This window comes from Saccharothrix sp. AJ9571 (assembly GCF_021725495.1).
In the GTDB taxonomy this organism is placed as follows: domain Bacteria; phylum Actinomycetota; class Actinomycetes; order Mycobacteriales; family Pseudonocardiaceae; genus Amycolatopsis; species Amycolatopsis magusensis.
In genome coordinates, this window is sequence record NZ_CP091382.1 from 1,721,216 (window position 1) to 1,832,964 (window position 111,749).

Here is a 111,749-nt window from a genome sequence, read left to right on the forward strand (position 1 = left end):
CGAAGAAGAAGCCGCTGATCATCGGCGGCGTCGCGGTGCTGGTGCTCGCCGCGGGCGGCGCGGCCGCCTGGTTCGGCGGGCTGTTCAGCGGCGACGTGCTCGATCCCACGTCGGTCCAGAGCGGCATCACCACGGTGCTCAAGGACAGCTACGGCGAGCAGGACGTGCAGAACGCGCAGTGCCCGGACGGGCAGGAGATCAAGACAGGCCACACCTTCGACTGCGACGTGAAGGTGGCGGGGCAGCCGAAGAAGGTGACCATCCGGGTGCTCAACGACAAGCCCGAGTTCGAGGTCGGCGCCCCCAAGTAGCCACTGTGGACAAAACGTAAAGGGCCCCGACCGGAGTCGGGGCCCTTGCTGCGAGACGAGCTCAGCCGAACATGTTGCCGACGCCCTTGTCGGTCTGCTGGTAGCCGTCAGCGATCTGCGGCAGCGCGGTGGCGATACGGGCCAGCAGCGACTTCATCTCATCGAGCGAGCGGTTCCACTCGTCCTGGCGCTGGTTCCACGCCTCCATGGCGTCACCGGTCCAGCTGTCGACCAGCGGGGCCAGCTGCGACTTGAGCTCCTCGAAGCGCGCCTCGAGCTCGCCGCCGGTCGCCGTGCAGTCCTCGGCCGCCTTGTTGATCGTCTCGTAATTAACGACAATCGACATTTCTTACCCTCCGTTGTAAAAGTCTGTGGATTTCCGAGAACTGAATCAGCCGTTGAGGATGGCGCCGAGCGTGGAGACCTGCTCCTTGACCTCGGTGTCCTGGGTGTCGTACTTGACACCGGACTGCTGCAGCATGTCGGCGATGTTCTGGAGCGCCTCGTTGATCTTGCGGGACTTCTCGTCGAAGGCTTCCATGACCTGGTTGAAGACCGTGGCGGCCTCGCCCTGCCAGCCCGCGCGGGTCTCCTCGATGTTCGCCTTCAGCGTGGACAGGTTGGAGTCCATGTCCGCCTTGGTCTGCGAGACGTTCTTGTGCGCCTCAGCGAACAGAATCGGATCTCCGGTGTAACCACTGCCAGCCATGTTGGTGGCCCCCTTCGTTGCTGGATGTCCGTACCAAGCTTGTTTGTTTGTACGGACCTACGACGCAGACCTTGCCATGGTTGGTTCCCCCTGTCGCCATCTGTTCCGAAGTAGTTGCTTGCGTTAACGCAGGATCTGGGAACCGGTGGGAACCGGGAACTTCCGATGACCGGCAGGATTGCGTCAATCCCTTGGCACACAAGGGTTTTGACTCACTTTCGCGACTCTCCCGGACGGGTTCCGTCCACCCTTCGCATGATTCGCTCTTGCGAAAAGTCTTCGTCCTCGTCAGATAGCCGAGCCGGCTTCGGCCGTTCCCTCTTGCGAATTGGAACCAATTCCGCGGCCGAAGGCAGATTTTCGACCGGAAGAGCGTTGCGAACGCGAAAGCCGTTGGCCGCCGCGCGCAGGGCCGGACTCGTCGGCGTGGGGTCGGCACCGGCCAGCCGCCGGGCCCGGAACTGCTGGGCGAGCGCGGCGCTCTCGGCCCGGTGGCGGTCGCTGCGCGCCTTCGCCTCCCCGGCGACCCGCTCCGAGTGGGTGACGGCGTTCTGCACAGTGGCCCGGAAGCGCGCCGCGGCGTTGTCCTCCACGGCTCAGCGCCCCGGGAGCGGGTTGGTCAGCACGAGGGTGCGCACGATCTGCTCGCAGGCGGGCCGGACGCGGTCCTGGAAGCTGTCCGCGTACTGGCAGCCGACGTGGATGCGCACCTGCCCCTTCGCCTCCACGTACCAGTCGACGAACCAGGTACGCACCCCATCCGTCTTGAGCTGCCGATAGTGGATGATGCTTTTGCCCGCAAAAGCATGTCGGGGTTCGAAGGTGGGGTATTCGGCCGAGCGGGCCCGCACCGCGGACTCGAGTTCGCCGATCAGGCGGTCCGGGTCGGCGGAGGCGTCGTAGTTGTTCGAGTACTCCTGCACGACCACCAGGTCCAGGCCGGACTGCGCCTCGCTCGGGTGCAGTTCGACCTTGCGCTCCTCGACCACGCCCCCGGTCTGCGTCCAGTCGGACGGCGCCACGAACTGGTAGTTGTACTGCGCGATCGTGCGGCCGTCCTCGCCCCGGTCGATCAGGAGCAGCGTGGCCACCAACGCGACGACGAGCAGCAGCACGCCGCCGATCAGCCACGGGAACCTGCGCTTCCACTTCGCGCGCGGTGCCGGTTCGCCCGGCGGCGGCACCACCGGCTGCCCGTACGGCGGCGACGGGTGCACCGGCTGCGGCACCCGCCCCGGCGGCAAATGCCCAGGCCCAGGCCCCCCTCCCCGGCTTTTGCCCGCAGAAGTGTGCGGGCGGGGGCGGTCGCCTGGGCGGACGATTTCGGTGCGTTGTTCGCCGAGTGGGCGAGGGGCGGCTGGCGAGCGCATCGGGGTCGCGCCGGGCAGGGCGCCGGTTCGGTCCGGGTCGATCAGGACCGCCCGCAGTGCGCCCCGTGCGACCACCGTCTCCGGCTGGTCCAGGGTCGTCGGCACCACGCCGGTCCGCTCGTGCACCAGCCGCGAAACCATCGGGATCCGGCTCGAGCCGCCCACCAGGAAGATCGCGGTCAGCTGCGTCGGCCGCAGCCCGGCCTCGTCGATCGCCGCCGCGGTGAGTTCGACCGCGCGCCCCAGCGGCGCGGCGATCAGCTTCTCCAAGTCCTCCCGCGTGACGTGCGCGTCGGCGAAGGGTGGAGGCATCGGCACATCGGTGTACGTGTGCCGCGAAAGCGTCTCCTTGGCGCCACGCACATCTTGCCGCAAAACCCGCCGACGGCGGCGATCTACCAGCTCACGGCCCTCGACCAGCTGCCGCCAGGCGGCCGGATCCGAGCCCGCCACCAGTCCGCCGACGTGCTCCAGCAGCGCCTGGTCGACATCGGCGCCCCCGAAACTGGGGTCACCTCGCGTCGCCAGCACCTGGAACCCACCGCGCCGATCGGCCGGGCCTCGCGGCATCCGCCGGACCACGCTCACGTCCACGGTCCCGCCGCCGAGATCGAGCACGGCGATCGTTTCTCCGGGACGGCCGCTGAACTCGACCGTGCGCTCCTGGTTGACTTCCGTCGCGGCGAAGGTCGAGGCGTGGAACACCGCGGCGGCCACCGGTTCCGGCACCAGCGCCACCTCGTGCGCCAGCCGACCGGCTGCTTGCCGCAGAAGCCGCGTGCGGATCGCTCCCCAGTCCGCGGGGTGCGTCAGCACCAGCAGGCCGACCTCGGCACCACCGGCCACCCGCCGCGCCTCGTCGACCGCCCGGCGGAGCACCGCGTTGACCGCGTCGAGCACGCGCAGCACGGTGTCGCCGAGCAGCAGCTCACCCTCGTCGACGCGCCGCTTCGGGTTCGGCTCGAACCGGGAGGGGTCGACGGCCGCTTGCCGCTCGGCCTCCTGGCCGACGAACAGCGTGCCGTCCGGGGCGGCGTAGACCGCCGAGGACATCAACGGCTGCCCGTCGACCACCACGACCTGCGGTTCGCGGCCGTTGATCGACGCCACGACACAGGTACTCGATGTCCCGAAGTCCACCGCGACCCGCAAGGTCACTAACCGCTCCCGTGTTCATTCCGCCCAGCCAGTGCCCGTCAGCCGATCACTCGCCCGGCAGGAAGGCGACGTGCATCAGTTGCTTGCCGACCTTACGGCTGACCAGCGTGCCGCGACCCGGCGGCATCTGCGACGGCTTGACGTTGCCGAGCAGCTGCCCCTCGTCCTTGGACCCGTTCATGATGATGCCCGGCATGGCGATTTCCTTGAGCTTGCCGATCACCGGGTCGTAGGTCGACTTCGCGGCACCACCACTGCGGCGCGCCACGATCAGGTGCAGGCCGACGTCCTTGGCCTGGGCCAGGAACTCCGACAGCGGCTTGAGCGGGTTGTTGGTCTGCGTGACCACCAGGTCGTAGTCGTCGACCAGGACGAACAGCTCCGGTCCGCTCCACCAGGAGCGGTTGCGCAGCTGGTCGGGCGTGACGTCCGGGCCGGGGAGTCGCTTCTTCATCGACCCCGCGACGTCCTTCATCATGCCGTCCAGCTGGTTCGACGACACCGCGTAGCCGGCCAGCTGACCGCCCTCGATGAAGCCGAGCATCGTGCGACGGTAGTCGACCAGGATGACCACGGCCTCCTTGGGCGAGTACCGGTCGGTGATGCCCTTGGCGATCGTGCGCAGCAGGTTCGTCTTGCCCGACTCGCCGTCGGCGAACGCCATGAAGTGCGGGTCGGCGTCGAAGTCGAGGTAGATCGGCGAAAGGTCCTCCTCGCTGAGGCCGATCGGCACCAGTTTGGTGTTCCGCTTCGTGTCCTGGGCCAGCAGCTGGTCGTACGGGAACATCTCCGGCAGCAGCCGCACCTGCGGGGCCGGACGCCCCTTCCACGCGGCCTTGATCTTCGCCACCGCGTCGGCCACCCCGGCGCCGATGTCGTCCGGATCGCTGGATCCGTCGACCCGCGGCAGGCCGGTGAGCATGTGCAGCTTCTCGCGGGTGAGCCCGCGACCGGGACGGCCGGCGGGCACGTTGACCGCGACGCGGCGGTCGATGTCGGACTCGCTCGGGTCACCGAGGCGGAGTTCGAACCGGGTGCCGAGCATGTCCTTGATCGCGGGGCGGATGTCCGCCCAGCGGTTCGAGGCGATGATCACGTGCACGCCGTAGGACAGACCCTGCGTGGCGAGCTTGGTGATCTGCGGCTCGAGCTCGTCGAAGTCCTCGCGCAGGGCCTTCCAGCCGTCGACGACCAGGAACGCGTCGCCGAACGGGTCCTGCTCCGGCTTGATCTCCCCGCGGCGCTGCCGGTTGCGGAACTCGTTCATCGAGTCGATGCCCATCGCGCCGAACCGGCCTTCACGCTCGGTCACCAGCGTGGACAGCTCGGCGACGATGCGGCGGGCCTTGTCCGGCTCGCGCCGGGCCACCGCGACACCGCCGACGTGCGGCAGGCCGGCGAGCCCGGCGAGCGTGCCACCACCGAGGTCGACGCAGTAGAACTGCACTTCCTCGGGGGTGTGCGTGAGCGCCATGGACATGATCAGCGTGCGGAGCATGGTCGACTTGCCCGACTGCGGGCCGCCGACCAGCACGCCGTGCCCGGCGGCACCGGAGAAGTCGGCCCAGAGCGGGTCGCGCCGCTGCTCGTACGGGCGGTCGACGATGCCGAGCGGGATCTGCAGGCGCCCGTTGCCGAAGAAGCCGACCGGCGAGAGGCCGCGGTCCTCGGTGGGGTTGAGGTTCGGCAGCAGCGTGTCGAGGGAGCTGGGCTCCTTCAGTGGCGGCAGCCACACCTCGTGCGCCGGCGGACCCTGCCCGACCAGGCGGCTGACGATCACGTCGAGCTCACTCGGCTCGACCGCTTCGTCCGGTTCTGCTTTTGCCTGCGGAATCACCGGCTCCGGGTCGGGCTCCGGTTCCTTGGGCAATTCGACGAAGTCCGGCACGAACAACTGGGGCCGTTTGTCCGCCCGGACCACGGTCGCGCCGGGCGCGGCCATCTTGATGCCTGCCGGGCGGTACGGGCCCGAGACGTAGGACGCCTTGAACCGCACCATCGTCGAGGTGTCGTACTTGAGGTACCCGCCACCGGGCACCGACGGCAGCTCGAACGCGTCCGGCACACCGATGGCCGCACGAGATTCCGCGGCCGAAAACGTCTTCAGGCCGATCCGGTAGGAAAGGTGCGAGTCCAGCCCGCGCAGCTTGCCCTCTTCGAGCCGCTGCGAGGCGAGCAGCATGTGCATCTGGAGCGACCGCCCTAGACGGCCGATCGCCACGAAGAGATCGATGAAGTCGGGTTTCGCGGCCAAAAGCTCGGAGAACTCGTCGACCACGATGAACAGGGCGGGCAGCGGGTCGAGGTCGGCGCCGTTCTCACGGGCCTTCTCGTACTCCCACACGTTCTTGAAGTTGCCGCCGTTCTTCAGCGCCTCCTGGCGCCGGTTCATCTCCCCGGCCAGCGCGTCCTTCATGCGGTCGACCAGCGTGACCTCGTCCGCGAGGTTGGTGATGACCGCGGAAACGTGCGGCGCGCTGTCGAGCCCGAGGAAGGTCGCGCCACCCTTGAAGTCGACGAGCACGAAGTTGAGCGTGGTGGACGAGTGCGTGGCCAGCATGCCGAGCACCAGCGTGCGCAGGAACTCGGACTTACCGGAACCGGTCGCCCCGATGCACAGGCCGTGCGGGCCCATGCCCTCCATCGCGGCTTCCTTGATGTCCAGTTCGACCGGCTGGCCGTACTCGCCGACGCCGAACGGCACGCGGTAGCGGTCGCGGACCGGGCGCGGGCGCCAGGCCTGCTGCACGTCGAAGGTCATCGGGTCGCCGGGGATGCCGAGCAGCTCGAGCAGCGACGGGTTGGACAGCAGCGGCTCGTCCTCGTCCGCTTCCTGCGCCGCCGTCCCGACCCGGTACGGGGAGAGTTTGCGGGCTAAAGCCTCGGCCTCCACGAGGCTGAGGGTGTCCGGGCGGCCGAACCACTCGACACCACCGGCGCTGCGCGCACCGAGGCGCTCTTCTTCGACGACCAGCCGGAGCCCACGCCGGGCGGCCAGGTTGCCGATGGAGTCGGACAGGTCGATCAGCGTGACGCCGACCAAGCCCTCCTCCAGGATGATCTGCTCTTCACGGGTCACGTCGGCGTCGTCGACGACGATCACCACGTGCGGCTGGTCCGGCGGCGGCGTCGCGTTCCGGGAGAACCGCTGGCGGTCCCGCAGTTCCTCGTCGAGCCAGGCTTCGATCTGCGCCAGCGAACCGGCCATCATGCGCAGCTGGCCGATGCCGTCGGACAGCGCGGGGTGCTGGACGTGGGGCAGCCACTTCGCCCACTCCCACTCCTCCTTCGCCCGCCCGGCGGTGGCGACCGCGATCAGCACGTCGTCCGGGCTGTGGAAGGTGACCATCTGCGCCAGCGCCGCCCGGGTCAGCCCGCGGGTCAGTTCCTTGTCGCCCTGCATGCTTACGGCCGCGAAACCGCGCAGGGTGATCTGGGTGGGCAGGTCGGGGACGATCGAGTGCGCGCGCACGAACCGGCGCAGCGCGAGGGTGGCGATCGGCTCCAGCTCGTCGACCGGGCCGGTCTGCGGCGGCACGAGTCGCGTGGCGAGCCGGTGCGAGCTGCGGCCGACGCGCAGGTGCAGGAAGTCCTGGTCGTTCTGCCGCCGCTCCCACATCCGGCGGCTGGTGGCCAGCGACCACAGCGCCTGGGGGTCGGGGTGCACCCACTCCAGCGCGGCCCGCTGGTCGACCATCGCCTCGCGGGCCCGCTCACGCATCTGCCCGAGGTACCGCAGGTAGTCCTTGCGGTCCTCGTTCATCTCGGCCTTCTTCTGACCGCCCCCGCGACCGCCACCACCGGCCATCATGCCGACGGTGCCCATCACCATCATGGCGCCCATCATCAGCATCATCGGGTTGCGTCCACCGAGGGTGAACATGAAGATCATCATCCCGATGGAGGCGACGATCATGACCACCGGCAGCAGCTTCATCACGATGTTGCCGGGAATCGTCCGCGGCACCTCGGGCGGCGGCTCCAGGTGAACCTCGCCACCGGGTGGGCGCGGCGCGGCCAACCGCGGCGACCGTTTGAACTGCAGCGTGCTCACCGAAGGACCCCTCTTCAACTCGGCGATTCCGACCGCGAGGCAGACACGGCCGGTCCACACGGTAGCGAACCGGGCGGTCATCCGGGGCGAGACCGCCCAACCTGGGCGGGATCGCGCGAACTACCCCCACGACCACCGGAAGTGCGTTAATACTAGAGCCGCTCGCCGACCGGGCAGGCCTTCCGGCCACGGGCGGGCGACAAGGTGACGCGGGCGTTGGGTATAAGTAGCCCGCAGCATTCTCTCTAGGCAGGGGGCATCCAGTGGCTACGGGCACGACGGTATTCAGCAGGGTGACGGTGGTCGCACCGCGCACCCGCATCGACGTGGCACTGCCCGCCGACGTCGCGGTGGCCGATCTGCTGCCGATGCTGCTGGACATGGCCAAGGAGACCACCCCGGACGGCGGCGCCCGCCACGGTGGCTGGGCACTGGCCAAACTGGGTGACGCCCCGCTGGACCCGAGCCGGACGCTGGCTTCGCTCGGCGTGATCGACGGGGAACTGCTGCAGCTGCGCAAGCGCAACGAGAACCCGCCGCCACCACTCTACGACGACGTGGTCGACGCGATCGCCGAGTCGGACCCGGACAGCTTCCGGCCCTGGACCAAGGAGACCGCGCAGCGCATCGGCCACATCGCCGGCGGCCTGGCGCTGTTCTTCGCGGCCGTCGCGCTTTTTGCGGGCGGAAGCTTGTTCGGTGGCAGCGCGCTGGCCGCCGCGATCGCCGGTGGGGTCGGCTCGATCGCCTGCATCGCGCTCGGCGCCACCCTGGTAAAGGCGTACCAGGCGCAGGCGACCGGTGTGCTGATCGCCGCGGCGGGCGGGCTGCCGCTCGCCTTCGTCAGCGGCTTCTACATCGTGCCCGGGCTGGGGATCCGGGCGAACCTGCTGCTCGCCTCGGCGCTGGTGCTGATCGTCGCGTCGGTGGCGATCATGGTGATCGGCGCGGGCATCACCACCTTCATCGCCGCGGCCACCGCCGCCGCGCTCTGGTCGCTGGCCTTCCTGGTGGCGACCTTCGTCGCGCACCCGATGCCGGGCATCGCCGCCGGCACCGCCGCGGTCTCGCTCGCCTTCATCTCGATGCTGCCGCGGATCACCCTGCAACTGGCGAAACTGCCGTTGCCGCACGTCCCGGGCAGTGCGGAGGAGCTCAAGGAGGACTCGGGCTTCCCCGACTACACCGCCATCGAGCGCCGCACGGCCGTCGCGCACAACTACATGACCGGCCTGCTGATCGGCTGCGGCGCCACCGCGGCGCTGGCGTCGATCATCACCGCCACCTCGCCGAGCATCTTCGGCGTGATCATGGCCGTGGTCGCCACCCTCGTGCTGCTTCTGCGGGGACGTGCCTACGCCAACGGCAGCCAGGCCGTCGCCCTGCTCGCCACCGGCATCGTTTCCGCAGGCGGAATCCTCCTCGGCTGGCTCTGGACCGAGGACGGCATGGGTCGGCTGATCTTCGTCGCGGGCACCCTGGTGCTGGTCGCGGCGGGGGCGCTGGTGGTCGGCGTGATCTTCCCGGGTCAGCGTTTTTCACCGCCGCTTCGCCGCACGGTCGAGATCATCGAGGCCATCTGCATCGCCACGGTGCTGCCGCTCGCGCTGGCCGTGATGGACCTGTACTCGACGCTGCGCCACATCGACTTCCCGCGCTGAGCGGGGAACCTTTTTAGGGGGAAGAAGTGCGTTCGTTCGGAACACCGGCGCGGGTGGCGACGGTCCTGCTCACCGCGGCGGTCGGGGTGCTGGCTCCGGGTCTGAGCCCGCTGACCGCGGGCGCGCAGCCGGGTTCGCCGCCGCCGGGCACCACTCCGGGAACGGCGCCGCTGATCCCGCCGCCGGTGGACATGACCAAGCTCCCGACCGCGACGAACCGGCCGGACAAGAACTACGCCAAGAAGGTCGAGTGCGTCTCACGCGACCTCGACAACGACATCCCGCTGCCGGACATCCCCTGGGCGCAGAAGTACCTGCAGCTGGACAAGGTCCACGACCACATGCGCGCGGCGACCAACGGCCACGTCGGCATGACGCCGACCGGGGAGCCCATCCGGGTCGCGGTGATCGACACCGGCGTGACGGAACACCCCGCGTTCGGCCAGCCGGTGCAGAGCGGCGGCGACTACGTCAAGACCGAAGGCCGAGGCCTCGAGGACTGCGACGGCCACGGGACCGAGGTGGCGGGCATCATCGGCGCCCGCAAGCAGGACGACATCGGTTTCATGGGCATGGCCCCGGATTCGCAGATCGTCTCCATCCGGCAGTCCAGCCAGAACTACCAGGTCGACGACAAGCCGCCGCCCGCCGCGCCGCCGCCCGCCAGCAGCGGCGCCCCGGCGCCTTCCGGCTCGCAGCCGCCGCCCTCCGGAGGCGCGGAGGAGTCCGGTACCGAGGAACCCGCCGAGTCGAGCGGCACCGCGGGCGCGTCCGCCTCGGACACCGTGCCCGGCCAGGGGAACCAGGGCCGTCAGCAGGGTGGGCAAGGCGCCGGCAACCTGAACACGCTGGCGCAGGCGGTCGTCACCGCGGCCGACCTCGAAGGCGTCAAGGTCATCAACATGTCCGTCGACAACTGCCGGCCTGCTTCTGGCGGCGGAATCACGCCGGAGGAGCGGGCCCTGCAGGCCGCGGTCCGGCACGCGGTGAACAAGGACGTTGTGGTGGTCGCCGCGGCGGGCAACACCTCCGAGGCGTGCAAGCAGAACAGCCAGCCGGACCCGAACCAGCCGATCAACATCGTCAGCCCGCCGTGGTTCACCGAGGACGTGATCTCGGTGGCGGCGATTGACGAGACCGGCGGGGTGGCGCAGTTCAGCGTGAACGGGCCGTGGGTGACCGTGGCCGCGCCGGGCACCAACATCATCTCGCTGGACCCGTCGAAGAACGCGCAGATGGACGACTTCGCGAACCAGACGATGGAGGGCGACCAGGTCCTGCCGATCCAGGGGACCAGCTTCGCCGCGCCCTACGTCGCCGGGCTGGCGACGCTGATCAGAGCGAAGTTCCCGGAATTGAACGCGCGGCAGGTGATGAACCGGATCACCAGCACTTCGCAGCACCCGGGTTCGCGCACCGGGCGGGACCAGTTCGTCGGCTACGGCGTGATCAACCCGATGGCGGCGCTCACCGCGGTCATCCCCGGTGAGGACAAGATCGGCCTGACCACCCCGTTCCAGCAGCAGATCCCCGCCCCCGCCGCCCTCCCGTCCGATCTTCCGCCCGCAAATGACGGCGACCGGACCCCGATGATCGTCGCCCTCTCCGGCGCGGCTGGCGGCGTGGTGGCCCTGCTGATCACCCTGTTCGTGGTGCACACGGTGCGCCGCAACCGCCCAGCCCCCACCCCCCAAAAATCCACCTGACCCCACCCGCACACTTCTGCGGGCAAAAGCATGTCTCCCCCAATCCACGAGGGAATGTGCTTTTGCCCGCAGAAGTGTCAGGCGCTCTTCTCGGGCGGCTTTTTGCCTGGGTCTTCACCGAGGACCGGGGGCGCGACCTGCTCCGGCTTGCCGAACAGGTCCGCCGGGTCGGTGGTCGCCCGGGTCTTCACCCGGTGGTCCTGGTTGCCGCCCTGCCCGCCACCCATACCGCCCATACCCATGGGCATCATGCCGCCCATCATCGGAGACCCGGTCGCCGCCGCGGCCCCTCTTGATGCCGCAGCGGCTCCTTGATTCGGGGCCACCGGCTCAGCAGGCGGCGCACCCGCGGCGGTCTGGTTACCACCGGCCGGTGGCAGCGGCGGCACAGCGGTATCGCTTCCCACCGCCCCAGCACCGGCTCCACCGCTCGCTGCCTGTTCTTGGCCGCCACCGCTACTGCCTGAGCCCGCCGTTGCCTTCTCAGCAGGTTCGTCCGCCTCTGCTGCCAAGGCCACCGCCGGTTCGGCATCGTCCTTCAACGCGAACTTCTCGCTGGGGAACTGGCTCTCCATCGCGACGCTGCGCTCGGTGGCTTCCTTCCCCTCGACCCCGTCACATAGGCGTGCGAACTCCTCGAGCACGTCGCGTACGGAGTCGTGAAGAGCCTGCGTGGACTGCTGCACGTCGAGCAGGTGGGTCCTCGCCCGCTCGGTCCCACCGACAGGAAGCATCGCGGCCTCGGACGCCACTTCTGCGGCATCAAGCACGACGTCGATCATCGTGCCGGTGATCCGCTCGATCGCGTCGGCTGTGTCGTCGAGGGCGTCGGCCATGGTGTTCATGGCCTCCTGCGCGGCCTCACTGGCCGAGTTGACCTTGCCCATGTAGGCGACGAAGGCGTCGGCGTTCTCGCCTTCCCACCCCGCATCCACCCTGCCAAGCGGCTCCGCCAACTCCTCGGAGATTTTGCCCGCAGAAGCCGCAGCCGCACGCCAGCGTTCTGCTTCTGCCCGCATTTCCGTCCATTGGCCGACGACGGGCACCAGATGAGCTTCGACGACGTCGGTTACGCCCAACTGCCTCGCCAGCTCAGACAGGAAGTCGAGGTGTCCGCCCTTGCCTTCTTCCTCCGCGGAGACCACTCCAGGAGCCTGCTCCGCCCGCGGAGACAAGCCCCCCACCTGCGGCGATCCGACCAGATCCTGCTTTTGCCCGCTAAAGCTCGCGACCGGGGTGGGGGTGCGTAGGCCTTGGAAGACATCGGGTTCGGGGTCCGGGATGCCCATCAGGACTCCACCGCCTTCTTCAGCGTCGACACCGCGTCTTCCTCGCCGCCGCCGTGCTGCCCGGCGACCTCGCGCAATGCTTCTGCGGCCGAAAGCAGGGCGTCTCGGCCGGTGGCGAGTTGGGTGTGCAGGGCGGCGGCGGCGCGTGCGTAGGCGTCGGCCGCCCCCGCTTCGCGTCCCAGGACGCCGAAGTCCTCACCGGTCAGCGTCTGCTCGGTCAGCGAGCCGTGCGCGGTGTCCAGGCCGGCCGCGGCATCCTCCACCGATCTCGCGTAATCGGCGACAACCTCGGCATCGACCTTGAACCCCGACACGACCACACCTCCGGACTCGACTGCCCAACTACTGCGGTGTGACGACGAGCCCCCGCCGACGGTTCCCTCAGCCGCCCGCGCCACCGGCCTGCGGCGTCCCGCTCGGGAACGAGCCCGCGTTCGGGTCCACCGGCACCGAGTCGTACGTCCGCTTGGCGTCATTGACATTCAGCGTCGTCGCCGCGGCCGGGAGCAGCTTGAGGATGTTCTCCGGCGCGGGCGCCTGCGGGTCCGGGCCGAACAGCGCCTGCGCCGTCGGCAGGTCCGGCACGCCGTAGCGCAGCCCGAGGTCCGAAACCAGCGAGATCGGCCCCGACGCGAACGAGTCCTTCGACTGCGCCGCCCGCACCACGGCCGCCCGGCCGGGCTGCATGTAGAAGTGGTCGATCTTCGTCCCGTCCGGCGTCGCCTGGCCGACCGAGACCGGCGTCCTCCGCGCCCCGTTGGCGTCCTTCGGGAAGGGCACCTCGTTGCTGACGTAGACCGCGGTGCGCTCGTCCTTGGTCGCGCCGTCGCCCTCGGTCCGCCAGCCGAGGCAGGTCGCCGGCGTACCGCTCTTGATCGGGTCCAGGATCTCCGGCTTCAGCTTCGGGTAGGTGTCCACCTTCAGCGCCTCGGGCATGCCCGGGAGGATCTGCTTGACGTTGGCGATCCGGTCGAGGTTCACGGTGCGAACCTCCTTGTTCTGCTGCACCACGGTGTTCGTGGTCCGGATGATGTCGCCCGCCACCTCGGAGATCTGCTGGATACCGGTGGAGTGGATCACCCAGAACTGGGGTGCGCCGCCGGAAGGCTGCGTCTTGAAGACCGCGCCGACGGGCAGGCCGTCGATGCCGAACGAGCTCGGCGCACCGGCGTTCGGCACCCGCTGCTCGTTCAGCTGGTCGACCTCGGGGATCGCGTTGAGCAGACCGGTCGAGATCTTGCGCCCGTTGACCGTGATGCCCAGCGCCGACTTGACGATGTTGCCCGGCGCGAGCCGTGCCTTGACCACGCTGGCGTTCGGCTGGTTCGCGTGGTTGGCGAGCCGGTAGACCAGGTAGGTGGCCGCGTTGTCGCCGGTGACGAGCAGCGCCTCGCGGTCGCCGAGTTCCCGGCCCATGCCGTCGGTACCGAGGTTCGAGACGCCCGCGAGCACGCTCGTCTCCCGCGTGGCCTGCTGCAGGCCCACGTTCTCCGGCTGGTTCGGATCGATGCGGAGGAAGTCGCACACCGCCCAGTTGTCGGAGATGCGCTGGTCCTTGTTCGGGAGGAGCTGCGGCGCGTTGACGATGCCCTGGAGCCGCCCGCGCGGGATGTCCTTGAGCTGTTCGTCCGGCACCACCGCGGGCTCGACGAGCTTCGGCGCGGCGGCCTGCTGCTGGCCTCCCTGCTGCCCCTCCTGCGGCGCCTGCTGTTGCTGGCCGTGGAGCATCAGCCGCGCGGAGGCGAGGTTGAAGGTCGGGACGAGCTTGGTCGGGTTCTCCGTTTTCACGTAGATCTGCCCGGACTGCTCGCCGATGACGATGCCCGCGGCGGGCGGCTTCGGGGCCGGCTTGATGAAGCCGAAGATGATGAACCCGAGCATGCCGATGACGGCCAGCACGACACCCACGATCGTGGCGCGCGAGTGCGTCCGCATGGGGTCGTGGAGCATCACGGCGTCCTTGCGGACCAACGCGGACTGCATCCGGCGCAGCACGAACTGATATGCCTGGACCTGAGACTTTGTTGTCGGTGTTGACGGCATTCTCGACCTACAGCTCTCCCACTCGCGGTACGGTTCCGCAGGATAGCCGCACGGGGACGGCTGGTGGTTGGTTTCTACCAACTCCGGCTAGGGTTCAACACTCCGGACTGGCTTTCCGGCGCAGTTGCAAGCACGAGGGGAAGAGAACGAGCGGATGTCGGTCACCACTCCTCCACGTCCACCTGGACCTCCGGGACCGCCTCCGGGTTCGCCGCCACCTCCGCCCGGCGGCCGTCCGCCAGGGCCGCCGCCGAGGCGTCCGGGAGGCCCCGCCGGTGGGCCTGGTGGCCCAGCCGGACCCCGCGGTCCCGGTGGACCGGGCGGACCTGGTGGGCCCGGTGGCCCTGGTGGACCGGGAGGTCCTGGTGGCCCCGGAGGGCCTGGTGGCCCGCCGAGGGGTCCTGGTGGCCCGGGCGGTCCGAGTGGACCTCCCCCTGGCCCGCCGCCCCGCCCCGCCGGTGGTCCTCCGCCGGTCGCGCCGGTCCGGATCGGTGCCGCGCGCCGACGCGCGATGGGCATCAATCTCGGTCCGCTGCCGGTGATGAACCTCGTGGTGGTCGAGATCGGTCTTGCGATCGGGCTCGTGCTGCTCGCGATCAACGAAAAGCTGCTCTACGTCTCAATCGGTGTGACGGCCGTCGCTTTGGTGATCGCTTTTCTGCGCTGGGGCGGGCAATGGTTCACCCAATGGGTGGGACTGAGCCTGCGGTATTCGATGCGGTCGCACAGCCGCGTGGCGAATCCGACCCCGCCCAGCAGCATCGAATCGATCGCGGCCGCCGAGGACGCGGTGACCGGTCCGGACGACCCGCGGGTCAACCTGCTGCGGCTGGTCGTCCCGGACCTCGTGGTGGCGCACGGCGTCGACCACGAGCGGCAGCAGGTCGGTCTCGCGTGGAACGACGGGACCTGGACCGCGGTGCTGCTGGTCGAGCCGGCTCCCGCGTTGATCAGCCAGGCCGGTGGGGCGCCGAGTCTTCCGCTGTCGGCGCTCGCGCCGTGCCTCGAAGACCGAGGTGTGGTGCTCGACTCGATCCAGGTGATCTGGCACTGCTACCCGGGTAGCGCGGCTCTGCCGTCGGATTCGCCCGCGTTGAGCTCGTACATGGAGGTCCTCGGCCCGCTGCAGGCGGCGGCACGGCGGACCACCTGGGTCGCTATCCGACTGGACCCGCGGCGCTGCCCGACTGCCGTTCGCGAACGCGGCGGCGGCGTCGTCGGCGCACACCGCGCCCTCATCGGCGCACTTTCGCGGGTAAGAAACGCCCTCGAGTCCCAAGGCGTCCCCACCCGCCCCCTGGACCCCGACGAACTCCTCCGCGCCGGGCTTTCGGCCGCAGAACTGACGGCCGTCGCCGGCTCCGGCACCCGCGTCGCCCTCCAAGAGCGCAAGGACAGCGTGACTTCTGCGGGCATAGGCCACGCCAGCTACGCGATCAGCGGCTGGCCGAAGGGCAAGATCACCGGCACGCTCAACGCCCTGAGCAGCGTGCGCGCCCTCTCGTCCACGATCGCCATGTCGATTTCACCTTCTGCGGACGAAGGCCGGATCGGCCTCCGCGGCGTGGTGCGCTTAAGCGCGCGAAACCCGCGTGAGCTGGACGTCGCGTCCGACCGGATGAAGGCCATCTCCGACCGGCTGAACATCGACCTCACCCTGCTGCGTGGCCGCCAGGTCTCCGGCCTGGCCGCCACGATGCCGATGGGAGGCACGGCATGAGCACGCGAATGCGCGACGCCGGCCAGAACATCGGCGTCGCTCCCGAGTTCTCGGTGGACCCGGCGATGCTCGACGCGGTCAGCCCGTCCGGCGACCGCGGCGGCATCGTGCTGGGCTCCGGCCTCAAGGACGAGCCGCTGACCATCTCGGCGCTGCGCTCCACGCCGACCAGGATCGTGCTGGTCGGCGGGCTCTACCTGGCCCGGCAAGTCGCCCTGCGAGCCATGGCCGTCGGCGCGTGGGTCGTGGTCGCCACCGGCCGCCCCACGGCGTGGCAATTGCTGGCTAAAGCAGCCGGCAACCAGCCGAACGGCCGCCCGTCCCCGCTGGTGCAGATTCGCCGGCTTTCGCCGGTCGAACTTCCGCGGCCGTCGGAAGACGCCCCGCTTCTCGTGATCACGGACGGCGGCCCGACCCCGCAGGACCTCTTCCCGCCACGTTCACCGTGGCAGACGACGGTCTACGTGCTGCCCTACCTGCACCCGCAGGCTGGCGCGACGGCCAACGCCGCAGACCTGGTCCTCATGCAGCGACTCCCGATCGGCCAGGCGGAACTCGCCGCGCGGATCTGGAACCTGCCGCCGCAGATGATGCGGCAGCTGACCACGCTGAAGGACGACCAGGTGGTGGCCCTGGGCCGCAACCTGTGGCGCCCCCTGCGCCTGGTCACCACCCCAAAGGAACAACAACTCCTGGGCCCAGTCCGCCGAGGCGACTAACCACCACAACCGGGCGGGGATGCTTCTGCGGGCAAAAGCATCCCCGCCCGGCTTTTGCCTGCAGAAGGCGCCCGATTGGCGGCCTAGCAGATGAGCGCCGGGGCTGTGGAGTTCTTGGCGAGTTGTGGATAGCTCGGTCGCGTTTGTTGTCGCGGGCGTGGTTCTGTCGGGGTCCCTTTCCAAGATCCGGGCATGACCACGACACCCGCATCCCTCTGCAACCTGAAAGACGTCTTCCGAGGTTCGGCCGCAGTCGCCGCCGGCCTCATTACCAGGGCGCACCTGCAAGGACCCCGGTTCAGACGGCTGTTCCAGGACGTCTACGTGCCCTCGAACCTCAAAGTCACCCACAAGCTCAGATGCCGTGGCGCGGCCCTTCGAGTTCCTCCAGACGCGGTGCTCACCGGCCGGTCTGCGGCGAGTGTCATGGGAGTACCCCTCGCCAACCCGTACGATCCCGTCGAATTCGTCGTGCCCGAGGACTCCCGCTTCGGGCCAGTCGCGGGAATGCGCATTCGGCGGACGGATATCCAGGCGCACGAATCAGAGCCGTGGGGCAATGCCCGAATAGCCCTACCATTGCGAATCGCTCTCGACCTGATCTTCTGTCACGCGCCTCGCATCAGAGGGGCCGTACGCCGCCTGCGCACGGCCGTCCCTGACCTCGACATGTTCCTGCGCAAGATCGAGGTCAGGATCGAGACACTCAAGGCCGAGTGCCACAGCCGGAGAAACTGGGGCGTGCGCCTCGGCCGTCTGGCACTCGAGCTCATCGACACCAAGGCAGAGTCGCATCCCGAGTCCGAACTGCGAGTCGTCCTTCTGTGCGGTGGTCTTCACCCGACAACACAACTCAACGTGCACGAGAATGGCGAATTCCTGGGCCGCCTGGACCTCGCCCTCGAAAAGGAGAAGGTGGCCATCGAATACGACGGCAGCCTGCACGACACCGCGGCGCAGCGACGACACGACAAGAAGCGGCGACGAAGGCTGACCAAAGCGGGCTGGCGATTCGTCATCATACGGGCGAAGGAACTTGCCACCGACTATCGAGTCATCCTGACTCGAGTCCGGCTCGCGCGGTACCGGGCAGGAGCTACGAGACAGAATCCGATGTCCGGACATTGCGGGTCTGCTCAGCTCGCTTGGCCAGTTCGGCGTCGGGCGGGTAGTCGACGGCGACCAGGGTGAGGCCGTGGGCAGGCGCAACAGCACTGTCCCGCACACCGGTACCCAACTGCTGACGAGGCCAGGCGACATCCCTGCGTCCGTCCCCCACCGTGAGGAGCGCACCGACGAGGCTGCGGACCATCGAATGGCAGAACGCGTCCGCTGAGACCTCGACTTCAACCGAATACTCCGCCGTACGGCGCCACACCAACCGCTGCAGTTCGCGGATCGTGGTGCCGCCCTCACGTTGCTTGCAGAAGGCGGCGAAGTCGTGGAGGCCAAGCAACTCGGCAGAAGCCTCGTTGAGCCGATCCACGGACAGGGGACGGCCCCAAGCGAGTGTGTGGTGCCGATGCAGCGGATCGACGCCCCACGGGGCATCTGAGACCCGGTAAAGGTAGTGCCTGCGCACCGCGGAGAACCGCGCGTCGAAACCAGGTGGAGCAACCGCCGCAGCAAGCACCCGCACATCTGCGGGCAAATGCCGGTTCCAGCGGTGGCGCATGCGCTCGAGGTCAGGAATCCCCTGCTCATCCACCGGAATCCGGGTGCTCGAGCTTTTGCCCGCAAAAGGCTGGGCGTCGAGGTGGAGGACTTGGGCGGCGGCGTGGACGCCGGCGTCTGTGCGGCCGGCGACTACGACGGAACGAGGGACGGAGACGCCTGGGGGCTGCTTGGCGAGGGTGTCTTCCAGGACGCCCTGGACTGTGCGCCGGCCTGGTTGTTTGGCCCACCCGGAGAAGTTTGTGCCGTCATAAGACACTTCCAGGCGCAGACGGACGAGCCCGCTCTCCCCAGTGGGGAGGGCGGGCTCGTCCGGGATGCCTGCTGCCGTCAGGACTCGTCCTTCTTGGCGGAGCTTTCGCCCGCAGAAGTGTCAGCGCCTTCGGCGGGGGCGGAGGTGGCGTCCTTGGTGGCCGACTCGGGCGCTTCCGCGTCCTGGTCGGTCTCCGTGGCCTCGGCGTCGGCCTTGGTCTCCTCGGCCGGGGCTTCCGTGGTCTTCGGGGCCTCGTCCTTGGCGAACTTGGTCTTGCGCGCGGCCTGGGCCTCCGCGGTCACGGTCTTCTCCGCGACCAGTTCGATGACCGCCATCGGGGCGTTGTCGCCCTTGCGCGGCATCGTCTTGGTGATGCGGAGGTAACCGCCGGCGCGGTCCTCGAAACCGGGACCGATCTCGGCGATCAGCTTGTGCACGACCGACTTGTCGCGGATGATCTTCTGGATCTGCCGCCGGTTGTGCAGGTCACCGACCTTGGCCTTGGTGATCAGCCGCTCGGCCAGCGGGCGCACCTTGCGCGCCTTGGCCTCGGTCGTGGTGATCCGGCCGTGCTCGAACAGCGAGGTGGCCAGGTTGGCCAGCAGGTGCCGCTGGTGTGCGGCCGACCCGCCGAGACGGGCTCCCTTGGTGGGGGTGGGCATCGGTTCTCCTAGTTCAGCTTCTCAGCCACGGAACCAGGTCGCTCCGATGCGTCACCACATCGGAGCGACCACCGGTCCTACAGCTGCTCCGTCTCTGCGTAGTCCTGGCCATCGTCGTGGCCGTTGTCCGAAATACCGTCGGTGATCCCGCCAACGCCCTCGGACCAGCCCTCGCCGTCGTAGCTGGTCGCGGCCGCGGTCGGGTCGAATCCGGGCGGGCTGTCCTTGAGCGCGAGGCCCAGGCCGACGAGCTTCAGCTTGACCTCGTCGATGGACTTCGCACCGAAGTTGCGGATGTCGAGCAGGTCGGCTTCTGACCGCGAAACCAGTTCGCCGACCGTGTGGATGCCCTCGCGCTTGAGGCAGTTGTACGACCGCACCGTCAGGTCGAGGTCTTCGATCGGCATCGCGTAGGCGGCGATGGTGTCCGCCTCCTGCGGCGACGGCCCGATCTCGATGCCCTCGGCGTCGACGTTGAGCTCGCGCGCCAGGCCGAACAGCTCGACCAGTGTTTTGCCCGCAGAAGCCACGGCGTCGCGCGGCGTGATGGACGGCTTGGTTTCGACGTCCAGGATGAGCTTGTCGAAGTCGGTGCGCTGCTCGACACGGGTGGCCTCGACCTTGTAGGTCACCTTGAGCACCGGCGAGTAGATCGAGTCGACCGGGATCCGGCCGATCTCGGCACCGGCCTGCTTGTTCTGCAGCGCGGGCACGTAGCCGCGGCCACGCTCGACGACCAGCTCGATCTCCAGCTTGCCCTTGCCGTTCAGCGAGGCGATGTGCAGATCCGGGTTGTGCACGGTGACCCCGGCCGGCGGCACGATGTCCGCGGCCGTGACCTCACCAGGGCCCTGCTTGCGCAGGTACATGGTGACCGGCTCGTCCTCCTCGGAGCTCACCACGAGCTCCTTCAGGTTCAGGATGATGTCGGTGACGTCTTCCTTCACCCCGGGAACGGTGGTGAACTCGTGCAGCACCCCGTCGATGCGAATGCTGGTGACCGCCGCGCCCGGGATGGACGACAGCAGCGTGCGCCGCAGCGAGTTGCCGAGCGTGTAGCCGAAACCGGGCTCGAGCGGCTCGATGGTGAACCGGGACCTGGTCTCGTTGACCGTCTCTTCGCCGAGAGCTGGCCGCTGGGAAATCAGCACTTTCTTCTCCTTGTCCTACCGACGCCCGCCATATGACGCCGAAAGGGGTGGCGTGGCGGCGGCGCACTCCGGGCGCCGCCGCCCGATCACCGCCGGGCCTGTGGCCCGGCCGGGATCACTTCGAGTAGAGCTCGACGATCAGCTGTTCCTGGACCGGAACGTCGATCTGCGCGCGCTCGGGCAGCTGGTGCACCAGCACCCGCAGGTTCGACTGGACGACCTGCAGCCACGCCGGGATCGGGCGGTCGCCGAAGGATTCCTTCGCCGCCACGAACGGCAGGGTGCCCATCGACTTCGGCTTGACGTCGATGATGTCGAACTTCGAAACCTGGAAGCTCGGCACGTTGACCTTCTTGCCGTTGACCAGGAAGTGGCCGTGGCTCACCAGCTGGCGGGCCTGACGGCGCGTCCGGGCGATGCCGGCGCGGTAGATCACGTTGTCGAGCCGGGACTCCAGGATCTGGAGCAGGTTCTCACCGGTCTTGCCGGTGCGGCGCACAGCGTCCTTGTAGTAACGGACGAACTGGCGCTCGAGCACTCCGTAGGTGTAGCGAGCCTTCTGCTTCTCCTGAAGCTGAAGCAGGTACTCGCTCTCCTTGATGCGACCGCGGCCGTGCTGGCCGGGCGGGTACGGGCGGCGCTCGAAAGCCTGGTCGCCGCCGATGAGGTCAACCTTGAGGCGACGGGAAATACGCGTCGCCGGGCCGGTGTAACGAGCCATTTCTGCTTACTCCTCCCCGTTCCTCAGACCCGGCGCCGCTTGGGCGGGCGGCAGCCGTTGTGGGGCTGCGGGGTCACGTCCTGGATGGTGCCGACCTCGAGACCCGCGGCCTGCAGCGAGCGGATCGCGGTCTCGCGGCCCGAACCCGGGCCCTTCACGAACACGTCGACCTTCTTCATGCCGTGCTCGGCGGCCTTGCGGGCCGCGTTCTCAGCGGCCATCTGCGCGGCGAACGGGGTCGACTTGCGGGAACCCTTGAAGCCGACGTGCCCAGAGGACGCCCACGAGATCACCGCACCGGTCGGGTCGGTGATCGACACGATGGTGTTGTTGAAGGTGCTCTTGATGTGGGCGTGGCCGTGGGCCACGTTCTTCTTTTCCTTGCGCCGGACCTTCTTGGCCCCGGCGGTACGAGACTTCGGTGGCATGTCTGGGTGCTTCTCCTCGGTTAGCGCGAGTTGGCTTGGTGAGCGGCGGCCGCTTCACGCTGCCCGCGCCGGATCACGGAACCGGCGTCGGTGTACAGCTGGCGGAGCGCCATCGGGCGGGCGTACAGAGCGGACGGTGAAACGCACGAACCCGTGCCGCGGCGCTGGGCGCCACCGATGTGCACGACCTTCTTGCCCCGGATGCTCACTTCTTGCCAGCCTTCTTCTTGCCGGCGACCGTCTTCTTCGGACCCTTGCGGGTGCGGGCGTTGGTCTTGGTCCGCTGCCCACGGACGGGAAGCCCGCGGCGCCACCGCAGACCCTCGTAGCACCCGATCTCGATCTTCCGACGGATGTCGGCGTTCACCTCGCGGCGGAGGTCACCCTCGACCTTGTAGTTCTCGTCCAGGTAGTCCCGCAGCTTCAGCAGGTCGTCGTCGCTGAGGTCCTTCACGCGGGTGTCCGCGTTCAGCTCGGCGGCGGCGATCATCTGCTGGGAGCGGGTACGGCCGATGCCGTAGATGTAGGTCAGCGCGATCTCCAACCGCTTTTCGCGGGGGAGGTCTACGCCAGCGAGTCGTGCCATTGGCGCTGGTGCTCCTTGTCTGGTTTCGTCTCTTCAGGTCTGCTCCCCGCCCGGTCCCGGGACCGACTCGCTGTCGATCCGGGGGCTTGCGCCTCCGGTGTCCCGGCCCCGGCCTGAAGTCCGGGGGTGAACCGGGCCGCTGGGCGGCCCGGCAGGTGCGGGGAGAGTTGGTTGCCGTCAATCCACTCTTCGACGAGCGGGTGATCAGCCCTGCCGCTGCTTGTGCCGCAGGTTCTCGCAGATCACCATGATCCGGCCGTGGCGGCGGATCACCTTGCACTTGTCGCAGATCTTCTTGACGCTCGGCTGGACCTTCACGTCTCCTGCTTTCTAGCTCGAACTCGTTGCGCCGTGATCACTTGTAGCGGTAGACGATGCGACCACGGGACAAGTCGTAGGGCGAGAGCTCCACGACAACCCTGTCCTCGGGCAGGATGCGGATGTAGTGCTGCCGCATCTTGCCGCTGATGTGTGCAAGGACCTTGTGGCCGTTCTCCAACTCGACGCGGAACATCGCGTTGGGAAGCGGCTCGATTACGCGGCCTTCGACCTCGATGGCCCCGTCCTTCTTGCCCATGTCCTCCGCGTTTCGTGATTGGTTGAGCGGTGAGTGCTTGCGATGGTGCCCGACGCACGCTCCGCCCCGACTCCGATGCCGCAAGTGATTACACGCGCGCTGGAACCGACGAGATGAGTACGCCGACTTGACAGTGTACGCAAGCCGTGTCGCGACACCCAACCGGGGGTTGACTGTGTTACGTCACATCGCGGTCGGGCTCTTCCGGGAGGCCGAAGCCACCGGGCTACCTCCAGGGTAGACGGCGGCGGGGGTTGCCGCCACCACGCGAGAAACACCTGGTCAGGCGACCAAGAACAGCCCGATCGAGGCGCCCGCCGGGGTCGACATGCTTTTGCCCGCAAAAGCATGCGGGCCTGCTTTTGCCCGCAGAAGCTGGTGGGGGTCAGGCGGGGGCGGTGAGGACCCAGGGGCCGTCGTCGGTGATGGCGACGGTGTGCTCCCAGTGCGCGGCCCGCGAGCCGTCGGCGGTGACCACGGTCCAGCCGTCGTCCAGTTCGAGGGTCTCGCCCCCGCCGCCGGTCAGCATCGGCTCGACGGCGAGCGCCATGCCCGGCCGCAGCCGCGGGCCCTTCCCCGGCTTCCCGACGTTCGGCAGGAACGGCTCCATGTGCATCTCGGTGCCGATGCCGTGGCCGCCGTACTCGAGGATCATCCCGTACTCGGTGCCGTCGGCCTCGCCGGCGCGTTCCGCGGCGGACTGCACGGCGTACGAGATGTCGGTCAGCCGGGCACCCGGCTGCACCGCCTCGACGCCCGCCCACATCGCCGTCCGCGTGGCATCCGACAACGCGAGGTCCTTCGCCGAAACAGCCGCCCCGACGGCGATGGTCACCGCCGAGTCGCCGTGCCAGCCGTCCAGGATCGCGCCGCAGTCGACCGAGATCAGGTCGCCGTCGGCCAGCACCTGCGAAGTCGCCGGGATGCCGTGCACGATCTGCTCGTTCACCGAGGCGCAGATCGACCCCGGGAACCCGTGGTAGCCCTTGAACGAAGGCACCGCGCCGGCGTCCCGGATGGTCTGCTCGGCGAGTTCGTCGAGCTCCTTCGTCGAGACCCCGGGCCGTGCGGCCTCGGTGACCAGCTCGAGCGTGCGCGCCACGACCAACCCGGCGGCGCGCATCGCTTCCAGCTCGCCCCGGGACTTCAGCTCGATCATGCGACCTCGGCGGAGAAACTTCGGTACACGCAGTCCGCCCACAGTCACCGTCGGTCGGGCAGCGCGGCCAGCACCCTGGCCGAGACCTCGTCGACCTCGCCGACGCCGTCCACGGCCACCAGGATGTCGCCGTAGTACTCCAGCAGCGGCGCGGTCTCCGACCGGTACACCTGCTGGCGCCGGCGGACGACCTCTTCGGTGTCGTCGGAACGACCCCGCGAAAGCAGCCTGGCGACCACGACGTCCTCGGGCACCTCGAGCTGGATCACCGCGTCCAGGCTGGTGTCGGCGTCGGCCAGCATCTGGCCGAGCACGTCCGCCTGCTTGGTGTTGCGCGGAAAGCCGTCGAGCAGGAAGCCCGCCTTGGCGTCTGGCTCGGCCAGCCGTTCGCGGACCATCTCGTTGGTGACGGTGTCGGGCACCAGTTCACCCGAGTCCATGTAGCGCTGGGCTTCGCGACCCAGTGGGGTCTGCTCGCCGACGTGCGCGCGGAACAGGTCGCCGGTGGAGATGTGCGGCACCCTGAGTTTTTCGGACAACGCTGTCGCCTGCGTGCCCTTGCCCGCTCCGGGAGGCCCGACAAGAACCAGCCTCGTCATCGGAGGAACCCTTCGTAGTTGCGCTGCATGAGCTGGCTTTCGATCTGCTTCACGGTGTCGAGGCCGACACCGACCATGATCAGCACGGCGGTACCACCGAACGGGAAGTTCTGGTTGTTGCCGTCACCGGTGATGGACAGGAAGAAGTTCGGCAGGATCGCTACCAAGCCGAGGTAGATGGAGCCGGGCAGGGTGATCCGGCCGAGCACGTAGCTCAGGTATTCGGCGGTCGGCCGCCCCGGGCGGATGCCCGGGATGAACCCGCCGAACTTCTTCATCTCCTCCGCACGCTCGTCCACGTTGAACGTGATCGTGATGTAGAAGTACGTGAAGAAGATGATCAGCGCGAAGTACAGCAGGATGTGCACCCAGCTGGACTGGTTCACCACGTAGTTCTGCAGGAAGACCTGCCAGCCCGAGTTGCTGTTCGGGTCGCCGATCAGGCGGCTGATCAGGTCCGGCAGGTAGAGCAGCGAGGAACCGAAGATGACCGGGATGACACCGGCCTGGTTCACCTTGATCGGCAGGTAGGTCGAGGTACCGCCGTACATCCGGCGGCCGACCATGCGCTTGGCGTACTGCACCGGGATCCGGCGCTGGCCCTGCTCGACGAAGATGACCGAGGCGATGATCGCCAGGCCGAGGATGCAGACGAAGGTGAAGACCACGGCGTTGTTGCGCTCGAGGATGTTCGCACCCTCGGTCGGCAGCTGGGCCGCGATGTTCAGGAAGATCAGCACGGACATGCCGTTGCCGACGCCGCGCTCGGTGATCAGCTCACCCAGCCACATAATCACCGCGGTGCCCGCGGTCATGGTGATCACGATCAGCGTGAGCGAGTAGACGCTGTTGTCCGGGATGACCGGCTGGTCGCAGTCCTGGAACAGCTGCCCGCGGTCGGCCAGCGCGATCACGCCGGTCGCCTGCAGGATCGCCAGCGCGATGGTCAGGTAGCGGGTGTACTGGGTCAGCTTGCCCTGACCGGACTGACCTTCCTTCTTCAGCTCCTCGAACCGCGGGATGACCACGGTGAGGAGCTGGACGATGATGCTCGCCGTGATGTACGGCATGATGCCCGTCGAGAAGATCGACAACTGCAGGAGAGCCCCACCGCTGAAGAGGTTCAGCAGCGAGTAAATGCCCTCTTGATCGGTCTGCGCCTGACATGCCTGGACGTTGGGGTAGGAAACCCCAGGAGCTGGGGTGATCGCGCCGAGCCGGTATACGGCCACGATCATCAGCGTGAACAGGATCTTCTTGCGCAGGTCCGGCGTCGCGAGAGCCGAGCGGAAGGCGCTGAGCACGCGGGGGACCTCCTCGACGTCGTCGGCCATCGGACCGACGAACGGCTTGGCCGGCACGGTGGCCGGCGGGAACACAACTCACTGGCAGGCAAGCCAGGAACGCATCAGGGCACACTGGCCCCAAAGCGTGTCGCCGACTCTAACAGCACCCGGATCGGCCGTGGCACCGCGTGCGGCTTATTCGTTCGAGAGCGAATCGGGGGGTTGCTCGGAAGAGGTACTGGTCACCCGTTCGTGGAGCGTGATCTTCACCGGTGAGGGCGCTCACAGCGGCCGGGAACCGCTGGGGTGGGGGACATTCTGTCCGCTGTGAGCGGACAGGAAAGACTGGCGGAACCACCCGGGTGGCCTAGTACTCAGGTTCTGGAGCCGGCGAGCAGCCCCGCCATACCGAGCAGGACTACGCCGGTGCCCCGGTCGATGTTGCGGCGGGCCCGCAGGCTCATGCGGGCGGCGTTCACCAGAGTGCCCACGACGATGTAGACGGTGCCGGCGAGGAACTCGGCGAGCAGGTAGACCGCACCGAGGAGCGCGACCTGGGCGGGCACCGGCCCGTGGGCCGGATCGATGAACTGCGGCACGAACGCGGTGAAGATGAGCACCGCCTTCGGGTTGGTGATCGCGACCAGGAACTCCTTGCGCGCGATCGCCGCCGTCGTACCCGCAGGAGCCGGGTCGTCTTTTGCGGGCAAAAGACGACGGGCCTCGATCAGGATACGAACGCCCAGGTAGACGAGGTAGGCGACGCCAACCCACTTGACGATGGTGAGCGCGGGTTCCCAAGCGGCGAGGAGCTGGCCGAGCCCGGCGGCGACGGCTGCGATGAGCAGCACGAACGCGGCGAGCCTGCCGAGCAGGCCGACGATCGCCTTGCCGAGGCCGTGGCCCATGCCGTGATGCATGCCGAGCAGGTTGTTCGCGCCGGGGGTCAGCGCGATGAGCGTCGAAGCTCCGAAGAAGACGGCCAGCCAGCCCATTTCCACCACCTCCAGATAGCGCGACCCTACCGGGGGTCCCCTCCCGTCCGCGCCCCGATTTCCGGCGGCATGCTTTTGCGGGCAAATGCATGCCGGGTCAGGTTTGCGCTGGTGGGGAGGGGTCTTCGGGGATGGGAAAGCCGTAGCGCGGGGTCGAGGTGTCCTGGGAGGTGGCTCGTGGGCGAGGCGTTCGCGGTGGGTGCAGGTTGAGCAGGATTGCGGCGATGACGGCGAAGCCCGCGGCCGCGGCGATCAGCCAGTAGCCGAGGCCGGGGCCAGCGGGGGCGCCGGTCGCGGAGAACAGGTCCGCCCAGCCGATGGCCTGCATACCGATCGAACCGACGATCGCGAGCAGGAAAGCGGCAGCCCCGACAGAGGCGGAGCGCGCCGGCGTAGTCGATCCGGTTTTGAACGAGCGTCCGGTGAGGACGGCGGCCCCGCCGAGGAGCAGCGCGGCGACGATCAACATGACGCCGTTGCGAGCGAATGGGGTGAGGACGTTGCCCTCTTCGAGGCTGGGCAGACCTGCGGCGTCGGATTCGGCCGACCAACCGGTGACGGTGATACCGACGCCCTCGGCGCCCTCGATGCCGGGTACGACGCTGACGAAGAGCGGAAGGAAGGAGCCGGTGACCGTGAGCAGGAGCGCGACCAGGGCGAGGAGGACGCTCAGGCCGCGGCGCTGGTCTCGGACAGTGGCCGGTTCAGGTGGGGGCGGCTGATCCGTCATGGCGCGATCCTGGCACCGGGATGCTTCTGCGGGCAAAAGCAGGCCGGCAGGCTTTCGCGGGGAGAAGCAGGGCCGCAGGCTTCTGCGGGCTAAAGCAGGGTGGGCACGTTTTGCAGGCAGGTGCGGGGTGCGCGGGCTTCTGCGGGGTAAAGCAGGTTCGGCGGACGTGCGCAGAGTGGCACGGCGGGCGCGGGCAGGGGGAAGGCCTCGCGGCGGCCGTCGCGGGGTTCTGCGGGCAGAATCAGGTCGCGGCGAAGGCGGCATGGGCGAAGGCGCGCAGGATTCTGCGGGCAGAAGCAGGCGGCTCGAGTTTCGTGGGGAAGCAGGCCGCTCGATTCTGCAGGCACAAGCGGGTGCCTCGGTTCTGCTGGGAAGGGCGGCGGCCCGAGTTGTGCGGGCAGAAGCACGCGCCAGGCTTCCCCGGTGAAGCAGGCACCCGGCTTAGGCGGAGAGAGAAACAGGCACCCGGCTTCCGCAGGCAGAAGTACGCACCAGGCTTCCGCGGGGAAGCAGGCGTCCGGATTCTGCGCGGGCAGAAGCACGCGCTCGGCTTCTGCGGGGAGAAGCAGGTGTTCGGGGTGGGGCTGCGGGGAGAGGCGGGGTGGGGGACGTGAAAAGGCCCGCCGGGTCCTGGGGACCTGGCGGGCCTTTTGCGGGAAGAAGCGCCTCAGTTCGTGGTGGCGGAGCCACCGGCGGCTTCGAGCTTCTCCTTGGCGGAGCCGGAGAAGGCGTCGGCGGTGACGTCGAGCTTGACGCCGTTGAGGTCACCGTTGCCGAGAACCTTGACCAGCTTGCCCTTGCGGACCAGGCCGCGGGCCGCGAGCTCTTCCGGGCCGACCTTGCCACCGTCGGCGAAGACGCGGGCGATGTCGCCCACGTTCACCGGCTGGTACTCGGTGCGGAACCGGTTCTTGAAGCCGCGCAGCTTCGGCAGGCGCATGTGGATGGGCATCTGCCCACCCTCGAAGCGCACGGGCACGTTCTTCCGCGCCTTCGTACCCTTCGTACCGCGACCGGCCGTCTTGCCCTTCGAGCCTTCACCGCGGCCGACCCGGATCTTGTCGCGCTTGGCGCCGGGCGCCGGGCGCAGGTGGTGGATCTTGATGGCCGTCATGACTTGACCTCCTCGACCTCCACCAGGTGGCGGACGGCGTGGATCAAACCGCGCACCTGGGGGGTGTCCTCACGCACCACCGACTGCCGGATCTTGCGCAGCCCGAGGGTGCGCAGCGATTCGCGGTGGTTGTGCTTCGTGCCGATCTTGCTCTTGACCTGGGTCACCTTGAGCTGAGCCATCTCAGACCCCCTGACCGGCGCGCTGGCGCAGCATCCGGGCCGGAGCGACGTCCTCGAGCGGCAGGCCACGGCGGGCCGCCACCTCCTCGGGACGCTGCAGGCCCTTCAGAGCCGCGACGGTGGCGTGCACGATGTTGATCGCGTTGTCACTGCCGAGCGACTTGGAGAGCACGTCGTGCACCCCGGCGCACTCCAGCACCGCACGCACCGAACCACCGGCGATCACACCGGTACCGGCGCTCGCCGGGCGCAGCAGCACCACACCGGCGGCGTCCTCACCCTGGATGGGGTGCGGGATGGTGCCGGCGATGCGAGGCACGCGGAAGAAGTTCTTCTTCGCCTCCTCGACACCCTTGGCGATGGCCGCGGGAACTTCCTTGGCCTTGCCGTAGCCGACGCCGACCTGACCGTCGCCGTCACCGACGACCACCAGGGCGGTGAAGCTGAAGCGCCGACCACCCTTGACGACCTTGGCGACGCGGTTGATCGCGACCACGCGCTCGAGGTGCGGGGTCTTCTCCTGGGCCGCCCCGCCACGGCCGCCGTCGCGGCGATCCCGGCGCTCGCGGCGGTCATTGCGGTCGTTGCCGCCCTGCCCGCCGGGACCGCCCTGGCCGCCGCCGAATTGCCGTGTACGTCCCGGCATCAGGCTTTCCTTCCATTCACCAGCATGTACTGCATAGTCATCAGAACTCCAGGCCCGCCTCGCGGGCGGCCTCCGCGAGCGCGGCGATACGGCCGTGGTAGGCGTTGCCACCCCGGTCGAACACCACGCTGGTCACGCCGGCGTTCTTGGCGCGGGCGGCCAGCAGCTCGCCCACCTTGGCGGCCTTGGCCTTCTTGTCGCCGTCGGCCGCGCGCACGTCCGCCTCCATGGTCGACGCCGCGGCCAGGGTGTGCCCGGCGAGGTCGTCGATCAGCTGGACGGACAGGTGCCGCGAGGACTTCTTCACGGCCAGCCGCGGCCGCTCCGGAGTCCCGTTGATCTTCTTGCGGAGCCGGAAGTGCCGACGGGTCTTCGCCACGCGACGGCGGGTCGAGACGTCCTTGCCGACCGGCTTGCGCTTCGTCGTAGTCGTGTCGCTCATGATCACTTACCCGTCTTTCCGACCTTGCGGCGGATGCGCTCACCCTCGTACCGCAGGCCCTTGCCCTTGTACGGGTCCGGACGGCGCAGCTTGCGGATGACCGCTGCGGTCTGGCCGACCTTCTGCTTGTCGATGCCGGACACCGAGAACCGGGTGGGGGTCTCCACCTTGAAGGTGATGCCCTCCGGAGCCGGGATGTGCACCGGGTGGGAGTAGCCGAGCGCGAACTCGAGGTCCGAGCCCTTGGCCTGCACGCGGTAACCGACGCCGTGGATCTCGAGCTTCTTCTCGTAGCCCTCGGTGACACCGACCACCAGGTTGTTCACCAGGGTGCGGGTCAGGCCGTGCAGGGCCCGGCTGGTGCGCTCGTCATCCGGTCGCTTGACCTCGATGACCCCGTCGTTGAGCTCGGCGAAGATCGGCTCGGCGATGCTGTGCTCGAGCGTGCCCTTCGGGCCCTTGACCGAGATGTGCTGCCCGTCGATCTTCACCTCGACCCCGGCGGGGACGGTGACCGGCAGTTTTCCGATACGTGACATTGCTGATCCCCTCCCTTACCAGACGTAGGCGAGGACTTCGCCGCCCACGCCGTTGCGCTTGGCCTGCCGGTCGGTCTGGAGACCGGAGGACGTCGAGATGATGGCGACCCCGAGGCCACCCAGCACGCTGGGCAGTTCGGTGGACTTGGCGTACACGCGCAGACCGGGCTTCGACACGCGCCGGAGGCCGGCGATGCTGCGCTCACGGTTCGGGCCGTACTTGAGCTGCACCACGAGGTTCTTGTGCTTCTCGCCCGGCTCGTCGCGGAAGGCGGAGATGTAGCCCTCGCGCTTGAGGATCTCGGCGATGTTCGCCTTGAGCTTCGAGTGGGGCAGCACGACCTCGTCGTGGTACGCGGAGTTCGCGTTGCGCAGACGGGTCAAGAAGTCTGCGATCGGGTCGGTCATCGTCATGGTGACCTGTCAACCTTTCTCGCCCTGGTTCCCCGCCACCATCGTGGCGGGGCCTGTGGCGAACTTGGGAGTCTTGAAGGAAGCCTTTACCAGCTGGACTTGCTCACGCCGGGCAGCTCGCCGGCATGTGCCATCTCGCGAAGGCAGATACGGCACAGCCCGAACTTGCGGAAGACCGAGTGCGGGCGACCGCACCGCTGGCAGCGGGTGTAGCCGCGCACCTTGAACTTCGGCTTCTTCGCGGCCTTGTGGACCAGTGCTTTCTTGGCCATCGGCTCAGTTCTCCTTGAACGGGAAGCCGAGCTTGCGAAGCAGCGCGCGGCCCTCGTCGTCGGTGGTGGCGGTGGTGACAACGGTGACGTCCATGCCGCGGGGGCGGTCGATGGAGTCGGGGTCGATCTCGTGGAACATCGACTGCTCGTTGAGACCGAAGGTGTAGTTGCCGTTGCCGTCGAACTGCTTCGGCGACAGTCCGCGGAAGTCGCGGATACGCGGCAGCGCGATGTTCAGCAGCCGGTCCAGGAACTCCCACATGCGGTCGTTGCGCAGGGTGACCCGCGCGCCGATCGGCTGGCCCTCGCGCAGCTTGAACTGCGCGATCGACTTCCGGGCCTTGCGCACCTCGGGCTTCTGCCCGGTGATGGTGGCCAGGTCGCGGATGGCGCCTTCGATCAGCTTGCTGTCACGGGCGGCGTCGCCGACGCCCATGTTCACCACGACCTTGACCACACCGGGGATCTGGTGCACGTTCGCGAACTCGAACTCCTTCTGGAGCTCGCCCGCGATGCTCTCGCGGTAGCGCGTCTTGAGACGCGGCACGATCTTCTCAGCGGTGGTCATCAGATGTCCTTGCCGTTGCTGCGCGAGATCCGGACCTTCTTGCCGTCCTCGCCGATGCGGTAGCCCACCCGGGTCGGCTTGCCGTCGGAGTCGACGACCATCACGTTCGACACGTGGATGGGGGCTTCCTGGGTCACGATGCCGCCGGACTGCGCGCCGCGCTGGGTCTGGCTGATCCGCGTGTGCTTCTTGATCCGGTTCACACCCTCGACCAGCACGCGCGACCGCTCCGGGTAGGCCTGGATGACCTTGCCCTTGGCGCCCTTGTCCTTGCCGGCGATGACGACGACCGTGTCGCCCTTCTTCACCTTCACTTACAACACCTCCGGCGCGAGCGAGATGATCTTCATGAACTTCCGATCGCGCAGCTCACGGCCGACCGGGCCGAAGATGCGGGTGCCACGCGGCTCATTGTCGTTCTTGATGAGCACCGCGGCGTTCTCGTCGAACCGGATGTAGGAGCCGTCCGGACGACGCCGCTCCTTCACCGTGCGGACGATGACGGCCTTGACCACGTCGCCCTTCTTCACCCCGGCAGCCGGGATGGCGTCCTTAACGGTGGCGACGATGATGTCGCCGATACCCGCGTAGCGCCGCCCCGAACCGCCGAGCACGCGGATGCAGAGGATCTCCTTGGCACCCGTGTTGTCGGCGACTCGCAGTCGCGACTCCTGCTGGATCACGTCAACTCCTGTATGTCTCGCCGGTTCTCACCCCGTGGACCGGGGTGAGCCTGGCGGAACGGATAGGGAACTTTGAGAAGTCCCCCGGCTTACTTGGCCTTCTCGCGGATCTCGACGAGCCGCCAGCGCTTGGTGGCCGACAGCGGTCGGGTCTCCATGAGCAGAACGCGGTCGCCGATACCGGCGGTGTTCTCCTCGTCGTGCGCCTTCACCTTGGTGGTGGACCGCATGACCTTGCCGTAGAGGGCGTGCTTCTTGCGGTCCTCCAGCTCGACGACGATGGTCTTGTCCATCTTGTCGGAGACGACCAGGCCCTCACGGACCTTGCGGTAGTTGCGGCCGGACGCCTTGTCCTGGGCCGCGATCGGCTCGCTCATGCGGCACCTTCTTCGCTCTCGGCGTCATCTGGGGAGACGGACAGCCCGAGCTCGCGCTCGCGCATCACCGTGTAGATGCGGGCGATGTCCGAGCGGACGGCCCGCAGCCTGCGGTTGTTGTCCAGCTGCCCGGTGGCCATCTGGAAGCGGAGGTTGAACAGCTCCTCCTTGGCCTCCTTGAGGCGCAGCACGAGCTCCTCCGCAGTGAGTTCACGCAGCTCCGATGCCGCGGCGGCTTCTGCCTTGGCCATCAGAACTCACCACCTTCACGGGTCACGATTCGGCACTTCATGGGCAGCTTGTGGATCGCGCGGCGGAGCGCCTCGCGAGCCGTGGCCTCGTTGGGGAAGCTCAGTTCGAACATCACCCGGCCCGGCTTGACGTTGGCGATCCACCACTCCGGGGAACCCTTACCGGAACCCATGCGGGTTTCGGCGGGCTTCTTGGTCAGCGGGCGGTCCGGGTAGATGGTGGTCCACACCTTGCCGCCACGCTTGATGTGGCGGGTCATGGCGATACGGGCCGCTTCGATCTGCCGGTTCGTCACGTAGCTGTGCTCGAGTGCCTGGATGCCCAGGTCACCGAAGCTGACCTTGGTACCGCCCTTGGCGGCACCGGCGCGCTTCGGCGAGTGCTGCTTCCGGTGCTTGACCTTGCGCGGGATGAGCACGTCAGCCCTCCGTCTTCTCTGCGGCGGCCGGGGTGGTGCCCTCGGCAGCCGGGGTCGCCGACTCGGCGGCGGTGTCGTTCTTGGTCGCCGCGGCGGCCCGGCCCGCTTCCGTGGAGGTGGCCGTGGTGCCCGACGCGCCGGAGCGGCGCGGGCGGGACGGACGGTCGCCACGGTCGCGACGCGGCGCGCGCTCGGCGGCCGCGGCAGCGTCACGCGCTTCCTTGGCCTTGAGCCCGCCGACCACGTCACCCTTGTAGATCCACACCTTCACGCCGATGCGGCCGAAGGTGGTGCGGGCCTCGAAGAAGCCGTAGTCGATGTCGGCGCGCAGCGTGTGCAGCGGCACGCGGCCGTCGCGGTAGTGCTCCGAGCGGGACATCTCGGCACCGCCGAGGCGGCCACCGCACTGCACCCGGATGCCCTTGACCTGCGGCGAGCGCATGGAGCTCTGGATCGCCTTCCGCATCGCGCGGCGGAACGCCACGCGGTTGGACAGCTGCTCCGCCACACCCTGCGCGACCAGCTGGGCGTCGGCCTCGGGGTTCTTGACCTCGAGGATGTTGAGCTGGACCTGCTTCTTGGTCAGCTTCTCGAGCGCACCGCGGATCCGGTCGGCCTCGGCGCCGCGGCGGCCGATGACGATGCCCGGACGGGCGGTGTGGATGTCGACGCGAACCCGGTCACGGGTGCGCTCGATCTCCACCTTCGAGATGCCGGCCCGCTCCATGCCCGTGGACAGGAGCTTGCGGATCTTGACGTCTTCCGCCACGTACTCGGCGTACTGCTTGTCGGCGTACCAGCGGGACTTCCAGTCCGTGGTGATGCCCAGCCGGAAGCCGTGCGGGTTGATCTTCTGGCCCACTACCGGCCACCTGCCTTCTTGCTCTTCGCCTTTTTGTCGGCCTTCGGCCGCGACTCCACCTCGACGGTGATGTGGCTCGTGCGCTTGCGGATCCGGTACGCGCGGCCCTGGGCCCGCGGACGGATGCGCTTGAGGGTCGGACCCTCGTCGGCGTACGCGTTCTTGACCCAGAGGGTGTCCGGGTCGAGGTCGAGGTTGTTCTCGGCGTTGGCCATGGCGCTGGCGAGCACCTTCGCCACCGGCTCACTGGCCGCCTGCGGTGCGAACCGCAGCACGGCGAGGGCGTCGGCGGCGCTGCGGCCCTTGATGAGCTCGATCACCCGGCGCACCTTGGTCGGCGAGTCCCGGACGAAGCGAGCCCGCGCGAAGGCCGTGGGCAGAGCCTCGACCGTCGCATCCTTGGCGTTCATCGCTTGCTACCTCTTTGCTGTCTGTCGCACCGCTCAGCGGCGGCGGGACTTGCGGTCGTCCTTGATGTGACCCTTGAAGGTCCGCGTCGGGGCGAACTCGCCCAGCTTGTGACCCACCATCGCCTCGGTGACGAACACCGGGACGTGCTTGCGGCCGTCGTGCACCGCGATCGTGTGCCCCAGGAAATCGGGGATGATCGTGGAGCGGCGGGACCAGGTCTTGATCACCGTCTTCTTGTTCGCCTCGTTCAGCGCGTCCACCTTCTTGAGCAGGTGGTCATCCACGAACGGGCCTTTCTTCAGGCTGCGCGGCATAGTCTTCTACCTCCCTGCTCAGCGCTTCTTGCCGGTACGCCGGCGGCGGACGATCAGCTTGTCACTCGGCTTGTTGCGGCGGGTGCGGCCCTCCGGCTTGCCGTTCGGGTTGACCGGGTGGCGGCCACCGGAGGTCTTGCCCTCACCACCACCGTGCGGGTGGTCGACCGGGTTCATCACGACACCACGGACGGTGGGACGCTTGCCCCGCCAGCGGTTGCGACCGGCCTTGCCCCAGTTGATGTTGGCGTGATCGGAGTTCCCGACCTCGCCGACCGTGGCGCGGTTGCGCACGTCCACGTTGCGGATCTCGCCCGAAGGCATCCGCAGCTGGGCGTACGGCCCGTCCTTGGCCACCAGCTGGACCTTGGCGCCCGCGGACCGGGCGATCTTCGCGCCGCCACCGGGGCGGAGCTCGATCGCGTGGATCACGGTACCGACCGGGATGTTGCGCAGCGGCAGGTTGTTACCGGGCTTGATGTCGGCGCGGGGGCCGTTCTCCACGGTGTCGCCCTGGCGCAGCTTCTCCGGCGCGATGATGTAGCGCTTCTCGCCGTCCGCGTAGTGCAGCAGCGCGATCCGAGCGGACCGGTTGGGGTCGTACTCGATGTGCGCGACCTTGGCCGGGATGCCGTCCTTGTCGTGCCTGCGGAAGTCGATCAGCCGGTACGCCCGCTTGTGGCCACCACCCTTGTGCCGGGTGGTGATCTTGCCGGAGGAGTTGCGGCCGCCGCGGCCGTGCAGCGGACGCAGCAGCGACTTCTCCGGCGTGGACCGGGTGATCTCGGCGAAGTCGGAGACGCTGGAACCACGGCGACCGGGAGTGGTCGGCTTGTACTTGCGAATACCCATGTCTGCTCAGTCCCTTACGCGGCGGGTCCGCCGAAGATCTCGATCGGCTTGCTCTCAGCGGACAGGGTCACGACGGCGCGCTTGATGTCCTTGCGCTTGCCGAAGCCGTACCGGGTGCGCTTGCGCTTGCCCTGGCGGTTCAGCGTGTTCACGCTGACGACCTTGACACCGAAGATCTGCTCGATGGCGATCTTGATCTGGGTCTTGTTGGCGTCCGGGCGAACCACGAACGTGTACTTGTGGTCCTCGAGCAGCCCGTAGGACTTCTCGGAGATCACCGGCGCGAGCACGATGTCGCGGGGGTCAGGAATGGCGACGGAACTCACTGCTCGTCACTCCCTTCGGCAACTTCGCTCGACCGCGCGGTGGCCTTGGCGCCCTTGCCCTTGGCGGGCCCGGCGACGAAGACGTCGAACGCGGACTTGGTGAACACCACGTCGTCGTTGACCAGCACGTCGTAGGTGTTGAGCTGGTCCGGCGTGATCAGGTGCACGTCGGTCAGGTTGCGCACCGAGTTCCACGACAGCTCGTCGTCGCGGTGCAGCACCACGAGCACCCGCTTGGCCTCGGTCAGCGCGCGCAGCGCGGTCTTCGCGGCCTTGGTCGACGGCTTCTCGCCGCTGACCAGCTCGGTGACCACGTGCAGCTGGCCGGCGCGGGCCCGGTCGGAGAGGGCGCCACGCAGGGCGGCGGCCTTCATCTTCTTCGGGGTCCGCTGGGTGTAGTCACGCGGCGTGGGGCCGTGGACGACGCCACCACCGGTGAACTGCGGGGCGCGGATCGAACCCTGGCGGGCGCGACCGGTGCCCTTCTGGCGGTACGGCTTCTTGCCACCGCCCGCGACCTCGCCGCGGGTCTTGGTGTCGTGCGTGCCCTGTCGCGCGGCGGCCAGCTGGGCCGTCACGACCTGGTGCATCAGCGGCACGTTGGCCTGCACGTCGAAGATCTCCGCGGGGAGCTCGATCGTGCCGTCGGCTTTACCGGCCGGGGTCTTCAGCTCGACGCTGGTCATTCGGTGTTACCACCCTTCGCGGCGGTCCTGACGAAGACCAGACCGCCCTTGTTCCCGGGGACCGCGCCCTTGATCAGCAGCAGGCCCTCGTCGGCGCGCACGTCGTGCACGGTCAGGCCCTGCGTGGTCACCCGCGCGGAACCCATCCGGCCCGCCATGCGGAGCCCCTTGAAAACACGGCCCGGGGTAGCGCAGCCACCGATCGAGCCGGGCTTGCGGTGCACGGCCTGCGCACCGTGGCTGGCGCCCTGGCCCTTGAAGCCGTGGCGCTTCATGACACCGGCGTAGCCCTTGCCCTTGGTCGTACCGGTCACGTCGATGACCGTGCCGGCGGGGAACACCTCGGCGGTGATCTCCTGGCCGACCTCGTAACCATCGGCGTCGGTGGTGCGCAGCTCGGCGAGGTGCCGGCGCGGGGTCACCCCCGCCTTGTCGAAGTGCCCGGTCTTCGGCTTGTTGACCCGGCGCGGGTCCACGGCACCGAAGGCCAGCTGCACGGCGCTGTAGCCGTCTTTGTCCTGGGTACGGACCTGGGTCACCACGTTCGGCCCGGCCTGCACGACGGTCACCGGAATCATCCGGTTGTGCTCGTCGAAGACCTGGGTCATGCCGAGCTTGGTGCCCAGGATGCCCTTCACTTGCCTATCAGACATGAGTCCGTCTCTTCTGTATCGCCGCTCGACTGTGTCCGGTGGTTCGGACCCTGCAAGCAGGTCCGCGCTTACTGGATGTTGACGTCGACACTGGCCGGCAGGTCGATGCGCATGAGCGCGTCCACCGTCTTCGGCGTCGGGTCGAGGATGTCGATCAGCCGCTTGTGCGTGCGCATCTCGAAGTGCTCGCGCGAGTCCTTGTACTTGTGCGGCGAGCGGATGACGCAATAAACGTTCTTCTCGGTGGGCAGCGGCACCGGGCCCACGACTGAGGCGCCGGTGCGCGTGACCGTCTCGACGATCTTGCGCGCGCTGGCGTCGATCGCCTCGTGGTCGTAGGCCTTGAGCCGAATGCGGATCTTCTGTCCCGCCATGGTGGCTGCGTTCCTTGTCGTCTCGTGCCGCTATCTGTTCAACCCGGGCTTCCGCCCCGGTTTCCGCAGTTCAACGGCCCTGTCTCCGGTCCACGCGGTCGGGCGTGTCGCGCCCGCTGCACAGACGGATCCCCGGGGATCGTCGTCCTGCCTGGTCTTCCTCAACGTGAGGGGGCCGCCGAATCGGCGTCCCTTGCCCGCAACCCTCACCCGAAGGAAGAGCTCGGCGGACCTCGGCTCTCGTGACAGGGCGGCCGCAACCCGGATCGGGTTCGGCCGCCCCATCACGAAGCAACCTGAATAGTGTCGCACAGGTGATTTCACGGCCTGAACCCGGGGTCGAGAGCCCCCCGGGTTCAGGTGGAGATCACTTGTTGATCTTGGTGACCTGGCCGGCGCCGACGGTGCGGCCACCCTCGCGGATGGTGAACCGCAGGCCCTCGTCCATGACGATCGGCTGGATCAGGTTCGCCTTGATGTCGGTGTTGTCGCCCGGCATGACCATCTCGGTGCCCTCGGGGAGGGTCACCACGCCGGTCACGTCGGTGGTGCGGAAGTAGAACTGCGGGCGGTAGTTGTTGAAGAACGGCGTGTGCCGGCCACCCTCGTCCTTGGAGAGGATGTACACCGAGGCCTCGAACTCGGTGTGGGGCACGGTGGCGCCGGGCTTCGCGACGACCTGGCCGCGCTCGACGTCCTCACGCTTGATGCCGCGGAGCAGGAGGCCGACGTTGTCGCCCGCCTGGCCCGAGTCGAGCAGCTTGCGGAACATCTCGACACCGGTGACGGTGGTCTTGGTGGCCTTCTCGCGGATGCCCACGATCTCGACCTCGTCGTTCACGTTGACCTGGCCGCGCTCCACGCGACCGGTCACCACGGTGCCACGACCGGTGATGGTGAAGACGTCCTCGATCGGCATGAGGAACGGCTTGTCCAGCTCGCGCTGCGGGTCCGGGACGTTGTTGTCCACGGCGTCCATCAGCTCGAGGACGGTCTCGCTCCACTTCGGGTCGCCCTCGAGCGCCTTCAGGCCGGAGACCTTGACCACCGGGAGGTCGTCGCCGGGGAACTCCTGGGAGGACAGCAGCTCGCGGACCTCCAGCTCGACCAGCTCGAGGATCTCCTCGTCGTCGACCATGTCGGCCTTGTTCAGGGCCACCACGATGTAGGGCACGCCGACCTGGCGGGCGAGCAGCACGTGCTCACGGGTCTGCGGCATCGGGCCGTCGGTCGCGGCGACCACCAGGATCGCGCCGTCCATCTGGGCGGCACCGGTGATCATGTTCTTGATGTAGTCCGCGTGACCGGGGGCGTCCACGTGGGCGTAGTGGCGCTTCTCGGTCTGGTACTCGACGTGCGAGATGTTGATCGTGATACCGCGCTGCTTCTCTTCCGGCGCGTTGTCGATCTGGTCGAACGCCGAGGCGGTGTTCAGCTCGGGGTACTTCTCGTGCAGAACCTTGGTGATGGCCGCGGTCAGAGTGGTCTTCCCGTGGTCGACGTGACCGATGGTTCCGATGTTGACGTGCGGCTTGGTGCGCTCGAACTTCGACTTCGCCACTGGAATGTCCTCCTGGACTTAATTTTTAACTTGCTCACCGGTCGGCGTGGCTGCCACCCGGTGAATCATTTGGTCGAGAGCGGGACCCCGTGCCGCGAGGCCCCGCTCCCGCGGGCTCTTGGGGTTACTCCCCCGTCGCCTTGGCGACGATCTCCTTCGCGACGTTCGCGGGAACCTCGGCGTAGGAGTCGAACTGCATGGAGTAGTTCGCCCGGCCCTGGGTACGCGACCGCAGGTCACCGACGTAGCCGAACATCTCCGACAGCGGAACCAGTGCCTTCACGACACGGGTGCCTGCGCGCTCCTCCATGGCCTGGATCTGGCCACGGCGGGAGTTCAGGTCGCCGATCACGTCACCCATGTAGTCCTCGGGCGTGGTGACCTCGACCGCCATGAGCGGCTCGAGGATGACCGGGCCCGCCTTCTTCGCGGCTTCCTTCATCGCCATGGAACCGGCGATCTTGAACGCCATCTCCGAAGAGTCGACCTCGTGGTACGCGCCGTCCAGCAGGGTCAGCTTCAACCCCACGAGCGGGTAACCGGCCAGCACGCCGTACTGCATGGCGTCCTGGGCGCCCGCGTCCACCGACGGGATGTACTCCCGGGGGATGCGGCCACCGGTGACCTTGTTGTCGAACTCGTACAGCGCACCGTCGGTCGTCGCGAGCGGCTCCAGCTTGACGATCACCTTGGCGAACTGACCGGAGCCACCGGTCTGCTTCTTGTGCACGTAGTCGAGCTTCTCGACGGTCTTCTTGATCGTCTCGCGGTAGGCGACCTGGGGCTTGCCGATGTTCGCCTCGACCTTGTAGTCGGACTTCATCCGGTTCACCAGCACCTCGAGGTGCAGCTCACCCATCCCGGCGATGATCGTCTGACCGGTCTCCTCGTCGAGGTTGACCTGGAAGGTCGGGTCCTCTTCGGCGAGACGCTGGATGGCCAGGGACAGCTTCTCCTGGTCGGCCTTGGTCTTCGGCTCGATGGCCACCCGGATGACCGGCTCCGGGAAGGTCATCGACTCGAGCACGACCGGGTTCTGCGAGTCGGCGAGGGTGTCACCGGTGGTGGTGTCCTTCAGGCCCTGCACCGCGTAGATGTGGCCGGCCTGGCCCTCTTCGACGGGGTTCTCCTTGTTGGAGTGCATCTGGAAGAGGCCGCCGATGCGTTCCTTGCGCTCCTTGGTCGCGTTCACGACCTGGGTGCCCTTGGCGACCTTGCCCGAGTAGACCCGGATGTAGGTCAGCTTGCCGAAGAACGGGTGCGCGGCGATCTTGAACGCGAGCGCCGAGAACGGCTCGTCGGTGGCAGGCTTCCGCACGGCCGTGGTCTCGCCGTCGGGGAGCACGCCCTCGACCGGCGGGACGTCCAGCGGCGACGGCAGGTAGTCGATGACCGCGTCGAGCATGGGCTGCACGCCCTTGTTCTTGAAGGCGGAACCGGTGAGCACCGGGTACGCCTCACGCGCGATCGTCAGCTTCCGGATACCGGCCTTGATCTCGGCCTCGGACAGCTCCTCGCCACCGAAGAACTTCTCCATCAGCGCGTCGTCGGTCTCGGCGATCGCCTCGACCAGCTTCTCGCGGTACTCGGTGGCCTTGTCGGCGAGCGCGGCGGGGATGTCCTCGACCGCGTAGTCCTCACCCTTCTGGACCTCGCCACGCCAGGTCAGCGCCTTCATGCGGACCAGGTCGATGACGCCCTCGAACTCGTTCTCCGCACCGATCGGCAGCTGGATGACCAGCGGCCGGGCGCCGAGGCGGTCCTCGATGGTCTTCACGGTGAAGTAGAAGTCCGCACCGAGCTTGTCCATCTTGTTGACGAAGCAGATGCGCGGGACCTCGTACTTGTCGGCCTGCCGCCAGACCTGCTCGGACTGCGGCTCGACGCCCTCTTTGCCGTCGAAGACGGCGACCGCACCGTCGAGCACCCGCAGCGAACGCTCCACCTCGACGGTGAAGTCGACGTGGCCGGGGGTGTCGATGATGTTGATCTGGTGGTCGGCCCAGAAGGTGGTGGTGGCAGCCGAGGTGATGGTGATACCCCGCTTCTGCTCCTCCTCCATCCAGTCCATCGTGGCGGCGCCGTCGTGGACTTCGCCGATCTTGTAGTTGATCCCGGTGTAGAACAGGATCCGCTCGGTCGTGGTGGTCTTACCGGCGTCGATGTGGGCCATGATGCCGATGTTGCGGACCTTGTTCAGGTCGGTCAGCACGTCACGTGCCACTGCAGTGTTCCCCTGTCTCAAGCTTGGGGCCCGGGCTGGCTTTTCTCGACAGCCGGGCGGACGTCACCAGCGGTAGTGGGCGAACGCCTTGTTGGACTCGGCCATCTTGTGCGTGTCCTCGCGGCGCTTGACGCTGGCACCGAGGCCGTTGCTCGCGTCGAGGAGCTCGTTCTGCAGGCGCTCGATCATGGTCTTCTCGCGACGGGCCGCCGAGAAGGACACCAGCCAGCGGAGCGCAAGGGTGGTCGAGCGACCGGGCTTGACCTCGATCGGCACCTGGTAGGTGGCGCCACCGACCCGGCGGCTCTTCACCTCGATGGTGGGCTTCACGTTGTCGAGCGCGCGCTTCAGCGTGACGACCGGGTCGGTGCCGGTCTTCTCGCGAGCGCCTTCGAGCGCGCCGTAGACGATGCGCTCGGCCAGGGACCGCTTCCCGTCCTTGAGCACCTTGTTCACCAGCTGGGTGACCAGCGGCGAGGCGTAGACGGGGTCGGAGATCAATGGCCGCTTCGGGGCCGGACCCTTGCGGGGCATATCAGCTCTTCTCCTTCTTCGCGCCGTACCGGCTGCGCGCCTGCTTGCGGTTCTTCACACCCTGCGTGTCCAGGGAACCGCGGATGATCTTGTAACGGACCCCCGGCAGGTCCTTCACACGGCCGCCGCGCACGAGCACCATCGAGTGCTCCTGCAGGTTGTGGCCTTCACCGGGGATGTAGGCGGTGACCTCGATGCCGCTGGTCAGCTTCACACGAGCGACCTTGCGCAGCGCCGAGTTCGGCTTCTTGGGGGTCGTGGTGTACACGCGGGTGCACACGCCACGCCGCTGCGGGCTCCCCTTGAGGGCCGCGGTCTTCTGCTTGGCAGCCTTGTCCTGGCGGCCCTTGCGGACCAGCTGCTGGATCGTGGGCAATGGACCAGCTTTCTGTCGCGATCTTGCTTGTTTCTCCCCGGCCCCCGCGGTCGGGCGTGTCGGCCCGCGTCAGGGTCATCACGACCCAAGAACTTCCCGCCGGAGTTTCCGTGGAACTGCTTGTACTCGCCAGCCCGTCCGGGCGGCCCGGTGAGCGCTGCACGCGTCCCACCCGGCACCTGACGGCACACGGAGCGGCCCGACATGTGCCGGGCACGGTCATCAAAGATACCCGCCCGGACGAGCAGCCCCCAATCGGGGGGTCGAATCCGGGTGCGGACCACCCAGTCTAGCGCTTCGGAGCCGCGGCGTGACGGATCCCCACCGGCCGCGTCAACCACTCACCCGCCCCCCAGCCCCCGCACACTTCTGCGGGCAAAAGCCGGTTGAGCCTGGATTCGCGCTGGTCAGGACGGGTCGGCCTGCTTTTGCCCGCAGAAGTGCGCGGGGGGCCGACGGGGAATCTCGGGTGAAGCTGGTCACCGTTGCGCGGCATGAGGAGTGCGGCCGGGGACGGAGCGCAGGGGCGTGGAAAAGGGAGTGGGGCGTCCCGCGGTTGCGGGACGCCCCACTGCCGGAGTGGAGTTCAGTCTTCCGGCTTGGCGTGATCGGGCCGGCCCGGGTTCGGGTCCCGGCTCAGGTCGATCAGCGGGTGCCGCGGTGCGCCCTCCGGGGCCGCCCGGCGGCCGGTCGGTTCGGCCACCGGTTCGGTCCACTCGTTCTGCTCGGTGTTCACAGCGCCCTCCTCGTGTCGCCTGCTGCCAACGCGAGTCACGCTACGCCCGCCGTTCACACCGTTCTGACACACCCGCGCCCGCTACCGTCGGTGAGCGTCAGAACCGGACTTTCCGGAGGTACTCGAAGCCGACCTGGGCGGTTTTCAGCGGATCGGCCGGATTGTCGTGTTCCACGATGTACTCGCGGATACCGGGCGTGCCGTCGAAGATCCTCTTGAAGTCGATGTTCCCGGTGCCCACGTCGGCCCAGCCGCCGTCCGCGCCGCGGTCCTTGACGTGGTACTGCAGCACCCGCCCGCGCTGGTCCCAGAACAGCTTCACCGGGTCCACCCCGGCCACCACCGCCCAGTACAGGTCCACCTCGAAGTGGCAGTAGTGCCGGTTCGTGCCCTTGGCCAGGATGTCGAACGGCCGCTTGCCGTCGATCAGCGCGAACTCGTGGTCGTGGTTGTGGTAGCCGAACTGGATGCCTGCCTTGGCGAAGGCCTTGGCCGCCTTGTCCAGCCGCGCGGCGAAGGCCTCCCACTCGGCGACCGTCTCGTACTTGGCCCACGGCACCGCCGAGTACCGGTGGCCGAGGATCTTGGCGTCCACGATCAGCTTGTCCACGTCACCGTCGATGCCGATGTGGCTGGAGGTGGCCCGCAGGCGGTGCTTGTCCAGGATCTTGCGGAACTCCGTGGCGCTGCGGCCGTAGGTGCCGGCCATCTCCACGTTGCGGTACCCGATGTCGGACAACGCCGAGAGGGTGCCGTCGAGATCGTTCTGCAGCAGCGACCGCAGGGTGTAGAGCTGCACGCTGATGCGGTGCAGCGGGATGCTGCCGTGACCGTGCCCGTGACCACCACCGGCGGAGGCGACCCCGGGCAGCGCCAGCAGCGCGCCACCGGCCACCGCGGCACCGGCCGCGCCGCGCAGCATCGAACGGCGGGAAAGGAACCTGTCGACCATCAGATGACCCTCACTTCTGGTTGCTGAACGCGGCGTCGAACGCCGCCGCGGGCTTGTCGAACAGCAGGCCGCGCAGGAAGGTCACGGCCTCGGCCGCCCCGCGCAGCCGGTCCATGCCGGCGTCCTCCCACTCCACCGAGATCGGCCCGGAATAGCCGATCGAGTTCAGGGCGCGGAAGCAGTCCTCCCACGGCACGTCACCGTGCCCGGTGGAGACGAAGTCCCAGCCGCGCCGCGGGTCCGCCCAGGGCAGGTGCGAGCCGAGCCGCCCGTTCCGCCCGTCGAACCGCTTCCGGGTGTCCTTGCAGTCCACGTGGTAGATCCGGTCGGCGAAGTCGAGGATGAAGCCGACCGGGTCGAGGTCCTGCCAGACGAAGTGCGACGGGTCCCAGTTCAGCCCGAAGGCAGGCCGGTTCCCCACCGCTTCCAGCGCCCGCTTCGTGGTCCAGAAGTCGTAGGCGATCTCCGAGGGGTGCACCTCGTGCGCGAACCGCACGCCCTCGGCGTCGAACACGTCCAGGATCGGGTTCCAGCGGTTCGCGAAGTCCTCGTAGCCGTCGTCGATCACGGCCTGCGAGACCGGCGGGAACATCGCCACGTACTTCCAGATCTTCGACCCGGTGAAGCCGACGACGGTGTCCACGCCGAGCTTCGCCGCGGCCCTGGCGGTGTCGGCCAGTTCGGCGGCCGCACGCTGGCGCACGCCCTCGGGCTCGCCGTCGCCCCAGACGCGGCTGGGCACGATGGCCTGGTGCCGCTCGTCGATCGGGTCGTCGCAGACGGCCTGGCCGACCAGGTGGTTCGAGATGGTCCAGACCTTGAGACCGTGCTCCTCCAGCAGCTTGAGCCGGTTGGGCACGTAGTCGTCTTCGGTCAGTGCGCGGTCGACCTCGAAGTGGTCGCCCGAGCACGCGATCTCCAGCCCGTCGTAGCCCCATTCGGCGGCGAGCCGGCAGACCTCGGTGAACGGCAGGTCCGCCCACTGACCGGTGAACAGCGTGATCGGACGACTCATATCGAGCTACTCCTTCGTTACTTCAGGCCCTGGAGCGACAGCAGCAGCGGATGCACGTCGGTGGCGGACAGCTTCCCGGCCGGTTCGAAACCCGGCTCGGAGCAGAGCAGCACCGGGCCGTCCTCGGCGGAGTCGGGCAGCCTGCCGTGCGAGCCGCGCACCCAGCGCGGATCGGTCGGTACCACGTTCATCGCGTACCGCAGCCCGGCGAACTTCTTCGCCAGGTTCAACCCCGCCTTGGCCTTGGCCAGCCGGTCGGCGGGGTCGAAGAACAACTCGGCCGGGTCGTAGCCCGGCTTGCGGTGGATCTCCACGCCGCGCGCGAAGTCCGGCGCGCGGTCGTCGTCGGTCCAGTAGTAATAGGTGAACCAGGAGTCCGGCTCGGCGACCGCGACCAGCTCACCGGCGCGCTCGTGGTCCAGGCCGTAGCGGGCCTGGGCTTCGCGGTCGAGGACCTCGTCCACGCCGGTCAGCCCGGCGACGATCGACCGCACGCGCTCCAGGTCCGCCGGGTCCTGGACGTAGACGTGCGCGACCTGGTGGTCGGCCACGGCGAAGGCACGCGAGGTCCACGGGTCGAGGTACTCCATGCCCGCCTGCGTGTAGACCTCGAGCAGGCCCTCGCGGCGCAGCGCGCGGTTGATGTCGACCGGGCGGCTGACGTTGGTGATGCCGTACTCGCTGAGGGCCACCACGGTCGCGCCCCGGTTGCGGGCGTCGTCGAGCAGCGGGGCCAGCGCGTTGTCAAGCTCCCGCGCGGCGACGGCGGCCTGCGGGTGGTCCGGGCCGAAGCGCTGGTGGTCGTAGTCCAGGTGCGGCACGTAGGCCAGGAGCAGGTCGGGTGCTTTTTCCCGCAGAAGCTTGCGGGTGGCGCCGATGACCCAGTTGCTCGAGGTCAGCGAGGCTGTCGGGCCCCAGTACTGGAACAGCGGGAACTCGCCCAGCTCGCCGGTCAGCTGGTCGTGCAGCTCGACCGGGCGCACGTAGGCGTCCGGCGACTTGCGGCCGTCGGCGTGGTAGATCGGCCGGGGCGTCACCGTGACGTCGGTGGTCATGCCCATCGCGTACCACCAGCACACGTTGGCCGAGGTGTAGCCGGGGTGCGCGGCCCGCGCGGTCTCCCACAGCTTTTCGCCATGGACCAGGCGGTTGTGCTGGCGCCAGAGGAAGATTTCGCCGAGGTCGCGGAAGTACCAGCCGTTGCCGACGATGCCGTGCTGGGCCGGGGTCAGCCCGGTGAGGAAGGTGGATTGGGCGCTGCAGGTGACCGCGGGCAGCACCGTGCCCAGCTCGGCCTGCCAGCCGGAGTTGGCCAGCGCGGACAGCCTCGGCATGTGCCGCAGCGCCTTGGGGGTCAGCCCGACGACGTCGAGCACCACGAGGGGTTTCATGAAGTAGCCTTCCCGCCTTTCGGGGGTCCGGGGGTCGTCCCCCGAGCGGAGAGTTCCAGCGTGTCGCGTGCCCAGCGCAGTTCGGCGGCGATACCGCCGGCGAGGTCGTCCCCGCCACCCGGGAGCACGCTCCAGGTGTAGGTCTCGACCTCGATGTGCGGCTCACCGGCGAGTTCGGCGAACACCGTGGTCAGCACGTCGGTGGTGCTGGTCAGCGGGGCCGGCGGGGCGGCGTGCAACGGCATGTGGAAGTGGACGCGCCAGGGTCCGTGCGCGGGGAGTTCGGCCGAGGCCTCGGGCAGGTCGTCCGACGCCAGCACGGTGCCGTCCTCGGCGAGTTCGCGCACCTGGTGCAGGTAGCGCGGCTCGGCGAAGGCGGCCAGTGCGGCTTTCGCGTCGTCGGCGGCCGGGTCGGCGACGTGCAGCGCGGCCGAGGCCTGCACCTTCACCACGTCGAGCCCGGCGTCGGCGATCTGCCGCAGGGTGGCGGCCGGGTCCGCGAAGGACACCGCGAGGTGGCAGGTGTCCAGGCAGAGCCCGATGTGCGCGGGGTCGACGCGGCCGGACAGCCAGCCGAGCGCGTCGGCGACGGTGTCCAGCACGCAGCCCGGTTCCGGCTCGACGGCCAACCTGACTGGCCGCTCACTTTGGGCCAGTACGCTGGTCAGCTCGGTCAGCGCGGCGGTGGCCGCGGCGTCGTCGACCGGGGTCCACGGCTCGCGCCAGGCCAGCGGCAACGTGGAGATGCTGCCGTAGGCCGCGTCCTCGTCGAGCAGTCCGCCGAGCACGGTCACGCAGTCGAGCGTGTACCGCAGGCGCGCCGGTTCCGTCCACTTCGGGTGGTAGACGGCCTGCTTGACCACCTCGTCGTGGAAGCCGCCGTACGGGAAGGCGTTGAGCGTGCACACCCCGAGTCCGCGCGCGTCCAGCTCCGCGCGGAACTTCGCCAGCGCGGCCTGGTCCTCGGCGAGCCCGCGCGCGACCGGCGCCGCGAGCCACAGGCCGACGCCGAGCCGATCCTCCCCATACTGCCCGCCCGCCAGCCCGCCACCACCCTCAACGGAGTCGCTCCGCGACAGGTATTGCTCCCGCACGGGGACCGAGTACCGGTCGAGCTGCGCCAGGATCCCGCCGAGGTCCTCGGCGGGATGCACGTTGGTGCAGTAGGAGATCACTTGCGGCCACCCCGGAGCACGGAGTTGCCCTGGAACTCGCTCGCCTCGCCGGTGAACCCGGGCAGCGGGTCCAGGGTCAGCCTGCCGCTCTGGGCGTAGAAGTCCACCGGGTTCTGCCACAGCACGGTGTCCACATGGGACTCCTCGTAGCCGTCGGCGAGCATCGCCTGGCCGGTCTTGAGCGTCTTCAGCGGGTCCGAGCGGCCCCAGTCGGCGGCCGAGTTGACCAGCTTGCGCTCCAGCCCGTACTCCCGCAGGATCGCCACCATCCGGTGCTCGTCCATCTTGGTGTCGGGGTAGACGGAGAAGCCCATCCACGCGCCCGCCTCGGCCACGAGCCCCACGGTGACCTCGTTCAGGTGGTCCACCAGCACGTGTTCCATCGGGATGCCGGACTCGCGCACCACGTCCAGCGTGCGCTTGGTGCCTTCGAGCTTGTCGCGGTGGGGGGTGTGGACCATGATCGGCAGCTCGTGTTCCTTGGCCAGCTGGAGCTGGCGGGCGAACACCTCGTCCTCTTCCGGGGTCATCGAGTCGTAGCCGACCTCGCCGACCGCGACCACGCCGTCCTTGGCCAGGTAGCGCGGCAGCACGTCGAGCACCTCGCGGCAGCGGGGGTCGTTGGCCTCCTTGGGGTTCAGCGCGATGGTGCAGTGGTGGCGGATGCCGAACTGCGCGGCGCGGAACCGCTCCCAGCCGATCAGCGAGTCGAAGTAGTCGGTGAACGAGCCGACGCTGGTGCGTGGCTGCCCGAGCCAGAAGGCGGGCTCCACCAGCGCGCGGACCCCGGCGGCGTACATCGCTTCGTAGTCGTCGGTGGTGCGCGAGGTCATGTGGATGTGTGGGTCGAAAATCCGCATCAGTGCTCTCCCCTTTCCAAGATGGCGAGCGCGTCGGACGGCACTTCGCGGCCCGCCGCACTCCGCTCCGCCGCGTAGTCCGAGACCATGCGGCGCAGCTCATCGTCGACCCGGCGGTCCAGTTCCGCGACCGCCGCCAGGGGAACCCCGGTGAACAGGCATTTCAGTACCCCGTGGCGCCACGAATGGGCGTCGAGGTGGCGTCCGGCGAACTCGCCCATCGCGGCGGCGACCAGCCGGGTGTCGTTGGCACGCAGAGCGTCGGCGACCAGCTGGAGCCCGGCCACGACGACGTTGTCATCGGCGCTGTCATCGGTGTCTCGCAGCGCGTTCAACCCACGCAACACGCCCCGGCGTTCCGCATCATCGCCAAACCGGTACAAATCGCCCAATTCGGCGGCGAATGCTTTTGCGGGCAAAAGCTGGTGCAGCTCGCTGACCAGGCGAATTCGGGCTTGGTCGTCGAGTGTGCCGTGGATCAGACCCTGCGGATCGGTGTCGGCGTCGACCGGGGTGCGGCCGACGCCGCGGCCCGCTGCCGGGAACAGCGAGCCGATCGCGGCGGGCTTCTCGCGGATCTTGGTCAGCGCCTCGGCCACCCAGGGGTGCTCGGCCTTGGCGGGCATCGCCGCGGTCAGCGCGCGGAAGGCTCGCGCGGCGACGTCGGGTGCCGCGTGGCTGTGCCGCGGCAGCTCGACCGCGGCCAGTCCGGTGTAGCCGACCTCGGTGAGCGCGGCGAGGGTCGCGGGCAGGTCGAGCTGCCCGTCGCCGAACTCGAGGTGCTCGTGGACCTGGGGCAGCATGTCGTCGAGCTGGACGTTGAACAGCAGCGGCCCGGCCTGGCGCACGCACTCGGCGGCGTCGACCGGCTCGACCGCCACGCAGTGGCCCACATCGAGGGTCACCCCGAACAGCTCGTGGTCGCCCAGCTGTTCGCGCAGGTCCAGCACTTGCTGCAGGTGCTGGACGAAGTGCCCCGGCTCGGGCTCCATCCCGATCCGGACCCCCAAAGCTTCTGCGGGCAAAAGCAGGTTCCGGATGCCTTCCCGCAGGCGGGAGGCGGCTTCGGCATCGTCGAGACCATCTGGTTTGACGCCTGACCAGAAGGAGACGCAGTCCGCGTTCAGCTCCGCCGCGATCCGCAGTGCCTTCTCCAGGAAGCCGAGCCGCGGGGCCGAGTCCTCCGAGAGCAGCGTCGGGTGGTGCTTGCGCCACGGGTCGAGCAGGTAACGCGCGCCGGTCTCGATGACCACCTTGTCCAGCCCGAGCGACGACAGCCGGGCCGCGACCCGCTCGAGCTGCTTGGGCAGGTCTTCGGCGTACGGGTTGAGGTGGTCGTGGTCCAGCGTGAGCGCGACGCCGGTGTACCCGAGGTCGGCGATCACCGCGAGCGCGTCGAGCAGCCGGTGGTTGGCGAAACCGTTCGTGCCGTATCCGAGGGAGAAGGTCACGTGGGGCTCACCTTCTTCGACAGCTTGCGCGCGATCGGCAGAGCCGTGGCGACCAGCGCGGCCCCCACGATCGAGCCGCGCGCGGCGATGGCGGCCTGCAGCGGGACCATGCCGTGGATGCCGGTCTTGGTGGCGTTGCGCACCACCTTCGCCGACGGGTCGGCGACCGCCGCGGCCTGCGCGCGGCCGACGAACCCGGCGTACCCGGAGCCCGCGGCGAGCGAGGCGAGCCGGTGCCAGCCGGTGTTGGCGGGGCCGCTGACCGCGAGTGCGGTGGCCGCGCTGCTGGTGACCAGCGCCGCTTTCGCGGTGTTCGGCGAAGCGCCGTGGACCTCACCGGTGGACAGCGCGGTGACGCCGAGCGTGTGCACGCCGATCGCCGCGGCCGCTGGGGCGGCGGCGCGCGTGTTGCCACCCGCGCCGAGTAGCACGTCGAGCGCCCGGCACACGGCCATGCCCAGCGGACCGGCCGGGGTCGGCTTGAGCACGGTGTCGTAGGCCCAGACCGCGCCGGCCAGCGGCACGGCGACCTTGAGCGCCTGCTTGCCGCCGCCGAGCGCGGCCAGGCCCAGCCCGGCGAGGGTCAGCGCGCCGCCGGTGGCCAGTGCCTGGTCGGCGGAGATGCGGCCGGACGGGATGGGCCGCTCGGGCCGCTCGACGGCGTCGAGTTCGCGATCCGCCCAGTCGTTCAGCGCCATCCCGGCCCAGTAGAAGGACGCGGAAGCCAAGGGCAGCAACAACTTCCTACCCCGCAACCTGCTTTTGCCCGCAGAAGCTCCGGCCACGGTGTCGCCTAGGACGGTGAGGGCGGCGGGGGCCCGGACCAGCTCGGCGAGGGTGCGGATCCGGCTCACAGCGTGCCCGCCCACTCCCGCAGGGACCGGGTCTGTTCGGCGAACCGGTGCTCGTCGCTGCCCATCGGGTCCTTGAAGAAGAACGCCAGCCCGGACAGCGCGCCGGACTGACCGGCGGCGTGCGCGGCGGCGGTGAACCGGGCGAGGTCCAGCACCAGCGGCGCGGCCAGCGCCGAGTCGTAGCCGGTCCAGGTGAACTGCAGGTTCATGCGCGCGCCGAGGAAGCCCTCGAACGACACGTTGTCCCACGCGGTCTTGGTCTCACCCAGGTCGGGCACGTTGTCGATGTGCAGTGGTGCGGTGACCTGCTCGCCGAGCAGCGCGGCCAGCCCGCGGGCCTTCGACTCCAGCTTGCTGTTCACCTTCGACGGGTCGCCGAGCGTCTCGCCGTCGCCGCCGCCGAGCAGGTTGGTGCCCGACCACGAGCGGACGCGCAGCGCACGTGCGGTGAACATCGGGGCGAGCACGGTCCGCAGCAGCGTCTCGCCGGTCTTGCCATCGCTGCCCGCGTAGGGCAGGCCCAGGTCAGCGGCCAGGCCGCGGAGGGCAGGCAGGCTTATGCCCGCAGAAGGCGTGAACTCGATGTAGGGGCTGCCGGCGCGCAGGGCGGCGTAGGCCATCAGCGAGCTGGGCGGCAGCACCGCGCGCGCCGGGTCTTCGAGCGCGGCTTCGAGCAGGCCGAGGTCGGCGTGCTCGGGCAGTTCGGGGGTCGGCGCCTCGGTGGAGGACACGTTGACCACGACCACCCGATCCAGGTTGTGCCTGGTCGCGAACGATCGGATGTCTTCGGACAATCTTTTCCCCGCAGAAGCCTGCGGGCCGATGTGGGTGGCGGGGTGGTAGCCGTCGCGGATCTCGGCGTCGACGGCGGCCAGGCCACCGCGGACGGCGGCCAGGACCGCGTGGCTGAACACGCCGGCGTCGGCCAGCTGCTCCGCCCGCTTCTCCAGCGAGGTGTGCACGATGTCGTGGCCCCCGAGCACGATGTCGTCCCACGCGGGGAGCGGCACCGAGGAGAACGCGGGCAGCTCGCTGACGCAACCGGTCGGTCCGGCGACCCCGGCGCGCAGGGCCAGCAGCCCGACCGCGGCCGTGGTTGCTACCGATCCTCGGGCACCCACCAGCCACAGGCCGGTGCGCATAGCTCGCTCGGACATCACGAAACACCTCTCCACGAAAGACGGCGGCCCGGTGTGGGTGACGACCGGATGAGGTCGCCACCCACACTGGCCTGATCAGGGTTGGCCCTGAGTGGTCAAACCTTTCGGATGGAACCACCCGAAGGCGCGATCGCGATAGACCATTCGATTCGCTGGGCCAACTCGTTACCGTCCCTAACCAAAACGCCCCGTACCTCGGCGTCCTTCACCAGTGCCGGGTTCGCCGCCAGCTCGGCGAACTTGCGGTACTCCTTGGCTGCCTTGGTGTCGTTGCTGTTCGCCTCGGCCTGCCTGGCCTTCTTGAGCTGCTTGCCCAGCTCGTTGTAGGCGTTGAGCGACAACCGGCTGGTCGCCCGGAACCGGTCGAGCAGCTGCTGCGCGTCCCGGCCCGAGGTGATGGTGACGAACTGCACCTTCTGGCTGGTCCGGTTCCCGGCGGCGTCCACAGCGGACACCTCCAGGTCGTGGAAGCCCAGCGGCAGGCGGTACAGCGCGACGAGGTCGCCGTCGCGCACCGGAGCGCCGTCCAGGGTCGCGGTCAGCTCGGTGACCCCGACCTCGTCCTGCGCGCCCAGCTCCAGCACCAGGTCCGCGGAGTCGCCGTAGACCCCGCCCTGGGCCGCCCCGCCGATGGCCAGCGTCGGCGCGGTGACGTCCAGTTCCTTGATCCGCACGTTGCGGAAGAAGGTGTCGTCCTCGTTCCCGTGGTTCTGCAGGCCGATGAAGCCCTGCGAGAGATCACGAGCCGGATCGGTCTCCGTGTACTCGTTGATCACCACGCCGTTCAGCACGACCTTGATCGTCTGCCCGGCCACCACCAGCTCGTAGGCGTTCCACTCGCCCGGCGGCTTCAGCGCCGCGTCCCGCTTGGCGATGTCGGCGCCCTTGAACCCGTAGACCGCACCGGTGGTCCGATCCGGGGCGTCGGTGGCGTCGATCTGGATCTCCTGGCCCTGGTTGACCGCGACCCACGGGTCGTTGCCGGGGTCGGGGAAGCCCACGAAGACACCGGAGTTGTCATCGCCCGCCAGCTTCCAGTCCAGCTTGAGGCTGTAGGCGTTGTACTCCTCCTCGTGCCACAGCAGGCCCATGCCGCCCACGGTCTTCCAGGAGCAGTCGGCCTGGATCTCGAAGGACCCGGGGCCGGCCATCTTCCAGTTCGCCGCGCTCGCCTCGGTGCCGTCGAACAGGCTGGTGTAGCCCGCCTCCGGCGCGGTCGGCTCGCAGGCGGTGACCACCGGCTGCGCCACACCGGGACCCTGGACGTTGATCGCGTCGACGTCGAACAGGCCACCGGTGCCGGTCCCGCCGAACACCAGGAACAGCGGCTGGGTGCCACCCGGGTCGGTGATGGGTGCCGGCGGCAGGTCGACGTAGGTGTCGAAGCCACCGGTGTTGGGCACCTGCACGGTCTGGACCACCGGACCGTCCGGCGCGCCGGAGCGGACCTCGATGGTGCCGCCGTTGCCACCGGAGCTGACCCGGTAGCCGAGGCCGGTGACGCCGGAGAGGTTCACCGGGGTGAACTGGATCCAGTCGCCGGCGTCGATGTAGCCGACCCGCTTGCCACCACTGGCCCCGGCCGCGGCGACCACCTGGGTGCCGTTGGTCTCGGTGAAGAACTCGGCCTGCTTGAGCTTGGGCTGCAGGACGTTCTCCGCCGAACCGGTCAGCGGGGGGACCCCGCCGGAGCCGTTGTCGGTGTAGCTGGCGTTGATCACGCCGAAGATGTCGGCGTCGAGCCCGTGGCCCTCGTCGGCCGGGGTCTCGATGACCCCTTCGCACCCGGTCGCCTGGCTCAGCGGGTGACCGTGGTTGTCGTGGCCGAGGATGTACTCGACCTTGACCTTGGTGCAGTCGACCTGACCGTCCTCGGCGTCGGTGACCGTCACCTTGAACGGCACCTTGTCACCGAAGCCGAAGAAGCCGCCGTTCACCGGGGCGTCCAGGGTGACCACCGGCGCGCTGTTGCCCGCGGTGACCACCACGCTCGCCGCGCCGGTCAGCCCGGTCGAGTCGGTCACCGACAGCTTCGCGGTGTACTGCCCGGCGGTTTCGTAGGTGTGCGAGACCGGACCCGCGGTGGTGGAGTCGGTCGTGCCGTCCCCGTCGAAGTCCCACGCGTAGGTCAGTTCGCCGCCGTCCGGGTCGGTGGTGCCCGCCGGGTCGAAGTTCACCGTGAGCGGCGCGGGACCCGAGGTCTTGTCCGTGCTCACCTTCACCTCGGGGGTGCGGTTGCCCTTGGTGTAGTCGATCCGGTAGACGGCCGATTCCGCGGAACCGCCGAAGTAGCCGGTGCCGTAGTCGAGCACGTACAGCGAACCGTCCGGGCCGAACTCGACGTTCATCGGCCGGACGAGCTCCATCGAGTCGAAGAACGGCTTGATCTCGCCGCGTTCGCCATTGGCGCCCACGGTGATTTCCTTGATCCAGCCGCGGTCCCACTCGTAGGCGAAGTTCTTGCCGTCGTAGTACTCGGGGAACTTCGTGGTGTTCTCCAGTGCCGGGTCGAACCGGTAGGTCGGGCCGCCCATGGGCGACTCGCCGCCGGTGCCGAACTCGGGTACCGAACCGCCGTCGTAGGGGATCCAGGCCGGCTGCACCGGGGGCAGGTCGACCAGGCCGGTGTTGTTCGGGCTGAGGTTCTTCGGGGCGCCGCAGCCGAACGGCTGACCCGACGCGCCGGTGGCGAAGTCGTAGTCGACGAACGGCTGGTTGTCCCCGACGCAGTACGGCCAGCCGAAGTTGCCCGGTCCCTTGATCAGGTTGAACTCCACGATGCCGCCCGGGCCGCGCGCGGGGTTGGCCGCACCGGCGTCGGGACCGTAGTCACCGAGGTGGATCCAGCCGGTCTCCTTGTCCACGGAGAACCGGAACGGGTTGCGGAAGCCCATCGCGTAGACCTCGGGCTTGGTCTTCTCCGTGCCGGGCGCGAACAGGTTGCCCTCGGGCACGGTGTACCCGCCGTCTTCGCCGACCTTGATCCGCAGCAGCTTGCCGCGCAGGTCGTTGGTGTTGCCGGAAGTCCGCTGCGCGTCGAAGACCGGGTTGCGGGTGGACCGCTCGTCGATCGGGGTGTAGCCGTCGGACGCGAACGGGTTCGAGTCGTCACCGGTGGACAGCAGCAGGTTGCCCGCGGCGTCGAAGTCGATCTCACCACCGGCGTGGCAGCAGATGCCGCGGTCGGCGGGGACCTGGAGGATCTGCTGCTCGCTGCCGAGGTCGAGCGTGTTGTCCTCGGCCAGCTTGAACCGCGAGAGCTGGTTGTGGCCCTTGAACGGCTCGAAGTCGGCGGCTGTGCCGTTCTCCGGCGCGTCCCCGGCGGGGGTGTTCAGCTTGGGTGCGTAGTAGAGGTACACCCAGCGGTTGTTGGCGAAGTCCGGGTCGACCGCCACGCCCTGAAGGCCGTCCTCGTCGTGGTTGTAGACGGGGACCTGCGCGGCCAGCGAAGTGGTCGCGCCCGAGGTGGTGTACCAGACGCGGCCGTCGCGCGAAGTGTGGATCACGTCGCGGTTGGGGAGCACGGCCAGCGCGATCGGCTCGCCGGTCTTCTCCTCGCCCTTGGCCAGGGTGATCTGGTCGAAGTCGGCGTCACCGGGTTCGCCGGTGCCCGGGTCCTCTGTGGAGCAGTCGCCCTCGACCACGCCGGCGGCGTAGAGGATGCCGCCCTTGAGGTGGCTGAGGAACTCGGGCTCGCTGTAGGACGCGATGGTGTGCCCGCCACCGGTGTACCAGGAGCGGCCGCCGGAATTGGTGTGGCACCAGGCGATCGGGTGATCGCCCATGGCGCCGTTGCCCGGGTCGTAGCTCTGCTCGTCGAGCGCGGCGAGCACGTGCACGTCCTGGCGCGGGTTTTCGCGGTAGTTGTACCACTCGTCGGTCCGCGGCCACTGGTACGGCAGCTCCGAAGTGGACGGGTGCTGGCGGTCCTCGACGTTGACCGTGGCCTGCTGGATCTGCGGGTGCGAGTTGAAGTACGCCCCGACCAGGTCGCCGTAGAACGGCCAGTCGTATTCGGTGTCGGAGGCGGCGTGCACCCCGGCGTACCCGCCCCCGGCGGTGATGTAGCGCTCGAAGGCGCCCTGCTGCTCGGGGTTGAGCACGTCACCGGTGGTGGACAGCCAGATCACCGCGTCGAAGCGGGCGAGGTTGGTGTCGGTGAAGGCACCGGCGTCTTCGGTGGCTTCGACGGAGAAGTGGTTGTCGGTGCCGAGTTGCTGGATGGCGGCGATCCCGGCCGGAATGGAGTCGTGCCGGAATCCCGCGGTCTTGGAGAAGACCAGCACACTGGCTTCTTCGTGCTGGGGCGCGACCTCGTCGGGCTGGGCCGCGGCGGCGAAGGAACCGCCGCTGAACGCGGTGACCGCCGAGATGGCCAGCACGCCCAGCCGGATGGCGGTCCGGCTGTGCGATTTGCGGGGGGCGACCCCCGGACCCCCGTGAGAAGAGGCCCTGGGATTACTTTCCGATCGGAGTTTTCTCAATCCGCGCATGACGAATACACACACTTCCTTGGGTGGCGGCGGTACGAGCGAGGAGACCGAACGAAAAGGGCTGGGTTCACCTCCTCCTGGCCGTGGCGGTGCTCACGGTGGTGCCGGCCACCGGGGTCCAGCGGGCGTCGTCGGCCGCGCTGGTCTCGACCGCGTGCAGGACCTGCTGGACGCACAGGCCGTCGTCGAAACTGGGAGCGGGGTTCGTGCCCTCGCCGATCGCGGTCAGGAAGTCCGCGACCTCGTGGGTGAAGGTGTGGTCGTAGCCGAGGCCGTGCCCCGGCGGCCACCAGCCGCCGAGGTAGCGGTGGCCGGGTTCGGTGACCAGGATCCGGCGGAACCCCGCCTCGGTGTCCGGTGCCGAACCGTCGTGCCACCACAGTTCGTTCATCGATTCGAAGTCGAACGCCATGCTGGCCTTGGTGCCGTTGATCTCCAGGCGCATCGCGTTCTTGCGCCCCAAGGCGTACCGGGTGGCTTCGAAGCTGGCGACCGCGCCGCCGGACAGGCGCGCGAGGAACAACGCGGCGTCGTCGACGGTCACCTCGCCCTGCGAGCCGTCCTCGTTGGGGCGGTTGCGCACGAAGGTGTTGGTCAGCGCGGACACCCCGGTGATCAGCTCGCCGCTGACGAACTGCGCCGCGTCCACGATGTGCGCGCCGAGGTCGCCGAGCGCACCGGACCCGGCCTTGTCCTTGCGCAGCCGCCAGGTCATCGGCGCCTGCGCGTCGGACAGCCAGTCCTGCAGGTAGGTCGCGCGCACGTGCCGGATCTCGCCCAGCGCGCCGTCGCCGACCAGTTTGCGGGCGTGCGCGAGAGCGGGCACCCGGCGGTAGTTGAACGCCACCATCGAGCGGACCCCGCGGGTGGCCGCCGCCCGCGCCGCGGCGGCCATCTGCTCGGCTTCTTCGACCGTGTTGGCGAGCGGTTTCTCGCACAGCACGTGCTTCCCGGCCTCCAGCGCGGCGATCGCGATCGCCGCGTGCGAGTCGCCGGGGGTGCAGACGTCGACCAGGCCGACGTCGTCACGGGCGACGAGGTCGCGCCAGTCCGTCTCCACCGCGGCGAACCCGTACTTCGCCGCGGCGGCCTTCGTCTTCGCTTCGTCCCGGCCGCCCAAGGCGGCGAGCACCGGAGTCAGTGGGGTGTCGAAGATCCGGTGGACGTTGCGCCACGCGTGCGAATGCACCGCACCCATGAACGCGTGCCCCACCAGGCCGACCCCGATGCGCTCCCCGCCTGCCGAACTCATTGCTCTTCCCCGTTCTTCACCCTGCGACTGGCCGGCTCGCTACTACTACGAGTCGAAGCCGACGTCGAGGTACTGGTCGACGTTCTCCTTGGTCACCACGGCCGAGTAGGTGGTGATCTCCGAGGGGATCTCGTGCTCGGCGAGGTCGCCGACACCCTTCGCCTGCCCGAGCAGCCGGGCCAGCGCGATCGCCGAAGAGGCCATCGACGGGCTGTAGAGCACCGTCGCCTTGACCGGGTTCGCGTCGGACTTGATGTGGTTCATCATGTTCTTCGAACCGGCGCCGCCGACCATGATGAACTCGCTGCGGTTGGCGTTCTCGATCGCCGCGAGCACACCGACACCCTGGTCGTCGTCGTGGTTCCACAGCGCGTCCAGCTTCGCGGCCGACTGCAGCAGGTTCGCCGTCATCGACTCACCGGACTCCGGGGTGAACTGCGCGGAAACCCGCGGGCCCACGGCGAAACCGGCGCGGGACAGCGCGTCCTTGAAGCCCTGGCTGCGTTCCTGGGTCAGCGGCAGCGAGTCGATGCCGGCCACCTCGCCGATCACCGGCGCGGTGATGCCCTTGGCCTTCATCTGCTGGGCGATGTAGTTGCCCGCGTTGACGCCCATGCGGTAGTTGTCGCCGCCGATCCAGGTGCGGAACGCCAGCGGGGTGTCGAACACGCGGTCCACGTTGATCACCGGGATGCCCGCGTCCATCGCCTGCTGGCCGACCCCGGTCAGCGCCTTGCCGTCGAACGGCAGGATCACCAGGACGTCCACCTTGGCGTTGATCAGGGTTTCCACCTGGGCGATCTGCTGGTTGACGTCGTTCGTGCCCTCGGTGGGCTTGAAGGTGACGTCGGAGAACTTCTCCGCCTGCGCACGGGCGTTCGTGGTCATCGCGGCCATCCAGCCGTGGTCGGCGGCGGGCGCGGAGAACCCGACGGTGACCATCTTGCCCGGCTGGGCGTTGTCCCCGGCGCCCTGCGCCACCGGCTGGGTGCCGCCGTTCTGGGCCTGCGGCTGCTCGTTCGACGTGCAGCCCGCCAGCACCACTCCGGCACCGACCGCGCCCGCGCCGAGCAGGAACCCGCGGCGGGCCAGGAAGGATTGCGTCATTGCTCCTCCAGTTGTTCTCTTTGAGTGGTGCTGCGTTCTAAGTGGTGCTGCGTTCACCGCGGCCGCGGAACCGCAGCAGCACGGCCAGCACGATGATCGCGCCCTTGGCGATGTTCTGGATGTCGGTGTCGAGGTTGTTGAGCGTGAAGATGTTGGACAGCACGGTGAAGATCAGCACCCCGACCAGGGTTCCGAGCAGCGAGCCCTTGCCGCCGGTGAGCAGCGTGCCGCCGATCACCACCGCGGCGATCGCGTCGAGCTCGTAGAACATGCCGTTGGTGGAGGCACCGGCGGTGGTCCGCGCGACCACCATCAGTGCCGCGACCCCGCAGCACACGCCGGCCACGGCGTAGACGAGCGCGGTGTGCCGCTTGACGTTGATGCCCGCCAGCCGCGCGGCCTCGGCGTTGCCGCCGACCGCGTAGGTGCGGCGGCCGAAGGTGGTGCGGTTGAGCACCACCCAGCCCACGCCGAACACCAGCGCGAACATCCAGATCAGCACCGGGATGCCGAGGATGTCACCGCGGAAGAACTCGAGGAAGCCGGCGTCCCCGACCACCTGGGTCTTGCGGCCGCTGAGCCGCTCGGCGAGCCCGCGGGCCGAGGCGTACATCGCCAGCGTGGCGATGAACGGCACCACTTTTCCGTACGACACCAGCAATCCGTTGACCAGACCGCAGCCGAGGCCGACCGCCAGGCCGCAGATCACCATCACGACCGGGCCGTAGGACTGGGTGGCCAGGGTGGTCAGCCAGACGCTGGACAACGCCACGATCGAGCCGACCGAGAGGTCGATGCCGCCGCTGATGATCACGAAGGTCATGCCGACGCTGACCACGCCGATCGCCGCGGCCAGGCGAAGGATGGTGGAGATGTTGCCTTCGGTGAAGAACACCTCGGGCCGGGTGAAGTAGCCGACCAGGCACAGCACCACCAGCACCCCGGTGAGCCCGATCAGCCGGAAGTCCAGCGGGAAGCCGGAGGATCCGTTCTTCTTGGCCACCGGCGGTGCCGGGGGCGGATCCGGCTCCGTGTTGATCGGCCGCGATTCGGTCTGTTCGGTCATGCCGCACTCCCCTCGAGGATCAGGTCGAGCACCCCGGCCTCGGTGAGCTCGTTCGCCTGCCGGTCGGCCAGCACCCGGCCTTCGCGGAGGACGAGGACCCGGTCGGCGAGACCGAGTACCTCCGGGATCTCGCTCGAGACCAGCACGATGGCCACGCCGGTCTCGGCCAGTTCGGTGATCAGGCGGTACAGCTCGGCGCGCGCGCCGACGTCCACCCCGCGGGTGGGTTCGTCGAGCAGCAGCACCCGGCAGCCGCGCACCAGCCAGCGCGCGAGCACCACCTTCTGCTGGTTCCCGCCGGACAGCGTGCGCGCGATGCGCCGCGGGTCGGCGGGCCGCAGGTCCAGTCGCTTCAGTGTTTCCCCGGCGTCGCGGAGTTCGCGGGCGCGGTCGGTGAAGCCGAAGCTGGCGTAGCGGGACAGGCTCGCCAGCGTCACGTTGTGCGCCACGGGCAGGTCGAGCAGCAGGCCCTGGCTCTTGCGCTCTTCCGGCGCGAGGCCGATGCCCGCGCGGACCGCGGCGTGCACGCTGCCGTTGTGCACGTTCTTGCCGTCCACGGAAACCGTGCCGTGGTCGGCTTTCCTGGCGCCCGCGATGGTCTCCAGCAGTTCGCTGCGCCCGGAGCCGACGAGACCGGCGATGCCGAGCACTTCCCCGGCGTGCACGGAGAACCCGACCTCCTCGAACTCGCCGCGCCGGGCGAGCCCTTCGACGCGCAGTACCTCGGGTGTGCCCTCGGGCCGTGGGTCCCGGCTCGGCCCGAAGACGGTTTCGACGCGGTGCCCGGCCATCAGCGCGACCAGGTCGGCGGTCGGGGTGTCGCGGGCGTCGAGGTTCTGCGCCACGGTCCGGCCGTCCTTCAGCACGGTGACGCGGTGGCCGATGCGCCGCAGTTCTTCGAGGCGGTGGGAGATGTAGACGATCGCCACGCCGTCGGCGGTGAGTTCCTCGACGATGCGGAAGAGGTTGTCGACCTCTTCCCCGGCGAGTGCGGCGGTCGGTTCGTCCATCACCAGCAGCCGGGCGTCGTGCGCGAGCGCCCGCGCCATCGACACCAACTGCTGGGCGGCGGCCGAGAGCCTGCCGACCTCGGTTCCCGGGTGGATCTCGGGGTGGCCGAGGCGGGTCATCAGCCGCTGCGCCTCCGCACGCGACTCGGCGACCTTGGTGAAGCCGAAGCGCTGGCGCTCGTGGCCGAGGAAGATGTTCTCCGCCACCGACAGGCCCGGCACGAGGTCGAGTTCCTGGTACATGGTGGCGATGCCCTGGCGCAGCGCGGCCGAGGGGTTCGCCGGCGAGACGACGTCGCCGCGCCAGAGGATCTCCCCCTCGTCGGGGTGGTGCGCGGCGGCGAGCACCTTGATCAGCGTCGACTTGCCCGCGCCGTTCTGGCCGAGCAGGCAGTGCACCTCACCGGGCACCACCTCGAGGTTGACGCCGTCCAGTGCGCGGACGCCGGGGAAGACCTTGACCACACCGCGCACTTCGAGCAGTGGGGAGTCGTTCATAGGGAGACCTCCGAGTTCTCCGGGAGCTCCGAGTCGTGCACGGCCATCGGGGCGAGGGTCGGGTCGGTGAAGAGGCGTTCGGTGGCCAGGTGGGCCGCGCCGAGCAACGCGGCCGAGGTGCCGAGCGCGGAGGCGACCACGCGGCAGCGGGTGCCGGGTCCGTGGGTGCGCGCGCCGAGCGCGATGCGGATCGGCTCGACCAGCCATTCGGCGAGTCCGGCGAAGTAGCCGCCGAGCACCAGCACCTCGGGGTCGACGAGGTCGACCACGGTGGCCAGCGCGGTGCTGAGCGCGGTGCCGAGGTCGTGGACGGCGGCCGCGGCCCGCTGGTCGCCGCCGCGGATCCGGTCGCGCAACGCGGTCACCCTGGCGTCGACGCCGAGCGCCGGGTCGTGCAGGGAGTCGGGCGGGGAGGCGGCGGCCCGCAGGAGCGCGGGGAACCCGGCCTTGGTCTCCAGGCAGCCGGTGCGACCGCAGGGGCAGGCGTCGCCGACGGGGTCGATGGTGATGTGCCCGATCTCGCCGGCGAACCCGCGGGCGCCGCGGAGCAGTGCCCCGCCGGAGACCAAGCCGCCGCCGACGCCGAAGCCGCCGCTCAGGTAGAACAGCTCGCGCACGCCGGGGCCTTCGAGGACCTCGGCGAACGCACCGAGGTTGGCCTCGTTCTCGACGAGGACGCCCGCGAGGTCGACGCCGAGCCGTGCGGCGATGAGGTCGGCGAGCCCGGCGTCGCGCCAGCGCAGTACCGGGGCGAAGCGGAGGACCTGGGAGTCGGTGTCGACCAGGCCGGGCACCGAGACGGTGATGCCGATCGGTGGCCCGTCGAGGTCGGCGCAAACGGCTTCGGCCAGCGCGGCGAGCTCGTCCATGCCGCGCTCGAGCCCGAGCTGGGCGACGTCGGCGGTGCTCGCGCGGCTGGCCAGCGGCACCCCGGCCAGGTCCATGGTCATCGCGGAAAAGCCGTCGGCCTCCACCCGCAGCGCGAGCCCGTAGGCGGCCTCGCCGCGGAGTTCGACCAGCTGACTCGGCCTGCCGTGCCCGCCGTTGCGGAGCCCGGCCGGGCGGACCAGGCCGCGGTCGCCGAGTTCGGTAACCAGGCTGGACACGGTGGCCTTGTAGAGCCCGGAGTGGGCGGCGAGCTGCGACCGCGAGCGCGGCCCGCGCCGAAGCGCGCGAAGGAGACCGGCGAGGTTCGCCGTGCGCTGGCTGACTTGCTCAGCCTGCACGCTCACGCTCATGGCCACCTTGCCTTCACTTTGTAGTGTCGCCAGCGAAAGTAAGGTGGCAAAGTTCACTCGTCAAGGTGAATCAGACGCCATCTTTCGTCAATCCACCCATTTAGACCAGCCGCTCGCGTACCTACTTTCGCTTACGGCGTTCAAAAGACTGCACATCTTTGCCGTTTCCCACTTCTGCGGGAAGAAGCAGGAAACTAACCCACGGTGAGCATCGCGCGGTCGTTTGATCACGAACCGTGACGAAACGAGGCCCGGATGCTTCTGCGGGCAAAAGCAGGATCCCCAGGTCAGGACGACAGGGTGAAGGCGCGGTCCGCGGCCGACCAGGCCGAGCCGATGACGCCGGCGGTGTCGCCGAGCTCCGACAGCACGATCGGCAGGTTGCCGGTGGCCAGCGGCAGCGAGCGCCGGTAGACCGCGCTCCGCACCTCCGCCAGCAGCTGGTGGCCGAGCTGCGCCACGCCGCCGCCGATCACCACCATGCCCGGGTTGATGAAGCTGACCAGCGAGGCCACCACCTGCCCGAGCCGCCGGCCGCCGTCGCGGATCAGGTTCACCGCGCCGAAGTCGCCCGAGGCCGCCGCGAGGCCCACGTCGTGCGCGGTCACCTCGCCGTTCTCGGCGAGCACCCCGGCCAGGAACGCCGACCGGCCGCTGCGCGCCAGCGTGAGCGCGTCGCGCGCGAGGGCCGAGCCGCCGAAGTACGCCTCCAGGCAGCCGACCTCACCGCAGGCGCAGGTGGGCCCGTAGTCGTCGAGCCGGATGTGCCCGATGTCCCCCGCCGTGCCCGCCACCCCGCGGTAGACCTTCCCGCCGAGCACGATGCCGCAGCCGATCCCGGTGCCGACCTTGACGAAGATGAGGTCGTCCAGTGAGCGCGCCACCCCGGAGTGCCGTTCGCCGAGCGCCATCGCGTTCACGTCGTTGTCCACCGCGACCGGGCAGTGCAGCAGCCCGCCGAGGTGGTCCCGCACGGCGAACCGGTCCCAGCCGGGCATGATCGGCGGGGCCACCGGCATGCCTTCGGCGAACGCCACCGGTCCCGGCAGGCCGATGCCCGCGGCCAGCAACCGGCCGGGTGCGTCCTGGCGCACCTTCTCCGCCAGTTCCACCACGCGCGCGAGGACCGCGTGCGGCCCCTGCCGGATGTCGCAGTCCTCGACGGCGTACCCGAGCACCTCGCACCCCGCGTCGGTGACCGCGACGCCGACCGAGGTCGCGCCGACGTCCACACCGAGGATCCGGAGGTCTCCCGCCAGCCGCAGCAGTGTCGACCGCCGCCCGCCCCGGCTCGCCGACGGACCGGCCACCTCGACCAGCCCCAGCTCCCCCAGCCGGGTCACCTCGGCGGCGACGCGGGCCCGCGGCAACTCCAGCCGTTCGCCCAGCTCCACCCGGGACATCGGGCCCTCGTCCCGCAGCAGGGCCAGCAATTCGGTCTGATGACGGGTCTCGATCATCGGCTGTCCCTTGGTGGATCCGCTGCTCACCGAAGCAGCTTAGGCGCTGTCATCACGTTTCCGGCCGATCGCTGGGCAGCACTGCGCCATTTGTACGACAATCGCCGCGTCGAAGCCGGGGGACCAGCAGCGGGAGGACACAGTGTCGGCGGAATTCGAACAACTCGTCGCGAAGTTCGAACAGTTCCAGGCCGGGATCAAGAACGTCGACGACCGGCTCGCCGGGCTCGGGCAGATGCAGGCGGAGATCGGCGCACTCGAAGCCACCGCCACCTCCCCGGACCGGTCGGTGACCGTGGTCGCCGGGCCGGGTGGCTCGGTGAAGGAAATCCGGCTCACCGACGAGGCCATGCGCCAGCGTCCCCAGGCCCTTTCGGCCACGCTCATGCAGACCCTCCAGGCCGCCGTCGCCGAATCCGCGCGGCAGCAGGCGACCATCGTCGACGCGCACATGGGCGGTGAACTCGACCTGACCGGGCAGGTGCTGGAAACCCAGGCGGAAATGCTGGGAACCACAGCCGGGGAACTGCGGTCCAAGCTGCCGGAAACCGCGTCGCCGGGCCGTCCGCGGCGCGACGAGCACGAGGACTTCTCCGAGCAGACGTTCCTCAAGGCGACCGACGAGCCGCAGCGCCCGGCCTCACCACCGCCGGGCGGCTCGCAGGGCGACGCGTTCCTGAAGAACCTGTTCGAGGAGGAGGACCGCTGATGGCCGGAGGACACACCGTCATCATCGACGCGCTCACCGCGTATTCGCGGAAGTGCGGGGATGACGTCGCGGTGCCGAACGAGATCGCGCGGCTGGTGCAGCAGGCCGACGTCGGCGACGAGTCCTGGGGCGTGATCGGCCTCGTGGTCAAGGACAACTACACCAGCATGCTCGCCGATCTGCAGGAATGCGTGATCGACATCGCGGCCGGGCTGGAAGCGGCTTCGGAGAAGTTCGGCAAGGCGGCCGAGCTCTACCAGCGGCACGAGGACGACAGCGCGAAACTGCTCGGCGAGTTCACCACCGTGCTGAACACCCCGGCGGACAGCCGGACGCCGACCATCGGCCCGGCGAAGTAGAGGAGTCCGCACCATGGGTGAGAAGACCACCGGCGAGCTGTCCGGTATTTCTATCACCGCCGAGGACGGCTACGGCGAAAAGGTGGCCAAAGCGGTCCCGCTCGCGGGCGGACTGGTCAAGGCCGTCGACAACGCGCTCGGCGCGACCAGCGACGGCCAGGTCACCGGCGGCGAGGTCATCGGGCTGGCCGTCGACGCCACCGGGTTCATCCAGTCCTGCACCGACGCCGCGTCCGGCATCGCCACCGATCCGATCGGCTGGCTGGTCGGGCAGGGGCTGGACTTCCTGCTCGTGGTGGTGCAGCCGCTGCAGGACCTCATCCACTTCGTCAGCGGTGACGGCCCGGCGCTGGGGAACGCCGCGGGCAACTTCAACAGCATCGCCGGCGGGCTGGCCAAGTTCGCGCAGAAGTACCACCAGGAAGCCGGGACCGCGCTGGCGGACTGGACCGGGGACGCGAAGGAAGCCGCCCAAGCCAAGGTCGACTCCTTCGCCCAGGGCATCCAGGGCACCGCCGCCGAGGCCGGGAACATCGCCCAGCTGCTGAAGATCTCCAGCATGATCATGTCGGTCATCGAGGACTTCATCAAAGCCCTGCTGACCGAGTTCATCACCTGGCTGGTGATGATCTGGATCCCGGCGCTGGCCGCCGCGGTGCCCAGCTTCGGCGCCTCGACCGCGGCGGCGGGCACCGCGACCACGGTCAAGGGCACCACCACCGCCGCGAACGCCACGCAGAAGGTGAGCAAGCTCCGCCAGCTGCTGGACAAGATCCACGAACTGATCACCAAGCTCAAGGACTTCTTCAAGACCGCGGGCGCGGCGATCAAGAAGTCGTTCGCCGAGCGCAAGCTGGGCAGCGCGCTGCACACCGGGCTCAAGGACGGCGCGCAGGAAATGGGCGTGAAGGCGTCGGCGGGCACGAAGCTCTACGCGGACACCGGCATGGTCGGCAGCCGGATGCTCGGCGGCCTCAAGAACGACGGTGACGGCGGGCTCGGGCAGAGCTTCGTCTCCTCGATGGTCGACGCGGGCAAGGGCAGCCTGAAGGGGCAGGTCGGCATCGGCGCGGACGGCGGGTTCAGGCCGGGCAAGCCGCTGGGCCACCTCGCCAACGGCAAGAAGGCGGCCGACTACGGCAGTACCGGTGAGGAACAGAGCCATGAGGAGAACACCGAAGACCTCAACTTCTGATGTTTTCCGCGTGGAGGTTCCAGCGTGAGCTGAATTCGTTGCAGCGCAAGCACAATTGGCAGGTGCGGCGGCTCAGCGATCCAGGCGAACCGCTGCCGTCCACCCGGCGGCTGCGGTTCGACCCGGCTCGTCCGGCGAACGCGCTGCCGTCGGAGGTGCTGCACGTCTTCGGCCGCATCGACTGGCTGTTCCTGCTCACCGCGGTCAACCGGCAGGAGTGGGAACACCGGACCGGCAACCCCGCCGACGGCGGCGGCAGCGGCTGGGTCCCGGCGGACCGGCACCGCTGCGTGCTGACGATCCGGCGGGGCGCGAGCAGGGTCGAGGTCGAGCCGGGGGAAACGGTCGATCCCCGCGATGCCGCCCAAGCGGCGCGTTATGCCGAGTGGAACCAGCTCTTCCTCTCCGAGGACTACCGCCGGTTCGAACTGTCCCCCGGCATCTTCGGGAACGACGAGTTCCTGTCCATCCGCTGGAAAGGCCATCCCGAGCGCGGCGACCTGCGCCAGAACCTCGGCAACCTGGCCGACTACGACGGCCGGCGCTGATCCACTTCGAGAGCAGCGTCCCCGCTCAAGAGCGTCGCTCTCGAATTCAAGCTGCTGCTCTCGTCCCTGAGCAGTGATCCACAGGAGAGATCGTGACGTTAAAGGACTACCTGCCCGCCTTCGTGGTCGCCGGATACGCGCTGGCGGGGATCCTCGGCTGGCTGCGCGGCAAGGTGAGCGGCGGCCGCAAGCCGCTGGCCGTCGCGATCTCCGTCCTCGTCGTCGCCACCAGCCTCTTCTGGCTGATCGCCGGTGCCGGGCTGACCGGCACGATCACCATCCTCGTGCTGTTCCTGGTGATCCCGTTCGTGGTGATCTTCGTGTCCCAGGTGCTCGGCCGGGCCCGCCGCCGGAAGGCGGGTGACGAGAACCTCCCGCCGATCTGGCCCGCCGTGGTGCTCGCCATCGGGGCGCTGGCGTTCTGCCTGCCCGCGGTCAACCTGATCACCAACGGGCTTTGCAGCCTCGTCGGCCTCGACCACAACGTCGGCCTCCTGGTCACCGGCACCGAGGACGCCAGCACCTTCCGGGACGGCTCTCCCCGCCTGGTCAGCGGCGAATACCTGTTCGAGGGCACCCGGATCTTCGTGGACCGGTCGTGGTGGTTCGCCTTCGGCCCGCTGCCTGCCGAAGGCGACACCATCGAGGTCTCCGTCGCGCCGATGTGGCCCTACCCGATCTACGAGAACACCTGGTCCGCGGTGGTCATGACCGGTCTCGGCGCCACGCTGCTGGTCCCCGGGGTCCCGCTCGTCCTGCTCGCGCTGAAAGAACGCCGCCGGACCACGGCACCCCAGGGACCCGCGCTCAGTTCGGAATGATGCCGTTCGGCGCCTTCACCACGGACTGGATCAGGCCGAACACCGGCACCCCCAGCGGCGCGAACGTCCAGATGTTGTTGAGTTCGCTGGTGTCCGGCTCGTCGACGATCACCGGGTCGGCCATCGCCGGGACCGACACGCCGACCACCGCGATCCCGGACAGCAGCACCGCGGCCACGCCGCGGGCGAGGATCTTCTTCATCTCTCTTCCTCTCTATTGGATCGGTAAAACTCAGGCGCCGACCAGCTTGAGCAGGTCGAACACCGGGGCCAGGCCACCGGGGATCCCGATGGCCGGATCGAGCACGGAACCGAGGTCCACCCCAGGCAGCACCCAGATCGGCGTGCTGTCGGCGGCCGAAGCCACCCCGCCCGCCGCGCCGGAGAACGCCACCACCGCGACCCCGGTCACCAGCACCCGTGAAAACAGCTTCTTCATCTCTCCTCCAAGGAAAACCGCGCTCACGTGAGCAGCGGCAGGCTCACCGGGACCACGGTCGCCTTCGGCACCCATTGCCCGGCCAGCTCTTCGGTCATCGGCATGCCCGGCGCGTGCACCTCGCCGGGCCCCATCGGCATCACCGTCACCTGCGCCGCGGCGTAGATCTGCACCTCGCCGCGAACGGAGTCGGCCTGCGTGCCCAGCCAGGCCTCGAACCCGGCCATGGTGGGACTTTCGCCGCCGAAGGCGTTCCCGACGGCGACGGCGTAACTCACCGGCAACTGCTCCCGCGGGTCGAACCGCAGCGGCACCGAAGTGGTGGTCACCGAGTTCGCCCGTGGGGTGTTGAGCAGTCACGGGGCCAGGTACAGCCCGTAGGCGTAGGTCGGGCTCTCCGCCTGTTGCGCGCCGGTGAGGGTCAGCGCCCGGTGGGCCTCGGCCCAGCCGGACACCGCCACCAGTGCGTTCTCCGGTTTCGGCTCGGCGTCGATCGGCAACTCCGCCACGGCCGCCACCTCCCGCACCACTTCGGCCGCCGCCACCCCGCGCGGGGAGTCGTCGGCCTTCAGCGTGATCCCCTTCGCACCACGGGAATCCAGGAAGGCGACCAGTTTGCGCAGCGCATCGGCGTCCTCAGTGGACAGTGCGTCGGCCGGGCACGCCCCCAGCACGTCACGCCGTCCGGTGATCAGCCCGCCGAGCGCGGCACTGGCGCATTCGGGACCGTCGACCCCGGCCGCGGTTACCGGCCCCGGCTGGTCACCGGTGTCCACGTCCACCGAGGTTTCCGTGTCACCGGTGCGCAGCAGCACTTCACCGCGCCCGGCAGGCAGGTCGACCTCCGCCCACGTGCCCTCGGCCCCGGCCCGCGGCATGGCCCGGACCAGTGGCCCACCGGGCACCCCGACGTCGAGCTGGTCACCCGCACTGGCTGGGAAGTGCACCAGATTGCGCCCCGGTCGTTGCGGGCTGATCAGCAGCGGCACGCGCTGCCCGGTGAGGGAGGCCTCAGCGAGCACCGGCACGCCGGGAACCGGCAGTTCCGCGGGCCGCGGGATCGCCGCCAGCGCACTGAAGGCGACGAAACCCGCGACCACGCCCACCGTGCCGTAGCGGTAGACCCGGCCGGGGCGGACGGCCGCCGCGGCGGTCACCGCCAGCGGCAGACCGGCCACCACCAGCAGGGCGACGCCGAACGCGCTTTCGTAGATCCTGCGATCGAAGCCGATGCCGGACGTGGCCAGCCGCACCGCGCCGGCGAGCACGAGCAGCCCGCCGAGCGTGAGCGACAACGGCCCCGGCCGCAGGGATTCCGTGCGGAGCTGGTCCGCCGGAACGGCCACGGAGAGCACCGTGACCCCGAACCACGCGGCCGCGGCGGCCACGTACACGGTGTCGACGGCGAATTCCACTCCGGACCGCCCGACGGCCGTTTCCACCACCAGCAACAAAATCAGTGCCGCCGACAGCCAGCGAGCCGGTCCGGGGCGGCCCAGCGCCGACGGCACCGCGAGGACCAGGACCACGTGCACCGCGGCGCCCACCACGTTGACGTCCAGCACCGGTACCGAAACCGCCGCCAGCACGGCCGAAACCGCGGCCAGTGCCCAGACGAACACCGTCACCCGTCGTGGTACCCACTCGGCCAGCGGCCGCAGCAACCCGGTTCCGGCGACGAAGGCCGTGCCGAGCAGCAGCACCAACCGGAGGAGCAGAGCGGCGGTGTCAGCCGACCCGGTGACCCCGATGTGCGAGTGGTCCATGGCCTTATTTCACATCCGCGTCGGCTACCACGAACAACTCCGAATGCGGCTTGGCGTTGCCGAACGCGCCGTGCGGCCAGTCCTTCCGGTTGAAGTTGATGCCCACCTGACCGGAGAACTCGTCCTTGAAGTTCGTGTCCACGCTGACCTTGCCGTCCGGCCCGAGGTGCAGCATGTTCACCTTGTGGTCACCGTCCAAACCGGACCGGGCGACGAAGTAGTTCGACACCGCGATCCGCGACGGCGACTTGGTCTCGTGGTAGAAACCGTCCTCGCCGAGAGCGAAGTTGTCGTAAGCGCCCCAGTGCGGGCCCGCGGCGGGCTGGCCCGGGTTGATCGGCGCGGCACCCGCGACGGTCGGGCAGTCGCTTTCGGCGCCACCGTTCTGCGCCTCGGCCGGCGTGTCGATCCTGCACTGGAAATCGGTGCCCGCGGCCAGCAACTTCTGGATGTCGAGCACGTAGACGCCACCGGTGGTGCCGGGGTCGTTCGGCCCCAGTGCACCCTTGCCCCGCCCGGAAATCGCGCGGTACAGGTACTTGTCGTCCGGGCTGGTCTGGATCCAGCCACCGTTCGAGCCACCGCCGTTGGCGTCGTTGCCGGCGTGGATCGCCTTGTTGGCGGCGCCGTCGTCGAACACCTCCACCCACTTCGGTTCCTCGGCGGTGATGTCCGGCGTGTAGTGCACCGCCCCGCCCTGCATGGTCTGCGCGAACGCGCCCTTGTGGCCGGGCAGGTTCGTCACCGTCGTCTCCATCACCGCGCGGCTTTCGGCGTGCAGCGGGTCCGCCGGATCGGCACGCGGGCCGTCCTGCAGGTAGGAGACCGCCTTCAGCTTCGGGTTGTCCCGCTCGGTGATGTCCCAGGTCCGCACGGTCGGGCGCCGCAGGTACGGCGACGGCTGCTTCACCGGGTCGAGGATGATGTTGCGCGGTTCGGCGTAGTCGCTGGTGACCAGCGTGTTCAGGTCCTCGCGGGCCTGGATGCCGTGCGGGTTGGCACAGGTGGGTTTCCCGAGCCGCGGCAGGTTCGCGCACAGCTTCGCGTTGTCACCCTGCGGTGTCGCCGCCGAGGTCTGCGACAGCACCTTGCCGGTCTGGTCGAACCGCACCAGCGCGCCGGGACTCCCGGCGAAACCGTTGCCGATCGCCACCTGCCCGTTGGCGTAGGCGTACGGGCCGGGCACCACCGGACCGCCCATGTAAGTCCCGTACGCGGTGCCGTCCTTCAGCGTCCAGTAGGCGTCGGGCACGGAACCGCCGAGCGTGTTCGTCGGCAGGCTGATGCCCTTGAGCTTCAGTTCCGGCAACGCGCTCACGTCGAAGGCGTAGGTGGCCGCGGCGAACAACGCACCCGCGTAAATGGTGTCGCCCTTGTGCCACACGTATTGCATGTGGTGCGGCTCGTTTTCCACCAAAGGCCCGACGGTGGCGGTGTTGACCACCTTGCCGTAGGTGTCGGAGCCCTCGGTCGCGTCGATCACGGCGAGGAAATCGGGACCGGGCAACGCATTGGTCACCTTGCCGAGCCCACCGGCGAGCGAACCGGGCAGGTTCTTCAGGTCCTTGACCAGTGTGTCGGCGATGTTCTCGTCACCGGCCCAGACCAGCAGCCATTTCTTGCGCTGCCCGCCTTCGGCCCGCGCGGCCGTTTTCTGGCCGCCGACCAGGTGGTTCTTCACCCAGTACTGCTTGCCGTCCGACGCCGTCTTGGCATCGGTGAAGGTCTGCACGTCGGCGTAGGCCTCGGTGCCGGACCCCTGGTAGGTGACGGCACCGACGGCGAGCACGCCCGCCAGTGCGCCGATCACGAGTTTTCGCCATCGAGGCGAAGTGGACAGCATGGATCAACCCCTGTTCTTTCCGAATGGTGAATTCGAAAAATCACCCGCGGGAATGCACGCGGGTCACCTGTGAGGAGGACGAGCGGAAATCAGGAAGCCGGACAGAGAGCGCTGGCTTGCTGGCGCAGATCGACGTGCAAACGCCCGACCAACGCGACTCGAATGGACATGCTCGGAATGTTCTCGGCACCCCTCGGAGGTGTCAATCTGGTGATCAAGGGATGGGACGCCACCAGGGGCAGCCGGTTTCCCGCCATTCAAAGCAGTCCGAGGCCCTTTCCAGCCCTTTGACTGAGCCGAATGGGCGAAAGTTTCCCAGCCCTCGGACTGGGCCATTCGCCGCCGCTCACCGGCGGTGATCGACGCCCGGAGCCGCCCGACATGGCCCGTTATCCATTCGTTACCGCACGCCGGGAACTACGCTGTTACCAAGGGCGGATGATCCTCCGCAAGGTGTTCACGGCCGTCGCGGCCGTCCTGCTGTCCGGAGCCGCCTTCGCCGCGCCCGCCCAGGCGACCTCGGCCCGCCCGTTCGTCGTCCTGCGGGACTTCGCCCCGACCATCCAGCACGACATCCGGTACCACGGCCCGCACAACTTCGTCGGCACCCCGGTCGACGGCTACCGCGAACCGCTGTGCATCCTCACCCGGCCCGCCGCCGAAGCGCTGCGGCGTGCGCAGTGGAAGCTGCTCACCCGCGGCTACTCGCTGAAGGTCTACGACTGCTTCCGCCCGCAGCGCGCGGTCGACCACTTCGTGCGCTGGGCCAAGGACCTCGAAGACGAGAAGATGAAGCCCGAGTTCTACCCCAACGTGGCCAAGGACCGGCTGTTCGCCGACGGCTACATCGCCGAGAAGTCGGGGCACAGCAGGGGAAGCACGGTCGACCTGACCGTGGTAAAGCTGCCGCCGCGCCCGCAGCGCCCATACGTGCCGGGTGAGCCGCTCGTCCCGTGCACCGCGCCCGTCGGCGAGCGCTTCCCGGACAACTCCGTGGACATGGGCACCGGCTTCGACTGCTTCGACACACTCTCGCACACCGCCAACCCGCTGATCACCGGGAAGGCCCGCGAACACCGCGACCTGCTGGTGAACACCATGGCCGAAGCCGGTTTCCGCAACCTGGTCGAGGAATGGTGGCACTTCACCCTCAACGACGAGCCCTACCCGGACACCTACTTCGACTTCCCCATCTCCCGGAAGTCGGTGTACTAGACGCTGTCCGGTGAGTCAAGGTCGCGCTCTTCGCGCCCAGGCGGCCCATCGACCAAACTCACCGGACAGCGCCTAAATCCAGCCGTGGTCGCGGGCTATGCGAGCAGCTTGCCCGCGGCTGCGGGCCCCGAGCTTGGTCATCGCGGACGAGGTGTAGTTGCGCACGGTGCCCGCCGACAGGTGCATCGCCCGCGCGATCTCGGTGGCGGTGGTGGTGTCGTCGACCAGGCGCAGCACGTCCAGTTCGCGCTCGGTCAGCGGGCAATCGACCTCGGCGATCGCGTCGGCGGCGAACTCCGGGTCGACGTACCGCAGTCCGGAGTGGACCCGCCGGATCACCTCGGCGAGCAGTGAGGCCGGGGCCGTCTTCGCCAGGAAACCCTTGGCACCGGAGGAAAGCGCCTGCCGCAGCACGCCGGGGCGGGCGTGCCGGGTGAGCATCACCGAGCGCACCCCCGGATAGGTGCGGGCGACCCGCTCCAGCACGGCGAGGCCGTCGAGCACCGGCATCTCGTGGTCCACCACGAGCACGTCCGGCCGGTGCTCGGCGACCGCCTCCAGCGCCGCGGCGCCGTCCGGCACCCCAGCCACCACGGTCAGGTCCGGCTCCAGGTTCAGCAGCGACTCGATGGCCTGCCGGGTCAGCTGCTCGTCGTCGGCGAGCACGACGCGGATCATCTGGGCACCTCCGCCCGCACTTCGAACGCGTTGTCGTGGGCCTCGGCGGAGAACTCGCCACCGGCTTCGGTGATGCGCCGGTTCAGCCCGCGCAAGCCGGATCCCTCACGATCTTCCTCCCGCATCGGGGCGACACCGTCGTTCCGGACGTGGAGCACGGCCCGGCCGTCTCGGATCTCCAGCCGTACCAGGCAATAGCTCGCGTCGGCGTGCCGGAGCAGATTGGTCACCGCCTCGCGCAGCACCCGCCCGAGCAGCTCACCCGCCGCACTGCTCAACCGGGACGGATCGCCGGTGAACTGCCAGCGGATGCCCGCCGATTCGAGCAGCCCGCGGGCGCCGGCGATCTCGATCGCCAGTTCGGTCGACCGCCTGCCCTGCACCAGCGCGCGCACGTCGTGCACCGCGCCCCTGGCCAGCCGCTGCACCTCGTTGAGTTCCGCGCGGGACCGTTCCGGGTCGACTTCGCTGAGCCTGCTGGCCAGTTCGCTCTTGAGCGAGACGACTTCGAGCGCGTGCCCGAGGATGTCGTGCAGGTCCTCGGCCAGTCGCAGGCGTTCCTTGGTGGTGGCCAGATCCGCCGCGTCGAGCCGGGCCTTCTCCAGTTCCAGGGTCAGCGTCCACTGGCGGAGCAGCAACACCTCGGCGTAGGTCATCACCGGGGCCATGATGAACACGACCAGGGCCTGCTGGGGCACCTCGCCCGGGTGCGTGTCCCCGGTGAACAGCAGGGTGACCGCCGCGGCGAGCGCCATCAGCGCCGCGAAGCCGAACACGAGCCGCCACCCGGCGCCGGGGAACCTGGCGATGAGCAGGTCGTGCGCCGCCAGCCCGGTGGCCAGCGCCCACACCGCGCCGTTGCCCTCGGTGGCGAAGGCGGCCACGACCACCCCGGCCGAGACCAGCGTGAGCAGGGCCGCCTCCGGCCACGGCATCGGGGAGATCGGCCCGGCGATCGACCGGACCGTCCAGCGCAGGTGGCTGAGCACGAACACCAGCAGCCCCAGCCCGAGCGCCGCCGCCCGGACCGGGTCAGGCCGGTCGGTGATCTCGCTCAGCACCAGCACCCCGGCGAGCAGGACCAGTGAGACGAGCACGTTGTACCGGTTGTAGCGGCGCAGCGATTCGAGGGCGCCGCGGTCCCCGGCCCCCACCCGCCATTTGATTGCGCGCACCGGCTCACACTAACCACCGATGACACCTGTCACGTCCCGCGCGTACGACCGTCATGTGCTCCGGTGACAGCGGCGACTGGGACCGACCTCGCCGCGACGGCATCGTTCGGTGTCATGAACGCGATCGAGATCTCCGAGCTGAAGTACTCCTACGACGAGTTCACCGCGGTCGACGGGATCGACTTCACCGTGCGCGGCGGCGAGATCTTCGCGCTGCTCGGCACCAACGGCGCCGGCAAGACCACCACGCTGGAGCTGATCGAGGGCTTCCGGCGGCCGGAGTCCGGCAGCATCCGGGTGTTCGGGCACGATCCGGCGCGCGCCAGGTCGCGGTTGAAACCGCGGATGGGGGTGATGCTGCAGCAGGCCGGGCTGATCGAGGAACTGTCCACAGCGGAAACCCTGCGGTTGTGGGGTTCGCTGAGCAGCCGTGACGACGACGTCGAAGAACTGCTGGACCGCGTGGAGCTGACGCACCGCCGGAACACGCGCGTGGAGCAGTTGTCCGGCGGCGAGAAGCGGCGGCTGGACTTCGCGCTGGCCACCTGGGGACGGCCGGAGCTGGTGGTGCTCGACGAGCCGACCACCGGGCTGGACCCGGAATCGCGGCAGCGGTTGTGGAAGACGGTCGAGCACATGCGCGACGAGGGCAGCACGATCCTGCTCACCACGCACTACCTGGAGGAGGCCGAGGCGCTGGCCGACCGGGTGGCGATCATGCACCAGGGCCGGATCTCGGTGGCGGGCACGCTGTCCGAGGTGCTCGCCGCGCACCCGTCGCGGATCACCGCGCTGGTGCCCGCCACCGCGCTCGACCACCCGCTGCCCGTCTTCGACGGCACTCTTGACTCCACTTTGGACGAACGCGGTGCGCTGCTGGTGGTGGAAACCGCGGAATTGCAGGACGACCTGGGCCTGCTGCTGGACTGGGCGAGGCGGCACGGCGTCAAGCTCGGCCGGTTGTCGGCCACGCAGGCGTCCCTGTCCGAAATCTTCCTGACCGTGGGGGCACAGCGATGACCATGATGGTGCGGCACGGCTGGTTCGAAATCCGGTTGCTGTTCCGGCGCAAGCTCACCCTGTTCTCGGCGACGGTGATGCCGATCGGGCTGTGCGTGCTGACCTGGTTCGGCGTGCGCGACCGGCAGCCGGAGAACTGGGGCTCGCTGCTGGGCGACCGGTTCACCATGCTGATGCTGTTGTCGGTGTTCATGACCAGCATGACCATCTACACCGCCCGGCGGCAGTCGCTGGTGCTCAAGCGGTTGCGCACGACCGAGCTGACCGACGCCGGGGTCATCGGCGCGATCACCATGCCGGTGGTGGCGATGGGTGTGGTGCAGGCGCTGGCCTACTTCGTGTTCTGCCTGTTCCTGGGCGCGCCGATGCCCACGCACCCGTGGCTGGTGGTACTGGGCATGGCGGGCGGCGTGCTGCTGACCGTCGCCGCGGGCATGGCGACGGCCGCGCTGAGCAAGAGCGTCGAGGCCACCCACGTCACCTCGTTCCCGGTGCTGATCGGCGCGCTGGCGGGCCTCTTCATGGTCGGCTCCGGCGACGAACAAGTCGCCACCGCGGGCTCACTCATGCCGCTGATCGGCCCGTCGAACCTGCTCGCGAAGGGCTGGTCCGGCTTCGACACCGGTTTCACCCCACTCACCGTCGACCTGGGCTCGACCCTGCTGTGGGCTGTCCTGTTCGCCGCGGTCATCGGCCGCTTCTTCCGCTGGGAGCCACGAACGTGAAGTACTTCCAAATCCTGCTGGGCACCAAACTCGCCGACACCCCCGGCACACAACTCGCCGTCGACCTCGGTGCCCTGGTACTGGTGATCGCCATCCTGCTTCTGGGCGGCGTCAGCAACCCACTCGCCTGGATCCTCCTCCCGGGCGGCCTGCTGATCGTCGCCATCGTCCGCACCGTCATCGTCGCCCGCCGAAACACCCCCTGACCAGGCAACCCAGCTTTAGCCCGCAGAAGCATCGACCCCTCCTGCTTCTGCGGGCTAAAGCATGTCCACCCCTCCTGACCAGCCCTTTCCGTATCCCGGCCCCCACCTAGCCGCGCCTCTTGCCGCACCCTCGCGAACGCAGAACCCAGCCACTCCGAACGTGGAACTCGGCCGCGCGAACGTGGAACTCAACTACCCAAGTGTCGAACTCGGCTGCCTGAACGTGGGACTCGGCTGCCCGAGTGTCGAACTCGGCTACCCAAGCGTGGGGTTGGGGCGCGCGAGTGTGGAACTCGGCCGCGCGAACGTGGGACTCGGCTACCTGAGTGTGGAACTCAGCTGCCCGAATGTGGGACTCGGCTGCCCCAATGTGGAACTCGGGTGCCCGAACGTGGGGTTCGACGCGTGAACGCGGGACTCAGCTGCCCGAGTGTGGGGTTCGGGCGCGTGAACGTGGGGCTCGGCTGCCTGAGTGTCGAACTCGGGGGCGGGAGTGTGAGGGCGGGGGCGGGAGGGGTGGGGCGTAGGTGGGCCGCGCGGGGCCCGGAGGGCGAGGGGTGTCACGAATGTGGCTTTCGGGGCGGTTGGCGTCTCGGAAGCCACATTCGTGACATCGGGCCCCCGAAAGGGGAGAGCCCCCGCTCCCTTGTAGGGGGCGGGGGCTCTCCGGGGGTGAAGAAACTCTTACCGGAAGTCGCGACCGAAGTCGTAGTCGTCCAGTGGGACGGCGGCACCGGTGCCGGTGCCGAACACGTCCGGGGTGTAGTAGCCGTCGTCGTAGGACGGGATCGCGTAGGCGGCGACCCGTGCCTCCTCGGTCGGCTGCACCTGGATGTTCCGGTACTTGTTGATGCCGGTACCGGCCGGGATCAGCTTACCGATGATCACGTTCTCCTTGAGGCCAACGAGCTTGTCCGACCGGCCGTTGATGGCCGCGTCGGTCAGCACGCGGGTGGTCTCCTGGAACGACGCCGCCGACAGCCACGAGTCCGTGGTCAGCGAGGCCTTCGTGATCCCCATCAGCACCGGGCGACCCGAAGCCGGCTCGCCGCCCTCGGCGACCGCGGCCCGGTTCGTCGCCTCGAACTTGGTCCGCTCGGGCAGCTCGCCCGGCAGGAAGTCCGTGGCACCGGAGTCGATGATCGTCACGCGGCGCAGCATCTGCCGCACGATGACCTCGATGTGCTTGTCGTGGATCGACACACCCTGCGCCCGGTACACCTTCTGGACCTCGTCCACCAGGTGCATCTGCGCCTCGCGGGGACCCATCACGCGGAGCACCTCGTGCGGGTCCGGCGTGCCCTCGAGCAGCTGCTGCCCGACGTTGACGTGGTCGCCGTCGGCCAGCGGGCCGTCCAGGGTGTTCGCCAGCCGCTGCCGCTTGGACAGCTTGTCGAACACGATCTCCTCCGACCCGTCGTCCGGGATCAGGGTGATCTTCCAGAACCGCTCGCTCTCCTCGATCCGCACGCGGCCGTCGACGTCGGCGATCGGCGCCTTGCCCTTCGGCACGCGGGCCTCGAACAGCTCCTGCACACGCGGCAGACCGGTGGTGATGTCGTCACCGGCGACGCCACCCTGGTGGAAGGTACGCATGGTCAGCTGCGTGCCCGGCTCACCGATCGACTGCGCGGCCACGATGCCCACCGCCTCGCCGACGTCCACCAGCTGACCGGTCGCCATCGAGCGCCCGTAGCAGGTGGCGCAGATGCCGACGGCCGACTCGCAGGTCAGCACGCTGCGGACCTTGACCTTCGAGATGCCGCTGGAGATCAGCTTCTCGATGGCCGGGTCGCCGATGTCGTCACCGGCGTTGAGCACCACGTTGCCGCTGGAGTCGGCCGCGTCGGCCGCCAGGGTCCTGGCGTAGACGCTGGTCTCCACGTGCTGGTCGCGCAGCACCTTGCCGCCACCGATGTCCTCACCGATGATCATGTTGATGCCGCGGGTGGTGCCGCAGTCGACCTCGCGGACGATGACGTCCTGCGAAACGTCCACCAGACGACGGGTCAGGTAACCCGAGTCGGCGGTACGCAGCGCGGTGTCGGCCAGACCCTTGCGGGCACCGTGCGTGGCGATGAAGTACTCCGCCACCGACAGGCCTTCACGGAAGTTCGCCTTGATCGGGCGCGGGATGTACTCACCCTTCGGGTTCGACACCAGACCACGCATCCCGGCCAGCGACCGGACCTGGGTCATGTTGCCCGCCGCCCCGGACTTCACGATGATCGAGATCGGGTTGTCGTCGGGGAAGTGCGCTTCCATCACCTTGGCGACGTCCTCGGTCGCCTGGGTCCAGACCTTCACCAGCTCGTTGTTGCGCTCGGTGTGCGAGAGCTGACCGCGCTGGTAGCGCTTCTCGACCTGGTCGGCCTTGCCCTCGTACTCCTCGAGGATGCCCTTCTTCTCGTCGGGCACCAGCACGTCGGAGATGGCGACGGTGACCCCGGACCGGGTGGCCCAGTAGAAACCGGCGTCCTTGAGGCGGTCCAGCGTCTGCGCGACCTGGGTCATCGAGTACCGCTCGGCGAGGTCGTTCACGATCGCGGCCTGCCGCTTCTTCGGCATCGGCTCGTTCACGAACGGGTAGTCCGCCGGCAGCAGCTCGTTGAACAGCACGCGGCCCAGGGTGGTCTCGGCCAGCCACGGCTTGCCGGGCTCCCAGCCCTTTTCGGCCAGGCGGGCCTCGTCGGCCTTGGCGGGCTGGCGGTCCTTGACGCGGATCTTGACCGGCGCGTGCAGGCTGATCACCTTGCGGTCGAAGGCCATGATGGCCTCGGCCGGCGAGGAGAAGGCCTGTCCGGCGCCGTCGGCGTCCTCGGTGAGGCGGGTCAGGTGGAACAGCCCGGTCACCATGTCCAGTCGCGGCATCGCCAGCGGGCGACCCGAGGCCGGGGAGAGGATGTTGTTCGCCGACAGCATCAGGATGCGGGCCTCGGCCTGAGCCTCGGCCGACAGCGGCAGGTGCACCGCCATCTGGTCACCGTCGAAGTCCGCGTTGAACGCCTCGCAGACCAGCGGGTGCAGCTGGATGGCCTTGCCCTCGACCAGCTGCGGCTCGAAGGCCTGGATACCGAGGCGGTGCAGGGTCGGTGCGCGGTTCAGCATCACCGGGTGGCCGGTGATGACCTCTTCGAGCACGTCCCACACCTGCGGGCGCGAGCGCTCCACCATCCGCTTGGCGGACTTGATGTTCTGCGCGTGGTTCAGGTCGACCAGCCGCTTCATCACGAACGGCTTGAACAGCTCCAGCGCCATGTCCTTCGGCAGACCGCACTGGTGCAGCTTCAGCTGCGGCCCGACGATGATCACCGAACGGCCGGAGTAGTCCACGCGCTTGCCGAGCAGGTTCTGGCGGAACCGGCCCTGCTTGCCCTTGAGCAGATCGGACAGCGACTTCAGCGGACGGTTACCGGGACCGGTCACCGGGCGGCCGCGGCGACCGTTGTCGAACAGCGCGTCGACGGCCTCCTGCAGCATCCGCTTCTCGTTGTTCACGATGATCTCGGGCGCGCCGAGGTCGATCAGCCGCTTGAGCCGGTTGTTCCGGTTGATCACGCGGCGGTAGAGGTCGTTCAGGTCCGAGGTGGCGAACCGGCCACCGTCGAGCTGCACCATCGGGCGCAGGTCCGGCGGGATGACCGGCACGGCGTCGAGCACCATGCCACGCGGGTCGTTGCCGGTGACCTGGAAGGCCGCGACGACCTTGAGCCGCTTGAGCGCGCGGAGCTTCTTCTGCCCCTTGCCGTTGCGGATGGTGTCGCGCAGGTTCTCGGCCTCGGCGGCCACGTCGAACTCGGCGGCCAGCTTCTGGATGGCCTCCGCGCCCATGCCACCGGTGAAGTACTCGCCGTAGCGGTCGATCAGCTCGCGGTAGAGCAGCTCGTCGGCGATCAGCTGACGCGGCTCGAGCTTGGTGAAGGTGGTCCAGACCTCTTCGAGACGGTCCAGTTCACGCCCGGCGCGGTCGCGCAGCTGGCGCATCTCGCGCTCGCCGCCCTCCTTGACCTTGCGGCGGACGTCGGACTTGGCGCCCTCCGCCTCCAGCTCGGCCAGGTCGGCTTCCAGCTTCTGCGCGCGGGCCTCGATGTCGGCGTCGCGCTTGAGCTCGAGGTTCTTGCGCTCGACGCCGATCTCGTTCTCGAGGGTCGGCAGGTCGTTGTGCCGCAGCTCGGTGTTCACGCCGGTGATCACGTAGGCCGCGAAGTAGATGATCTTTTCGAGGTCCTTCGGGGCCAGGTCGAGCAGGTAACCCAGCCGCGAGGGCACGCCCTTGAAGTACCAGATGTGGGTGACCGGGGCGGCCAGCTCGATGTGGCCCATCCGCTCACGGCGCACCTTGGCGCGGGTCACCTCGACGCCGCAGCGCTCGCAGATGATGCCCTTGAAGCGGACCCGCTTGTACTTACCGCAGTAGCACTCCCAGTCGCGGGTCGGACCGAAGATCTTCTCGCAGAAGAGCCCGTCCTTCTCCGGCTTGAGCGTGCGGTAGTTGATGGTCTCCGGCTTCTTCACTTCACCGAAGGACCACTGGCGGATGTCGTCAGCGGTGGCGAGGCCGATCCGGAGCTCATCGAAGAAATTGACGTCCAGCACGTCGTTGCATCCCCTTGGGGTTGTTTCGAATAGCGGGGGCGGCAGTCCGGCGGGTGCCCGTCACGGGGCACCCACCGGCTTGCGCGGTCATTGAACGACGTCGTCCACCGAGGGCGACTCGTTGCGGGACAGGTTGATGCCGAGGTTCGCCGCGGCGCGCTCGAGGTCCTCGTCGTCGGAGTCGCGCATCTCGATCGCCGCACCGTCGGAGGACAGGACCTCCACGTTGAGGCAGAGCGACTGCAGCTCCTTCAACAGCACCTTGAACGACTCCGGGATACCCGGCTCCGGGATGTTCTCGCCCTTGACGATGGCTTCGTACACCTTCACCCGGCCGATCACGTCGTCCGACTTGATCGTCAGCAGCTCCTGCAGCGTGTAGGCCGCGCCGTAGGCCTGCATCGCCCAGCACTCCATCTCACCGAAGCGCTGGCCACCGAACTGCGCCTTACCACCCAGCGGCTGCTGGGTGATCATCGAGTACGGGCCGGTGGAGCGGGCGTGGATCTTGTCGTCGACCAGGTGGTGCAGCTTCAGGATGTACATGTAGCCGACCGAGACCGGGTACGGGAACGGCTCACCGGAGCGGCCGTCGAGCAGCGTGGCCTTGCCGTTCTGCTTGACCATGCGCTCGCCGTCGCGGTTGGGCTTGGTCGCCGACAGCAGACCCGTCAGCTCCTCCTCCTTGGCGCCGTCGAACACCGGGGTGGCGGTGTTCGTGCCGGGGTCCACGTCGTGCAGTTCGGCCGGGAGGCTCTTCGCCCAGTCGGGGTTGCCCTCGACCTTCCAGCCCTGCGAAGCCAGCCACCCGAGGTGCAACTCGAGGATCTGGCCGATGTTCATACGACGGGGCACACCGTGGGTGTTCAGCACGACGTCGACCGGGGTGCCGTCCTCCATGAACGGCATGTCCTCGACCGGCAGGATCTTGCCGATGACGCCCTTGTTGCCGTGGCGGCCGGCGAGCTTGTCGCCGTCCTGGATCTTGCGCTTCTGGGCCACGTAGACGCGGACCAGCTCGTTGACGCCGGGGGGCAGCTCGTCGTCGTCCTCGCGGGAGAACACCCGGATGCCGATGACCTTGCCGGTCTCGCCGTGCGGCACCTTCAGCGAGGTGTCGCGCACCTCGCGGGCCTTCTCGCCGAAGATCGCGCGGAGCAGGCGCTCCTCCGGGGTCAGCTCGGTCTCACCCTTGGGCGTGACCTTGCCGACCAGGATGTCGCCGTCGCGGACCTCGGCACCGATGCGGATGATGCCGCGCTCGTCGAGGTCGGCCAGGACCTCCTCGGAGACGTTCGGGATGTCCCGGGTGATCTCCTCGGCGCCGAGCTTGGTGTCGCGGGCGTCGATCTCGTGCTCTTCGATGTGGATCGAGGTGAGCACGTCGTCCTGCACGAGGCGCTGCGACAGGATGATCGCGTCCTCGTAGTTGTGGCCCTCCCACGGCATGACCGCGACGAGCAGGTTCTTGCCGAGCGCCATCTCACCGTTCTCGGTGGACGGGCCGTCGGCGATGACCTGACCCTTTTCGACCCGGTCGCCCTCGTTGACGATCGGGCGGTGGTTGAAGCAGGTGCCGTGGTTCGAGCGGCGGAACTTGTACAGTCCGTAGCTCTTCCGCGAGCCGTCGTCGTGCATGATCGTGATCAGGTCGGCCGAGAGCTCCTCGACCACCCCGGCCTGCTCGGCGACGAGCACGTCACCGGCGTCGACCGCGGCCCGCAGCTCCACCCCGGTGCCGACCAGCGGCGCCGAGTTGCGCAGCAGCGGCACGGCCTGGCGCTGCATGTTCGCGCCCATCAGCGCGCGGTTCGCGTCGTCGTGCTCGAGGAACGGGATCATCGCCGTCGCGACCGACACCATCTGGCGCGGCGAGACGTCCATGTAGTCCACGTCCAGCGGGTCGATCAGCTCGACCTCGCCGCCCTTCTTCCGGACCAGGACGCGGTCCTCGACGAAGTTGCCCTCGTTGTCGATCGCGGCGTTCGCCTGCGCCTTGACGAAGCGGTCTTCCTCGTCGGCGGTCAGGTAGTCGACCTGGTCGGTGACCCGGCCCTCGATGACCTTGCGGTACGGGGTCTCGATGAAGCCGAACGGGTTGACCCGCGCGTAGGAGCACAGCGAGCCGATCAGGCCGATGTTCGGGCCTTCCGGCGTCTCGATCGGGCACATGCGGCCGTAGTGCGACGGGTGGACGTCGCGGACCTCCATGCCGGCGCGCTCACGGGACAGACCACCGGGGCCGAGCGCCGACAGGCGGCGCTTGTGGGTCAGCCCGGACAGCGGGTTGTTCTGGTCCATGAACTGCGAGAGCTGCGAGGTGCCGAAGAACTCCTTGATCGCCGCCACCACGGGGCGGATGTTGATCAGGGTCTGCGGGGTGATCGCTTCGACGTCCTGCGTGGTCATCCGCTCGCGGACGACCCGCTCCATCCGGGACAGGCCGACCCGGATCTGGTTCTGGATCAGCTCGCCGACGGTGCGCAGGCGGCGGTTGCCGAAGTGGTCGATGTCGTCGGTCTCGACGGGGATGGTCTGGTCGCCGACGGTCATCTTGTCCTCGCCGGCGTGCAGCCGGACCAGGTACTCGATGGTGGAGACGATGTCCTCTTCGGTCAGCGTCCCGGTGTCGTACGGGCTGGTCAGGCCCAGCTTCTTGTTGACCTTGTACCGGCCCACCTTGGCCAGGTCGTAGCGCTTGTCCTTGAAGAAGAGGTTCTCCAGCAGGGTCTGCGCGCTCTCCTTGGTCGGCGGCTCGCCGGGGCGCAGCTTGCGGTAGATGTCGAGCAGGGCCTCGTCGGTGCCCGCGGTGTGGTCCTTCTCGAGGGTCGCCATCAGCGTCTCGGAGAAGGAGAAGCGCTCGCGGATCGCCTCGGTGGTCCAGCCGAGCGCCTTCAGCAGCACGGTGACCGGCTGGCGGCGCTTGCGGTCGATGCGGACGCCGACGGTGTCGCGCTTGTCCACGTCGAACTCGAGCCACGCGCCGCGGCTCGGGATGATGCGGGTGCTGAAGACGTCCTTGTCGGTGGCCTTGTCGACGTTGGAGTCGAAGTAGACGCCGGGCGAGCGGACCAGCTGGGACACCACGACACGCTCGGTGCCGTTGATGACGAAGGTGCCCTTGTCGGTCATCACCGGGAAGTCACCCATGAAGACCGTCTGGCTCTTGATCTCGCCGGTGTTGTTGTTGACGAACTCGGCGGTGACGAACAGCGGCGCCGCGTACGTCATGTCCTTGTCCTTGCACTCCTCGACGGAGGCTTTGACCTCGTCGAAGCGCGGGTCGGAGAAGGAGAGGGACATGGAGCCGGAGAAGTCTTCGATCGGGGAGATCTCGTTGAGGACCTCCTCCAGACCGCCGACCGGGTTCTCTTCGCCTTCCTCGACGCGGCGTTCGAACCACGCCTCGTCGCCGGTGAACCATTCGAATGACCGGATCTGCACGTCCAGCAGGTTCGGAGTACTCAGCGGCTCGCGAATCTTCGCGAACGACACCCGCTTGGGGGCGCCGGGGATGGTCGCGAGCTCTGAAGACTCCGAAGCAGATACAGCCGAGGTGGTCGCAGCAGTGGCCTGGTTCGCGGGAGAGACTGCCAAGATGCGTCCTTCCAGGGACAATGAGCGGCTGACAGACGCGCTAGCAGGGCGTAACACGAGCTGTCAAGGGTGCGGTGGTGCCGACCATCCTAGCTGCCTGCTTCGGGCAGCCTGAAAGAGGGCAGCGCAAAGAAGCAGTCTAGCCCCGAAGGCCGCGCTTGTCGAGGGGGCACGCCCGACGGGGGCCCAGCCTCATGCGCCTGCCTTCCACGACGCCGGTTTCCCGGTGTCTTCGGCCCTGCCCTCCCGCACGAGGCGGGCCGTTGGGAGTAAGCGTGACCCGCCGGAGACCGCGAGTCAAGATGCCACTCCCGCCTGGTCGCCAAACCGCAGGTTCAAGGCGGGTTTTTCCGCCAGATGGCGGAGCGTGCAGTGCCCTTGTGCACAGAGTCACAAGCGTACCGGCCCCCTCGAGCGGGCTCCCACCAGGCCTTTAGCGGGGGCGGAGGGGTGTCACGAATGTGGCTTTCGTGACATCTGACGTCCCGAATGTGGCTTTCGTGACGTCCGAGCGAGGTGGTCGCGAGCCGGGGCTCGTGTGGCTGCAGAGGCACCGACCCCAAACAACTCGGGCACCCCAGCGGACTCTCACGCCCCCGAACCCCACCCTCGTGCACCCGAACTCCACGCTCACGCACCCGAACCCCACACTCACGCACCCGAACCCCACGTTCGTGCGCCTAACCTCGCGTTCAGGCATCCGAACCCCACGTTCAGAAAGCCGAGTCCCACACTCGGGCGCTCGAACTCCACGTTCGTGCGGCTGAACTCCACACTCGGGCGCCCGAACTCCCCACTCAGGCTCGAGTGTGGGCTCGCTGCCCTGGCGTGACTCCAGGCACCCGTGGGGCCCGCCTGCCGTCAGCGTGGGCCCAGGCTGCTCCAGGTTGTCTCGCAGCGAGCGGGGGTCCGGCCGAGCACGGCTTTGCCCGAACGTGGGATCCAGGCCCCTGAGTGTGGGACTCGGCTCCCTGAACGTGGGACACAACTACCCGAACGTGGGGTTCGGCAGCCCGACGTGGCGCGCGGCTGCCCCGGTGCCGAACTCGGCTGCACGAGTGTTGAACCCGCCGCCCGAACGTGGCACTCGGGCGCCCCAGTGTGGGACTCGGGTGCCCGAACGTGGGCTTCAGATGCGTGAGTGTGGGACTCGGCTGCCTGAACGTGAAGTTCGGATGCCCGAACGTGGAGTTCGGCTGCCTGAGCGTGGGACTCGGCTTCCCGAACGTGGGGTTCGGTGCTGAACGTGGGGTTCGGGTGTCTGAACGTGGGGTTCGGGTGCCTGAGCGTGGGGGTCGGGGGTGTGAGTGTGGGGGTCGGGGTTAGTTGGTGGGTGGGGCGGGGGCGGGGGTGGTGGGTTGGGCTGGCTGGCCGCCGGAGTAGGTGTTCAGGTCGGTGATCTTCCACTTGCCGTCGCGCAGTTCGGTGGTGAACCACATCTGGGCGCCGCCGGCGGAGGTCTGGTTCTGGGCGGTGCGCGTGGAGGTCTGGTCGGCGGAGACCATCACCTTGGCCCGGTCACCGTCGATCATCACCACGGCGCTGCGCGTGACCTTCATGGTCACCACCATCTTCTGCTCCGGCGCGAGCCGCTTCACCTCGCCCATGAAGCCGTTGTACTTCTGCCGCACCTCGTCGTTGACCAGCAGGTCGTTGGCCGCGTTCTCGGTCTTCGCGATGTCGTTGAAGTCGTAGGAGAACAGCGCTTCGGCTGCACTGGTCACGGCCTGCTTGACCTGCGCGGTCTTCGCCACGTCCAGCAGCGCGGTGTTGTCCGTCGCCGCGGAGACCTCGCTCTCCTCGATCTTGAACCACACCGCCAGCCCGGCGAACGCCACGGCGGCCACCAGCAGCAACGGCAACAGCAACCGGCTCGGCCGCTTCGGCTGGTCGAAGACCACCTTGGTGAACGCCGGCTCGGGAACCTCTTCGGCCTCGGCTTCCGAGGTCGGCTTCGGCACACCGGTGTCCCGCGCCTTCGGGCGTGGACTCGGCTTCGCCTTCACGACCGGGGGCTCAGGCGAGGCCTCCGGCTCGACCGGCTCAGGCGAAGCCTCCGAATCGACCGAATCGACCGGCTCAACCGAATCGACGACGGCCTCCTCCTCGACCGGAGCAGCCTCCACGACCTCAGGCTCCGAACGCGGCTTCGGGCTCGGCCGACTCGGTGACTGCGTCTCGGACTCCGCGCCGGGCCTGCGGATGCCGGCCACCTTGGGCCGCCGCACCGGGGTGCTGCCGGGGCGGGGCGGCTGGCGACGGTTGGCCATCAGAAGAAGCTCCTCACTGCTGTCCAGCGCCGACGACGGGGACGTTGCCGATGCTCGACAGCTTCCACTCGTCCCCGACCCTGGTCATCTCGATCTCCACGCGCAGCGACTTGACGCCCTTCTCGGCGCCCTTCGTCACGTCCGTGGACAGCGCCACCAGGCAGGTCGCCTTGCCCTCGTGCTCGTTCAGCTCCTCCACCGCGATGTCCTGCACGGTGGTCACCACCACCGTCTGCGCCTGGCCGATCGCCTCGCGGAACTTGCCCTCGGAGTTGCGGGCCTGCTCCTGGATCGCGCCGGTGGACAGCTCCTGCTGCTTCTGGAAGTACTGGTCGAGGTTGTTGTAGTCGAACTCGGTGAACGCCTTCACCGCGGCCGTGCCCGCCACCAGCACCTCGTCGCGCGCCTGGGCCAGTTCGGCGTCGTCGCCGGTGGCGGAGACCCACCACTGGATGCCGAAGATCGCCGCGGCCAGGAAGGCCGCGGTGGCCAGCGCGGCCGCGCCGAGCAGCAGCGGGCGCGTGCGGTCCCGTGGCCGGGGCGCGGTTTTCACCACGGCCTCGTCGGCCACCGGGTCCTTCTCCGAATCCATAGCTCTCCAGACTTCTCTCAGCCGGGCAGGCCGAACAGCGAGGGCAGGCTGGTCAGGCTCAGCCCGGGGCTGCCCGCGATGCCCGGCACCCCGCGCAGGGCGGCCAGCTCCTCCTCGGAGCGGTCGGCGTTGGCCTTGAGCTCCTCGTCGGTCGGCACCACCGGCACCCCGTTGTACGGCGCGTTCTGCGAACCGCGGACGTTGATCGGGCTGCCCTTGGGTTCCGCACAGTACGCATCGGTCTTCGCCTGCCGCGGGGTGAGGTCCTCCGGGCGGTTGCCGGTGCGGAACTCGTCCACGTCGCGGTAGCCCTTGGTGCACGACGGCGGGTCGAACAGGTTGAGCGCCAGCCCGAGGTGCGCGGTGCCGTCGTCCGGCGCCACCGTCTGCGCGCCGACCGAGAGCAGCGGGTAGGTCACCAGCCCCTGCTCCAGCCCGTCCAGCCGGGTGACCAGCAGGTTCGACGTGGTGAGCAGGTTCGCCACCACCGCGCCGAGGCCCGGGCCGGTCTCCTGGACCACCTCGCTGATCTGCTGCGCCACCTGCGGGGTGACGCCGATCAGCTTGCGGAGGTCGCCGTCGGAGTTCTTCAGCGTCTCCGACAGCTTGTTCAGGTCCCCGCTGAACGAGGCGAATGAGCCGGACAGCTCGTTCTGCGTCTCCAGCACCTTCCCGCCCTGTTCCAGCAGGTTGACCGTCTCCGGCAGGTTCTCCTGGGCGGCCCTGGTGAAGTCGCGGGCGGTGTCCATCAGCACCTGGAGGTCGTCACCCGTGCCGGTGAAGGCGTCGTAGGACTCGTCGACCACGGTGCGCAGCGCGTCGGTGGGCACCGAGGCGGCCAGGCTGTCGAGGTCGCCGAGCACCTGGTCGGTGGGCACCGGGGTGACCGCCCGATCCGCCGGGATCACCGAGCCCTGCTCCAGGAACGGCCCGTCCTCGTGCTTCGGCCGCAGGTCGACGAACTGCTCGCCGACCGCGGACCGGTTGATCACCAGCGCCTGCAGGTCCGACGGGATCTGCGGCATGTCGGGGTCGATGTCCAGGTCGGCCTGCAGCCCGCGTTCGGTCAGCGACAGCTGCCCGACGCGGCCCACGTTGTACCCGCGGTAGGTCACCTCGGCGTTGGAGAAGATGCCGCCGCTGGCGTTCAGCTGCAGGTGCACGGTGTAGCCGCCCTGACCGAAGACCTTGCCCACGTCGGTGAACCGGAACAACGCGTACACGATGGACAGCACCGCGATCACCACGAAGGCCACCAGCTGGAGCTTCGTCCTGCGCACCAACATCAGCCGGCACCTCCTGAAAGCACGTCGAAGATGCCGCCGATGCCGCTCTGCTGCGGCGCCGGGGCCTGGCCGCCGGTCGGCGCGCTGGGCACGCCGCCCCCGACGATCGGCGTGGACGTGGGCAGCGGCAGCAGCGGGGGCGCGTTCGGGTCGACCCCGTCGCGCCCGCCGGTGAGGCCGAGGTCCTCGGGCAGGATGTCCTGCAACGGGTTCTGCCTGCTGCGGCCCAGGTTCGCCAGGATCTCGTTGAGGTTCAGGTCGATCTTGGCGTAGAGGTTGAAGTAGTCGCCCTTGACGCCGTCGACGGCCGCGTCGCTGAACGGGAAGGTCAGCAGCAGTTCGAGCGCCTTCGGCAGGTCGGAACCGGCCTCACCGAGCTTCTCCAGCGTCGGCTGCAGCGCCTTGAGGTTGGCCACCAGGTCTTCCTGGCTCTTGTTCACCGTGTCGGTGGCGACCGCGGAGAGGTCGTTGAGCGCCTGCAGCATGGTGACCAGCTGCCCGCGCTGCTCCTCCAGCGTCTTGAGCCCCGGCCCGAGGTTGTCCAGCGCGCCGGCGATCTGGTCGCGCTGGCCGTTCAGCGTGGACGACAGGCGGTTCAGCCCGTCCAGCGCGCGGGTGATGTTCCCCGACTGCTCGTCCAGGCTGGTGACCAGGTCGTTGGCGTTGTTGAGCAGGTTCTTCAGGTCCGGCGCGCGGCCCTCGGTGGCCGCGTTCAGCTCCTTGGTGATGGTGTTGAGCTGCTCCACGCCACCGCCGTTGAGCAGCATCGACAGCGCGCCGAGCACCTCTTCGACCTCGACGTTGCGGTTCGTCCGCTCGATCGGGATGAGCATGCCGTCGGCGAGCCGCTCGCCGGCCTTGGCCTCGGCGGGCGGGCTCAGCTCGACGTACTTCTCGCCGAGCAGGCTCGACTGCCGCAGGTTCGCCAGCGCGTTGGACGGCAGCTCCACGTTCCCGTTGACCAGGAGGCTGACCTCGGCGGTCCAGCCGTCCGGCGAGAGCGCGATGCCCTCCACCCGGCCGACCGGCACCTCGTTGACCTTGACCCCGGCCTGCGGGATCAGGTCGAGCACGTCGCGGAACTGCACCTTGACGGTGTACGGGTGGTCGCCGAGGTCGGCGCCACCGGGCAGCGGGATGTCGTAGATGCCGGTGAACCCGCAGCCGGACAGGGTCATCGCGGCGGCGGCGCCGAGCGCGGCCAGCGATTTCCGGGGGGCGACCCCGGAACCCCCGGCAAGAGCGGAGGAGGCGCTGCGCTTCACCGGGCACCTCCCGACATCACGTCGACCAGCGGCAGGGGCAGTGGCGGTGCCTCGCCCTTCTTGGCCGCGGCCACCACCTGCGCCACCGACGGCAGCGGCAGCGCGCCGTCGAGCACCGGCTGCAGACCCTTGCACAGGTCCCCGACCAGGTCGAGCTGGTCCGGCGTCTGCTTGAGCAGGTTGCACACCATCAGCACCGGCGGCTGGGTCAGCTCGTTCAGGTTGGCCCTGGCGTCGAGCGTGCCGGACGAGGCGTTGTAGGTGTTGACCAGGTTGCCGAGGCCGACCGGCGCCACGTCCAGGATCTCGGCCAGCGAGCCGCGCTGGTCCACCAGCGTCCTGGTGATGCTGGCCAGTTTGTCCACATTGGACTTGAGCTTGTCGCGGTTCTTCTCCACGAAGGCCTGCACCTGCTCCAGCGTCGGGCCCAGCTGCTGGACCGTCTCGGCCAGGCTGCCGCGTTCGTCGGCCAGGAAGCCGGTGACGTCGGCGAGCTGGCGCTCGAAGTCGCGGATCTGCCCGTCGCTGCCGGCCAGCGTGGTGGAGAAGTCGCCCAGGTTCCGCACGGTGGCGAACAGGTCGTCCTTGTTGCCCGCCAGCGTGCCCGATGCCTGGCCGAGCCGGGTGATCGTGTCGTGCAGCGCCTTGCCGTTGCCGTCGAAGTTCTCGGCGAGCGTGGTCAGCAGGGTCGACAGCGAGCCGTCCTTGTTCACCCCGTTCGGCCCGAGCGCCTGGCTGACCCGGCTGAGGCTGGCGTAGAGGTCGTCCACCTCGAGCGGCACCGCGGTGCGCTCGAGCGGGATGGTCGCGCCCTCCTCGATCACCGGGCCGCCGGTGTGCGCCGGGGTCAGCTGCACGTAGCGGTCGCTGACCAGCGACGGCGCCACGATCACCGCCTGCGCTTCGGCGGGCACGGCGACCGCGCGGTCGTACTCCATGGTCACGCGCACCCGGTCGCCGAGCGGCTCGACCTTCTCCACGGTGCCCATCTGCACGCCGAGCATGCGCACGCCGTTGCCCTCGTACAGGCCGATCGCGGTGGGGAACCAGGCGGTCAGGTGCTTGCGGCCCGGGTCCTTCAGCGTCCACCACAGGCCGCCTGCCACCAGCAGCGCCAGCACGCAGGCCACGCTGAGCCAGCGGGCCAGGTTCATTCCGAAACGGGTATCGGTCATTTCGCGTTGCACCCGTCTTCGTTGATCGGGCCGACGGACGGCAGCAGCAGGCCGCAGATGTAATTGTCGAACCAGCGGCCGTTGCCGATGGTGTTGGTGAACACCCGGATGAACGGGGCGAACTCGCGCAGGCCCGCTTCCAGTGAGTCCTGGTTGCGCTCCAGCATCGAGGTGAGCTGGTCGAGCTGGGTGAGCACCGGGTCCAGCTGCGCGTCGTTGTCCTCGATCAGCCCGCGCAGTTCCCTCGACAGGGTCTTGGTGCCCTCGAGCAGCGAGCTGATCGCCTCCTTGCGCTTGCCGACCTCGTCGAGCAGCAGGTTGCCGTCGGCGATCAGCTTGGTCACCTCGGCGTCTCGGTCGACCAGCGTCTGGCTGACCTGCTTGGTGTTGGCCAGCAACTGGGCGAGCTGGTCGTCGCGCTTGGCGATGGTGTCGGACAGCTCCGAGAGCCCGGAAAGCGCGCCCTTCACGTCGTCCGGGGTGTCGGAGAAGGTGTCCGACAGCACGTCGAAGCTCTTCGCCAGCTGGGTCGTGTCGATCTCGTCGACGGTTTCGGACAGGCCGCGGAAGGCGTCCAGCACGTCGTACGGCGAGGCGGTGCGCTCCCGCGGGATCGCCACACCGGGGTCGAGCACCTCGTCGCCGATCGGGTCGAGCGCCAGGTACTTCTGCCCGAGCAGGGTCTTCAGCTTGATCGCCGCGCTCGTCTTGTCACCCAGCCAGGCGTCCTTGATCTTGAACGAGACCCGGACCTTGTCCCCGGCCAGTTCGATGTCGGAGACCGCGCCGACCTTGACCCCGGCGATCCGGACCTCGTCGTCGGCGACCAGGCCGGCCGCCTCCCCGAACTCGGCGGTGTAGCTGGTGCCGCCGCCGATCACCGGCAGGTCCTCGGAGTTCAGCGCGGCGAGCACGCCGAGCAGGATCACCGCGATGCCGCCCAGCGCGATGGGGACGGGGTTGCGTTGCTGGAAGCTCTTCATGCGCCACACCGCTCCCGGTTGACCGGCGCGATCGGCACGTTGATCGGCTGGCTGATCAGCGGCGGCAGCGACACGCTGCCCTGCGCCTCGCACAGGAAGAAGTTGAACCAGGAGCCGTAGTCGGCGGTCCGGCTCAGCGTGGCCACCTTGTGCGGCAGGAACTGGATGAAGTGCTCCACCACCGGCTCGTTCTCGTTCAGGTTCTCGGTCAGCTCGCCCAGCGCGGCGATGTCGTTCTTCAGCGGCTCACGGGCCTCGGTGAGCAGGCCCGAGGTGGTCTCGGCCAGCCCGCCGAGTGAGTCGATCGCGTCGCCGATCGGCTTGCGGTCCTCGGCCAGGCCGGTGACCAGCCGCTGCAGCGTGGCGATCAGGTCGGACAGCTGCGGGGTGCGCTGGTTGATGGTGTCCAGCACGCCGTTGAGGTTGGTGATCACCTCGCCGATCACCTGGTCCTTCTCGGCGATCGTGCTGGTCAGCGAGGCGGTGTGGGCGAGCAGGCTCTCCACCGTGCCGCCTTCGCCCTGCAGCACCTGGATGACCTGGTAGGACAGCTTGTTCATGTCCTCGGGGTTCAGCGCGCGGAACAGCGGCTTGAACCCGTTGAACAGCTCGGTCAGGTCCAGTGCGGGTTTGGTGCGCTCCAGCGGGATGGTGCCGCCCTCGGGCAGCGTGTCCCCGGCCGTGCCGGCGCCCTGGCCGAGCGCGATGTAGCGCTGGCCGACCAGGTTGCGGAACTTGATCGTCGCGGTGACCCCGGCGGGCAGCTTGCGCCCGGCGTCGACCTCGAACTCCACCTCCGCCTGGCGCCGGTCCACGATCCGCACGTCGGACACCTGGCCGACGCGGACCCCGGCGATCCGCACGTCGTCGTTGGGCAGCACCAGCGTCGCGTCGGTGAAGCGCGCGGTGTAGGTGGCCGTGTTGCTCAGGTTCAGGTTGGCGATGCTGATGCCGAGCACCGCGGTGAACAACACGGTGACCACGATGAAGATGATCAGCTTGATCAGGGATGCGGTCATCTTCACTTCACGATCACCTCCGCACCGCGGTACAGCGGTCCCACGAGCAATCCGCTCCAATCCGGCACCTGCGCGGCGTCCACCCCGGCCTGCATGCCCAGCAGTTCGGCGAGGAAGCGCTGCTCAGCGGGGCTGTAGGCCAGCTCGCCACCGGACGCGCCACCGCCGAGGCCGACCGCGTTCGCCGCGTTGGCGGGCGGCAGCAGGCCGTCGTTCTGCGAGCGGGCGGCCGGCGGGTGCTTGCTGCCGTCGTCGATCGGGCCTTCCGGCGGGTGCTGCGGGAAGGGCTGCGGGAACTGCTTCATGTCGTAGCACCGCGGCCCGCGCTTGTCGTTGAACTCCGGCTCGTCCTGGCCCGGCTTGTACGGGCCGCGGTTCACCACGATCTCGATGGTCGCGTGCAGCCCCGGCCTGCCGGTGCCCTTGCCGAGCGCCTCGTCGATCCGCGGCAGCACGCCGGCCATCTGCCCGATCACGCACGGGTACTCCGGCGCGTACTTCGCCAGCAGCTCCGCCGTCGGGCGCGCGGTGTCGGCGAGCGCGATGAGGTTCGACTTGTTCGCCGAGAGGAACGATCCGAGGTCCACCGAGGCGTTGGTCAGGTTGCCGTACAGCGACTCGAGGTTCTGCTTCTGCTCGGCGATCGTGCCGGTGGTGGTGGTCAGGTTGTCCAGCGCCTGCACCAGTTCCGGCGCGCTGTCGGAGAAGTTGTCGGAGAACTTCGCCAGCTCCTCCAGGTTGTGCTGCAACTCCGGCAGGTGCGGGTTCAGGTCGCCGACGTACTGGCCGAGTTCGCTCAGCGTCTCGCCGAGCGGCTCGCCGCGGCCCTGCAGCGCGGTGGAGATCGCCGAAAGCGTGCTCGACAGCTTCTGCGGCTGCACCGCCTGCAGCACCGGGAGCAGGTGCTCGAAGGCCTGCGACAGCTCGACCGCGCTGGAACTGCGGTCCTGCGGGATCACGTCGCCGTCGGCGATCCGGGCCTGGTCGGCGTTCTCCGGGATCTCCAGCGACACGAACCGCTCGCCGAACAGCGTCTTCGGCAGGAACCGCGCGGAGACGTTGGCGGGGATCAGCTGCGCCGACTCCGGCTCCAGTTCCAGGGTCAGCTCGGAGCCGTCCGGCGTGGGCGCGATGTCGGCGACCACGCCGACGATCAGCCCGCGCACCTTGACGTCCGACTGGCGGGCCAGCTGGTTGCCCACCTTGTCGGCCTGCAGCTTGACGTGCACGAAGGTGCTGAACGCCTTGTTGTACATGGCGATGCTCAGGGTGACCCCGCCGATCATCACCACGATGAACGCGAGCCCGAGCAGCCGCTTGCGAAGGGTGCTCATCCGGCGATCCTCACCGTCGTGGTGGTCCCCCAGATGGCGAACCCGATGAAGAAGTTGACGATCGCCACGGTGACGATCGTGGTCCGCACCGCCCGGCCGACGGCCACGCCGACGCCCGCCGGGCCGCCGCTGGCGCGGTAGCCGTAGTAGCAGTGCGACAGGATGATGATCACCGCGAAGATCAGCACCTTGACGAAGGAGATGAACACGTCTTCGGGTGGCAGGAACAGGTTGAAGTAGTGGTCGTAGGTGCCTGCGGACTGCCCGTAGAAGTACACCGTGACTATTCGCGAGCCGAGGTAGGACATCAGCAGCCCGATGATGTACAGCGGGATCACCGCGATGAACCCGGCGATGATCCGGGTGGTGACCAGGTACGGCAGGCTCGGCACGCCCATCACTTCCAGCGCGTCGATCTCCTCGGAGATGCGCATCGCGCCCAGCTGGGCGGTGAACCCGGCGCCGACCGTCGCCGACAGCGCCAGCCCGGCGACCAGCGGCGCGATCTCGCGGGTGTTGATGTAGGCGGAGGCGAACCCGGCGAAGGCCGCGGTGCCGATCTGGTCCAGCGCGGCGAAGCCCTGCAGGCCGACCACCACACCGGTGAACACGGTCAGGCCGACCATCACGCCGACCGTGCCGCCGATCACGGCCAGCGCGCCGGAGCCGAAGCTCACCTCGGCGAGCAGCCGCATCGTCTCCTTCATGTACTTGCGCAGCGACTGCGGGACCCAGGCCAGCGCGCGGAGGTAGAACGACAGCTGGTCCCCGAGCTGGTCGAGCAGGCCGAGCGGGGCGTTCACCACCCGGCGCGCGCCCTCGCCGAAGGCGTGGCGAATGGCCATCTCTAGCTCCCCTTCGCCGGAACGACCTGCAGGTAGAGCAGGGTCAGGATGAAGTTGACGAAGAACAGCAGCAGGAAGGTGATCACCACGGCCTGGTTGACCGCGTCACCGACGCCCTTCGGCCCCGGCGGCGGGTTCAGCCCGCGGTAGGCCGCCACCACCCCGGCGATGAACCCGAAGATGAGCGCCTTCAGCTCGCTGATCCAGAGGTCGGGCAACTGGGCCAGCGCGGAGAAGCTGGCCAGGTAGGCACCCGGCGTACCGCCCTGCAGCACCACGTTGAAGAAGTATCCGCCGAGCACGCCGATGACGCTGACCACGCCGTTGAGCAGCACCGCGACGAGCATCGAGGCGAGCACGCGCGGCACGATCAGCCGCTGCACCGCGGAGACGCCGAGCACCTCCATCGCGTCGATCTCTTCGCGGATGGTGCGGGCGCCGATGTCCGCGCAGATCGCCGAGCCACCGGCACCGGCGACCAGCAGCGCGGTCACGATCGGGGCGGCCTGCTGGATGATCGCCAGCACGCTCGCCGCGCCGATGAACGACTGCGCGCCGAGCTGGGTGATCAGCGAGCCGAGTTGCAGCGCGACCAGCGCGCCGAACGGAATGGCGACCAGCGCCGTCGGCAGGATCGTGACGCTGGCGATGAACCAGGACTGCTGGATGAACTCGCGCACCTGGAACGGGCGCTGGAACATCCCGCGGATGACGTCGAGGCCGAGCGCGAACAGCTTCCCGGTCTCGCGGAGCATGCCGATCCCGGGGATCTTGGCGGAGGTGGCCGAACTCATGTACCGCCCTGCCCGGGATCACGTGGATCACGCCAGCCGCTGCTGGGCATGCTGGCGATCTGGTCGGTGGGGAGCTGCCCGGTGTGCTGGTTCGGCGGCTGCCCCTGGTACTGCGGCTGCGCTCTGGCGCCGACCAGCCGGTGCGGGCGCACACCGTAGTGCCGCTGCTCCTCCGGCGAAAGCGACTCGATGACCTTCTCCTGCGCGGCCGCGGGCAGCGTGTGCAGGTTGCGCATCACGCGGTCCTGGCGGCGGCGGGCGCCCTGGCGCTCCGGCAGGCCGGGGGTCGGCTGCATCTGCGGCGGCACGCCGTGCACATCCTCCACGCCACCGGCGTGGTGCCCCGCCTCGAACATGGCCTTCTCCGCGGCCAGGGTGGCGGAGTCCTTTTCCTCGCTCATCCCGATCGGGCCGTCCATCCGGCCGTTCAGGAACTGCTTGACCACCGGCTCCTCACTGGTGAGCAGCACCTCGCGCGGGCCGAACATGACCAGTTCCTTGCGGAAGAGCATGCCGATGTTGTCCGGGACCGTGCGCGCCAGGTTGATGTTGTGCGTGACGATCAGGAAGGTGGCGTCGATCTGCGTGTTCACGTCGATGAACAGCTGGCTGATGTAGGTGGTGCGCACCGGGTCGAGGCCGGAGTCCGGCTCGTCGACCAGGATGATCTCGGGGTCCAGCACCAGCGCGCGGGCCAGGCCGGCGCGCTTGCGCATCCCACCGGAGATCTCGCCGGGGAGTTTCTTTTCCGCGCCGGACAGACCGGTCATTTCGAGCTTTTCCAGCACGATCCGCTTGACTTCGGTTTCCGACTTCTTGGTGTGCTCGCGAAGCGGGAAAGCGACGTTGTCGTAGAGGTTCATCGAACCGAAGAGCGCGCCGTCCTGGAACAGCACGCCGAACAGTTTGCGCGTTTCGTACAGCTTCGATTCCGAGCACCGGACGATGTCCACGCCGTTGATCATGCAGCTGCCGCGCTCGGGCTTGAGCAGGCCGATCATCGACTTCAGGAACACCGACTTCCCGGTTCCCGACGGGCCCAGCAGCACCGAGACCTCGCCTGGCGGCAGGCTCAGTGTCACGTCCCGCCAGATGGCCTGCCTTCCGAAGGACTTCGTCAGACCCTCGACGACCACCTCGGCACCCATCGCACCTCCAGGAGCAGTCTTCATCGTCGGCTCTCGTACCCACCCTGGTGTAGCAACGAGCAGGGTGGACACAGGTTACTCACGAGTTTTCCCGCGGGGCTGGGTCGGGCGCGGTGGCAGCACCGTAGCCCATTCGCCGCACTCGCGCACCCATCCGGTGGGTGCCGACGAAAAAGGGGCGAGCACCTCGCGGTGCTCGCCCCTTTTCGCGTGGGTCAGCGTGAGATCACTTGAGGGTGATCTTGGCGCCGGCGCCCTCGAGCTTCTCCTTGGCGGCCTGCGCGGCCTCCTTGTCGACCTTCTCCAGGATGGCCTTGGGCGCACCCTCGACCAGGTCCTTGGCTTCCTTCAGGCCCAGGCCCGAGACGACCTCGCGGACGACCTTGATGACCTGGATCTTCTTCTCGCCGGCCGACTCGAGGACGACGTCGAACTCGTCCTGCTCCTCGGCGGCCGGGGCGGCACCCGCACCCGGGGCGGCGGCGACGACGGCGGCCGGCGCGGCGGCGGTGACGTCGAAGGTCTCCTCGAACTGCTTCACGAACTCGGACAGCTCAAGCAGCGTCAGCTCCTTGAAGGCGTCGAGCAGTTCGTCGGTGCTCAGCTTCGCCATGATGGCGTTCCTCTCTGGATGTGAACTTAGAGTTCAGGGGATGGAATTCAGCTTTCGGCAGGTGCTTCGCCCGCGTCGCCCTCTTCGCCACGGCGCTTCTCTTCGAGCGCGGCGGCGAGCCGGGCGACCTGGGAAGCCGGCGCCTGGAACAGCGCGGCAGCCTGGGACAACTTGGCCTTGAACGCGCCGGCGGCCTTGGAGAGCAGCACCTCGCGGCTTTCGAGATCCGCCAGGCGGTTGATCTCGGCGACGCTGAGGGGCCGTCCGTCCATGTAGCCGCCCTTGATGACCAGGGCGTTGTTGTCCTTCGCGAAGTCACGGAGCGCCTTCGCGGCGTCGACCGCTTCACCTTCGACGAAGGCGATCGCGGTCGGGCCGACGAAGAGGTCATCCAGACCCTGGACACCGGCTTCCTGCGCAGCGCGCTGGACGAGGGTGTTCTTCGCGACGCGGTACTTGGCACTGGAGCCGAGAGCGACACGCAGCTGCGACAGCTGGGCGACGGAGAGGCCGGTGTACTCGGTGACAACGGTGGCCGAGCTCGTACGGAACCTGTCCGCGATCTCGGCGACGGCCGTCACCTTGTCGGGCTTCGCCATGGTCGCCTCCTCTCTTGGCTAGTGACCGCCGTGGAGGAACCCCTGGAACGACAAAACGCCCCAGCGCAGACAGGCGCGGGGCGTCAACGGCCGTGCGAGACGGCCAGCCACGTTCCTCCTGCGCGGGCCGCCCGCCAAACTTGGGGGACCTTCGTTCCCGGGGCTTTCGCCCAGGGAAGACCAGCGGTCTTCGGTAGAACCGTCGACAACTATACGTGGCCCGCGCGGGCGCTTCGCGGCCACCCTGCTTTTGCCCGCGAAAGCAGGGTGGCGGGCAGACGGGGCGCGCCCGGACCGGCATCATGGACGCGTGGCGGACCAGCGTGGAGAAGAGCACCCCGGGGCCGAGGTCGAACCTGCCCGCCGGGCGGACCCGACCCCACCCGCCGACCCGGAGCAGCTGCGCCAATTCCAGCAGTTCCAGCAATTCCAGGAGTTCCTCAAGTTCTCCGAGGCCCAGAAAAACCAGCAGGGCGGCGAAGTCGCCCAGCAGCCCGGTGGCGAGCCGACACCGCAACCGCCGGCACAGCAGTCGGGTGGTGAGCTGAGTCAGCAGTACCCGCCGCCGCTGCCCCAGCCGAGTCAGCAGCAGTGGCTCCCTGCGCAGCAGCCACCCCCGCCGCCTCCCCCCAAGGTGGCGGTGCCTCGCTGGCTGAAGCGGTTCGGCGGCAAGTTGCTGAGCGCCTTGCTCCTGCTCATCGTGCTGCTGATCGCGGGCAAGCTCGCTTACAACCACTTCTTCGGCACGGGCGAGGAAGACAACCGTCCGGCCGCGGAGACAGGTGGCGGCAACTACCAGGAGCGCCCACTCCTCGCGCCGACCCCCTACGAGTCCGTACGCGGGGTCTACGACCACATCGCGCAAAACGACGCGACAGACACCTGCAACCTCTTCGACGAGCAAGCCAGGCAGCAGTTCGCGGTCAACATGGGCTTCCCGGACTGCAAAGCCGCGGCTACGGCTTTGAACGCCCTCGTCACCCACGACAACGACTACGCGGAGTCGATCAAGAAGCGGTCCGACGTACCCATCCAGAGCACCATGCGGATCAGTTCCTGCAGCTACACGGTGAAGGGCGGCCCATCCCTCGGTGCCTTCACTGTCACGATGGTCGAGCACGAGCAATGGCTGATCACCGGGCACGAGAAGGAACCCAATCCGTGCCCGGCTGTCAAGCCGAGTGTGCCGCCGTCCAACTGATGCTCGTCACAGGTGTCCGAATCGGGCCACCGTCGAGGTTAGGGTCTACTTACCTAACTTGACGGAGGTTGTTCCATTGCGCAGCAAGACGCTGGTGGCGACGGTGGCCATCGCGCTCATATCCCTCACGGCCTGCGGTTCCGAAGAGGCAGCCACTCCAGCCGCCACTGGCTGGTCCTTCACCGACGACCGCGGCACCACGGTGACCGCCGCCGCCACGCCACAGCGAGTCGTCGCCCAGGTGTCTTCGGCGGCGGCGTTGAAGGACTTCGGGGTGAAGGTGACCGGCACCTTCGGTCCCCTCACCCGCCCCGACGGCACGGTCGAGCCGGAGGCGGGCAGCCTGGTGCCGTCCGAGGTGACCGACGTGACCGGCCCGGCCTACGGCGAGCTGAACCTCGAACGACTCGCGTCGCTCCAGCCGGAGTTGCTGGTCAGCGGCAAGTACGCCGAGTTCCCCGGCCTCTGGCACCTCAAGGAGGACCAGGAGAAGCGCGCACTGGAGATCACCCCGACCGCGGGCATCGTCCAGTCCGGCGCCGACCTGCCCAAGACCATTTCCCGCTACAAGGACCTCGCCCGCAGCCTCGGCGGTGACGTCGACTCCGAGCGGGTCAAGGCCGACGAGCAGGCGTTCCAGGCAGCCACCCAGCGGGTCCGGGACATCGGCACCCGGATGAAGGCGGAGAACCGCAGCATCCTGGCCGTCGGCGGCCTGCCCGACCAGTACTTCGTGGTGGTCCCCGGCCGCAACCCCGACCTCGCCTACTACACCGAGGGCCTCGGCCTGCCGATCCGGACCCCGGACGCGCCGGACACCACCGGCGGCGGCTACTTCGAGATCCTGTCCTGGGAACGCGCGGACAAGTACCAGGCCGACATCCTGATGTGGGACACGCGGCCCGCCTCGATCCCGCCCGCGCAGCTCAAGGCGAACCCGGTGTTCGCCGCGATGCCCGCCGCCGCGAACGACCGCTTCGTCGAGTGGGACGCCGTCGCCCCGCTCAGCTACGCCAGTTACGCGAAGATCATGAACAAGCTCGCGGACCAGCTGGAAGCCCAGCTCGCCACCCTCTGAACACACGAAAAAAAGGGGCGGTCCCGCGGGACCGCCCCTTTTCCTTGCTTCAAGCGACTCAGACGTTCGCGTCCTCGGAGAGGAGGTTGCGGGTGCGAGCCGGGTCCACCGGGATGCCGGGGCCCATGGTCGTGGTGAAGGTGACCTTCTTCAGGTACCGGCCCTTCGCCGACGACGGCTTGGCGCGCAGGATCTCGTCCAGCGCAGCGGCGTAGTTCTCCACCAGCTTGTCGGTGTCGAACGAAGCCTTGCCGATCACCAGGTGCAGGTTGGCCTGCTTGTCGACGCGGAAGTTGATCTTCCCGCCCTTGATGTCGGCGACGGCCTTGGCGACCGCGGGGGTCACCGTGCCGGTCTTCGGGTTCGGCATCAGGCCACGCGGGCCGAGGATCCGGGCGATGCGCCCGACCTTCGCCATCTGGTCCGGCGTCGCGATCGCGGCGTCGAAGTCGAGCCAGCCACCCTGGATGCGCTCGATCAGTTCGTCGGTGCCGACCGCGTCCGCGCCGGCGGCTTCGGCCTCGGCGGCCTTGTCGCCGGTGGCGAAGACGATGACGCGGGCGGTCTTACCGGTGCCGTGCGGCAGGTTCACGGTGCCGCGGACCATCTGGTCGGCCTTGCGGGGGTCCACCCCGAGGCGCATGGCGACCTCGACGGTGGCGTTCATCTTGGTCTTGGAGGTCTCCTTGGCGAGCTTGGCGGCCTCGAGCGGGGCGTACAGCCGCTCGCGGTCGATCAGCTCGGAGGCCTGGCGATAGGCCTTGCTGCGCTTGGTCATGCCCTGTCCTTCACTAGCGTGCTCAAGAATGGATCAGTTGTGGTCCGGGCCAGCGCCTGGCCCTGCCACGGTGGTGCGGTGGGTCAGCCCTCGACCGTGATGCCCATGGAACGGGCGGTGCCGGCGATGATCTTCGCGGCCTGGTCGATGTCGTTGGCGTTGAGGTCGCTCTTCTTGGTCTCGGCGATCTCGCGGACCTGGTCCCAGGTGACCTTGGCGACCTTGGTCTTGTGCGGCTCGCCGGAGCCCTTCTCCACGCCCGCGGCCTTCAGCAGCAGCTTCGCGGCCGGCGGCGTCTTCAGCTTGAAGTCGAACGACCGGTCCTCGTACACGGAGATCTCGACCGGCACCACGTTGCCGCGCTGGGACTCAGTCGCCGCGTTGTAGGCCTTGCAGAACTCCATGATGTTGACGCCGTGCTGACCCAGCGCGGGGCCGACCGGCGGAGCCGGGTTCGCGGCCCCCGCCGAGATCTGCAGCTTGATGATCGCTGCAAGCTTCTTCTTCTTGGGTGGCATTGCTTCGTGTCCTTCTCACTATCAAGTCCCCCGCACACCTGCCAGTACGCGGGGACTGCCGGCTCGACAGCCGAGCCGTCAGATCTTGGAGACCTGGTTGAACGACAGCTCGACCGGGGTCTCCCGGCCGAAGATCGACACCAGGACCTTCAGCTTCTGCCCGTCGGCGTTCACTTCGCTGATCGTGGCGGGCAGGGTGGCGAACGGGCCGTCCATCACCGTGACCGACTCGCCGACCTCGAAGTCCACCTCGACGGTACCGCCGCCGAGCGGGGCCTCCGTCGTCGCGGACTCGCCCTTGCTCTTGGCCGGGGCGGCCTTCTCGACCTGCGGCGCGAGGAACTTCAGCACCTCTTCGATGGTCAGCGGCGACGGGCGCGAGGTGGCGCCGACGAAACCGGTGACCCCGGGGGTGTTGCGGACCGCGCTCCAGGAAGCGTCGTTCAGCTCCATCCGGACCAGGATGTAACCGGGCAGCACCTTGCGCTGCACCAGCTTGCGCTGGCCGTTCTTGATCTCGGTGACCTCCTCGGTGGGCACCTCGATCTGGAAGATGTACTCCTCGACGTCCAGCGTCTGGGTACGGGTCTCGAGATTGGTCTTGACCTTGTTCTCGTAACCCGCGTACGAGTGCACCACGTACCACTCGCCGGGCGCGGCGCGGAGTTCCGCGCGCAGCTTGGCGACCGGGTCCTCGTCCTCGTCGGCTTCGGGCTCCTGGAGCTCCTCGGCCGGTTCCGTGGCCGCCGCGTCTTCGGCCGGCTCGTCGGAGCTGTCCGCCTCTACCGGCTCGGTGGTTTCGTCGTCGCTGTCGACGGTGTCCGCACCGTCGACGGCCTCGACCACCTGCGCGTCGGAAAGGTCGGTCAGCTCCTGACCGCTGCCTGTGCCGTTGTCGGAGGTCACGTTCCGTCCTCTCAGTTGATCACGTGTCGTACTCGGGGCATCGCCGTGGCGCCGCTGTCCTCAGCGGCGGTCCGCAGCGCGCTCAGTTGCCGAATACGGCACCGATGGCCTCGTGGAACACGAGGTCCAGGCCGAAGACCAGGGCCACCATGAAGGCCAGGAAGACCAGCACCACCGCGGTGTAGGTGATCATCTGCTTGCGGGTCGGCCAGATGACCTTCCGCAGCTCCGACCACACCTCGCGGATGAAGCGGCCGAGCCGCTTGACCGGAGAGGCCTGCTTCTCCTTGCGATCACGCTTCGGCGTCGGCTTGGCCTTGGCGTCGGACGCCTTGCCCGCCGGCCGGGTCTTGTCCCCGTCCTCTTCGGACTTGGCCGCGCCTGTCTTGCCGGCTGGCCGGGCGGAGGCGCGACGCTCACGCCGAGCCGCGGCGGTGACCGGACGAGAAGGGCGCTTGGGCTCCTTCTCCTGGTCCTTCTCGCCGTCCTCGCTCACGAACCACTCCTCCGCTTCACCGACTGATACGCAGGGGTGACAGGACTTGAACCTGCAACCTGCGGTTTTGGAGACCGCTGCTCTGCCAATTGAGCTACACCCCTTTGAGCGCAACCGCCGCTCGTGGACGCATTCGACCCTCCCCGCATCCCTGCGGGGACGAGTGTCAGGCGTTCCAAGTTCGGAAGTCTACGGTAAGACCCACCGGCCCGTGCAACCTACCCCTGCTGTGGGGTCCGGCCACCCTGTGGCGAAGGGCACCCGCCGTGGAAAACTGCCCCCATGACCACCAGCGGCCGGATCTCGGCCAGGATCGCCGGCATCAACCCCTCCGCCACCCTGGCCGTGGACGCCAAGGCCAAGGCGCTCAAGGCGCAGGGCAGGCCGGTGATCGGCTTCGGCGCCGGTCAGCCCGATTTCCCCACCCCGGACTACGTGGTCGAAGCGGCCGCCGAGGCCGTGCGGGACCGGGCGAACCACGGCTACACCGCGGCCGCCGGCCTGCCCGAATTGCGCGAGGCGATCGCGGCGAAGACCCTGCGCGACTCCGGGCTCGCGGTGGAGGCCGCGCAGACGCTGGTGACCAACGGCGGCAAGCAGGCGGTCTACTCGGCCTTCGCCACCCTGCTCGACCCCGGCGACGAGGTGCTGCTGCCCGCGCCGTACTGGACCACCTACCCGGAGTCGATCACCCTGGCGGGTGGCGTTCCGGTGCAGGTGACCGCCGACGAATCGACCGGCTACCTGGTCAGCGTGGCGCAACTGGAGGCCGCGCGGACGCCGCGGACCAAGGTGCTGCTGTTCAACTCGCCGTCGAACCCGACCGGCGCGGTCTACCCGCGTGAGCAGGTCGAAGCGATCGGGCGCTGGGCGCTCGAACACGGCATCTGGGTGGTCGCGGACGAGATCTACGAGCACCTGGTCTACGACGGCGTGACGGCGGAGTCGCTGCCGGTGGTGGTGCCGGAGATGGCCGACCGCACGCTGGTGCTGAACGGCGTCGCGAAGACCTACTCGATGACCGGCTGGCGGGTCGGCTGGATGGTCGGGCCCGCCGACGTGATCAAGGCGGCCGCGAGCTACCAGTCGCACCTGTGCGGCAACGTGGCCAACGTTTCGCAGCGCGCGGCGCTGGCGGCGGTGGCCGGGCCGCTGGACGCGGTGGCGCGCATGCGGGAGTCGTTCGACCAGCGGCGTCGCACGATCGTGTCGATGCTGTCGGCGATCCCCGGCGTCGACTGCCCGACGCCGGAGGGCGCGTTCTACGCGTACCCATCGGTGAAATCCCTTCTGGGCAAGGAAATCCACGGCGAACGACCGGCCGACACGGTGCAGCTGGCCGACCTGCTCCTGCGCGAGGCCGAGGTCGCCGCGGTGCCGGGCGAGGCGTTCGGCACGCCCGGGTACTTCCGGTTCTCCTACGCACTGGCCGAGGACGAGCTGGTCGAGGGCATCACCCGGGTGGCGCGGCTGCTCGGGGAGGCGAAGTGATGCGGCTCGGCATCGGCCTGCCGCACTACGGCGCCCACGCCGACCCGGCGGGCATCGCGGCCTTCGCGGCGCACGCCGAGAAGACCGGCTACGACTCCCTCTGGGTGGGCGACCGGGTGCTGACGCCGCTGGAGCCCAGCGACCTCTACCCGGGCGGCACCCCGGAGCGGCCGTACCCACCGCAGTTCACCAGGTACTTCGACCCGCTGGTGGCGCTGACCGTGGCGGCGACCGCCACCGAGCGGATGCGGCTCGGCAGCAGCACGCTGATCGGCACCCTGCACACCCCCGTGCTGCTCGCGCGCACGCTGACCTCGATCGACCTGGTCAGCCGCGGACGGCTGGACGTGGGCCTCGGCATCGGCTGGATGCGCTCGGAGTACGCGGCGGCGGGCGTGCCGTGGGCGGCGCGGGGCAAGCGGCTCGACGAACTGATGGACGCGCTGGTGGCCATGTGGACCGGCGACCCGGTGGCGCACGACGGGCCGCTGTGGCACATCCCGCCGTCCCGGGTGGACCTGCGTCCCGTGCAGCGCCCGCACCCGCCGCTGCTGCTCGGCGCCCAGACCGACGCCGCGCTGGAGCGGGTCGGCCGCAAGGCGGACGGCTGGCTCCCCGCCGGACGGCCGTTCGACGTGATGGCACGGCAGTGGGACGTGGTCCGCGCCGCCGCGGAACGCGCTGGTCGCGACCCCGGCGTGCTGCGGCGGATCCTGCGCCTGAACCCGCGTCCGGGCACGACGCTGACCGACGTGGCCACCCAGCTTTCCGCCGCGCGCGAGGCCGGCATCGAAGAGGCCTTCGTCGACCTGCACTTCATCACCGGCGATGTCGCCGAAGCCACCGACCGCGCCGACGAGCTGTTCGCCATGGCGGCTGGTTCCTGAGTCCCTGGGTGTAGTGAGCTAGGCGGACCTCCTTTCTCCACCGCTGACGCTACTCCGCGCCACCGACAGGCCCGGAAATCCACACCGAGTTGTCCACATGTGACCAGCCCTGTGGACAACTCTGCAGCGATAGTTCTATATGAGCTAGAACAAAGCGCTTAGTTCTAGTACAGTTAGAACTATGTTGGTCCGCATCGACCCGTCCTCCCCGCTGCCGCTGTTCGAACAAGTCGCGGCGGCGGTGCGGCGCGCGCTCGCCGGCGGCGACCTCGCACTCGGCGAGCAGTTGCCGCCCGCGCGGGAACTGGCGGCATCGCTCGAAATCAACATCCACACGGTCCTGCGCGCCTACGCGGTACTGCGCGACGAGGGCCTCATCGACCTGCGGCGCAGGCGCGGCGCGGTGGTCATCGCGGGCGCCGCGGAACGCGCCCGGCTGTCAGCACTGGTGGGCGACCTCATCACCGAGGCCAAGCGGCTCGGCCTCGACGCCGACGAGCTCACCCGGACGATCAAGGAGCGCTACTCGTGAACCGACTCCGCACCACCCTCGCCACCGCCGGGCTGCCCGGCGCCCTCGCGATCGCCACCGGCCTGCTCTACGAGAACTGGCGCACCCGCCTGCCCGACCCGATCGCCGTGCACTGGCAGAACGGCGGTCCCGACGGCACGGCCGACGCCGGGGTCTTCGTGGCGATCACGCTCGCCGCCACCGCCGTGCTCCTGGTCGCGGGCAGCCTGCTGCTCAACTGGAAGACGCACCGGATCGGCGTCGGCCTCAGCGCGGGTTTCGCCTCGCTCCCGGCCGCCGTCGCACTGGTGGTGCTGATCGCCAACCTCGACCTGACCGACTGGCGGCAGGCCGACAGCTTCCTGCTGGCGCTCTCCGGCACGATCGGCATCCCGGTCGTCATCGGCCTGCTGGGCGCCCTCATCGCGCCGAAGACCGGCGAAGCGGAGAGCACCACGGGCCCGTCCGTCGGCCTGCGCCCCGGCGAACGCGCCACCTGGTCCGGCCGCGCCACCAACAACTACCTGCCGCTGTTCGCGGTGCTCGCCCCGCTCACGCTGCTGGCCACCGACCTGCCGGTGTACTTCTACCTGCTCTTCACCGCCACCGTCGCATTCGCGCTGTTCGCCGTGTCCCGGCTGCGGGTGCGGGTCGACGGCACCGGCGTCACCATCCGCATGGTCGTCTTCCGCAGGCACGTGCCGCTCGACCGGATCGCCGGGGCCGACGTCGCCACGGTCAGCTTCTTCACCGGCCTCGGCCTGCGCGTCAACCCGCTCACCGGCGACACCGCGTACAAGATCCGCGGCGGCGAAGCGCTGCAACTCACGCTCAAATCCGGCCGCAGCGTGTACGTCACCGTCGATCGGCCGGCGCAGGCCGCGGGCCTGCTGAACGACCTGCTCGACCGTGACGGGGCGTCGTCACCCGGAACGGGGAGTGCAACCCACGCCTGATCGCGTACAAACGGTCGTGTGGCGAAAAATGGCGGCGGTTGCCTGCTGGTGGTAGTGGTGCTCGCGGCGGCCGTCGGGTTCGGCTACTACAAGACGCAGAACGGCGGCTCCGAAGCGGCTCCGGCGCCGCCGGGATCCGAGATCGGCGGGGGCACCGGGCGCTACGTGGCGCTCGGTGACTCCTACACCTCCTCGCCGAAGACGGGGAAGCAGGCGGGCGAACCGGTGGGCTGCGCCCGCTCCGACAACAACTACCCGCACCTGGTCGCCGCCGAGATCAACCCCGCGGAGTTCGCCGACGTCAGCTGCAGCGGCGCGGTGACCGCCTCGATCACCGGCTCGCAGAAGACCGGCAACGGCACCAACCCGCCGCAGCTCAACGCGGTCAACGAGGCGACGACACTGGTCACGCTGGGCATCGGCGGCAACGACGTCGGGTTCATCGGGTTCGCCGGCGAATGCGTCGCCGGCTCGCCGAGTGCCGCGCCCTGCAAGGAGAAGTTCACCGCGGGCGGCAAGGACCAGCTGGCCGCGAAGATCGACGCCACCGGCAAGAAGGTCGCCGACCTGCTGAAGAAGATCCGCGGCAAGGCGCCGAAGGCGAAGATCATCGTGGTCGGCTACCCGACCGTGCTGCCCGACGGCGAGGGCTGCTGGCCCGCGCTGCCGGTCGGCGTGCCGGACGTGGCCTACCTGCGCGACGCGCTCGGCGACCTCAACCAGACCCTGTCCGACACCGCCGACAAGAACGACGCCGGTTTCGCCGACACGGCGGCCCCCACCAAGGGCCACGACGTCTGCACGAACCCCGGCACGCGCTGGGTGGAGGGCCTGGTGGCCACCTCACCCGCGATCGGCCTGCACCCCAACGCGAAGGGCCAGCAGGCGATGGCCGAGGCCGTGCAGAAGGTGGTCAGCTAGGCGCTGTCCTGTGGGTCTGGTCGCGCAGGACGGCGCCTAGGGGCGGACGATGGCTTGCGCCTTGCCGAGCACCGACTTGCCGTCGAACTTGGCGGTCACGTCGACGCGGGCGGTTCCGTCCTCGTTCACCTTGGCCACCTTGGCGCTGAACTCCACCAGCGCGCCCTCGGTGTCGTTCGGGACCACGACCGGGCGGGTGAACCGGGTGAAGTACTCCGCGAGCCTGCCGGGGTCGCCGAGCCAGTCGGTGATCATCCGGGCGCCCAGCGCCATGGTGAGCATGCCGTGGCCGATCACGTCCGGCAGCCCGACCGCCTTGGCGAACTCCTCGTTCCAGTGGATCGGGTTGAAGTCCAGCGACGCCCCGGCGTAGCGGACCAGCTGTTCGCGGGTCACCCGGACGGACAGCGGCGGCAGTTCCTCGCCCGCGGTGAACGTGCTCACGCGGCCTCCCCCCGGACGACGAGCTGGGCGCGCGTGGTGCACACGTGCTGCCCGGCGGCGTCGGTGATCTCCGCGCGCAGGGTGATGAAGTCGTTGCCCGCGCGGGTCATGATCTCGTCGATGTGCGTGGTCAGCTCGAGCACGTCACCCGCGTGCACCGGGCGGGTGTGCTTGAAGTTCTGGTCGCCGTGGACCATGCGCGAGTAGTCCAGTCCCAGCTCCGGGTCGCCGACGATGACGTTGATCGCGGCGAGGTTGACCACGGTGAGGAAGGTCGGCGGCGCGATCACGTCGGGGTAGCCCGCCGCACGCGCGGCTTCGGGATCGCGGAAGAGGGCATTGGCGTCACCGATCGCGTCGGCGAACTCGGCGATCTTCACCCGGCTGACTTCGTAGGCGCTGCTCGGCGGGTACACCCGGCCGGCGAACGAGGGGTCCAGAGGCACCCGAGCAGGCTACCGGGCTCTGACGGGGTGCCAATGCAATGAGTGGGGCATTACTGGCGTTGATTGCCAGTAATGCCCCACTCATAGCGTTCGCGGGGGTGGGTCAGTTCAGTGTGACGCCGTAGGCGCTGAGGGCTTCGGTGACCGGCTGGAAGAACGAGCTGCCGCCGCCCATGCCGGAGGTGATGCCGACGCCGACGCTGCCGGCGAACAGGCAGCCGCCCGAGTCACCGGAGTTGACGCTCGCGCTGGTCTGGATGAGGCCGCCCACCGCACCCTGCGGGTAGTTCACCGTCACCTCGGTGCCGGTGACCGAGCCGCAGGTCAGGTTGGTGGTGCTGCCGCTCTTGCAGATCTCCTGGCCCTGGGTGGCGTTGCCGGCCGAGGTGATCGGCTGGCTGGAGCCGTTCCACAGGGTCACCGCGCCGGGGGCGTCGCCGCTGTTGTTCTGGATCAGGCCGTAGTCGTTGCCGGGGAAGCTGGCCTCGACCGACGGGCCGATGCCGTCCCAGTTGGCCACCGCGCCAGTGCAGTGCCCGGCGTCGACGATGTAGTTCTGGCCGCCCCTGTTGGTGTTGAAGCCCGCCGAGCAGCGGGACCCGCCACCGGTGATCGCCTCGCCGTTGAGGATGGCCTGGGTCATCTCGCCGGCCACGTGCTGCACGCGGACCTGGTCACCGAGCTTGCCGACCTCGGCCAGCAGGGCGTCGGTGCCCTGGGCGGCGTCGGCGATGGTGACCACGATCTGGTTGGTCTTCGCGTCCTTGCCGATCGAGGTGTGGGCCACCGCGGGCACGGCCTCGAGCGCGGTCTGCGCGGACTCCAGCTGGGCCGCCGAGTACTTGACCACCTTGGCGACCGCGCCGGTCGCGGCGACCCGCTCGGCGGCGGTCGCGTCGAGCACGTTCACCACCGGGGTGCCGTCGGCCTCGAAGAACCCACCGGCCTGGCGGTCGCCGAGCGCGCCGAGCGCGGTGGTCAGCGTCGTCGACCGGGCTTCCTGGGTGTTCAGCAACTGCTTCGCCTGGGCTTCGGTGAGGCCCTTCGCGGTGACCGAAGCGACGGCGGCGTCGGCGACCTCGGCCGCGTAACCGTCCACTCCGGCGGCCGCGGTGGCCGGGGTGAGGAAACCGATCGCCGTGGCTCCGGCCAGCAGCGCGACCGCGGACTGGGCGATGCGCCGCCGTCCCGTAGTGATCTTCATCCGGCAACTCACTTTCGCAGGGGACCGAACAGAAGCACCGGCCGTGACCGGCGAGACACAGTGTGTTCAGCGTCACCCGAAAGTGGAAGCGACTTTAGTCGGTAACTTGCCAACCAGGGCGGATCAGTTGGTAAATCACCGTTCAACGACAACAGGCCGCCCCCGGGTAACGGGGACGGCCTGTGGAAGGTCGCGTGGGACGCGCGAGCGGCGAGCGCTCAGCGGGTCTCCTTGTGGGTCCGGTGCGTACCGCAGTTCGGGCAGAACTTCTTCATCTCCAAGCGGTCCGGGTTGTTGCGCCGGTTCTTCTTGGTGATGTAGTTGCGGTGCTTGCACTCTTCGCACGCCAGCGTGATCTTCGGTCGCACGTCGGTCGCAGCCACGGCACTAGCCTCTCTCTACACAGAAAAGGTCCCCCGCAAGACGCACACACTGGTACGCACCACTCGGGGATCCAGGGGGCTGGCCCCCTGGCGGGGGTCCGGGGGTCCGACCCCCGGGATAACGGCGGAGCGAGCAAGGTTTGCGCAGTCCGCAAACAAGGCTCACCCACTCGCGTAGCGGTGGCCGGACTTGAACCGGCGACACAGCGATTATGAGCCGCTTGCTCTGCCAACTGAGCTACACCGCCGCACATGGCCCAAGCCGCGATACGCGCTTACGCATCGCGGCGTAGGTCACCGAGCCCCTTTACGGAATCGAACCGTAGACCTTCTCCTTACCATGGAGACGCTCTGC

The 111,749-nt window shown here is 68.8% G+C and carries 117 protein-coding genes and 3 tRNA genes (2 of these 120 running past the window's edge); 24 read left to right on the plus strand and 96 right to left on the minus strand.

The features are described from left to right. On the plus strand, nt 1-311 hold the end of the coding sequence (locus L3Q67_RS07090) for a DUF4333 domain-containing protein (RefSeq protein ID WP_499188777.1). It extends 472 nt beyond the left edge of the window; only the last 311 of its 783 coding nucleotides appear in the window; its start codon lies off the left edge, out of view; the stop codon is at nt 309-311. A gap of 61 nt (nt 312-372) precedes the next feature. Here L3Q67_RS07090 and L3Q67_RS07095 read toward each other — a convergent pair whose 3' ends face one another. The 5 genes from L3Q67_RS07095 to eccCa all read right to left on the minus strand — a co-directional run bounded on the left by L3Q67_RS07095 (nt 373) and on the right by eccCa (nt 7,602). After that, on the minus strand, nt 373-657 hold the full coding sequence (locus L3Q67_RS07095) for a WXG100 family type VII secretion target (protein WP_499188778.1): 285 nt from the start codon (nt 655-657) through the stop codon (nt 373-375). A gap of 45 nt (nt 658-702) precedes the next feature. Further along, nucleotides 703-1,020 (minus strand): WXG100 family type VII secretion target, encoded by a 318-nt coding sequence (locus tag L3Q67_RS07100; protein WP_499188779.1) that lies wholly within the window; start codon nt 1,018-1,020, stop codon nt 703-705. 212 nt (nt 1,021-1,232) lie between these two features. Continuing rightward, nucleotides 1,233-1,613, minus strand: a complete 381-nt coding sequence (locus L3Q67_RS07105; protein WP_499188780.1) for a hypothetical protein — start codon at nt 1,611-1,613, stop codon at nt 1,233-1,235. A 3-nt stretch (nt 1,614-1,616) separates the two neighbouring features. Next, nucleotides 1,617-3,548 carry a type VII secretion-associated protein gene (locus L3Q67_RS07110; protein WP_499188781.1) on the minus strand — a complete coding sequence of 644 codons (1,932 nt, stop codon included), beginning with the start codon at nt 3,546-3,548 and terminating at the stop codon, nt 1,617-1,619. 46 nt (nt 3,549-3,594) lie between these two features. Continuing rightward, nucleotides 3,595-7,602 carry a type VII secretion protein EccC gene (gene eccCa / locus L3Q67_RS07115; RefSeq protein WP_499188782.1) on the minus strand — a complete coding sequence of 1,336 codons (4,008 nt, stop codon included), beginning with the start codon at nt 7,600-7,602 and terminating at the stop codon, nt 3,595-3,597. Nucleotides 7,603-7,895: 293 nt separating this feature from the next. Between eccCa and eccD the strand changes: the two genes are divergently transcribed. Together eccD and mycP are read left to right on the plus strand one after the other, a co-directional pair. Then, nucleotides 7,896-9,263, plus strand: a complete 1,368-nt coding sequence (eccD, locus tag L3Q67_RS07120) for a type VII secretion integral membrane protein EccD (protein ID WP_499188783.1) — start codon at nt 7,896-7,898, stop codon at nt 9,261-9,263. Nucleotides 9,264-9,289: 26 nt separating this feature from the next. Next, nucleotides 9,290-10,969 carry a type VII secretion-associated serine protease mycosin gene (mycP, locus tag L3Q67_RS07125; RefSeq protein WP_499188784.1) on the plus strand — a complete coding sequence of 560 codons (1,680 nt, stop codon included), beginning with the start codon at nt 9,290-9,292 and terminating at the stop codon, nt 10,967-10,969. A gap of 77 nt (nt 10,970-11,046) precedes the next feature. On the opposite strand, the gene L3Q67_RS07130 is transcribed toward mycP, so the two are convergent. The 3 genes from L3Q67_RS07130 to eccB form a co-directional block, all read right to left on the minus strand. Then, entirely contained in the window at nt 11,047-12,258 is a 1,212-nt protein-coding gene (locus L3Q67_RS07130; protein ID WP_499188785.1) for a WXG100 family type VII secretion target, read from the minus strand. Continuing rightward, nucleotides 12,258-12,572, minus strand: coding sequence for a hypothetical protein (locus tag L3Q67_RS07135; protein ID WP_499188786.1), 315 nt, complete (start codon nt 12,570-12,572; stop codon nt 12,258-12,260). The genes L3Q67_RS07130 and L3Q67_RS07135 overlap by 1 nt, the downstream gene beginning before the upstream one ends. Nucleotides 12,573-12,639: 67 nt before the next feature. Next, the gene (eccB, locus tag L3Q67_RS07140; RefSeq protein WP_499188787.1) at nt 12,640-14,241 is read right to left on the minus strand and encodes a type VII secretion protein EccB; all 1,602 of its coding nucleotides are present in this window, start codon (nt 14,239-14,241) and stop codon (nt 12,640-12,642) included. 335 nt (nt 14,242-14,576) lie between these two features. On the opposite strand from eccB, the gene L3Q67_RS07145 reads away from it, so the two are divergent. The 4 genes from L3Q67_RS07145 (at nt 14,577) to L3Q67_RS07160 (ending at nt 17,931) form a co-directional block, all read left to right on the plus strand. After that, a complete protein-coding gene (locus tag L3Q67_RS07145; RefSeq protein WP_499188788.1) occupies nt 14,577-14,843 on the plus strand; it encodes a hypothetical protein in 267 nt (88 codons plus the stop codon). After that, the gene (eccE, locus tag L3Q67_RS07150; RefSeq protein ID WP_499191454.1) at nt 14,840-16,021 is read left to right on the plus strand and encodes a type VII secretion protein EccE; all 1,182 of its coding nucleotides are present in this window, start codon (nt 14,840-14,842) and stop codon (nt 16,019-16,021) included. Before L3Q67_RS07145 ends, eccE begins: the two co-directional genes overlap by 4 nt. After that, nucleotides 16,018-16,740, plus strand: a complete 723-nt coding sequence (locus L3Q67_RS07155) for a hypothetical protein (protein WP_113695910.1) — start codon at nt 16,018-16,020, stop codon at nt 16,738-16,740. Before eccE ends, L3Q67_RS07155 begins: the two co-directional genes overlap by 4 nt. Nucleotides 16,741-16,932: 192 nt before the next feature. After that, a complete protein-coding gene (locus tag L3Q67_RS07160; protein ID WP_499188789.1) occupies nt 16,933-17,931 on the plus strand; it encodes a putative endonuclease domain-containing protein in 999 nt (332 codons plus the stop codon). On the opposite strand, the gene truA is transcribed toward L3Q67_RS07160, so the two are convergent. From truA to L3Q67_RS07435, 55 genes are all read right to left on the minus strand, one after another. Further along, nucleotides 17,837-18,733 (minus strand): tRNA pseudouridine(38-40) synthase TruA, encoded by an 897-nt coding sequence (gene truA, locus L3Q67_RS07165; protein WP_499191455.1) that lies wholly within the window; start codon nt 18,731-18,733, stop codon nt 17,837-17,839. The two genes, L3Q67_RS07160 and truA, sit on opposite strands and share 95 nt — an antisense overlap. An 11-nt stretch (nt 18,734-18,744) precedes the next feature. Continuing rightward, entirely contained in the window at nt 18,745-19,329 is a 585-nt protein-coding gene (rplQ, locus tag L3Q67_RS07170; RefSeq protein ID WP_499188790.1) for a bL17 family ribosomal protein, read from the minus strand. 77 nt (nt 19,330-19,406) lie between these two features. Continuing rightward, nucleotides 19,407-20,480 (minus strand): DNA-directed RNA polymerase subunit alpha, encoded by a 1,074-nt coding sequence (locus L3Q67_RS07175; RefSeq protein WP_153035983.1) that lies wholly within the window; start codon nt 20,478-20,480, stop codon nt 19,407-19,409. Between the two features lie 115 nt (nt 20,481-20,595). After that, a complete protein-coding gene (gene rpsD, locus L3Q67_RS07180) occupies nt 20,596-21,201 on the minus strand; it encodes a 30S ribosomal protein S4 (RefSeq protein ID WP_209664033.1) in 606 nt (201 codons plus the stop codon). A 23-nt stretch (nt 21,202-21,224) separates the two neighbouring features. Beyond that, nucleotides 21,225-21,629 carry a 30S ribosomal protein S11 gene (gene rpsK, locus L3Q67_RS07185; protein ID WP_091505007.1) on the minus strand — a complete coding sequence of 135 codons (405 nt, stop codon included), beginning with the start codon at nt 21,627-21,629 and terminating at the stop codon, nt 21,225-21,227. 20 nt (nt 21,630-21,649) lie between these two features. Next, nucleotides 21,650-21,838: a hypothetical protein gene (locus L3Q67_RS07190; RefSeq protein ID WP_209664032.1), complete on the minus strand. Its 189-nt coding sequence runs from the start codon at nt 21,836-21,838 to the stop codon at nt 21,650-21,652. After that, the gene (rpsM, locus tag L3Q67_RS07195) at nt 21,835-22,215 is read right to left on the minus strand and encodes a 30S ribosomal protein S13 (protein ID WP_499188791.1); all 381 of its coding nucleotides are present in this window, start codon (nt 22,213-22,215) and stop codon (nt 21,835-21,837) included. Before rpsM ends, L3Q67_RS07190 begins: the two co-directional genes overlap by 4 nt. 204 nt (nt 22,216-22,419) lie before the next feature. Continuing rightward, on the minus strand, nt 22,420-22,533 hold the full coding sequence (rpmJ, locus tag L3Q67_RS07200; protein ID WP_004558882.1) for a 50S ribosomal protein L36: 114 nt from the start codon (nt 22,531-22,533) through the stop codon (nt 22,420-22,422). Nucleotides 22,534-22,570: 37 nt separating this feature from the next. Next, nucleotides 22,571-22,792: a translation initiation factor IF-1 gene (gene infA / locus L3Q67_RS07205; protein ID WP_009948665.1), complete on the minus strand. Its 222-nt coding sequence runs from the start codon at nt 22,790-22,792 to the stop codon at nt 22,571-22,573. A 385-nt stretch (nt 22,793-23,177) separates the two neighbouring features. Beyond that, nucleotides 23,178-23,951 carry a type I methionyl aminopeptidase gene (map, locus tag L3Q67_RS07210; RefSeq protein WP_499188792.1) on the minus strand — a complete coding sequence of 258 codons (774 nt, stop codon included), beginning with the start codon at nt 23,949-23,951 and terminating at the stop codon, nt 23,178-23,180. A gap of 44 nt (nt 23,952-23,995) precedes the next feature. Then, nucleotides 23,996-24,550 carry a nucleoside monophosphate kinase gene (locus L3Q67_RS07215; RefSeq protein ID WP_499188793.1) on the minus strand — a complete coding sequence of 185 codons (555 nt, stop codon included), beginning with the start codon at nt 24,548-24,550 and terminating at the stop codon, nt 23,996-23,998. Continuing rightward, nucleotides 24,547-25,854, minus strand: a complete 1,308-nt coding sequence (gene secY, locus L3Q67_RS07220; RefSeq protein WP_499191456.1) for a preprotein translocase subunit SecY — start codon at nt 25,852-25,854, stop codon at nt 24,547-24,549. Before secY ends, L3Q67_RS07215 begins: the two co-directional genes overlap by 4 nt. Nucleotides 25,855-26,210: 356 nt before the next feature. Continuing rightward, nucleotides 26,211-26,831: a LysE family translocator gene (locus L3Q67_RS07225; protein WP_499188794.1), complete on the minus strand. Its 621-nt coding sequence runs from the start codon at nt 26,829-26,831 to the stop codon at nt 26,211-26,213. A 97-nt stretch (nt 26,832-26,928) separates the two neighbouring features. Continuing rightward, nucleotides 26,929-27,561, minus strand: a complete 633-nt coding sequence (locus L3Q67_RS07230; protein ID WP_499188795.1) for a hypothetical protein — start codon at nt 27,559-27,561, stop codon at nt 26,929-26,931. A 667-nt stretch (nt 27,562-28,228) separates the two neighbouring features. Further along, a complete protein-coding gene (gene rplO / locus L3Q67_RS07235; RefSeq protein WP_209664026.1) occupies nt 28,229-28,675 on the minus strand; it encodes a 50S ribosomal protein L15 in 447 nt (148 codons plus the stop codon). Then, on the minus strand, nt 28,672-28,857 hold the full coding sequence (rpmD, locus tag L3Q67_RS07240; RefSeq protein ID WP_209664025.1) for a 50S ribosomal protein L30: 186 nt from the start codon (nt 28,855-28,857) through the stop codon (nt 28,672-28,674). Before rpmD ends, rplO begins: the two co-directional genes overlap by 4 nt. 1 nt (nt 28,858) lies before the next feature. Then, entirely contained in the window at nt 28,859-29,503 is a 645-nt protein-coding gene (rpsE, locus tag L3Q67_RS07245; protein ID WP_153035992.1) for a 30S ribosomal protein S5, read from the minus strand. 40 nt (nt 29,504-29,543) lie between these two features. Beyond that, the gene (gene rplR / locus L3Q67_RS07250; RefSeq protein ID WP_499188796.1) at nt 29,544-29,945 is read right to left on the minus strand and encodes a 50S ribosomal protein L18; all 402 of its coding nucleotides are present in this window, start codon (nt 29,943-29,945) and stop codon (nt 29,544-29,546) included. Nucleotides 29,946-29,947: 2 nt separating this feature from the next. Next, a complete protein-coding gene (rplF, locus tag L3Q67_RS07255) occupies nt 29,948-30,484 on the minus strand; it encodes a 50S ribosomal protein L6 (RefSeq protein WP_499188797.1) in 537 nt (178 codons plus the stop codon). Between the two features lie 15 nt (nt 30,485-30,499). Further along, on the minus strand, nt 30,500-30,898 hold the full coding sequence (rpsH, locus tag L3Q67_RS07260) for a 30S ribosomal protein S8 (protein WP_153035995.1): 399 nt from the start codon (nt 30,896-30,898) through the stop codon (nt 30,500-30,502). Between the two features lie 86 nt (nt 30,899-30,984). After that, nucleotides 30,985-31,170, minus strand: coding sequence for a type Z 30S ribosomal protein S14 (locus tag L3Q67_RS07265; RefSeq protein WP_113695893.1), 186 nt, complete (start codon nt 31,168-31,170; stop codon nt 30,985-30,987). Between the two features lie 4 nt (nt 31,171-31,174). Then, complete coding sequence (gene rplE, locus L3Q67_RS07270; protein WP_209664022.1) at nt 31,175-31,738, minus strand: 50S ribosomal protein L5; 564 nt, start codon at nt 31,736-31,738, stop codon at nt 31,175-31,177. Then, a complete protein-coding gene (gene rplX / locus L3Q67_RS07275; RefSeq protein ID WP_209664021.1) occupies nt 31,738-32,052 on the minus strand; it encodes a 50S ribosomal protein L24 in 315 nt (104 codons plus the stop codon). Before rplX ends, rplE begins: the two co-directional genes overlap by 1 nt. Further along, nucleotides 32,053-32,421 carry a 50S ribosomal protein L14 gene (rplN, locus tag L3Q67_RS07280; RefSeq protein WP_004558867.1) on the minus strand — a complete coding sequence of 123 codons (369 nt, stop codon included), beginning with the start codon at nt 32,419-32,421 and terminating at the stop codon, nt 32,053-32,055. Nucleotides 32,422-32,510: 89 nt separating this feature from the next. Next, nucleotides 32,511-32,798 carry a 30S ribosomal protein S17 gene (rpsQ, locus tag L3Q67_RS07285; RefSeq protein WP_113695890.1) on the minus strand — a complete coding sequence of 96 codons (288 nt, stop codon included), beginning with the start codon at nt 32,796-32,798 and terminating at the stop codon, nt 32,511-32,513. Then, nucleotides 32,795-33,049, minus strand: coding sequence for a large ribosomal subunit protein uL29 (rpmC, locus tag L3Q67_RS07290; RefSeq protein WP_499188798.1), 255 nt, complete (start codon nt 33,047-33,049; stop codon nt 32,795-32,797). Before rpmC ends, rpsQ begins: the two co-directional genes overlap by 4 nt. Continuing rightward, nucleotides 33,049-33,468 (minus strand): 50S ribosomal protein L16, encoded by a 420-nt coding sequence (gene rplP, locus L3Q67_RS07295; protein ID WP_113695888.1) that lies wholly within the window; start codon nt 33,466-33,468, stop codon nt 33,049-33,051. Before rplP ends, rpmC begins: the two co-directional genes overlap by 1 nt. Nucleotide 33,469: 1 nt before the next feature. Continuing rightward, nucleotides 33,470-34,330, minus strand: coding sequence for a 30S ribosomal protein S3 (gene rpsC / locus L3Q67_RS07300; protein ID WP_113695887.1), 861 nt, complete (start codon nt 34,328-34,330; stop codon nt 33,470-33,472). Then, nucleotides 34,330-34,740 (minus strand): 50S ribosomal protein L22, encoded by a 411-nt coding sequence (rplV, locus tag L3Q67_RS07305; protein ID WP_209664019.1) that lies wholly within the window; start codon nt 34,738-34,740, stop codon nt 34,330-34,332. Before rplV ends, rpsC begins: the two co-directional genes overlap by 1 nt. Nucleotides 34,741-34,773: 33 nt before the next feature. Then, nucleotides 34,774-35,055 carry a 30S ribosomal protein S19 gene (rpsS, locus tag L3Q67_RS07310; protein ID WP_153035997.1) on the minus strand — a complete coding sequence of 94 codons (282 nt, stop codon included), beginning with the start codon at nt 35,053-35,055 and terminating at the stop codon, nt 34,774-34,776. Between the two features lie 18 nt (nt 35,056-35,073). Further along, on the minus strand, nt 35,074-35,907 hold the full coding sequence (gene rplB / locus L3Q67_RS07315) for a large ribosomal subunit protein uL2 (protein ID WP_499188799.1): 834 nt from the start codon (nt 35,905-35,907) through the stop codon (nt 35,074-35,076). A gap of 14 nt (nt 35,908-35,921) precedes the next feature. Then, the gene (rplW, locus tag L3Q67_RS07320; protein ID WP_153035999.1) at nt 35,922-36,233 is read right to left on the minus strand and encodes a 50S ribosomal protein L23; all 312 of its coding nucleotides are present in this window, start codon (nt 36,231-36,233) and stop codon (nt 35,922-35,924) included. Further along, complete coding sequence (gene rplD, locus L3Q67_RS07325) at nt 36,230-36,919, minus strand: 50S ribosomal protein L4 (RefSeq protein ID WP_499188800.1); 690 nt, start codon at nt 36,917-36,919, stop codon at nt 36,230-36,232. Before rplD ends, rplW begins: the two co-directional genes overlap by 4 nt. Further along, entirely contained in the window at nt 36,916-37,572 is a 657-nt protein-coding gene (gene rplC / locus L3Q67_RS07330) for a 50S ribosomal protein L3 (RefSeq protein ID WP_209664016.1), read from the minus strand. The genes rplD and rplC overlap by 4 nt, the downstream gene beginning before the upstream one ends. Nucleotides 37,573-37,640: 68 nt before the next feature. Continuing rightward, entirely contained in the window at nt 37,641-37,946 is a 306-nt protein-coding gene (gene rpsJ, locus L3Q67_RS07335) for a 30S ribosomal protein S10 (protein WP_003883485.1), read from the minus strand. Between the two features lie 367 nt (nt 37,947-38,313). Next, nucleotides 38,314-39,507 carry an elongation factor Tu gene (gene tuf, locus L3Q67_RS07340; protein ID WP_209664015.1) on the minus strand — a complete coding sequence of 398 codons (1,194 nt, stop codon included), beginning with the start codon at nt 39,505-39,507 and terminating at the stop codon, nt 38,314-38,316. A gap of 124 nt (nt 39,508-39,631) precedes the next feature. Continuing rightward, nucleotides 39,632-41,731 carry an elongation factor G gene (gene fusA / locus L3Q67_RS07345; RefSeq protein ID WP_499188801.1) on the minus strand — a complete coding sequence of 700 codons (2,100 nt, stop codon included), beginning with the start codon at nt 41,729-41,731 and terminating at the stop codon, nt 39,632-39,634. A 63-nt stretch (nt 41,732-41,794) separates the two neighbouring features. Further along, nucleotides 41,795-42,265, minus strand: coding sequence for a 30S ribosomal protein S7 (gene rpsG, locus L3Q67_RS07350; RefSeq protein WP_005166770.1), 471 nt, complete (start codon nt 42,263-42,265; stop codon nt 41,795-41,797). 1 nt (nt 42,266) lies between these two features. Continuing rightward, the gene (gene rpsL, locus L3Q67_RS07355; protein WP_003102113.1) at nt 42,267-42,641 is read right to left on the minus strand and encodes a 30S ribosomal protein S12; all 375 of its coding nucleotides are present in this window, start codon (nt 42,639-42,641) and stop codon (nt 42,267-42,269) included. Nucleotides 42,642-43,227: 586 nt separating this feature from the next. Beyond that, nucleotides 43,228-43,377 (minus strand): hypothetical protein, encoded by a 150-nt coding sequence (locus L3Q67_RS07360; protein WP_209663993.1) that lies wholly within the window; start codon nt 43,375-43,377, stop codon nt 43,228-43,230. Nucleotides 43,378-43,474: 97 nt separating this feature from the next. Next, complete coding sequence (locus tag L3Q67_RS07365) at nt 43,475-44,329, minus strand: sugar phosphate isomerase/epimerase family protein (protein ID WP_499188802.1); 855 nt, start codon at nt 44,327-44,329, stop codon at nt 43,475-43,477. Between the two features lie 10 nt (nt 44,330-44,339). Further along, nucleotides 44,340-45,344 (minus strand): sugar phosphate isomerase/epimerase family protein, encoded by a 1,005-nt coding sequence (locus L3Q67_RS07370; RefSeq protein ID WP_499188803.1) that lies wholly within the window; start codon nt 45,342-45,344, stop codon nt 44,340-44,342. A gap of 17 nt (nt 45,345-45,361) precedes the next feature. Beyond that, a complete protein-coding gene (locus tag L3Q67_RS07375) occupies nt 45,362-46,735 on the minus strand; it encodes an alkaline phosphatase family protein (RefSeq protein WP_499188804.1) in 1,374 nt (457 codons plus the stop codon). Then, nucleotides 46,732-47,910, minus strand: coding sequence for a metabolite traffic protein EboE (gene eboE / locus L3Q67_RS07380; protein WP_499188805.1), 1,179 nt, complete (start codon nt 47,908-47,910; stop codon nt 46,732-46,734). The genes L3Q67_RS07375 and eboE overlap by 4 nt, the downstream gene beginning before the upstream one ends. After that, complete coding sequence (locus tag L3Q67_RS07385; protein ID WP_499188806.1) at nt 47,907-48,770, minus strand: TatD family hydrolase; 864 nt, start codon at nt 48,768-48,770, stop codon at nt 47,907-47,909. The genes eboE and L3Q67_RS07385 overlap by 4 nt, the downstream gene beginning before the upstream one ends. Then, on the minus strand, nt 48,770-50,221 hold the full coding sequence (locus L3Q67_RS07390; protein ID WP_499188807.1) for an EboA domain-containing protein: 1,452 nt from the start codon (nt 50,219-50,221) through the stop codon (nt 48,770-48,772). The genes L3Q67_RS07385 and L3Q67_RS07390 overlap by 1 nt, the downstream gene beginning before the upstream one ends. Further along, nucleotides 50,218-51,066: a UbiA family prenyltransferase gene (locus L3Q67_RS07395; protein WP_499191457.1), complete on the minus strand. Its 849-nt coding sequence runs from the start codon at nt 51,064-51,066 to the stop codon at nt 50,218-50,220. Before L3Q67_RS07395 ends, L3Q67_RS07390 begins: the two co-directional genes overlap by 4 nt. 5 nt (nt 51,067-51,071) lie before the next feature. Continuing rightward, complete coding sequence (locus tag L3Q67_RS07400) at nt 51,072-52,232, minus strand: inositol-3-phosphate synthase (protein WP_499188808.1); 1,161 nt, start codon at nt 52,230-52,232, stop codon at nt 51,072-51,074. 98 nt (nt 52,233-52,330) lie between these two features. Continuing rightward, a complete protein-coding gene (locus L3Q67_RS07405; RefSeq protein ID WP_499188809.1) occupies nt 52,331-56,617 on the minus strand; it encodes a ThuA domain-containing protein in 4,287 nt (1,428 codons plus the stop codon). A gap of 178 nt (nt 56,618-56,795) precedes the next feature. After that, a complete protein-coding gene (locus L3Q67_RS07410; RefSeq protein WP_499188810.1) occupies nt 56,796-57,980 on the minus strand; it encodes a Gfo/Idh/MocA family protein in 1,185 nt (394 codons plus the stop codon). A 45-nt stretch (nt 57,981-58,025) separates the two neighbouring features. After that, on the minus strand, nt 58,026-59,087 hold the full coding sequence (locus L3Q67_RS07415; RefSeq protein ID WP_499188811.1) for a type 1 periplasmic-binding domain-containing protein: 1,062 nt from the start codon (nt 59,085-59,087) through the stop codon (nt 58,026-58,028). A 37-nt stretch (nt 59,088-59,124) separates the two neighbouring features. Continuing rightward, nucleotides 59,125-60,153, minus strand: a complete 1,029-nt coding sequence (locus L3Q67_RS07420; protein ID WP_499188812.1) for an ABC transporter permease — start codon at nt 60,151-60,153, stop codon at nt 59,125-59,127. Further along, nucleotides 60,150-61,661 (minus strand): sugar ABC transporter ATP-binding protein, encoded by a 1,512-nt coding sequence (locus L3Q67_RS07425; protein ID WP_499188813.1) that lies wholly within the window; start codon nt 61,659-61,661, stop codon nt 60,150-60,152. The genes L3Q67_RS07420 and L3Q67_RS07425 overlap by 4 nt, the downstream gene beginning before the upstream one ends. Continuing rightward, on the minus strand, nt 61,658-62,899 hold the full coding sequence (locus tag L3Q67_RS07430) for an ROK family protein (protein WP_499188814.1): 1,242 nt from the start codon (nt 62,897-62,899) through the stop codon (nt 61,658-61,660). Before L3Q67_RS07430 ends, L3Q67_RS07425 begins: the two co-directional genes overlap by 4 nt. A 287-nt stretch (nt 62,900-63,186) precedes the next feature. After that, nucleotides 63,187-64,359 (minus strand): ROK family transcriptional regulator, encoded by a 1,173-nt coding sequence (locus tag L3Q67_RS07435; RefSeq protein ID WP_499191458.1) that lies wholly within the window; start codon nt 64,357-64,359, stop codon nt 63,187-63,189. A gap of 142 nt (nt 64,360-64,501) precedes the next feature. On the opposite strand from L3Q67_RS07435, the gene L3Q67_RS07440 reads away from it, so the two are divergent. From L3Q67_RS07440 to L3Q67_RS07460, 5 genes are all read left to right on the plus strand, one after another. Next, nucleotides 64,502-65,068 (plus strand): YbaB/EbfC family nucleoid-associated protein, encoded by a 567-nt coding sequence (locus L3Q67_RS07440; RefSeq protein WP_499188815.1) that lies wholly within the window; start codon nt 64,502-64,504, stop codon nt 65,066-65,068. After that, on the plus strand, nt 65,068-65,427 hold the full coding sequence (locus L3Q67_RS07445; protein ID WP_499188816.1) for an ESX-1 secretion-associated protein: 360 nt from the start codon (nt 65,068-65,070) through the stop codon (nt 65,425-65,427). Before L3Q67_RS07440 ends, L3Q67_RS07445 begins: the two co-directional genes overlap by 1 nt. Before the next feature lie 13 nt (nt 65,428-65,440). After that, the gene (locus L3Q67_RS07450; RefSeq protein ID WP_499188817.1) at nt 65,441-66,622 is read left to right on the plus strand and encodes a WXG100 family type VII secretion target; all 1,182 of its coding nucleotides are present in this window, start codon (nt 65,441-65,443) and stop codon (nt 66,620-66,622) included. Nucleotides 66,623-66,684: 62 nt separating this feature from the next. After that, complete coding sequence (locus L3Q67_RS07455; RefSeq protein ID WP_499188818.1) at nt 66,685-67,170, plus strand: hypothetical protein; 486 nt, start codon at nt 66,685-66,687, stop codon at nt 67,168-67,170. Between the two features lie 92 nt (nt 67,171-67,262). Next, nucleotides 67,263-67,991, plus strand: coding sequence for a hypothetical protein (locus L3Q67_RS07460; RefSeq protein ID WP_499188819.1), 729 nt, complete (start codon nt 67,263-67,265; stop codon nt 67,989-67,991). Here the strand turns inward: L3Q67_RS07460 and L3Q67_RS07465 are convergent. Genes L3Q67_RS07465 through L3Q67_RS07485 form a run of 5 tightly spaced genes read right to left on the minus strand, consistent with a single transcriptional unit; the run spans nt 67,978 to nt 72,039 of the window. Further along, complete coding sequence (locus L3Q67_RS07465; RefSeq protein WP_499188820.1) at nt 67,978-68,193, minus strand: hypothetical protein; 216 nt, start codon at nt 68,191-68,193, stop codon at nt 67,978-67,980. The genes L3Q67_RS07460 and L3Q67_RS07465 overlap by 14 nt on opposite strands. A gap of 30 nt (nt 68,194-68,223) precedes the next feature. Then, the gene (locus L3Q67_RS07470; RefSeq protein WP_499188821.1) at nt 68,224-68,430 is read right to left on the minus strand and encodes a hypothetical protein; all 207 of its coding nucleotides are present in this window, start codon (nt 68,428-68,430) and stop codon (nt 68,224-68,226) included. 23 nt (nt 68,431-68,453) lie between these two features. Next, nucleotides 68,454-68,759 carry a hypothetical protein gene (locus L3Q67_RS07475; RefSeq protein WP_499188822.1) on the minus strand — a complete coding sequence of 102 codons (306 nt, stop codon included), beginning with the start codon at nt 68,757-68,759 and terminating at the stop codon, nt 68,454-68,456. A gap of 27 nt (nt 68,760-68,786) precedes the next feature. Next, nucleotides 68,787-70,196, minus strand: coding sequence for a hypothetical protein (locus tag L3Q67_RS07480; protein ID WP_499188823.1), 1,410 nt, complete (start codon nt 70,194-70,196; stop codon nt 68,787-68,789). A gap of 4 nt (nt 70,197-70,200) precedes the next feature. Continuing rightward, nucleotides 70,201-72,039, minus strand: coding sequence for a hypothetical protein (locus tag L3Q67_RS07485; protein WP_499188824.1), 1,839 nt, complete (start codon nt 72,037-72,039; stop codon nt 70,201-70,203). Between the two features lie 438 nt (nt 72,040-72,477). On the opposite strand from L3Q67_RS07485, the gene L3Q67_RS07490 reads away from it, so the two are divergent. Further along, nucleotides 72,478-73,254: a M15 family metallopeptidase gene (locus tag L3Q67_RS07490; RefSeq protein ID WP_499188825.1), complete on the plus strand. Its 777-nt coding sequence runs from the start codon at nt 72,478-72,480 to the stop codon at nt 73,252-73,254. Nucleotides 73,255-73,326: 72 nt separating this feature from the next. Here L3Q67_RS07490 and L3Q67_RS07495 read toward each other — a convergent pair whose 3' ends face one another. Both L3Q67_RS07495 and L3Q67_RS07500 read right to left on the minus strand, forming a co-directional pair. Continuing rightward, nucleotides 73,327-73,932 carry a response regulator transcription factor gene (locus tag L3Q67_RS07495; RefSeq protein ID WP_499188826.1) on the minus strand — a complete coding sequence of 202 codons (606 nt, stop codon included), beginning with the start codon at nt 73,930-73,932 and terminating at the stop codon, nt 73,327-73,329. Then, nucleotides 73,929-75,107 carry a sensor histidine kinase gene (locus L3Q67_RS07500; RefSeq protein WP_499188827.1) on the minus strand — a complete coding sequence of 393 codons (1,179 nt, stop codon included), beginning with the start codon at nt 75,105-75,107 and terminating at the stop codon, nt 73,929-73,931. The genes L3Q67_RS07495 and L3Q67_RS07500 overlap by 4 nt, the downstream gene beginning before the upstream one ends. Nucleotides 75,108-75,221: 114 nt before the next feature. Here L3Q67_RS07500 and L3Q67_RS07505 point away from each other — a divergent pair, with 114 nt between their 5' ends. The 4 genes from L3Q67_RS07505 to L3Q67_RS07520 all read left to right on the plus strand — a co-directional run bounded on the left by L3Q67_RS07505 (nt 75,222) and on the right by L3Q67_RS07520 (nt 77,467). Next, nucleotides 75,222-76,127 (plus strand): ABC transporter ATP-binding protein, encoded by a 906-nt coding sequence (locus L3Q67_RS07505; RefSeq protein WP_499188828.1) that lies wholly within the window; start codon nt 75,222-75,224, stop codon nt 76,125-76,127. Next, the gene (locus L3Q67_RS07510; protein WP_499188829.1) at nt 76,124-76,852 is read left to right on the plus strand and encodes an ABC transporter permease; all 729 of its coding nucleotides are present in this window, start codon (nt 76,124-76,126) and stop codon (nt 76,850-76,852) included. Before L3Q67_RS07505 ends, L3Q67_RS07510 begins: the two co-directional genes overlap by 4 nt. Continuing rightward, a complete protein-coding gene (locus tag L3Q67_RS07515; protein ID WP_499188830.1) occupies nt 76,849-77,058 on the plus strand; it encodes a hypothetical protein in 210 nt (69 codons plus the stop codon). The genes L3Q67_RS07510 and L3Q67_RS07515 overlap by 4 nt, the downstream gene beginning before the upstream one ends. Nucleotides 77,059-77,218: 160 nt before the next feature. Next, the gene (locus L3Q67_RS07520) at nt 77,219-77,467 is read left to right on the plus strand and encodes a hypothetical protein (protein WP_499188831.1); all 249 of its coding nucleotides are present in this window, start codon (nt 77,219-77,221) and stop codon (nt 77,465-77,467) included. A gap of 275 nt (nt 77,468-77,742) precedes the next feature. Here the strand turns inward: L3Q67_RS07520 and L3Q67_RS07525 are convergent, their stop codons facing one another. The 15 genes from L3Q67_RS07525 to rplJ all read right to left on the minus strand — a co-directional run bounded on the left by L3Q67_RS07525 (nt 77,743) and on the right by rplJ (nt 99,174). After that, a complete protein-coding gene (locus L3Q67_RS07525) occupies nt 77,743-81,654 on the minus strand; it encodes a DNA-directed RNA polymerase subunit beta' (protein ID WP_499188832.1) in 3,912 nt (1,303 codons plus the stop codon). 87 nt (nt 81,655-81,741) lie between these two features. Further along, nucleotides 81,742-85,251, minus strand: a complete 3,510-nt coding sequence (gene rpoB / locus L3Q67_RS07530; protein ID WP_499188833.1) for a DNA-directed RNA polymerase subunit beta — start codon at nt 85,249-85,251, stop codon at nt 81,742-81,744. Nucleotides 85,252-86,573: 1,322 nt separating this feature from the next. Then, nucleotides 86,574-87,521, minus strand: a complete 948-nt coding sequence (locus L3Q67_RS07535) for a hypothetical protein (RefSeq protein WP_499188834.1) — start codon at nt 87,519-87,521, stop codon at nt 86,574-86,576. Between the two features lie 13 nt (nt 87,522-87,534). Then, a complete protein-coding gene (locus tag L3Q67_RS07540; RefSeq protein WP_245369277.1) occupies nt 87,535-88,113 on the minus strand; it encodes an Rv1363c family protein in 579 nt (192 codons plus the stop codon). 17 nt (nt 88,114-88,130) lie between these two features. Beyond that, nucleotides 88,131-89,399 (minus strand): Mce/MlaD family protein, encoded by a 1,269-nt coding sequence (locus L3Q67_RS07545; RefSeq protein ID WP_499188835.1) that lies wholly within the window; start codon nt 89,397-89,399, stop codon nt 88,131-88,133. After that, a complete protein-coding gene (locus L3Q67_RS07550; RefSeq protein WP_499191459.1) occupies nt 89,399-90,577 on the minus strand; it encodes an Mce/MlaD family protein in 1,179 nt (392 codons plus the stop codon). Before L3Q67_RS07550 ends, L3Q67_RS07545 begins: the two co-directional genes overlap by 1 nt. An 83-nt stretch (nt 90,578-90,660) precedes the next feature. Beyond that, entirely contained in the window at nt 90,661-91,839 is a 1,179-nt protein-coding gene (locus L3Q67_RS07555) for an Mce/MlaD family protein (protein WP_499188836.1), read from the minus strand. Beyond that, nucleotides 91,836-92,822 carry an Mce/MlaD family protein gene (locus L3Q67_RS07560; RefSeq protein ID WP_499188837.1) on the minus strand — a complete coding sequence of 329 codons (987 nt, stop codon included), beginning with the start codon at nt 92,820-92,822 and terminating at the stop codon, nt 91,836-91,838. Before L3Q67_RS07560 ends, L3Q67_RS07555 begins: the two co-directional genes overlap by 4 nt. Further along, a complete protein-coding gene (locus tag L3Q67_RS07565; RefSeq protein ID WP_499188838.1) occupies nt 92,819-93,841 on the minus strand; it encodes an Mce/MlaD family protein in 1,023 nt (340 codons plus the stop codon). The genes L3Q67_RS07560 and L3Q67_RS07565 overlap by 4 nt, the downstream gene beginning before the upstream one ends. A 2-nt stretch (nt 93,842-93,843) precedes the next feature. Further along, nucleotides 93,844-95,175, minus strand: coding sequence for an MCE family protein (locus tag L3Q67_RS07570; protein ID WP_499188839.1), 1,332 nt, complete (start codon nt 95,173-95,175; stop codon nt 93,844-93,846). Beyond that, nucleotides 95,172-96,020, minus strand: a complete 849-nt coding sequence (locus L3Q67_RS07575) for an MlaE family ABC transporter permease (protein WP_499188840.1) — start codon at nt 96,018-96,020, stop codon at nt 95,172-95,174. Before L3Q67_RS07575 ends, L3Q67_RS07570 begins: the two co-directional genes overlap by 4 nt. A gap of 2 nt (nt 96,021-96,022) precedes the next feature. Next, nucleotides 96,023-96,814 (minus strand): MlaE family ABC transporter permease, encoded by a 792-nt coding sequence (locus tag L3Q67_RS07580; RefSeq protein WP_153036039.1) that lies wholly within the window; start codon nt 96,812-96,814, stop codon nt 96,023-96,025. Beyond that, nucleotides 96,811-97,962 (minus strand): ABC transporter ATP-binding protein, encoded by a 1,152-nt coding sequence (locus tag L3Q67_RS07585; protein WP_499188841.1) that lies wholly within the window; start codon nt 97,960-97,962, stop codon nt 96,811-96,813. The genes L3Q67_RS07580 and L3Q67_RS07585 overlap by 4 nt, the downstream gene beginning before the upstream one ends. A gap of 226 nt (nt 97,963-98,188) precedes the next feature. Next, nucleotides 98,189-98,575 (minus strand): 50S ribosomal protein L7/L12, encoded by a 387-nt coding sequence (gene rplL / locus L3Q67_RS07590; protein ID WP_209663957.1) that lies wholly within the window; start codon nt 98,573-98,575, stop codon nt 98,189-98,191. Nucleotides 98,576-98,622: 47 nt separating this feature from the next. After that, on the minus strand, nt 98,623-99,174 hold the full coding sequence (gene rplJ, locus L3Q67_RS07595) for a 50S ribosomal protein L10 (protein ID WP_395894915.1): 552 nt from the start codon (nt 99,172-99,174) through the stop codon (nt 98,623-98,625). Between the two features lie 310 nt (nt 99,175-99,484). Here rplJ and L3Q67_RS07600 point away from each other — a divergent pair, with 310 nt between their 5' ends. Next, the gene (locus L3Q67_RS07600; protein WP_499188842.1) at nt 99,485-100,375 is read left to right on the plus strand and encodes a hypothetical protein; all 891 of its coding nucleotides are present in this window, start codon (nt 99,485-99,487) and stop codon (nt 100,373-100,375) included. Nucleotides 100,376-100,451: 76 nt separating this feature from the next. Continuing rightward, a complete protein-coding gene (locus L3Q67_RS07605; RefSeq protein WP_499188843.1) occupies nt 100,452-101,453 on the plus strand; it encodes an ABC transporter substrate-binding protein in 1,002 nt (333 codons plus the stop codon). Between the two features lie 58 nt (nt 101,454-101,511). Here the strand turns inward: L3Q67_RS07605 and rplA are convergent, their stop codons facing one another. The 5 genes from rplA to L3Q67_RS07630 all read right to left on the minus strand — a co-directional run bounded on the left by rplA (nt 101,512) and on the right by L3Q67_RS07630 (nt 104,255). Further along, nucleotides 101,512-102,231 carry a 50S ribosomal protein L1 gene (rplA, locus tag L3Q67_RS07610; protein ID WP_499188844.1) on the minus strand — a complete coding sequence of 240 codons (720 nt, stop codon included), beginning with the start codon at nt 102,229-102,231 and terminating at the stop codon, nt 101,512-101,514. A gap of 83 nt (nt 102,232-102,314) precedes the next feature. Continuing rightward, nucleotides 102,315-102,749 carry a 50S ribosomal protein L11 gene (gene rplK, locus L3Q67_RS07615; RefSeq protein ID WP_113695832.1) on the minus strand — a complete coding sequence of 145 codons (435 nt, stop codon included), beginning with the start codon at nt 102,747-102,749 and terminating at the stop codon, nt 102,315-102,317. Between the two features lie 78 nt (nt 102,750-102,827). Beyond that, a complete protein-coding gene (gene nusG, locus L3Q67_RS07620; protein ID WP_499188845.1) occupies nt 102,828-103,655 on the minus strand; it encodes a transcription termination/antitermination protein NusG in 828 nt (275 codons plus the stop codon). Between the two features lie 82 nt (nt 103,656-103,737). Continuing rightward, nucleotides 103,738-104,151, minus strand: coding sequence for a preprotein translocase subunit SecE (gene secE, locus L3Q67_RS07625; protein WP_499188846.1), 414 nt, complete (start codon nt 104,149-104,151; stop codon nt 103,738-103,740). Between the two features lie 31 nt (nt 104,152-104,182). After that, a tRNA-Trp gene (locus L3Q67_RS07630) sits at nt 104,183-104,255 on the minus strand. Nucleotides 104,256-104,433: 178 nt separating this feature from the next. On the opposite strand from L3Q67_RS07630, the gene L3Q67_RS07635 reads away from it, so the two are divergent. The 5 genes from L3Q67_RS07635 (at nt 104,434) to L3Q67_RS07655 (ending at nt 108,917) form a co-directional block, all read left to right on the plus strand. Then, complete coding sequence (locus tag L3Q67_RS07635) at nt 104,434-105,642, plus strand: pyridoxal phosphate-dependent aminotransferase (protein ID WP_499188847.1); 1,209 nt, start codon at nt 104,434-104,436, stop codon at nt 105,640-105,642. Further along, on the plus strand, nt 105,642-106,529 hold the full coding sequence (locus L3Q67_RS07640; protein ID WP_499188848.1) for an LLM class oxidoreductase: 888 nt from the start codon (nt 105,642-105,644) through the stop codon (nt 106,527-106,529). The genes L3Q67_RS07635 and L3Q67_RS07640 overlap by 1 nt, the downstream gene beginning before the upstream one ends. 181 nt (nt 106,530-106,710) lie before the next feature. Next, nucleotides 106,711-107,061, plus strand: coding sequence for a GntR family transcriptional regulator (locus tag L3Q67_RS07645; protein ID WP_499188849.1), 351 nt, complete (start codon nt 106,711-106,713; stop codon nt 107,059-107,061). Beyond that, nucleotides 107,058-107,996, plus strand: a complete 939-nt coding sequence (locus tag L3Q67_RS07650; protein WP_499188850.1) for an SdpI family protein — start codon at nt 107,058-107,060, stop codon at nt 107,994-107,996. The genes L3Q67_RS07645 and L3Q67_RS07650 overlap by 4 nt, the downstream gene beginning before the upstream one ends. 18 nt (nt 107,997-108,014) lie before the next feature. Beyond that, nucleotides 108,015-108,917 carry an SGNH/GDSL hydrolase family protein gene (locus L3Q67_RS07655; RefSeq protein ID WP_499188851.1) on the plus strand — a complete coding sequence of 301 codons (903 nt, stop codon included), beginning with the start codon at nt 108,015-108,017 and terminating at the stop codon, nt 108,915-108,917. A 36-nt stretch (nt 108,918-108,953) separates the two neighbouring features. Here the strand turns inward: L3Q67_RS07655 and L3Q67_RS07660 are convergent, their stop codons facing one another. The 6 genes from L3Q67_RS07660 to L3Q67_RS07685 form a co-directional block, all read right to left on the minus strand. Then, nucleotides 108,954-109,361, minus strand: coding sequence for a MaoC family dehydratase (locus tag L3Q67_RS07660; protein ID WP_499188852.1), 408 nt, complete (start codon nt 109,359-109,361; stop codon nt 108,954-108,956). Beyond that, nucleotides 109,358-109,807 carry a MaoC family dehydratase N-terminal domain-containing protein gene (locus tag L3Q67_RS07665; RefSeq protein ID WP_499188853.1) on the minus strand — a complete coding sequence of 150 codons (450 nt, stop codon included), beginning with the start codon at nt 109,805-109,807 and terminating at the stop codon, nt 109,358-109,360. Before L3Q67_RS07665 ends, L3Q67_RS07660 begins: the two co-directional genes overlap by 4 nt. A 103-nt stretch (nt 109,808-109,910) precedes the next feature. Then, nucleotides 109,911-111,011 carry a S1 family peptidase gene (locus tag L3Q67_RS07670; RefSeq protein ID WP_499188854.1) on the minus strand — a complete coding sequence of 367 codons (1,101 nt, stop codon included), beginning with the start codon at nt 111,009-111,011 and terminating at the stop codon, nt 109,911-109,913. Nucleotides 111,012-111,229: 218 nt separating this feature from the next. Then, the gene (gene rpmG / locus L3Q67_RS07675; RefSeq protein ID WP_005152047.1) at nt 111,230-111,394 is read right to left on the minus strand and encodes a 50S ribosomal protein L33; all 165 of its coding nucleotides are present in this window, start codon (nt 111,392-111,394) and stop codon (nt 111,230-111,232) included. Between the two features lie 175 nt (nt 111,395-111,569). Next, nucleotides 111,570-111,642: transfer RNA gene (locus L3Q67_RS07680), tRNA-Met, on the minus strand. Between the two features lie 52 nt (nt 111,643-111,694). Beyond that, a tRNA-Thr gene (locus L3Q67_RS07685) sits at nt 111,695-111,749 on the minus strand; it runs 18 nt beyond the window's last position.

What these genes read in the sequence shown, in the direction of transcription:
- L3Q67_RS07095 (WP_499188778.1), bottom strand. Translation starts at nt 657, where the DNA reads ATGTCGATTGTCGTTAATTACGAGACGATCAACAAGGCGGCCGAGGAC.
- L3Q67_RS07100 (WP_499188779.1), bottom strand. Translation starts at nt 1,020, where the DNA reads ATGGCTGGCAGTGGTTACACCGGAGATCCGATTCTGTTCGCTGAGGCG.
- L3Q67_RS07130 (WP_499188785.1), bottom strand. Translation starts at nt 12,258, where the DNA reads ATGGGCATCCCGGACCCCGAACCCGATGTCTTCCAAGGCCTACGCACC.
- eccB (WP_499188787.1), bottom strand. Translation starts at nt 14,241, where the DNA reads ATGCAGTCCGCGTTGGTCCGCAAGGACGCCGTGATGCTCCACGACCCC.
- L3Q67_RS07155 (WP_113695910.1), top strand. Translation starts at nt 16,018, where the DNA reads ATGAGCACGCGAATGCGCGACGCCGGCCAGAACATCGGCGTCGCTCCC.
- L3Q67_RS07160 (WP_499188789.1), top strand. Translation starts at nt 16,933, where the DNA reads ATGACCACGACACCCGCATCCCTCTGCAACCTGAAAGACGTCTTCCGA.
- rplQ (WP_499188790.1), bottom strand. Translation starts at nt 19,329, where the DNA reads ATGCCCACCCCCACCAAGGGAGCCCGTCTCGGCGGGTCGGCCGCACAC.
- rpsD (WP_209664033.1), bottom strand. Translation starts at nt 21,201, where the DNA reads ATGGCTCGTTACACCGGCCCGGCGACGCGTATTTCCCGTCGCCTCAAG.
- rpsK (WP_091505007.1), bottom strand. Translation starts at nt 21,629, where the DNA reads ATGCCACCGAAGTCTCGTACCGCCGGGGCCAAGAAGGTCCGGCGCAAG.
- rpsM (WP_499188791.1), bottom strand. Translation starts at nt 22,215, where the DNA reads ATGGCACGACTCGCTGGCGTAGACCTCCCCCGCGAAAAGCGGTTGGAG.
- infA (WP_009948665.1), bottom strand. Translation starts at nt 22,792, where the DNA reads ATGGGCAAGAAGGACGGGGCCATCGAGGTCGAAGGCCGCGTAATCGAG.
- map (WP_499188792.1), bottom strand. Translation starts at nt 23,951, where the DNA reads ATGATCGAGCTGAAGTCCCGGGGCGAGCTGGAAGCGATGCGCGCCGCC.
- L3Q67_RS07215 (WP_499188793.1), bottom strand. Translation starts at nt 24,550, where the DNA reads ATGACGAGGCTGGTTCTTGTCGGGCCTCCCGGAGCGGGCAAGGGCACG.
- L3Q67_RS07225 (WP_499188794.1), bottom strand. Translation starts at nt 26,831, where the DNA reads ATGGGCTGGCTGGCCGTCTTCTTCGGAGCTTCGACGCTCATCGCGCTG.
- L3Q67_RS07230 (WP_499188795.1), bottom strand. Translation starts at nt 27,561, where the DNA reads ATGACGGATCAGCCGCCCCCACCTGAACCGGCCACTGTCCGAGACCAG.
- rplO (WP_209664026.1), bottom strand. Translation starts at nt 28,675, where the DNA reads ATGACGGCCATCAAGATCCACCACCTGCGCCCGGCGCCCGGCGCCAAG.
- rpmD (WP_209664025.1), bottom strand. Translation starts at nt 28,857, where the DNA reads ATGGCTCAGCTCAAGGTGACCCAGGTCAAGAGCAAGATCGGCACGAAG.
- rpsE (WP_153035992.1), bottom strand. Translation starts at nt 29,503, where the DNA reads ATGCCGGGACGTACACGGCAATTCGGCGGCGGCCAGGGCGGTCCCGGC.
- rplR (WP_499188796.1), bottom strand. Translation starts at nt 29,945, where the DNA reads ATGAGCGACACGACTACGACGAAGCGCAAGCCGGTCGGCAAGGACGTC.
- rplF (WP_499188797.1), bottom strand. Translation starts at nt 30,484, where the DNA reads ATGTCACGTATCGGAAAACTGCCGGTCACCGTCCCCGCCGGGGTCGAG.
- rpsH (WP_153035995.1), bottom strand. Translation starts at nt 30,898, where the DNA reads ATGACGATGACCGACCCGATCGCAGACTTCTTGACCCGTCTGCGCAAC.
- L3Q67_RS07265 (WP_113695893.1), bottom strand. Translation starts at nt 31,170, where the DNA reads ATGGCCAAGAAAGCACTGGTCCACAAGGCCGCGAAGAAGCCGAAGTTC.
- rplE (WP_209664022.1), bottom strand. Translation starts at nt 31,738, where the DNA reads ATGACCACCGCTGAGAAGATCGTGCCGCGTCTCAAGACGCGCTACCGC.
- rpsQ (WP_113695890.1), bottom strand. Translation starts at nt 32,798, where the DNA reads ATGAGCGAGCCGATCGCGGCCCAGGACAAGGCGTCCGGCCGCAACTAC.
- rpmC (WP_499188798.1), bottom strand. Translation starts at nt 33,049, where the DNA reads ATGGCCAAGGCAGAAGCCGCCGCGGCATCGGAGCTGCGTGAACTCACT.
- rplV (WP_209664019.1), bottom strand. Translation starts at nt 34,740, where the DNA reads ATGAACGCCAAGGATGCGACGGTCGAGGCTCTGCCCACGGCCTTCGCG.
- rpsS (WP_153035997.1), bottom strand. Translation starts at nt 35,055, where the DNA reads ATGCCGCGCAGCCTGAAGAAAGGCCCGTTCGTGGATGACCACCTGCTC.
- rplB (WP_499188799.1), bottom strand. Translation starts at nt 35,907, where the DNA reads ATGGGTATTCGCAAGTACAAGCCGACCACTCCCGGTCGCCGTGGTTCC.
- rplD (WP_499188800.1), bottom strand. Translation starts at nt 36,919, where the DNA reads ATGACCAGCGTCGAGCTGAAGACCCCGGCCGGTAAAGCCGACGGCACG.
- rplC (WP_209664016.1), bottom strand. Translation starts at nt 37,572, where the DNA reads ATGTCTGATAGGCAAGTGAAGGGCATCCTGGGCACCAAGCTCGGCATG.
- rpsJ (WP_003883485.1), bottom strand. Translation starts at nt 37,946, where the DNA reads ATGGCGGGACAGAAGATCCGCATTCGGCTCAAGGCCTACGACCACGAG.
- rpsG (WP_005166770.1), bottom strand. Translation starts at nt 42,265, where the DNA reads ATGCCCCGCAAGGGTCCGGCCCCGAAGCGGCCATTGATCTCCGACCCC.
- L3Q67_RS07365 (WP_499188802.1), bottom strand. Translation starts at nt 44,329, where the DNA reads ATGGTCGACAGGTTCCTTTCCCGCCGTTCGATGCTGCGCGGCGCGGCC.
- L3Q67_RS07370 (WP_499188803.1), bottom strand. Translation starts at nt 45,344, where the DNA reads ATGAGTCGTCCGATCACGCTGTTCACCGGTCAGTGGGCGGACCTGCCG.
- L3Q67_RS07375 (WP_499188804.1), bottom strand. Translation starts at nt 46,735, where the DNA reads ATGAAACCCCTCGTGGTGCTCGACGTCGTCGGGCTGACCCCCAAGGCG.
- L3Q67_RS07385 (WP_499188806.1), bottom strand. Translation starts at nt 48,770, where the DNA reads ATGCGGATTTTCGACCCACACATCCACATGACCTCGCGCACCACCGAC.
- L3Q67_RS07400 (WP_499188808.1), bottom strand. Translation starts at nt 52,232, where the DNA reads ATGTCCGAGCGAGCTATGCGCACCGGCCTGTGGCTGGTGGGTGCCCGA.
- L3Q67_RS07410 (WP_499188810.1), bottom strand. Translation starts at nt 57,980, where the DNA reads ATGAGTTCGGCAGGCGGGGAGCGCATCGGGGTCGGCCTGGTGGGGCAC.
- L3Q67_RS07415 (WP_499188811.1), bottom strand. Translation starts at nt 59,087, where the DNA reads ATGACGCAATCCTTCCTGGCCCGCCGCGGGTTCCTGCTCGGCGCGGGC.
- L3Q67_RS07420 (WP_499188812.1), bottom strand. Translation starts at nt 60,153, where the DNA reads ATGACCGAACAGACCGAATCGCGGCCGATCAACACGGAGCCGGATCCG.
- L3Q67_RS07425 (WP_499188813.1), bottom strand. Translation starts at nt 61,661, where the DNA reads ATGAACGACTCCCCACTGCTCGAAGTGCGCGGTGTGGTCAAGGTCTTC.
- L3Q67_RS07430 (WP_499188814.1), bottom strand. Translation starts at nt 62,899, where the DNA reads ATGAGCGTGAGCGTGCAGGCTGAGCAAGTCAGCCAGCGCACGGCGAAC.
- L3Q67_RS07435 (WP_499191458.1), bottom strand. Translation starts at nt 64,359, where the DNA reads ATGATCGAGACCCGTCATCAGACCGAATTGCTGGCCCTGCTGCGGGAC.
- L3Q67_RS07445 (WP_499188816.1), top strand. Translation starts at nt 65,068, where the DNA reads ATGGCCGGAGGACACACCGTCATCATCGACGCGCTCACCGCGTATTCG.
- L3Q67_RS07450 (WP_499188817.1), top strand. Translation starts at nt 65,441, where the DNA reads ATGGGTGAGAAGACCACCGGCGAGCTGTCCGGTATTTCTATCACCGCC.
- L3Q67_RS07465 (WP_499188820.1), bottom strand. Translation starts at nt 68,193, where the DNA reads ATGAAGAAGATCCTCGCCCGCGGCGTGGCCGCGGTGCTGCTGTCCGGG.
- L3Q67_RS07470 (WP_499188821.1), bottom strand. Translation starts at nt 68,430, where the DNA reads ATGAAGAAGCTGTTTTCACGGGTGCTGGTGACCGGGGTCGCGGTGGTG.
- L3Q67_RS07480 (WP_499188823.1), bottom strand. Translation starts at nt 70,196, where the DNA reads ATGGACCACTCGCACATCGGGGTCACCGGGTCGGCTGACACCGCCGCT.
- L3Q67_RS07485 (WP_499188824.1), bottom strand. Translation starts at nt 72,039, where the DNA reads ATGCTGTCCACTTCGCCTCGATGGCGAAAACTCGTGATCGGCGCACTG.
- L3Q67_RS07490 (WP_499188825.1), top strand. Translation starts at nt 72,478, where the DNA reads ATGATCCTCCGCAAGGTGTTCACGGCCGTCGCGGCCGTCCTGCTGTCC.
- L3Q67_RS07495 (WP_499188826.1), bottom strand. Translation starts at nt 73,932, where the DNA reads ATGATCCGCGTCGTGCTCGCCGACGACGAGCAGCTGACCCGGCAGGCC.
- L3Q67_RS07505 (WP_499188828.1), top strand. Translation starts at nt 75,222, where the DNA reads ATGAACGCGATCGAGATCTCCGAGCTGAAGTACTCCTACGACGAGTTC.
- L3Q67_RS07510 (WP_499188829.1), top strand. Translation starts at nt 76,124, where the DNA reads ATGACCATGATGGTGCGGCACGGCTGGTTCGAAATCCGGTTGCTGTTC.
- L3Q67_RS07535 (WP_499188834.1), bottom strand. Translation starts at nt 87,521, where the DNA reads ATGGCCAACCGTCGCCAGCCGCCCCGCCCCGGCAGCACCCCGGTGCGG.
- L3Q67_RS07540 (WP_245369277.1), bottom strand. Translation starts at nt 88,113, where the DNA reads ATGGATTCGGAGAAGGACCCGGTGGCCGACGAGGCCGTGGTGAAAACC.
- L3Q67_RS07545 (WP_499188835.1), bottom strand. Translation starts at nt 89,399, where the DNA reads ATGTTGGTGCGCAGGACGAAGCTCCAGCTGGTGGCCTTCGTGGTGATC.
- L3Q67_RS07550 (WP_499191459.1), bottom strand. Translation starts at nt 90,577, where the DNA reads ATGACCCTGTCCGGCTGCGGGTTCACCGGCATCTACGACATCCCGCTG.
- L3Q67_RS07555 (WP_499188836.1), bottom strand. Translation starts at nt 91,839, where the DNA reads ATGACCGATACCCGTTTCGGAATGAACCTGGCCCGCTGGCTCAGCGTG.
- L3Q67_RS07560 (WP_499188837.1), bottom strand. Translation starts at nt 92,822, where the DNA reads ATGAAGAGCTTCCAGCAACGCAACCCCGTCCCCATCGCGCTGGGCGGC.
- L3Q67_RS07565 (WP_499188838.1), bottom strand. Translation starts at nt 93,841, where the DNA reads ATGACCGCATCCCTGATCAAGCTGATCATCTTCATCGTGGTCACCGTG.
- L3Q67_RS07570 (WP_499188839.1), bottom strand. Translation starts at nt 95,175, where the DNA reads ATGAGCACCCTTCGCAAGCGGCTGCTCGGGCTCGCGTTCATCGTGGTG.
- L3Q67_RS07575 (WP_499188840.1), bottom strand. Translation starts at nt 96,020, where the DNA reads ATGGCCATTCGCCACGCCTTCGGCGAGGGCGCGCGCCGGGTGGTGAAC.
- L3Q67_RS07580 (WP_153036039.1), bottom strand. Translation starts at nt 96,814, where the DNA reads ATGAGTTCGGCCACCTCCGCCAAGATCCCCGGGATCGGCATGCTCCGC.
- L3Q67_RS07585 (WP_499188841.1), bottom strand. Translation starts at nt 97,962, where the DNA reads ATGGGTGCCGAGGTGGTCGTCGAGGGTCTGACGAAGTCCTTCGGAAGG.
- rplL (WP_209663957.1), bottom strand. Translation starts at nt 98,575, where the DNA reads ATGGCGAAGCTGAGCACCGACGAACTGCTCGACGCCTTCAAGGAGCTG.
- rplJ (WP_395894915.1), bottom strand. Translation starts at nt 99,174, where the DNA reads ATGGCGAAGCCCGACAAGGTGACGGCCGTCGCCGAGATCGCGGACAGG.
- rplA (WP_499188844.1), bottom strand. Translation starts at nt 102,231, where the DNA reads ATGACCAAGCGCAGCAAGGCCTATCGCCAGGCCTCCGAGCTGATCGAC.
- rplK (WP_113695832.1), bottom strand. Translation starts at nt 102,749, where the DNA reads ATGCCACCCAAGAAGAAGAAGCTTGCAGCGATCATCAAGCTGCAGATC.
- L3Q67_RS07635 (WP_499188847.1), top strand. Translation starts at nt 104,434, where the DNA reads ATGACCACCAGCGGCCGGATCTCGGCCAGGATCGCCGGCATCAACCCC.
- L3Q67_RS07640 (WP_499188848.1), top strand. Translation starts at nt 105,642, where the DNA reads ATGCGGCTCGGCATCGGCCTGCCGCACTACGGCGCCCACGCCGACCCG.
- L3Q67_RS07645 (WP_499188849.1), top strand. Translation starts at nt 106,711, where the DNA reads ATGTTGGTCCGCATCGACCCGTCCTCCCCGCTGCCGCTGTTCGAACAA.
- L3Q67_RS07670 (WP_499188854.1), bottom strand. Translation starts at nt 111,011, where the DNA reads ATGAAGATCACTACGGGACGGCGGCGCATCGCCCAGTCCGCGGTCGCG.